The following is a 115343-nucleotide window of genomic DNA, read 5'->3' as shown; positions in this document are numbered from 1 at the left end:
CATATTTCCGACAATCGGCGCGGCGACGGTTCCCCCGAATTGAATCGTGCCTTTCGGATTATCAACCGCGACATACACGACAAGGCTCGGGTCATCAGCCGGCGCAAAACCGATAAAGGAGACGATATGGTTGTTTTCGAGATATTTGCCGTCTTTGACCTTTTGTGCGGTACCTGTTTTTCCGCCGACGCGATATCCTTCCACAAAGGCATTCCGCCCCGTTCCCTGAGCGACGACGCTTTCTAAAGCATATCTGATCTGCTTTGACGTTTCCTGGGAAATAACTTGCCTTTTCGCAATCGGCGATTGTTTCTTAACGGTTTTTTTCGTAACGGGATCAACCCACTCTTTGGCGATAAATGGAGTATAAAGCGTTCCGCCGTTTATTGCTGCGGAAACGGCTGCCACCTGCTGAATCGGCGTGACGGAAACCCCTTGTCCGAAAGCGGTTGTCGCCTGTTCGACCGGGCCGACTCTGTCAAGCGGGAATAAGATCCCCGTTCCTTCCCCTTGCAGATCAATGCCTGTTTTCTTTCCAAAGCCGAAGTCCTTAATATATTGAAACAGCTTTTGTTTTCCGAGCCGTTCCCCCAGCTGTACAAACCCGGGGTTGCAGGAATTTTGAACGACTTCAAGATAAGATTGCGAACCGTGGCCGCCCTTTTTCCAGCATCGGAGGCGGGCGCCGTCGACCTCGGCAAATCCTTTGTCATAAAAGTGGTCTCTTTGCAAGTTTACTTTTTGCTCTTGAAGAGCCGCCGCAAGCGTAATAATCTTAAAGGTCGAACCCGGTTCATATGTGCTCCATACCGGCAGGTTCCGGTTGTAAACAGACGGATCCACCGATTGATAGTCAGCCGGATCAAAATCAGGACGGCTTGACATGCCGAGCACTTCCCCGTTTTTCGGATTCATTGCGACCGCAATCATTCCGTCCGGGTTATATTTCGCCGCTGCATTGTCGAGCTCTCTTTCTATAATCGTCTGAACCTTGGCGTCAATCGTCAGTTTCATATCAAGTCCGTCTTTCGGAGGGGTGTAATCATCCGCTTCATCAGGCATTTTCTTCCCCTTGGCATCCGTATAAAATTTTACGGATCCCTTGACACCTTTTAAGTCATCATCATAATAAGCCTCCAAACCGAGAAGGCCCTGGTTATCAATACCGGCAAAACCGAGAACATGGGACAAAAAGCTTCCGTACGGATAATGGCGGATGCTGTCTTCAGCCACATAAACCCCTTTTAAGTCGAGCGCTTTGATTTCTTTCGCTTTTTTATTGGAAATTTTCCGCCCCTCGGGTGAGATTTTTTCTATGGAGGTTTTCTTAGTAATGTGTTTGTAGACCTTCTCTTCCGACATATTTAAAACTGACGCGAGAAGCTTGCCCGTTTTGATGGGATTTTGGATCTGGCGCGGTACGACAAAGACGGTCGGCGCGCTTTTATTAGTAGCCAGCTTCACGCCGTTTCGGTCAAGAATCTCTCCCCGCTCAGGCTCAAACGGCAAATTCCGGCTCCAGGAATCCTTAGCCAGTGAAGTCAGCTTTTCTCCCATCACAAATTGGACATAGCCTAATCTGCTGTCAATGATCAAAAAAATGATTACGCCAATAAGCAAAACCAGTAATAAACGTTTTCGAACCGTTACATTTGAAACGCGCAAGGGACCGTCCACTCCTTATTTAGGCTTGTTTCAATTTATGCCTCAGCTTGGACACATAGAACGGCGGCGCATAAAAAAGAAGCCCGCGGGCATCCGCGGACTTCTTTGTCCCGTTAATCAGGATTTTTAAATTTCACCTTGATCACGGTATTTTCTTTCAGTTCTTTGCCTTTTTTCACACTTTGGCTTGAAGCGTAACCTTCACCGCTCACATCGATGTGAATGCCTGATACTTTGCTGAATTGAAGCACTTCCCGTCTCGACCATCCGGACATATCCGGCATCGTCATCTTTCCGTCTGTTTTTAAGAAGATTTTCTGATTGGTGATCACATCTTCTCCGGCTGTCGGATACTGCTCTTTTACGGCAACATCGCTGCCGATGACAATCGGTGTGAGATGTTCATTTTTCGCTTCCTTCTCAGCGCTCTTGACCGTCTTATCTGTCAGGTCAGGCATCTTTTGGCTTTTCGTTTCTTCCTGACCGGAATCTGTTTTTTCCGTCGGTTCGATATTCATGTAGTGGAGGCTGTTTTTCATCGTCGGGTTAAAGATTTCCGCGACAGGATCAGAGCTGCTTTGCCCCGCTTTTAATTGCGGCTGCTGCACGGCTACATAGATGACGAGCTTAGGATCATTTTTCGGCGCCATGCCCATGAATGAAAACACATAGTTGCTCGTTCCCTTTAAATATCCGCCCGTCCCGGCGATTTGCGCGGTTCCCGTTTTACCCGCGACGTCAAATCCTTCAATTTTATAAGGTTTTCCCGTTCCGATGTCTGACGTCACGACTTCTCCGAGCAGATTCCGGACTTTTTTCGCCGTATCGGCTGAAATCGGCGTGCCTACTTGCTCTGGTTTTGTCTGCTTGACGACTTTTTTCGTATCGGGGTCGACAATATGATCAATGACGTAAGGTTTCATCATTTTGCCGTTATTGGCAATCGCCGTGACGGCCTGAAGCTGCTGGATCGGCGTTATCGCCGATGCTTGGCCGTAAGCCGTAGACGCTTTGTCAAAATCATATTTGTAGTTAATTTTACTTGATACTTCACCGGGCAGATCAACCCCTGTTTTTTGATAGAGCCCGAATTTGTGCAGGTACTCATTAAACCGGTCAAACCCCAGTTTTTCGTTGGCCAGTTTGGCAAAAGCAACATTGGATGACCTCATAAGGCCGTCATGGAAGCTTGTCATGCCCCAGCCGGCGCCATCGTTCCAATCTTTAACAGGTCCGCCTCCCACTTTATATGTTCCTGATTTATATTTCTCGTTTGCGGAAAACACATTTTCCTGAATCGCCGCAGCAAGCGTAAAGATCTTCATCGTCGATCCCGGTTCATACGCGTACGACACTAAGTCGTTGTAATAATTGGTGACGTTTCTGATATTCGGGTCGAAACTCGGACGCTGCCCCATCGCAAGCACTTTGCCTGTTTTCGGTTCTACGACAGCCGCCATAATTTTTTTCGGTTTATATTTTTCCGCTACTTTCGTCATGCTGTCTTCTAAAAAGGTTTGAATTTTCTGATCAATGGTTAAATATACATTGTCACCGTTTTTAGGTGCGGTGATTTTTTCTTTGCTGTTCGGAAGTTTCCAGCCGGATTTATCACTTTCGTAAGTGACGGATCCGTCGCGTTCCGTCAGATAGTTGTTCAGTATTTTTTCAAGCCCTAAAGAGCCTTGTATCTCGTTTGTTTTTTCATTCACATCGGCATAGCCGAGAACATTTGACAAAAATACACCGTTCGGATAGTAGCGCTTCGTATCTCTTAAGAAAGAAATACCCGGAAGATTCATTTTTTCGATCTTTTGTTTTTTCGCATAAGAGATATCGCGGCCGGCTGAACCGAATTCCACCTGCTTCGCGCCATCCCTGTTTAAGATGTCCAGAATCTCGCTTTTATCAAGATTGATAACGGTCGCCAGTTTTTCCGCCGTTTTCTCTTTGTCTTTGACATGCTGAGGATGCTTCTTGTCGGTCGTCATCTTTTTATCAAGCACGGCAATGAGTTTATATGTCGCCGTGTCCTCTGCAAGCACTTTGCCGTTCCGGTCAAGAATAGAGCCGCGGCTCGCTTCTATCGTCCGCTTTTTTTCGTGCTGCTCGGTCGCTTTTGTTGCAAGTTCTACACCGTTTGCTTTACCGGTTAATTGAATGTACGCCATTCTCCCGAGAATGACAAAGAAAAAGAGAGCGAAACAAATACTGAGTATCGCTGCTCCTCTGTTCATAAACTTATTTTTTTTCGGCATGGGTTATCATTCCTGTATGTTTTTCACTTTTTTATCTTTCAGATTCAAACCGTGCTTTTTAGCGATATCCATCAGGCGCTGCGGCTGGCTTAAGTCAGCAGCCGTCTTTTCGAGATCACCGATCTGCTTATTCTTCTCAGATACTTTCTCCTCCAGTTTTTGCACCTCAATATTGGATTGGTACGCCGCGTATGCCTTTGATACGATAAACATTGATGTGGAGAGAACGGCAATGGCAAACAGGACGAGCAGCACCTTTTCCCCGAGTGTAATGGAAGCCCTCTTTTTGACAATCACCTTTTTTTCGGGACTTATCACTGGCCGTTGTTGTTTTTCCTGCTGGTAAGCTAAGTTGCTCATAGGCTGATGACCTCCTTTAATGTTGTCATTTGCTGCCCGTTATTTTCGTTTCTCCGCAATGCGGAGCTTCGCTGACCGGGCGCGGTTATTTTCTTCAAGCTCCTCTTTTGATGCCGTAATGGGCTTTCTTGTAATCAGCTTTAATTCCGGTTCAAATTCTTCCGGTATCACAGGAAGACCCGGAGGCAGTTCGGGAAGTGATGATTTTTCCTTGAATGTCGTCTTGCACATTCTGTCTTCCAGCGAGTGAAAAGTGATCACAGACACCCTTCCGCCCGGCTTCAGCACCTCTATCGCTTGCAAGAGGGCCTCTTCAAATACTTGAAGCTCGTCGTTTACGGCGATTCGTATGGCTTGGAATACACGTTTGGCCGGATGACCTCCGCTTCTTCTTGCCGGAGCCGGTATCGCGTCCTTTATTAGATCGACCAGTTGGCCGGTTGTTTGAATAGGCGATTTTTCTCTTGCCTCTTCAATTTTTCGGGCGATCTGCTTGCTGAATTTTTCTTCTCCGTATTTAAAGAAAATCCTCACAAGGTCCTCATACCGCCATTCATTTACGACTTCTTTCGCCGTAAGGGCGGCCGACTGGTCCATCCTCATGTCCAGCGGTGCGTCATGATGATAGCTGAATCCCCGTTCCGGTGTATCAAGCTGCGGAGAGGATACTCCTAAATCAAATAAAATTCCGTCGACACTCGTAATGCCGTGTTCATGTAAACACTCTTTTAAATAACGAAAGTTGCTTTTCACCAGAATGAGCTGTCCTTTGTATTCGGACAATGTTTTCTTTGCGTTTTCAAGTGCCGTGTCATCTTGATCAAAGGCGATCAAGCGTCCTTTTTCCGATAATTGCTGCAATAAATATGTACTGTGCCCGGCGCCGCCAAGGGTGCAGTCCACATAGGTTCCGTCCGGTTTGATATTTAAACCGTCGACGGTTTCACGAAGAAGTACTGTCTTATGCTGAAACATTTGTGTCGGTCCCACCTTTATCAGGAATGAATTGAATTGTCAGTTGTTGTTGTGATGCACGAAGATCCATTATATATCAAATCCAATCATGTTTTCAGCAATTTCAGCGAATGAATCTTCTTGCTCTTCTGTGTATTGTTCCCATATTACCTTACTCCACAATTCAATTCGATTGGAAACCCCGATGACAACACATTCTTTTTCCAGTTTTGCGTAATTCAGAAGAGATGACGCAATATTAACCCTTCCCTGCTTGTCCAGTTCGCATTCGGTCGCACCAGAAAAAAAGAATCGGGTAAATGCGCGGGCGTCTTTTTTGGTGAGCGGCAGAGCCTTCAGCTTTTCTTCAATCAGCTTCCATTCATTCATCGGATAGCCGAAAAGGCATTGGTCCAGTCCTCTGGTCAGCACAAACTGCTCACCGAGGCCTTCTCTGAATTTTGCGGGTACGATCATGCGGCCCTTTGCATCAACAGTATGCCGGTATTCACCCATAAACATGATAAGGACCCCCACTTTCTCCCCTAAACTCACCACTATCCGCCACTTCTCTCCACAACCTCATTTTACACTGTTTACACATAAAAAAAAACCCTGAACTATTCAGGGTTCTTTAAAACTTTATTTCAAAGTTTGACAATCTGATGTTGGTTTTGAAAAGAAAATGGCAGATGTTTGAAGGTTGTGAAGAATTTTGGACCGTAGCGGTTCAGATAATACATCACATTCCAAATCCGTTCCTGCGGAGCGCCGAGCGGTCTGATGCTGTTTTGGATTCTTTCATAGTCACGCAGCACAAAACCTTCTTTTTCTTCAATTCTTTTCGTTACCGTCCGTTCTAAAAACAAGAGCTGATCTTGAATGAAGGCGGCATTCTTCTGTAAGAGCGGCTCAAGGCTTGAATCGACCTTCAGCGCTTCGTCCCTTGCGCGTTTATGGACGGCTTCAATCTGCGACTTCGCCTGTTCCATTACAGAAGAAAACTCTTCCGGAATCTGCTCTTCAAAATAAGTGTCTTTCAGGTGTCCGGTGCCGTGTTCGATCGCTTCCTGAAGCGGGATATTCCGTTCTGAAAGCTTCTTTTCAATATGGCGCTCAAGAATCGTAATGTTCAGTCTCGGCACTACCGGAGTCATGCGAAAGCCCATTAATGAGAAAGCCCGCTTCAGCTCACCCCAATAATTGATCTCCCCCGGTCCCGCGATAAACGCCAGAGTCGGGATGAGAAACTCCTGCATAAGCGGCCTTGTCACAACGTTATTGCTGAAACATTCCGGTTTTTCTTCCATATGGGTATGAAGCTCGTCGTTCGTCCACTTCAGGTCAAGCTCCTTAATGACAAAAACGCCGTTTTCTTTTTCAATTAAGAAACGCTCTCCCTCATGTTCGTAAAACAGATTGGCCTGATCTTTGTCCGATTCAATAATCGGGTGATAACCGGCTTCCCGCATAAAACGCTGCTGGTCTGACACGGCTTTGGCAAGCTCATGATTGTGTTTTAAAATCTGCTGAAACATACCCGTTTCCAGCTTTTTAATCCCCGGATCTCCCGAATTCATCAGAATAAGGCCTTCTTCTTGAAACAAGTCGGCGATCAACAGCTCAAAAAAGTCCGTGAATGTCTCTGATGAGCGTAAACATCGCTTCACGTTTTGAAGGAGTGTGTTTGTGTGATCCGTCTCCTCAAAAGCAGCGAACACTTCATCAATCCAAGCCGCGCATTTTTCCTGATCAAGCTCGGTTTTAGCCGCCGATGTTTTTTTCCAGTACGACTGCGGCAGTTTCTGTTTCACCGGACCTTTATTCTCTGTTGACGTATGCACAAAATTGATTTCTTCCAGATCGTGATCTTCACCCGCCACCCAGAAAATCGGAACGACAGGAATCTGCAACGCCTCTTCCTGCTGTCTGGCAAGTACGATAATGGAGATAATTTTATGTATGGTGTAAAGAGGCCCCGTTAAAAGACCGGCCTGCTGGCCGCCTACTACCGCTGCGCTTTTTGGATCTCTCAGTTTTTCGATGGAGGCCTGCATGGCGGCGGAGTAAAATTTTTCGTGATAGGAGGATAAATAATCCGCTAATTCCTCTCTGGCAAACGGCCGCGAAGACAGGTCATGAAGCCGCTTTTGCCATACGTCCTCTGAATGAATATCATAATCAAAAAATGAAGACATGTTTTCTCCATCTATATAGTGCTGCACAAACTTATTTTGACTTTTGATGGAAAGTTCAGTTAGCTGCATCTGTCTGGAACTTCCTTTCTCCAATAAATAGTTAGGTTTCCGAAATGAGTATAGCATGTTACCGGAAAACCTCAAAAGACTTTGTTTCAGTTTCTTTCTAACGCTTTTATGCTGCGGTGTAAAAACGTGAGATGAACGGCCGGCAATCCGCGGCTTTCCGCTTCTTTTACAAGGTAGCCGATAATCGCATCGGCCTCTGTCCGCCTGCCTGCCATGATATCGACGAGCATGGAAGAATGATTTTTTTCCGTCAGTCTGCAAACTTCGCAAACCTTGTTCCACGCTTTTTCTCTATCGGCGAGGCCAAGTATTGTCTCCGCTTCTTCAAACACGTTTCTCATATACTTTTTGTAAGCGTCATTTCTTAACAGCTCTCCGTTTTTCACGCGCAGCAATGCAGTTAACGGGTTGATGCATACATTTATGATCAGTTTTCCCGTTAAAAGCCGATACCAGTCGTTTTCATCATATACGGGAAAATCCCGGTGCATGCCGGAAAAGATGCTTTTGAGCGTTTCCGGCCGGGATGCGCTGAATACACTCCATCTTACGGCTCCCGCTCCCGTATGTTCAACGGCATGATCTGATATCTTTTTTGCTCCGTGCTCAACAGTGCCGACATAAAGCGAATGATCCGTATGCCAATCTTTAATGTCGTGTATGTGTCCCATGCCGTTTTGCAAAAACAGCACATTCGTCCCTTTTATCGTCTCAAGATCCCGCAACACAGCACTTAGCTGGTGCTGTTTAACGGCTGCGATTAAGAGGTCGAATCCGGAAATGATGCCTGTTTGCGCTCTGCATGCCGCCGTACATTCTATTCCGTCTTTCAAAAGCCGTATACCGCCTGAGTTAATCGCATCAGCCTGCTCCGTCCGCCGCGTAATGACCGTTACCTGATGGCGGGACGATAAGTAGTAAGCACATAAAAGGCCTACCGCTCCGCCGCCGATAATTCCGATTTTCACACTGTCACACCCTATATCTGCATTTTTCCATATTATCATAGCAGAAGCCGCCGCAAATTACTTCAATTTCGTTTTGAGCAAAAAGACTGGCAAGCATATTATAGTTGGAATTTTCAATTAAAGCGTTTACAATAATGGTAGAACACAACAAAGGGGGAGTTTGTGTTGAAAATAGAGCGACTGCTCATCAACTTTAAGACACTCGAAGAATTTAAAAGGTTTAAGGAATACGGGATGCAGGAGCTGTCGATGCTTGAAGATCTTCAGGATAATATCATTGAAAATGACAGCACCTCGCCTTTTTACGGGATTTACTTCGGGGATAAACTAGTGGCGAGAATGAGTTTATATCAGGTAAACGGAGGCACGAATCCGTATTTTGATCAGCGTCAGGACTTTTTGGAACTTTGGAAGCTTGAGGTTCTTCCGGGCTATCAAAACAACGGATACGGAAAAGCGCTTGTTGATTTTGCAAAATCCTTCAGAATGCCGATCAGGACGAATTCACGCATGAAATCAGCAGATTTCTGGGATAAGATGAATTTTGAGCCCGTTAAATATGATATGGCGCGTGATAAAGGAGAAAATCCTTATATCTGGCATCCCGATATGGACGGTGAAATGACATCCGGAGAAACGGCATAATAAAAAACCGGCCGGGCCGCCGCCCCCAGGCCGGTTCATTTTACAGGCTCTGCGCCGATTTTCTGTCGTCTTCTTTTGAATTGACCATCCTTCTCGCTCTGTCCATAATGTCAATTAACGCTTTATAATCTTCTTCCGTCATCTCCAGCTTGTTTCTCAAGCTTTCATTTTCCTCACGCAGATCCTCGACTTCTTTTTGCAGCGCGGTCAGCTGTTCTGTGAGTTTTTCTTTTTCATGACGCACATCCGCTGCGGCTGGCGACTCTTTAAATTGCTGCAGAAACAAAATGACATCATCAATGGACAGCTCTTTTTCTCCTTCCGCCCTGCGGATCGGAGACTGTTTGACGGTTCCCGGCAGATTGGCGGAATGCACCCCGATCTGCTTTCTTAATTCCTTCCGCTGTTTTTTCGCCAGTTCTATCCCTGACTGATATTGTTTTCTGACATAAGAATTCCATCTGAACCCGCAGGCGGCAGCCGTTCTCGTCAGCGCTCTGCCGACTTCTTCAAAAGCGGAAAGCTGGGTCCCGCCTTCCCGAATATGCCTGAGCACCACTTCTGCCAGCAGCAAATCTTCATCTTGCGTCCACGCGTCTTGTCTCGTTATCGTCAATCGTATCTCCCTCCATATTTGCTCATTTACCTCATACATATGCCGCTGATAGATTAGATAGACTACTGGGGCTCACAATTTTTTCGGCGGGAGCAGGCTGGAGGGGCAAAAAAAAGAAAAGCGCAGGAACCGAGATTCCCGCGCTTTTCTTCATACATTAATTGCTTTTAACATTTATGTCTTTGCCGTTGTATGATCCGCATGCTTTACATACACGGTGAGACAATTTCATCTCTCCGCATGACGGGCATTCTGTCATACCAGGTACATTTAGTTTGAAATGTGTACGGCGCAATCTTTTTTTCATTTTAGAAGTTCTTCTAAAAGGTACAGCCATTATTCCCACCTCCTTAAAGAGTTAAGATTCATCATCTTGTGTTAAGAGCTTTTTCAGATCCGCAAGTCTGGGGTCGATTTGATTTTTCTTGTCTTCCTCAGAAATCACTTGCCAATCTTTCCCCACTTGGGGAGCGGCTCCTTCTTTTTGTTCAGTTTCACAAAAGACTTGCATAGGAATTTCTAAAAGAATCTCTTCTTTTATGATCGGAGTTAAGTCGACGGTATCGTCTTCAGCAAAATGAACGTCCTCATCTTCTATATCATCCGACTTATGAAATCTAAACAGTTCTTTTGTCGCGATTGTAAATGGATACGGCACATCAACTAAAGTTCTTGAGCACGGCAAAACCATTTCGCCTGAAATCGTAAAGTCAAACGAAACTTGCTTGGATTCAATCTCCGCGCGGCCCTTCACCCGGACGGGAGAAATGCGGCGGATGTCAGAATTCAATTTTGTCAGCTCATTTAACTCAACTGTTTCATCAAATTCAAAGCTCTTTTTCGCCATTTGATGAAGCTGATAAATCGTCCATTTCATTTGTATCACCTCAGGAAAGCAACAAACATGATTATAGCTTTTCAGAATGTTTTTGTCAATATTTTTTCTTTACAGCATAATGCCGCCGTCATGCAATCGTTGACAGCCGGATAGGCTATGCATACACTAAACGAAACGGACTAAAATATGCACTTCATTTGCAAATGTACCACACGAAGCAAAACATAGCAAGAAAGGCGGGACAAATATGAAAGCAGTCGGCCTGGTTGTTGAATATAATCCCTTTCATAACGGACACCGCTATCATGCGGAACAAGCAAAAATCAAAACGGACAGCAGCGTCGCGGCGGCGGTGATGAGCGGCCCTTTTTTGCAGCGCGGGGAACCGGCCGCCGTCTCAAAGTGGGGCCGGACAAAAATGGCGCTGGAAAACGGCGTGGATATCGTCATTGAGCTCCCTTATATATATGCCGTACAAAAAGCGGAATTATTCGCGCGCGGCAGCGTTTCGCTTCTTCATCATTTAGGATGCAGCAGCTTGTTTTTCGGCAGCGAAAACGGGCGGATCGAACCCTTTATTGAAGCGTCTGAAGCGTTCAGCCGAAAGGAAGATGACTGCAGCCTGATTCTGAAAGAGGAGCTGAAAAAGGGTCTCAGCTATCCGGCCGCCGCCTCAAAAGCTTTTTCACACATATTCAAAGGGCGGGACATGCTCGATTTGTCCAAGCCGAACAATATTCTCGGTTTTCACTACGTTAGAGCGATACACACCTCCGGTTCCGCTATGAAGCCTTATACGACAGCCAGAATCGCTTCCCAATATCATGACGCCGAGCTTCCCGGAGATAACAGCCGGATAGCCAGCGCAACAAGCATCCGGAAAGCGCTGATAGAAAAAGGAACGGCGGCCGTAAGGAGCTTTCTCCCGGAAGCGTCTGCGCGTGAGCTGGAGGCATACAGAAATTCATACGGCATATGGCACAGCACGGAAGACTATTTTTCATATGTAAAATACAGCCTCAGCACTCTTTCCGCTGAAGAATTGAGCCGAATCTATGAAGTGGAAGAAGGCCTTGAGCACAGAATTCTGCGCACCATCAGACAAGCCCGATCCTATCGCGAAATGATGGAACGATTGAAAACAAAACGATACACGTGGACGAGGCTGCAGCGGATGAACACGCACATTCTGACACGGACGAAAAAAGAAGACATGCATCGGCTCTTGCAGCCTTCAAGCGCTCCTTATATCCGTCTTCTCGGAATGACGAAAAAAGGACAGGCGTACCTGTCGGCAAAGAAAAAAGAGCTTACCGCACCTCTCGTCAGCAAGCTCTCTTCTTTCTCTCATCCCGCTCTGGATCTGGACATACTGGCGGGACGGGTTTACAGCCTGCCGATAAACGAACCTGAACGCACATTGTTTGAGAAACAGGAATTTTCACAAGCGCCGATCCGCTATGATGAAGACGAAAAGTGTTTTTTGAATGCGTAAAAAAAGCACCTGTCTGTATCAGGTGCTTTTTACTTTCAGCTGATCCAAATAGTCAAGTGCGTCCTGCATGGTGTCGACAGGGACGATTTTCATATCGGACTTGATTGCTTTCGCCGTTTTTACCGCATTTTTGTAATCAGAATTTTCAGCTCCGTTTTGATTCGGCGCAAAGAAAATATCTTTTCCCGCTTTGTCTGCGGCGACGACTTTCTGATCGATTCCGCCGATCGGTCCGACTTTGCCGTCCACGTCGATTGTCCCCGTTCCGGCTATATTATAGCCTTTTGTTTCGTCAAGTTTTGTCAGCTGGTTGTAAATTTCTAAAGACATCATGAGACCCGCAGAAGGCCCGCCGATGTTTTCAATGCTGAAATGAAGATCCGGCTTCACTTTCACGTTCCGGTCCGTATATAATGCGACACCGATTCCCGCTCTTTTCGGGTCGTCCGGGAATGATTTCAGCACAATGTCAACGGTCTTTTCTTTCGTGTCCCGTTCAATGTGAAACGTTACTTTTTCCCCCGCTTTTTTGCTGCTGATATAATCAATCAGCTTTTCAGCGGATTCGTATGTTTTCCCGTCCGCGCTGATGATTTTATCACCGACCTCTATTTTTCCTTTTGCCGGCATGTCAGAGACGACTGAGCTGGCATAAATGCCGTTAAATGAGTATTTCACCTGTTTCCCGGCTTTTTGATAAGCGGCAATGACCGCGTTTTCTTGGGAGCTTTTCATCATTTGCAGCTGGCGCTTCATATAATCCGAGTCCGATTCGCCCTCTTCTTTTATGCTTTCATCAGGGACGATTTCTTCGTAAGGATGCACTTTCGCCCAAAGATATGTATACGGATTGGCGGGGCCTACTTTGACAGTCATCAAGGAAAGGCTTCCTTTTTCAGGATAGCCTCCGTCCACCTTAATCAGCGGTCTCAGCTCTGATGCTTCTCCCGGCTGTGTGATGTAATACGGAAGCTTAATAAATGTAACAGCGATTAATAAGATCAGGATGATAAACACCCAGCGAAAATGTTTTGCTTTCATATGAGTTAGCCCTCCCAGTTCTCTATTTCTTGTTTAATCCGGCCGATCATCCGGTCTGCGGCTTCTTCGCCCGCTGTGATCATATGATCAATGTTGGCAAAAGAACTTGAGCTGAATGATTCAAGAGAAGGGCGGATCATGACGTCTGCGGCAATGGTCTGGTGACGGACCAATTCATTTTGCAGTATATCCATACTTTGCATGATTACATCAAAAATATGTGCCGCCTTTTCCGTTTTTTTCACCCGGGATACGTCAGAGGCGATGACGATATCAGCACCCATATCTTTTACGGCGGAAACCGGGATTCTGTCGACCACCGCGCCGTCGACTAACATACGTCCGTTCATTTTTTGCGGGACGAAAACGCCCGGTATGCTGATGCTCGCGCGGACGGCTTCGGACACTGAACCTTTCGTAAAAACGAGTTTTTCGCCGGTCTGAAGGTCGCAGGCCACGATGCCGAGCGGGATCCGCAGTTCTTCTATCGGCTTGCCGTACGTATAGGCATGAACGAGCTGCCTGATGCGGTCTCCTTTTAAAAATCCGAGCTTCGGCATCGTATAATCCGCGTACAGCCGCCGCTTAAATGCTTTAGCGACTTTTTTCATCGTGGCCACGTCATGCCCGGCCGCATAAAAGCTTCCGACTAATGCTCCCATGCTGCTGCCGGCAATCATATCAATTGGAATCTGATGCTTATGTAAACTGGATAACACTCCGAGATGAGCGATGCCTCTTGCCCCTCCCGAACCTAACGCTAACCCGATTGTAGGTTTGGCCAACGCGACGAACCCCCTAATAGACATCCTATACATGAATTCTATGGTCTAAATTGAACCCCTATGCTCGTATATTAGTACAGGATGACAAATAGGTACTTGCCCGGCCGCCTTTAAGGTCTGTTCTATATTTTATCATGATATAAATGTCAGTGTGCAATTTTAGCATCGGGGAGGTAAGAATGAATTTGTCTAAGTTTCATACATTTTTGATTTCATTGTTTTTCATTTTTTTGACGGCTACGGTTATTTCACACCCTCAGGCCTCATTCGAAGCCTCCAAAACCGGTCTTTCCATGTGGTGGGAGGTAGTTTTTCCTTCATTGCTTCCGTTTTTTATTCTATCTGAGCTTTTAATCGGATTCGGCATTGTCAAGTTTGTCGGCCTTTTACTCGAACCCTTTATGCGTCCCATTTTCAGAGTGCCGGGGGTCGGCGGATTTGTACTGGCTATGGGCATGGCTTCAGGCAATCCGGCCGGCGCGAAGCTGACTGCACGGCTGCGCCAGGATAAACAAATCTCCAGAGTAGAGGCTGAACGCCTCGTCTCTTTTACCAATTCATCCAATCCGTTATTTATATTCGCTGCTGTGGCAGTCGGCTTTTTTCATAACGCGTCTCTCGGCATTCTGCTGGCATCGGCTCACTATCTCGGAAACATCGCCGTCGGCCTGACGATGCGTTCATACGGACGGAAAGAAGAAGCGGCGTATACCGGTAAAAAGACGATCGCTCTCCCTTCTCTGAAGGAAGCATTTCTGGCCCTCCACAAGGCGCGGCTTTCGGAAAAACGGCCGCTCGGAAAAATTTTGGGCGACGCCGTCACCTCTTCTGTACAAACCTTGCTGATGGTGGGCGGTTTTATTATATTGTTTTCGGTTTTCAGCCGGTTATTATCAATCGTACAAGTCATGGATGTGCTTTCTGTATTTACAAACGCGCTGCTTTCGCTTTTTCATCTTCCGGCAAATCTGGACATCCCTCTTATCAGCGGAATGTTTGAAATTACACTTGGGAGCAAGCTGGTCAGTGAAGCTGATGCCGCCTTGCTGCCGAAAGCCATGATTGTGAGTTTTATTCTCGGGTTCAGCGGCCTTTCCGTACAGGCCCAGGTAGCCGGCATTTTATCGGAAACAGATATCCGCTTTAAACCGTTTTTCGCGGCGCGTATCCTTCAGGGCATTTATGCCGCACTCTTTATTCTCTTACTGTGGAAGCCGCTTTACCTTGCGTTGGACGAACCTTACCAGTCCGTATTCCTCCCTTTCCGCGATCAGGACGCAGGATCTGCTGCCGTCAGCGGCTGGAATACACTTGTTGAAACCGGTCCCGCCATCACGCTGACAGCTCTCGCCGTATACGCATTGATTTATTGTTACAGGCTGTCAGCACGGACAAAAAAAGGATGAGACGCCAATCAGCGCTTCTCATCCTTTAAATTTCTGCATCAGCGCCTGTTCAACTTCCGGAGGAACAAACTCTGAAACAGGCCCGTTATATTTTGCGACTTCTTTTACGATGCTTGAACTTAAAAAAGAGTACTGATTGTTCGTCATCATAAAAAAAGTTTCTATTGATTCGTCGAGCACGCGGTTGACGGAAGTCCCCTGCATCTCATATTCGAAGTCAGAAACGGCTCTGAGCCCCCTGATAATCGCCTTCGCCCGCTTTTTTTTCGCATAGTCGATTAACAGTCCCTGTGACGTCTCGACCGTAACATTCGGTATGTCTTTTGTCACTTCTCTTAACAGCTCACATCGTTCCTCAACTGTAAACAGCGGCTGCTTAGAAGAATTATTGAGCACGCATACGTACACCTGCTCAAACACGTTTGCCCCCCGTCTGATAATGTCCAGATGTCCGTAGGTAACGGGATCAAAACTTCCGGGACATACAGCTATACTTGCCACATCATTACCCCCTATTTCGGTATATCGTCACTCCTGTAAGCCCGTAAATTTCCCTTCTTGTTACAGAAAGCGCGCCGACGGCTTCAGGAAGCGCAACGGCTTTATCATGCTCGGCTACGACAAAACCGTCTTCATTCAGCATGTTCTGCTCATCAATCATTTCGATAAGCGCTTTCAGCTTTTGTTCCTTATACGGAGGATCTAAGAAAATTCCGTCAAAACCTTTTTCCCGTTTCGCCGCGGCATAGAGGGCCCGCTCTGCATCATTGCGGTATACTTCCGCTGAAGACAGCAGATCAAGCGCTTTGATATTCGCTTTTACCGTTTGGATGGCTTTGAAATCACGATCCACAAAGATACAGCGGTCAAATCCGCGCGACAGCGCTTCAATCCCGAGACCGCCGCTCCCCGCAAACAAATCCAGCCCCGTTCCTCCGTCAAAATACGGGCCGATCATATTAAAAATAGACTCTTTTACTTTATCCGTCGTCGGCCTTGTTGATGTGCCCGGCACAGCCTTTAAGGCTCGTCCTTTTCTTGAACCGGAAATTACTCTCATTATTCACACCACTTTTTCTGAAAACTTTGATGTTTCTCATCGGCTGAGCCGTTATGTATCAAAACAATCCCTATCTTATCATAAAGCATTCTTTCAAACAATGAACGTGAAAAACGTGTATACATATTCACATTCCTGTCAAGACTACGTGTAACAGCATCAATGAATGATGTTGTTGCCAACCGCGGAGAAGACTTACGTTTCCCCATAAGTTCTTCCTCCGGTTTCTCCTCTCCCTTTTCCTTCTCCTTAACTTGTTAAGGAATAGAAGGACCCCGCAGGTATCTGCGGGGATTTTTTTATATGCCGATTTTATAATCGTACTCTTTCGCTTTATCAAGCTTTGATTCAAATTCCAGCTTTAAAAAAGGTTTATAAGAAGGCTCTACCTTCTTCACATATGAATAAGAAGAAATCTTTTCCATTGTTTTTTCGATTAGGTCCATATCGCAATACAGCACAACGTATTTCAGCCGCTTGGAAACATAATGAACGTTGCCGAATTTTCTCAGCATTTTGCTGTGTTTTAAGGAATGCAGATATACGATTATGCCTTGGCGCTTATTTTCCATCATGATCACCCGCCTGACTTTCTGTTCATTTTATGTAAAAGACGAGACGGTCGTCTCGTCAGGAAACTTTGCATCCGCAGCCGCCGCCGGAACCGCACCCGCCGCCGCAGGATGACAGGCCGTCAAAATAAGGATTCCCCGTCGGAACTTTTACATGCTCCGAGACGGCCGTTCCGAGTTCAATGCTGATCTCGTCAAGCAGCGACTGAAGCTCAGTCTCCGCTTTTTTAAATTCGGCCACCTTATCGTTTAAATCCAGTTCCCGTTTCATTTCTCTCATTTTGCGGGAAATCTCTCTATAATCAGGATGGTATTTGCCAAAGCGCTGCACATCCTCATACTGCTCTTTAACGCTCATAAAAGAACGAATGATCCGCCCTGCCTCTTCATCTTCACGGAGACGCTTGTAACAATCGCGGTAATTTTCAGCCGTCTCAGACTGCAGAATCATGCCGGCAAGCTGCTCCGCTTCACTTTGAAGCTTGACGGACTCAATTGTTGCATACATAAATACGCACCTCCAGTTGCTAGTTTACCATGAAACCACCCAATTGGAAAATGCGGCGTTTAAACGCTTTTTAATCCTGTGAACGCATGGCGTGAACCATCTGCATCATCATCTGCGCCATTTGAATCCCGTTTGAGAATTGGCTTACCCGATGCGGTATCGTCTTTTCATAAAAATTCATCATGTCAAGCTGAAAGGAATTGAGATCGTCCGGTTTTCTCGCAAGTCTGCGGTACCAGACGGGACGCTGCCGTATAAACCGTTTCCGTTCCTCATCTGCGGATATGAATTCCTGAACCTCTTTTCGCATACACGATCCCCTTCTTTAATCCTTTCTGAACGAAAAAGGATGTTGTCCGGAGCCTTGCCGGGGCTGCTTCGTGCTGCTCCCCGAAAATTGGCTTAAAAGGCTTTGCAATGATGAAATGGATTGGCTCATTTTATTGATCTGCTCATTCATTTGGTTGATATCCATCTTTTTGACGGCAGTGACCATTTTTGAAACGAAATCGTTTTTTTCAGCTGGTTCCTGTTTGGTTTCCGCGTCGGAAGAAGGCTGAACGGCCTCGTCTTTAAAAGGGTCCCATATCGGATCATCCTCGCCCAGAAGAACCCAATTTTCATAGACTTCCTGCCAGCTTCTTTGTTCCTTGCGAACATTTTGGATCAGTTTGGGATGCTTTTTTACGAATTGTTTAAAATCATCGATTGATTGCCGTGATTGCTGATTCGCCACAATTCTCACCCCCTCCGAAAAGTTTTGCCTGCTATAATGTATCGGTTCATGCGCCTTAATGTTCGCCTAAATTGAGAAAAAAAGCAGGTATATATAAAAATTGTTTTTTTCGCCAGGAGCACCGCTCGCGAAAAAACATAAAAAAACCGCGGGGGACGCGCCCCTCTGCGGTTTTTTACTGCCAAGGCTTAATGAAGTTTTGCGTATAATACTTCTGATCAACGCCGACACCGAGGTGCGTATAATCCGGGCTTAACAGCGCCTTTCTGTGGCCTTCGCTGTTCAGCCAGCCCTCCACGGCTGCAGGACCGTCCACATAGTTGTAGGCAATATTTTCACCGGCCTCCCGGTATTTCACATCGCCTTTTTCCAAGCGGTCCTTCAGAGTCCCGTATTTCTTTGAGACGTGAGAGAAATACTTGTTATCCTTCATGTCCTTGCTGTGGCCGAATGCCACTTTTGCGGCGCCTTCGTCCCATTTCAGCCTTGCAAGTCCGTGTTTTACGCGGATGACATTTGTAATATCGAGAATCTGCTGTTCACTCGCTCGTTCAATATCGTTCCATTTTTTATCAGAAACAGGCTCGGGTTCTGTCAGCTTTCCTCTGTACATGACTTCATACGGCCTTTGTTTCACAAGTGTTTCCGCATCAAATGCCCTGATGCTTGACAGATTCCCGTCAAATTTGTCCATGTACAGCTGAACATACATTCCGCCTATCTTGACGGTGGGACGGGTATTGATATCTTCTTCAGAAAACTCGAACCGATACGTGTTTCCCTTGTCAGTCACATTGACAAAAGGAGAAACCTGCGTCGTTTTAAAAACTTCGCCAGTCGATTCGCCGATCTTAAACGGTTTTGCGTTAATGCCGCTTCCCGAAGCGTATAAAGTCACGGCTTTATCATTCAAAATACCGACTTGTACGTATTGGTCTTTCCCCTGGTTGTACACCCACCACTCGTAATCGTAGGCAGAAGGATCTTTCCGGGACGGTTCCCCAAGTTTCTTTTTCACATCGGCGGCAGATTTCCCCATGAGAGAAAGCAGTCCGGATGACGGCATTTTCAGCCGTTTTCCGCTCTCTTCTTCATTGGAAACCTGAGGCTCCTCCTGATCCGTCTTTTTCTGAGGAGCCGATCCATATTGTATAAACAGAACATACGCTCCGTAAATAAGCAAAAGGATAACGAGAGCCCTTGCGATATTTTTCAACCTCTCACCCCCATATGTTCAAACCGTTCTGTTTTTGTTTACTCTTATACAGTACAGCCTATTTGCATCGTCCGTGATTTATGTTTAATGGATAAACCCCTCCGGACCGCCGTCTTCAGAAATGTCAGACAGCACTCGGCCTGCTTGCTCATTTGATTGCTCGGCCAACGAAAGATCGCCGAGCGTAACAATGCCGACCAGTTTTTTATCCCTTGTGACGGGAATTCTTCTGAGCTGATGTTCAGCCATCAAATGGAGCACCTCCTCCACAGAGGCGTCTTCCTCTGCACTGATAACCCGCTCTGTCATTGCGTCGGTTATTTTTTGAGAGTTCGGCTTTTTTGAAGCAATTCCCCGTAATACGAGATCTCTGTCTGTCACGATCCCGACAAGTGTGGCGCCGTCTTCATCCACTATCGGAATGGCGCCGACATCTGCGTCTTTCATCTTCACCGCAGCTTCATATACATTATCTAATACTGTACAATATTGCAAGTCTGACGTCATGAGCTTATTGATCTTTGTCATTGCGGAATTCCTCCTTTTTTCTGCTACTATTGTCGTCAAATTTTTCATTTTGCATACTTTCACCGTATGAATCATTGAAAGTGTAACGCTTTCATACTATGATTGTCAGGAAAGGGCATTTTTAAAAGGAGGGGGAAGGTTTGAAGTTTGAAAACAGCGGTCTTGAAGGGGTAACAGCGGAGCTCAGCCGCTTGAATGATCTGATGGAAGGTAAAGGGCTCATTCTGGCTGGACAATGGGATTATGAAAGAGTGACTTACGACAAAAAGTTTTCAGTACCTGAGGGGACATTTTATCTGCGGATTCAAGGAACGGCAAAAGAGGGCGATGTCGGCGGCAGCCGGGCCGTGATTCAGCTGAAGGCCCCTCTTTTAGGAAAGCATTATTATCCGCACGGCGTAGAATACGGCAGCGCTGAAGAATTTCCGGAACATGTCGTCGCTGAAAGCAAAGCTTTACTGCTTGAATTGGAAGAGTCATTAAAAACAGTGCAAATGTAATAAAAAAGTACAGCATATTCTGCTGTACTTTTTTTCATGAGACGGTATGCTCGATATACGGCGGCTCTGACAGCGTATCTTTTTCCCGTTCCGTTCTGACCCACTGAAAAAAGATGACAGCCAAATATGTTCCGTAGACCGCCTCTTGAATGATTTTCATCAGTACTGCCCCAAGCTGCTGATCTTCCAGAGGAGGGAGCGTGTTAAACATCTCCGGTCCGGATAAAGGGATCTCCTCCAGCAAATCTAAAGGAACGCAAAGCTTCATTGCTTCGGCCCAAGCCGCCGGATCTGTATACGTGGCATACATGGGCGCCCCGCTGAACATAATGAGCGCGCAGGCCGGCGTTAACAGAATCCCGTCTGCCATAATATACCCCAGCTTCATTAAACCGCTGAGACGGGGCAGACCGTCCACCTTATGCACAAGCGGCCACCACATAAAAAACGCCGTTACAAAGATGAGTCCGTTCATCAGCGTGTGATACAGCGAATCCGTTTTGACGAAATCAAATATAAACGGGATGTGATACAGTGAAAAAATACCGTTAAACAGCACTAATGCGATAAGCGGCATTGAAAAGAACGAAAACAGCGGCTTTACGACAGGACGGAAGATCAGTTTTTTCCATGCCCAGCCGGGAATTCCGGAAATCAACAGCGGCGGTACGACTAAAAACAGAACCGCCATCTGCGTCATATGGGCGCTGAACATCACATGGCCCAATAAATCAACCGGACTTCCCGCAGCCGCGTAAAAAAATAGCGCGGAAAGCACAAACAGCACCTTCTCCTTAGCGGACACACGTCCTTTATGCCGGCTGCACCAGTAAAAGTAAACACCTGTTATCACGGCAGTTATACAAAACAGATATGGGCTCCACATTGCGCGAAACCCGAACATTTCCAAATTAATCAAATCTCTCACTCCCCGCCGCCCCGATTACCACCAAATAATCGTGACAAATGCAAGCACGGTGATAAACGCGACAAATATTCCCGAATACAGAAATAATGACGGCGCTTCATGCCCCTTCTGGCTCATATGCATAAAGTAAAACAGCTGAAAGATGACCTGGATGACCGCAAGCAGGATCAGAAACGGCATCGTAAACCATCCGGCAATGCCGTCAGCAGCCACCGTCAAAAACGCGACAAGCGTAAGGCCGATCATCAAACCGAAGGATATGACCTGATATTTCATCTCCTCGGCATTTTTCTTTTTTCGATATTCGAGATCCGTACTGACAGTCCCTCTGTTTTTGTTATCGTCCATCGTTATCCCACCATCCCCATCAAATATACAACGGTAAAGATAAAGACCCACACGACATCGATAAAATGCCAATATAAGCTGGCCACATAATATTTCGGCGCATTATAAAGGCTGAGCCCTCTTTTTGCATTCCGGATCATCAGCGCGCTGATCCACAACAGCCCGAACGCCACGTGTGCTCCGTGTGTGCCGACGAGCGTGTAAAACGCTGAGCCGAGCGCAGAGCTTGTAATGGTAAAGCCGAATTCGTGAGTGTAATGCATAAATTCATAGATTTCTACCCCTAAAAATCCTGCTCCCAATAAAACGGTAACCAAAAGCCACACCTGCATTTTTTTAAAGGAGAAATTTTTCATATGATACATCGCATACACACTCGTTAAGCTGCTCGTTAAAAGAAGCATCGTCGCGATAAATACGATCGGCAGCTCAAACATCTCAGCCGTTGACGGCCCTCCGGCTTTAGATTCCCGTAAAGCAAGGAATGTTGCAAATAGCGAGGCGAACAGAACCGTTTCCCCGCCGAGAAACAGCCAAAATCCCAAAAACTTATTTTTCCCCTCCAGCGTTGCTTTTTCAGGAGAAGCCGGAAAGGTTTCAGCCGTCATTTTTTCCTGCAGCTGCATTACGCCTTCACCCCTTTATCATCATTCGGCAGATCTTCTTTGTGAATATGATAGCCGTAATCATCGACCACAGAGCGAAGCAGCATGGTAAAGAATGTGATGCCGAGCCCTATGAAGATAACCGGAAGCCCCCATGAATAATCGGAGTGGTATAAAAACCCGAACGCTGCGACAAACAGCCCGAAAGATATGATAAACGGCATGATGGAGCCGTTCGGCATATGAATGTCCTCTACAGGCTCTGCAGGCGCCATCCCTTCATTTCCGGCCTGCTTTTCAATCCACAGCGGGTCAAGTCCCCGGACAAACGGAAGCTGTTTAAAATTATATTCCGGCGGCGGCGAAGAGACCGCCCATTCAAGCGTACGACCGTCCAGCCACGGGTCGTTCCCGACGTATTTCCCCTTTATTGAGGTATAAATAATATTGACGACGAGTAAAGCAGCCGCGCCCGCCATGAAAAACGCGCCGATTGAACTGATCAGGTTGCCGGTATCAAGCCCCTGGCCGGGCAGATATGTGTAAACGCGCCGCGGCATTCCCATCAAACCGAGGAAATGCTGAATGAAGAAGGTAAGATGAAACCCGATAAAAAATAAGACGAACGAAATTTTCCCCATCGTTTCATGAAGCACCTTCCCGAACATTTTCGGCCACCAGAAATGCACCCCCGCCAGGATGCCGAACACAACGCCGCCGATAATGACATAGTGGAAATGCGCTACGACAAAATACGTATCGTGGAACTGATAATCTGCCGCTGCGGCCGCCAGCATGACACCCGTGACTCCTCCGAGTACGAAAGAAGGAATAAAGGCGACGGCATACAGCATAGGCGTCGTGAATTTGACATTTCCTCCCCAGATGGTCAAAAGCCAGTTGAAAATTTTAATGCCCGTAGGCACCGCGATCGCCATCGTCGCAACCGCAAATATCGCATTAGCGATCGGTCCGAGTCCCGTCGTAAACATATGGTGAACCCAAACCATGAACCCGAGAAAGCCGATCAGCACGATCGCGAAGACCATAGACGAATAACCGAACAGACGTTTCCTCGCAAATACGGGAATGATTTCTGAAAAAATCCCAAAGGCGGGAAGAATTAAAATGTATACTTCCGGATGCCCGAAAATCCAAAACAGATGCTCCCAGATTATCGTATTGCCGCCCAATTCAGGATTAAAGAAATTCGTTCCGAACAAACGATCCAGCATCATCAGCGCCAAACCGACGGTGAGCGGAGGAAATGCGAATAAAATGAGTGCCGACGCCACAAATGTCGTCCACGTAAACAGCGGCAGTCTCATATACGTCAAACCCGGCGCCCTCATATTAATAATCGTGGCGAGAAAGTTGATCCCCGCAATCAGCGTACCTAAGCCTGATATTTGCAGGCCGAGCACGAAAAAGTCTATGCCGTGCCCTTTCGAATTCAGCGCAAGCGACGCGTACGACGTCCAGCCTGCATCAGGAGCGCCTCCTAAAAACCAGCTCAGATTCAAAAAGATGCCTCCGAAGAAAAACAGCCAAAATCCGAGCGCATTCAGAAATGGGAACGATACGTCACGCGCCCCGATCTGAAGCGGCACAACCGCGTTCATCAGCCCGAATAACAGCGGCATCGCCGCCAGGAAGATCATTGTCGTGCCGTGCATCGTCATAATTTCATTAAACTGCTGAGCACCCATAAAATCGTTCCCCGGCCTCAAGAGCTGAATCCTGATAAGCATGGCCTCAAGTCCGCCGACGACGAAGAAAAATCCCCCGGCGATCATATATAAAATCGCGATTTTCTTATGGTCAACCGTCGTCAAATAATCCCAAAGCAAAGAGCTTTTTCTTTGCTGTCCTGTAAGCGTATTCATCATTTACGACCTCCCCCCTGATATCTCCCTGTCCTCACTTGTTCTCCGCTTTCAGCCCTTTTAAATATTCATACAGCGCATCCGTTTCAGCGTCCGAGAGCTTCGGATAAGTGCCTGTCATTTTATTGCCCGGTTTAATGCTGTCCGGATTTTTCAGCCAGGCTTTTATATTCTCTTTATTCGCATCCTTAATGCCGGCCACTTTGACCCGTTCACCGAAGGTAGCGAGGTTCGGAGCCGTTCTTGCCGCTTCAGCCCGTTTATCATTGGGCTCAACCGCATGACAGCTCAGGCAGTTTTTTTCCTTAAACAGCTCTTCTCCTTGCGCGGCTAAACCGGAATCTGTTGTATGCTTATAATTTTTCATCGCTTTCGTCCATTGTTTAAATTCTTTTGACGGCAGCGGTTTCACTTTGAAATCCATCAGCGCATGTGAAGGTCCGCACAGCTCTGCGCATTTCCCGAAGAAATATTCTCCCGCTTCTTTGCTGCGTTTAGAATCGAAGGTCAGAAAGAAAGTATTGTCATTATCCGTATTCGTATCGATTTTTCCCCCGGCTGACGGAATCCAGAAAGAGTGTTTCACATCTGAGGACTTCAGCTTGAAATAGACGCGTTCATCTGTGGGAACGATCAGCTCCTGACTTGTCACAAACCCGTAATCAGGATACTCGAATTCCCACCAGTATAAATTCGCCCTTACATTAATCACGAGCGCATCCTCTGCTTTACGGTTTTTCTTATCCATCGGCGACGTATCCGCCAGCGCCAATGTATCGATGACAACCGGAATGACAAGAATAATCAGAAGCAGGATCGGAATAACGGTCCAGGTGATTTCTAAAAAACGGTTCCCCTCCACCTGTTTCGGTATCGTGTCTTCCCCTATACGCGACCGTCTGAATCTCACAATGACGTAAAAGAAAATAACTGCTACGACCGCAACGACGACAACCATGATAAGTGTGCTGAGCACCGTCAGATCATATTGTTTATCAGCCACTTCGCCGGCAGGCTTGAGTGTGGACAGAAACGGTTTTCCACAGCCGCTCAATAAAAGCGGCACTAAGGCTAATAATGATAAAAGACGCCAACGCTTTAACATTTCACCCAACCCCTTTTTTGAATCAGTACGAGATGCACAAGCAGTAAATCTGCTTCCAGCCGAAATACTTCTTTTCCTCATTTCTTAAAATATGAGATTTTTTACTTAAAATTCCATCTATGTATAAAAGCAAAGCCGCCTGATTAAACAAAAGGTCAAGGCGGCGTTTACTAGTTGTCATTGTTTGTTTTGGCGATCAAACAAGCTCATTATTTAATTAAAACAGCGTAAAGACCACCATCGCTACAAAATAAATGGTCATGTAATTAAGCGAATAGACAAACATAAGAGTTGCCCACTTCATGATGTTTTTCATGCGGAATCCCATCAGTCCGAGAACAAGCCATCCGACATTCAGCAAAGTGCCGAGAATGACGATCGGAAGACCTAGACTGCCGAGGAAAAATGGAAGCGGCAGCAGGCATGCGACCCAGACGATAATCTGTCTTTTCGTCACTTCAAAGCCGTGCACTACCGGAAGCATCGGAATATTCGCTGCTCTGTAATCTTCCGTCTTCTTAATCGCAAGCGCTAAAAAGTGCGGAATCTGCCAGATGAATAAAATCATGAATAAAACCCACGCGACAACACCGATGTGCCCTTCAACCGCTGTCCAGCCGATTAACGGCGGCACGGCGCCTGATACACTTCCGACAACCGTATTAATCGTATAACGGCGTTTCGTCCACATTGTATAAAGAACAACGTACGTAAACACGCCGATAAAACCGATGACTGCTGCCATCACGGTGGTCATCAAAAGCATGATAAGTCCTAAAGCAATGAGTAAAATTCCTGACCACAGCGCTTGATTCGGCTGAATCTTTCCGGTTACCGTCGGTCTTACTTTCGTGCGTTCCATTAAATGATCAATATCACGGTCGTAATAGTTGTTAACCGCACAAGAACCGGCGATGATCAAAGAAGATCCTATTAATGTAAGAAGCACGGTGTTTAAATTGCCTAAAAAACTCAGACCGGATATATGTAACGCAAGCCACATGCCGGTAAAAGTCGTAATTAAATTCGAATTGACGATTCCTATTTTGATAAGCGAAAGGAAATCCTTCCATGCCGTCGTCTCTTCAATCTGTCCGTCTATAGCTGTATCGTTTAAAATTCTGGAATTAGCCATAACGTAAACCTCCCTTACAAACCTAAAGCAGGTTTTTTAAGACCTGCAACTCTATCATACAAGATAATGACCTGTAAAAAAACATCCTCTTAAATATTAAACGAGAAACAGGAATTTATTTGTGAACTTTTTATGAATTTTACCAAATCCGCCGGTTTCATAATAAAGCGGTTACTTTATTTCTATCAGACCCATCTGGAATAATCAACCCCATTATCTAAGAAGTCCTGATTCTATTATATTTTTGTGAACAAACAGAATTGAGAATTGCCACAAAACACATATTCGCTTACACTTGGTACGTATATCATTTTGTCCAGTTTGTTAAGAAGGTGAATGTAAAATGAATAAAGCTTTGAAAGCGCTCGGCGTGCTGACGACATTCGTTATGCTCGTCGTGCTGATCGGCGGCGCTCTTGTCACAAAGACAGGATCGGGTCTCGGATGCGGAAGGCAGTGGCCGCTTTGCCACGGCCGGTTTTTCCCGGAGCTTAACGCCGCTTCTATCATTGAATGGAGCCACAGACTCGCAAGCGGTGTCTCAATCGTTCTCGTGCTGAGTCTCGCTTTTTGGGCATGGAGAAAAGTCACGCCTGTTTTCCGTGAAACAACCTTTCTCGCCATTATGTCCATTATCTTTTTATTTTTACAGGCGCTTCTCGGCGCATTAGCGGTTGTTTTCGGATCAAATGCGCTCGTTATGGCGCTTCATTTCGGCATATCGCTGATTTCTTTCGCTTCTGTTCTGATTTTGACGCTGCTCATATTCGAAGCTGATAAATCAGACAAAAAGCTCGTCAAGCCGCTCAGAATCGGCAGGAAAATGCAGTTTCATATGATCGGCCTTTCGATTTACACGTATATCGTCGTTTATACGGGAGCTTATGTGCGCCATACGAAATCAAGCCTTGCCTGCCCTGACGTTCCGCTTTGCAGCAGGCTGAATCACGGGCTTCCGTCCCATTTTCAGGAATGGGTGCAGATGGGCCACAGAACGGCAGCGCTGCTTCTGTTCGTATGGATTCTTGTCGCTTTTGCACATGCGGTGCGCTCCTACAAAGACCAAAAACAGATTCTTGGGGGCTGGATAGCGGCTCTTGCCTTTGTTGTATTACAGGCGCTCTCCGGAATCATGGTTGTTTATTCAGAAATGGCCACCGGCTTTGCACTTGCCCATTCGCTCTTTATTGCCGGCCTGTTCGGCGTCTTATGCTATTTCTTATTATTAATCGCCCGCTTCCGCTATGAATCAAAACAGCGGTACATCTGAGGCACATGAAAAGGCCGAAGCATTAGAGCTTCGGCCTTTTTACATCTAAAAAACCTGATCGCACACGAGGGCGGATCAGGTTTTTTTATGTTCATTTTTTACGCTTTTTCAATTTCGATCAGTAAATCGCCTGTCTGAATCGGTTCACCGTTTTTCACATGAATCTGCTGTATCGTCCCGGAGAACGGCGCCTGTACCGTCGTCTCCATTTTCATCGCTTCATTAATCATCAGATGATCGCCTTTATTCACCTTTGCCCCGGTTTCCGTTAACAATTTAATGACGGTTCCCGGCATGGATGCCGCAATGTGGCTTGGGTTTGTCCGATCTGCTTTTAATTTTTCCTGTACGGATGATTTAATGCTTTCATCTTTAATGACCACCTCGCGCGGCTGGCCGTTCAATTCGAAATAAACGACACGTGTCGCATCTGGCTGCGGTTCACCGATAGATACAAGCTTCACGATCAGCGTTTTTCCGCGCTCGATTTCCACTTCGATTTCTTCACCGAGTGTCATGCCGTAGAAGAAAGTCGGTGTGTCTAATACGGAAATATCACCGAAGCGTTCCGCCGTTTTAACATATTCAGTAAACACCTTCGGATAAAGAGCATACGCGATTGCGTCCTGATCACTCAATTCCATATGATGTGTTTCTTTCCATTCTTCTTTAATGCCTTCAAAAGATACCGGTTCAAGCAGCTCACCCGGTCTTACCGTGATCGGCGTCTGCCCTTTCAGAACGAGCTTTTGCAGTTTTTCCGGAAATCCGCCGTGCGGCTGGCCGATCTGCCCTTTAAAGAGCTCAACGACTGAATCCGGAAAATCAAGCGTTTCGCCTTTATCATAAACATCTTGTTCTGTTAAATTGTTTTGCACCATGTAAAGCGCCATATCTCCGACGACTTTGGAAGAAGGTGTTACTTTCACGACGTCGCCGAACATGCGGTTGACGACGCTGTACATGTCTTTCACCTCATTCCAGCGATCACCGAGGCCGACTCCTTTTGCCTGCTGCTGCAGATTGCTGTACTGGCCGCCCGGCATTTCATGATTATAAATCTCAGTATGCGGAGACTTCATCCCGCTTTCAAATTCACTGTAATACTGACGGACGGATTCCCAGTATTGCGACAGTCTTTCCACCTGCCGGACATCCATTTCAGGACGGCGGCTGTTTCCTTCAAGGGCATGATAAAATCCGCTTGCGCTCGGCTGTGAAGTCAGACCCGCCATTGAGCTGACGGCGACATCCACGATGTCCACACCCGCTTCAACAGCTTTGGCATAGAGAAAGACGCCATTGCCGCTCGTATCATGCGTGTGAAGATGAACGGGAATATCAATCGTTTCCTTCAGCGCTGAGACAAGTTCGTATGCGGCTTGAGGTTTCAAAAGACCAGCCATGTCTTTAATGCCGAGAATGTGCGCACCAGACGCCTCAAGCTCTTTCGCCATAGAAAGATAATATTGCAAATCATATTTCGTCCGGGTCTTATCAAGAATATCTCCCGTGTAACAAATCGCAGCCTCCGCCACTTTTCCGGTTTCACGGACGGCATCGATGGCCAGCGTCATCCCTTTTACCCAGTTCAGGCTGTCAAAGATCCGGAATACGTCAATACCTGACTCCGCTGACTGCCGGACAAATTTTTGGATGACATTGTCCGGATAGTTTGTATAACCGACGGCATTTGATGAACGAAGCAGCATCTGGAACAATGTGTTCGGCACTTCCTTGCGAAGATCTTCAAGGCGCTTCCAAGGGTCTTCTTTTAAGAAACGGTACGCTACATCAAATGTCGCGCCTCCCCACATTTCAAGGCTGAACAGTTCAGGCCACAGGGCAGCCGTAGGATTCGCGATTTTTTTCAAATCATTGGATCTGATCCGGGTTGCAAGCAGGGACTGATGGGCATCCCTGAACGTTGTATCGGTCAGGAGCACGGATTTTTGCTCTTTCACCCAGTCTGCAAGCCCCTCAGCGCCTCTTTCATCAAGGATCTGTTTCGTACCGCTTGCCGGCTTTTCCCCGATACCTAACGTAACGGTCTGAGGCTTATCAAATGCAGGTTTTTCTTTTTTCCCGATTCCCGGAAAACCGTTCACCGTGACATTGCCGATATAGGAAAGCATTTTTGTTCCGCGGTCCTTCTGTTTTGGGAAAACAAACAGCTCAGGCGTTGTGTCGATAAACGATGTGTCATATTGGCCCGTCAGGAATTTTTCATGCTTTGCCACGTTTTCAAGAAACGGAATATTGGTCTTAATGCCCCTGATCCTGAATTCCTGCAGGTTGCGGACCATTTTCGCTGATGCCTGTTCAAACGTCAGCGCCCATGTCGACAGCTTGACGAGCAGTGAATCATAATAAGGCGTGATGACGGCGCCCTGGAAGCTGTTTCCCGTATCAAGGCGGACGCCGAAGCCGCCGCCTGAGCGGTAAGCCATAATTTTACCCGTGTCAGGCATAAAGTCATTCAGCGGATCTTCAGTGGTCACACGTGATTGTATCGCATACCCGTTTGTAAAAATGTCTTTCTGCTCAGGGATATTGACGGCACGGCTGTGCAGTCCGTGGCCCTGCGCGACGAGGATTTGCGTCTGAACGATATCAACCCCCGTTATCATTTCCGTAATCGTATGCTCCACTTGTACGCGCGGGTTCACTTCAATAAAGTAAAATTCACCGCCCGCTACGAGAAATTCCACGGTCCCCGCGTTGATATAGCCGACATTTTTCGCAAGCGCCACAGCCGCTTCACAGATTTCGTCCCTTAATTCAGGCTGCAAAGATACACTCGGCGCCACCTCAATGACCTTTTGATGGCGTCTCTGAACGGAACAGTCCCGCTCATACAGATGGACGACATTGCCTTCTTTATCTCCGATCACCTGAACTTCAATATGCTTAGGATTTTCGATCAGTTTTTCAACATACACTTCATCGTTTCCGAATGCGGCTTTCGCTTCTGATTTGGCCCGCTCAAACGATTCTTTCAATTCGCTTTCGCTTCGGACGATTCTCATTCCGCGGCCTCCGCCTCCGAGCGATGCTTTAATAATAAACGGAAATCCGTGGACTTTTGCGAATTGTTCGACATCTTTTAATGTTTCAGCCGGTCCGTCACTCCCCGGAATAACGGGGATGCCGGCTTTTTCTGCCTGCTCCCTCGCCTTTACCTTATCTCCGAACATATCCAAATGCGCTGACGTCGGTCCGATAAATACGATGCCCTCTTCTTCACAGCGTCTCGCAAATCGGATATTTTCAGAGAGAAATCCGTAGCCCGGATGAATGGCATCTACGCCGTTTCTTTTTGCGATCTCAATAATCCCTTCAATATCAAGATACGCGTCAATCGGTTTTTTGCCTTCTCCCACTAGATAAGCTTCATCCGCTTTATAGCGATGATAGGAGCCCGAATCTTCTTTTGAATAAACGGCTACCGTTCTGATGTTCAATTCTGTGCACGCCCGGAAAATCCGGATCGCAATTTCTCCCCTGTTTGCTACTAACACTTTTTGGATGGATTGTTGTGACAAACTTTTCTCCCCCTTGGCCTAATAAATATGTAGTTTATAATAAAGGAATATCCGTCCTGTGTATACACTTGTTTTTTAGAGATACACAGTTTTTTCCGTCTGCCGTCTTTTTACCCCCTTAGACGGAACGGGCTCCCTCTTTTTCTTCTTTTCTGAGTACTTGACATGCATGCTGACATTCACCAATATACCGGCGCTCGTTAATAACAAAAACATTGATGACCCTCCGTAGCTGATAAACGGCAGCGGAACACCTGTGATCGGAATTAAACCGCTGACACCGCCGAGATTGATAAAGGTCTGAATCGCAATCATGCTGGATATCCCGATTGCCAAAAGGCTCCCGAACGGATCTTCACATTTTCTCGCAATATAAAAACCTTTTAACACGACAAAAGCCAGCAGTACAATGACAAACAGGACGCCGAAAATGCCGAGCTCCTCTGAAATAACCGCCATAATAAAGTCTGTATGCGATTCAGGCAGATAACCGTATTTTTGAATGCTTTCTCCAAGACCGAGACCGAAAAAACCGCCTGAGCCGATCGCATAATACGAATTTATAATCTGCAGGCCTGATGTGCTGGCGTATTTAAATGGATTTTCAAGGCTTTCAAACCGGCTCATACGCCCGGGTGTCAAAATATCGTCCCATTTCAGATAGATGATCGGGCTGACAAGGAGCAATACGATTCCCGCCATGAGAACCAGCCTGAGCAGGGTCCTTCCGCTGAATCCCGAACACATAATGACGCAAAACGCGATCAGACCGATAATCATCGCCGTTCCGAAGTCGGGCTGAATGGCGATAAGCGCACAAATAACTACGGTGACGATCACCGGCGGCGCAACCCCCGTCAAAAGCTGATCGATGTAGCTTTGTTTCTTTGCGTATACCGCGGCAAGGTACAGTATCAGGGTCAGCTTGACAAATTCCCCCGGCTGAATGGCCATTCCGCCGATTTTAAACCAGCTTTGCGCGTTTCCGGCAACATGTCCGAAAACAAACAGCGCGCAAAGCGCAGCCACTGACGCAAGCAGTATGAATTTCTGAATCTTTTGATGGGCGAACACTTTGTACGGAAAAACGGCCGCGATGATAAACAGCACAAACCCCGCGATGACGGCGAACAGCTGCCGTTTAAAGAAATAGTCGCTGCTCACGCCGTAACGCATAACGGCGGTAATCATGCTTGAGCTGTATACCATTACCAATCCGAAACAGCACAGCAGAATGATAGCGCATATCAATGAATAATCGTAAGATTTTAACATTCTTTTAAACATAACATCCTCTTTCCTGCTTAAAGCTTACGTTTAATACCTATAGCGTATTATATTTTACTATAATTCATAAACAATTTACGCAGTTTCTTTATAGTTTTTCGGATGAAATGCAGATTAAGAGACCGTCTTACGAAAAGAAGATGCAAAAAAAACGGTTTACGGTTATAAAAAAACCCAAACCGTTGAATAGTTTGAGTTTGATCATTTATTTTCCTGTAAACGCGTCATGCAAAGCAGACAGTTCTCTTTCAAGTCTGTCCAGCAGCTCTTTGCCGTCGTTTTCGTCAACTAATCCCAGGCGGACAGCAAAATCGATTTCCCTCGACAGTCCGAACATCTGAGTATCCAAGACCTCTTCATACAGAGGACATTGAGGCATCGTTAAGTTATCCATTTGTACTCGGATCAGCTTCAAAATCTTCTCAGCATCTAACTTCAACAGCTCGAATGCTTTCTGCTGATGGTCAACTATAATCTCTGAAGCCAAAAGTATCCCTCCGTTCCCCAGGCGAGTACCTAATTCTTCTATTTATCATAAAGGGTATCAGATGAAATTGCAAGAGAATTTAAGCAGATGTTATGATAAAAAATGTTTCAAAAAATACTCAGCCTGTATTTCTCAGACATGATTTCCAAAAGCTTCACACCCGCGATGCTGTTGCCTTTTTCATCAAGCGCCGGGCCGAATATACCGATTCCGAAGTTGTACGGCGAAATGCCCATGATTCCTCCCGAAACGCCGCTTTTAGCGGGAATGCCGACCTTGATCGCGAATTCCCCGCTCGCATTGTACATGCCGCATGTCACCATAAACGTCTTGCAGATTCTCGCCACATCTTTTTTAATGACCTGCTCCCCGGTTTCCGGATGCTTGCCGTCAAGGGCGAATACACAGCCGATTTTGGCTAAATCCAGACTGCTCATCTTAATCGCGCACTGTTTTGTATACAAATCCATGACCTCTTCAACATCGCCTTTAAAAATGTCATACTGCTTCATGTAATAACACATGGCCCGATTAATCATGGATGAACTGAATTCCGATTCCGCGACATGTCTGCAATATGTAATGTCCTGATTATTCGCAAGTCTTCTGATGAATCCGAGCAGGTAATCCAGGCGGTCTTTCGGCGAATGCCCTTTAATGAAACCCGTAACGATGAGAGCTCCCGCATTAATCATCGGATTTAAAGGCTTGCCCGGATTCACTGTTTCAAGCTTAATCATGGAATTAAACGGGTCGCCGGTCGGCTCCTGACCCACGCAGCTGAACACCTTTTCCTTTCCGTAATCCATCAGTACGAGCGCCAGAGAAAGCACTTTCGAAATGCTCTGCAGCGTAAATGTCCGGTCGGCGTCTCCTGCCGTCAGACATGTATTTTCCGCATGATAAATCGTGACCGAAAGGCTGTCTTGTTCAGATTCAGCCAGAGCCGGAATATAGTCTGCCACTTTGCCTTCTTCGGTCCTTTTTTTCGCTTCCTGAACTAATGCGTCCAGCTCTTGGTAATGCCGGCATACCATGTCGATCATCCTCACTTCGCTGCCGTTGTATACATCTAATTTGCGACGCAAAGTGACAATTCATGCGAAAACTTTTATACTTTAAGTAAAGGGGGGCTTCACCATGAGCGTTATTCAAGTAAAAGGCAATGTTACATATCCGATTACAATTGATCCGAGTGTCTGGATTTTCGATGACCGCAAGTTTCCGTTTGAAAAAAATCAGCCCGTTCATCCGGACGGCTCTGCAGAAACCCAGGAGCATACGCTTGATCCGGAACGAGTGATCAGAGAAGGGCGCATTTCGCCGCCGACTTTAAAAAGCGAAAAACGTTATGAAAAAGAAAGACTGATGAACGGCAGCTTCGCCATGAAGCTCGGCGCTGTTTTAGCAAATGCCGAGCCGAAAGAAAGCGCTGTCTTGTGCGCATTTATTTCAAAATCAGAAAGAACCGAAGTGCCGCTAGAAAAGGCGCTGGACGCAATCGCGCATTTCAGCGATGCAGGGAAACCCCTTCAAGACGGCGGCCCGGTCCATTTTTACGTGGACGGAGACTTTGAAAAACCGATAACGGGCGTCACAGAAATCGAAGTTTTATAACAAATCGGCGGCGAGCTGTGCAAGGCCGGATCTCTCACCTTTCACAAGCTTCACGCTGCCGGAGACGGTTTGTTCTTTAAACCGTTCTACCACATAAGCAAGTCCGTTGTTTAAACTGTCTAAGTATGGGTGATCTATTTGCTCCGGATCGCCCATCAGGACAATTTTGCTGCCCTCTCCCACCCGAGTCAAAAGCGTTTTGACCTCGTGCCTCGTCAAATTCTGAGCCTCATCAATAATAATAAACTGATCCGGAATGCTTCTCCCCCGAATGTATGTCAGCGCCTCCACCTGAATCGATCCGATTCCTGCCAAAATCGCTTCAAGTTCACCCGGCTTTTTCGCATTGAATAAAAATTCAAGATTATCAAAGATCGGCTGCATCCACGGCTTGAGCTTTTCCTCTTTTTCGCCAGGCAAATATCCGATATCCTTTCCCACCGGGACGATGGGACGCGCGACGATCAGTTTTTTATAAATACCGAGATCCTCCGTCTGCAGAAGCCCTGCCGCGAGAGCAAGCAAGGTTTTTCCCGTTCCCGCTTTTCCGATCAGGGTGACAAGCGGGATATCTTCCCTCAGCAGGAGTTCAAGCGCCATTGTCTGCTGGACGTTCTTCGGCCTGATACCCCATACGTGCTCATCATCGAAAACGAGTCTTTTTACGGTCTCGCCTTTCTTATCTGTCATGCCGACCGCAGACGAAGATCCTCCTAATTCATCTTTCATCAGCACAAATTGATTCGGATAAACCTGATGCTGCTGAAGCTCCTTGACTGAAATTTGTTTGTCTTTATAAAACGAGGCAAACCGCTCTTTATTCATAAATATATCTTTGTACCCGCTATATATTTCATCATGGTCAACGACTCTGTCGTTTAAAAAGTCCTCCGCCAAAAGCCCGATGGCATCCGCCTTTACCCTGACAAGCACATCTTTGCTGACCAGGATGACGAGGCGGCCGTTTTCTTTCGTTTCCTCCTCAAGGCTTAAATTTTTTGCCACCGCCAAAATGCGGTTATCATTCGTTTTTTCGATAAAAATTTCTTGGAGCTGGTGAAATGACCGGTGGTTCAGTTCAATTCTGAGCGTTCCTCCGCTTTCAAGCGGAACTTTCTCGTGCAGCCTTCCTTTCTCCCTGAGCCCGTCTATCAGCTTAGATACGTGCCTCGCATTTCTCCCGACCTCGTCCATATACCGCTTTTTTGAATCGACCTCTTCCAGCACGACGGCGGGGATGACAACTTCGTTTTCTTCAAAGGAAAAAATGGCGTTAGGATCCTGCAAAAGTACATTCGTATCTAACACATAAATTTTACTCAAGTCTCAGCCTCCTGAAATAAGGATCAAAGCCCATCGTGTGCTTCTCTTTCCGCGAATAACGGGGATGCCTGCTAAAATATATGATTTGGTGCATAAAGATAGAAGGTTAATTCAACAATAAAATAAATGAAAGCATTCAAGGAGGAAATCTGACGTGCGAATTCTTTTCATTATCATACAAGCCTTGTTTATCCTTACCGGCTGCACTGCTGTACAGGACGGCCGCGGCCGCAATATTCAGAACGAATCAGCCGATCAGCGCGATGCAAAACCGATCCATGTGAAAAATACGGCTCCTGAGACAGCTGAAAATCCCGGCCGGACAGACATCGCTAAGCATCTCGTCGAGGTAACCGAAAAAATCCCCGGCATTTCAGATGCCACTGCGGTTGTACTCGGAAGATACTCCGTTGTCGGTATCGATGTGGATGACAATTTAGAAAGAAGCAAAGTGGAGAGCATTAAATACACGGTTGCCCAGGCGTTAAAAAACGATCCTTACGGCGCCAATGCCGTTGTCGTGGCTGATCCTGATACGGTTTCCCGTCTGAGAGGCATGGGCAGCGACATTAAGGCCGGCCGCCCCGTTTCAGGCATTTTGGACGAACTTGCCGCCATCGTCGGCCGTGTCATGCCGGAAGTCCCGAATGATGTGACCGACAATGAAAAAGAATCACCGACTCAATCGAATGATGATCAGCTGAACCAAAGAGACCAGAACAAGCTGCAGAACGAACAGAACGATCAATCGGATCATCATATGAAAAACCGCCGGTAAAAAGCAGCGCCCGCTCCAAAGGAAGGGCGCTGCTTTCTTTCCCTTTGGCAGGAGGGGCATCCATGTTATAATGCTTGTCATAGTGAAAGAGGTGAAAATCAATGAGAGTAAAATGTTCCGTTTGCGACAAAATCGAACAAATTGATGATGAAACACTGACAGCCAAACGCCTCCGCAATCGTCCGATTCATACGTATATGTGCCGGGAATGCCATGACCGAATCAAAGTCAAAACGGAGGCGCGGCTGAATACCGGACACTTTTCCTTTCATCCCGGACAAAAAGCGAAAAAAGATAAACCGAAAAAATAAACCGAATAAAAAATGACCCGCCGGAAGGCAAGGTCATTTTTTTATTGCGGTTTAGCTGACTGGCTTTTTTTGGACTGGTGCAGACGGATTTTGTAAACGATCAAAATCAAGGCGGCGACAACAAGCCCTTCTCCGACCGGCAGAAACACACCGAAAAAAGTCAGCACTGTGCAGCCGAGCACGAGAAAGAGATAAACTGCCGCAGCCTTCAACACCGGCAGCCGTTTGGCAAAGCCGAGTTTAAATACAATCACCGAAAGCACGACGATCGTTCCGTATAACAGCCACATTCCCGTCAGCGGATGCTCATCCACTTGGTAAAGAGCCGCAAAGAACGACAGCCGTTCACTTACTTCATTCAAAAGGATCCCCCTCCCCTTTTCCGTTCGGGTTCTACCTTTTCAAATTCTGCAAGTGATTAAGACATTCCTGCTGTTTTTTTCTTTTTCGCCGCTTTTTCACGTTCGTTTTTATTCAGGATTTTCTTTCTTAAACGGATGGATTCCGGCGTTACTTCACAGTATTCATCTTCGTTTAAGTACTCGAGTGATTCTTCAAGCGACATAATGCGCGCTTTCTTAATCGTAGTCGTTTGATCCTTCGTAGCGGAACGGACGTTTGTCTGCTGTTTCATTTTGCTGACATTGACGACAAGGTCATTGTCACGGTTATGTTCGCCGACAATCATGCCTTCATATACTTCTGTTCCGGGCTCAACGAAGATGACGCCGCGGTCTTCAATACCTTGAATTCCGTAAGATGTCGCTTTTCCGTTTTCCATGGAAACGAGCACACCCTGACGCCGGCCTCCGACTTGGCCTTTTTGCATCGGCTGATAGCTGTCAAACGTGTGGTTCAGGATACCGAAACCGCGTGTCAGTGACAGAAACTCAGTAGAATAGCCGATGAGTCCGCGTGAAGGTACGGTAAAGATCAGGCGGACCTGGCCGTTTCCGTTATTAATCATATCAAGCATTTCGCCTTTTCTCGCACCCATTGATTCCATAACAGAACCGGTATGCTCTTCAGGCACGTCAATCTGCACGCGCTCAACAGGCTCGCAGCTTACGCCGTCGATTTCCTTAATGATAACTTCAGGTTTAGACACTTGAAGCTCATAGCCTTCACGGCGCATGTTTTCAATTAAAATGGACAGGTGAAGCTCACCGCGTCCTGAAACAACCCATGCGTCAGGTGATGCAGTCGGTTCGACACGAAGACTGACGTCTGTTTGAAGCTGCGCGTTCAGACGCTCTTCAATTTTGCGGGCTGTGACATATTTGCCTTCACGGCCTGCAAACGGGCTGTTGTTTACGACAAATGTCATTTGAAGCGTAGGCTCATCAATGCGCAGAACCGGCAGCGGCTCATGGTGGTCAGCCGGACAAACCGTTTCACCGACGTTGATGTCTTCCATGCCCGAAACGGCAACGAGGTCTCCCGCTCTCGCTTCTTCAATTTCCACGCGTTTCAATCCTTGGAAACCGAAGATTTTCGTTACGCGGAATGATTTTACCGTTCCGTCAAGTTTCATCAATGAAACCTGCTGACCCACTTTCATCGTGCCGCGGAAAACGCGTCCGATACCGATACGGCCGACATAATCATTGTAATCAAGCAGCGCCACTTGGAATTGAAGAGGCTCTTCGGCGTTATCTACCGGGGCAGGGACATGTTCAAGAATCGTTTCATACAGTGATTCCATATTTTCGTCCTGCTTTTTCGGATCCAGACTTGCCGTTCCGTTAATCGCAGAAGCGTAGACGACAGGGAACTCAAGCTGTTGTTCGTTTGCGTCAAGCTCGATGAACAAATCAAGCACTTCATCAATGACTTCTTCCGGGCGGGCGAAATCACGGTCGATTTTGTTTACGACGACAACCGGATTTAAGTTCTGCTCAAGGGCTTTTTTCAGTACGAAACGGGTTTGCGGCATGCAGCCTTCATATGCGTCAACGACTAACAGAACGCCGTCAACCATTTTCATAATCCGTTCTACCTCTCCGCCGAAGTCGGCGTGTCCCGGAGTGTCCAAAATATTAATGCGTGTATCTTTATAGTTAATCGCAGTATTTTTCGCAAGAATTGTAATACCGCGTTCACGTTCAAGATCGTTTGAATCCATTGCGCGTTCGGCAATATTTTCGTTGGCACGGAATGTTCCGGCTTGGTGAAGCAATTGGTCTACCAAAGTCGTTTTCCCATGGTCAACGTGGGCAATAATCGCGATGTTGCGAAGATCGTTTCGAAGTTTCACATTTTCATCTCCTAAAAAAATTAGATAACTTTCATATTATACCACACATCCTCTTTAAAAGCGTTACGTTTTTCTGTAAACTGAAAGTATGACGTTAAAGGGGATGGAAATATGAAAAAATTGAATTGGCTCTTATTATTATTTGCATTCGCAGCAGTCTTCAGCATGATGCTGATCGGCGTATCAATCGCTGAGAAAAGCGCATGGGGCATCATCGGAAGCATTGTTCTTGTTATCGCCATGATGGGAAGCGGTTTCACCGTAAAGAAAAAAATGCGCGAACAGGGACTGCTTGATTAAAAGCATGACCCTTTGCAAAATTCCGTAAACATGGAAAGACAATATCTTATGAAGCCTGAATCAAAGATTCAGGCTTTTTTATATCCTCAAAACAGGCTCCAGATGTAAGGCTTATCTCCCCCGCCGCCTAGTCAGGAAGCCGGAAATGACAGCTCCCATTCTAGTTACATCAGCAGATTCCCTCAGAATATGCAGTCTGAAATAGTCCGGCATCGTTATGCAGAAAATACCATACCTCCTATTTCAATTCCATCATTGTCTTTTTATACTTGTGGCTGTAAGCAAATACACATGACAAGGAGAGAACGAAATGAAAACATCTTTTTTGAAGAAAACCGCTGTAACTGCCGCCGCAACCGCCTCAGCCGCCTTGCTTGCATTCAGTCCGCTTGATTCTGCCGGCGCAAAAACGATTCAGGCAAATGAACCGCATGCCCTGGAGGCTTCCGCAGAGAAAACACCGGAAGACGCGGCAAAGCTTTTAGACATCATCAGCCAATCGATTTACGAAAAAGACGGTGTCTATTATTTTGACGGTAAAAAAGCGGTTGAATTGGGATTAGATCAAGAACAAGCCCAGATCATTCAAAAGCTGTGGGACAGTTCAACCGAATTTTTAACCGTACTTTCCCAATGTATTGAGAAAACGGACGGCGAATATACATTTAATAAAGAAAAAGCGGTGGAGCTTGGCTTTACGGAAAAAGAGGCCCTTATCGTTGATCAGCTGTTCACCGCTTTTTCCCAAAGTCTTCATATCCTTCAATCTGCGCTGATTGAAGAAGACGGTGTGTATACATTTGATCAGGAACTTGCTGAAAAAGCAGGAGCAGGAAAAAAAGAAGCAAAGCTGTGTGCCGGATTCTTTAATTCACTGCCCCAGGAATTGCTTGAAGGCATTTATACAGCCTTTCATCCGGCTGAGTAAACGGATTAAAACGCCCGGTCATTCAGCCGGGCGTTTTTTTAAATCAGCAGTTTAAGGATCAACATGATAAAGAAAACAGCACCGAACAAACAGGCTGCTTTTATCAGCAGCTTCCCGTAATACCGTTCCTTAAACCGCCTTTCTTCTTCTGCATAACAGGCTGGCGCCTTCATCTCAGGGCTGCCGAGGTCAAGCGGCTCCTTCATCATATGATATAAACTCCCGCACTTACCGCATGATTCAAGATGACGGGAAATAAATCGCTCCGTTTCTGTTTCACAATCGCCTTCAATATATAAAGAGAGTAAATCTCTCACTAAACAGCAAGTCATATCTGTCCGTCCTTCCTTTTTTCCCCCAAGTGCTGTTTCAGCTGCATTCTCGCCCTGTACAGGGTGCTCTTCACCTTCGAAAGACTCCAGTCCAAAACATCAGCAATCTCTTCGTAAGACAGCTCTTGAAATATCTGTCGAAATGCTGAATAAAATGACTGAAAATCTCTGACATCTGAAACAATCCTTTTCGTTTATTAAGGCCTCACCTGTTTAGACAAACGGCTATAAAAAAAGTTTTACAGATTGGAACATTTTTCCCCTATCATTTTTCCCGACTTCATTTGTCATTTTTTTCAGAATAAATCGTATCATTCGACTCATGTCTGATTCAACACGTGCCTCTCGGCTTATCCCCCGATGCTGGCCGCCGGAAGCCTTTCCGGGACGATTCTATCAATTCATCAGCGGAGTCTAGTTTTATATTGCAGAATGAGAGAATGCTGGTTTATTATAACAATATAAGTTTTCATTATTTTCAAAAAGGGGGATTTATTGTGGGTTTAGGTAAGAAATTGTCTGTTGCTGTCGCCGCTTCCTTTATGAGTTTAACTATCAGTCTTCCGGGTGTTCAGGCCGCTGAGAATCCTCAGCTTAAAGAAAACCTGACGAACTTTGTGCCGAAGCATTCTTTGGTGCAGTCTGAGTTGCCTTCAGTCAGTGACAAAGCAATCAAGCAATACTTGAAACAAAACGGCAAAGTCTTCAAAGGCAACCCTTCTGAGAGACTGAAGCTGATTGACCACACGACCGATGATCTCGGCTACAAGCACTTCCGTTATGTGCCTGTCGTTAACGGTGTGCCTGTGAAAGACTCGCAAGTCATTATTCACGTCGATAAATCCAACAATGTCTATGCGATTAACGGTGAATTAAACAACGATGCTTCTGCCAAAACGGCTAACAGCAAAAAATTATCTGCAAATCAGGCGCTGGATCATGCTTTTAAAGCAATCGGCAAATCACCTGAAGCCGTCTCTAACGGCAACGTTGCAAACAAAAACAAAGCCGAGCTGAAAGCAGCGGCCACAAAAGACGGTAAATACCGACTCGCCTATGATGTAACCATCCGCTACATCGAACCAGAACCAGCTAACTGGGAAGTAACCGTTGATGCGGAGACAGGGAAAGTCCTGAAAAAGCAAAACAAAGTGGAGCATGCCGCTGCAACCGGAACAGGTACGACTCTTAAAGGAAAAACGGTCTCATTAAATATTTCTTCTGAAAGCGGCAAATATGTAATGCGCGATCTTTCTAAACCTACCGGAACGCAAATTATTACGTACGATCTGCAAAACCGACAGTATAACCTGCCGGGCACGCTCGTATCAAGCACTACCAACCAGTTCACAACTTCTTCTCAGCGCGCTGCCGTTGATGCGCATTACAATCTCGGCAAAGTGTACGATTATTTCTATCAGACGTTTAAACGCAACAGCTACGACAATAAAGGCGGCAAAATCGTATCTTCTGTTCATTACGGCAGCAAATACAATAACGCGGCCTGGATCGGCGACCAAATGATTTACGGTGACGGTGACGGCTCATTCTTCTCGCCTCTTTCCGGTTCAATGGACGTAACGGCCCATGAAATGACACACGGTGTTACACAGGAAACAGCCAACCTGAACTATGAAAATCAGCCGGGCGCTTTAAATGAATCCTTCTCTGATGTATTCGGATACTTCAACGATACTGAGGACTGGGATATCGGTGAAGATATTACGGTCAGCCAGCCGGCTCTCCGCAGTTTATCCACTCCGACAAAATACGGACAGCCCGACCATTACAAAAATTATCAAAACCTTCCGAACACTGATGCCGGCGACTACGGCGGCGTGCATACAAACAGCGGAATTCCGAACAAAGCCGCTTACAACACGATTACAAAAATCGGCGTGAAAAAAGCGGAGCAGATTTACTATCGCGCACTAACGGTATATCTCACTCCGTCATCAAACTTTAAAGATGCAAAAGCAGCTTTGATTCAATCAGCGCGGGACCTTTACGGCTCTCAAGACGCTGCAAGCGTAGAAGCGGCCTGGAATGCGGTCGGCTTGTAAACAAGAAAAGAGACCGGAGAAATCCGGTCTCTTTTTTATATCTGAAACATTTCACAATGGCTTCACCATGATCATATATGTCTTTTCCCGATCGTCTTTTTCAAGCTTAAGCTGTTCAAAGCCGCATTGGCTTAAAAACAAAACCCATTCCTGCCTGTCCAGGGGAACGGCTGAAAACATCGCTTTATGCTCCCCTCTCAGCCGGCCCGCAATCTCTTCAATGACCGCGCGTCCGATTCCTTTCTCTTTTGCCTCCGGAGCGACGGCCACGGTTCCGAGCCACGGTTTTCCGTTTGAAGGCGCCCATTCCAAATGAAAACTGACGGCGGCAGGAGCGCCGTCAATCTCCCATACGAGCCACGTTCCATTGTACATGGAGTATGCAAGCATAAACTCCGCCGCATTTTTTGTTCCGAACTCTTCGTTTTTCCACACCGGGTGTGCAGCCGCCAGCTGCTCCAGAAACCCGAGATCTTCTTCTTCAAAATCTCTACCTGTCAGCATGTAAATAGTCGTCAAAGATAATTTTATGTATTGCCGGATTGCCCGCAAGCACGCTGTGGTTGTCTAAAAACGTAAACGGTTCGCCGTCTGTGGTCGTGTAAATGCCCCCGACTTCGTTCAGCAGCACGCAGCCGGCAGCGTAATCCCACGGCGCGAGCCTCATCGTAATGTATGCGTCAATGCGGCCGGCCGCAACACTGGCCAGCTCAAGTGCCGCCGAACCGTAGGAACGCGTTCCTCTGACCCGTTTTACGAGCGGCGCCAAAATACTCGGGTCAATCCTTCTGTTTTCCGTCACCCATGTGGCATTGATTGCAATAATGGCTTCTTCAATGGAAGCTTCTTTTAAAGGAGCAAGCGGCGTGTCGTTCAGATAAGCCCCTTTTCCGCTGAATGCGTGATACAGTTCGTCCTGCATCACATCATAAATTAAGCCGATTTTGCCTTTTCCGTCTTCAAAGATGCCGATGGAGATCGCGAAATGCCGCTTTTGATGGACAAAATTCATCGTTCCGTCAATCGGATCAATGATCCAGACGATTCCGTCAAGGGAGCGGAGCTTATCTCCCTGCCCTTCTTCTCCGAGAATCCGGTGTCCGGGAAAAGTTCCCTGTATACGGTCAATGAAAAAGCGTTCCGTCTCTTTATCAATATTTGTGACTAAATCATTCGGATTTGATTTTGTTTCAATCGTCAAGCTTTCCTGCATGGATTGTCTGATTCTCGTTCCGGCTTCTTTTACCCATTGTTTTGCGATATCATCAATTTCCGTCCAATTTGTCATACCGTGTACCTCTTTTCTATGTATAGCTTATTCTATAGCATACTGATAAAGGCGATGAAAAAGCAAGGAAAATGAAAAAAATGCCTTCTCACGTAAAAACGAACCATTTCCTGCGGTTCGTTTTTACTATTCTTTATCCGTTAAGCCGAATCCATTCTTTTCTGAGACGTTCCAGTTTTCTTTTGCTGAGATCGATTTGATCTTCATTCTCTTTTTGCATGGCCTCATACAGGGTTGCCAATTCATAATCAACCTCTAGTCTCCAGACAGCTACACGGTTATTTTTTTCCTCCCTGAATCCTTCCTTCACCACTTGCCTCATTGTCTTTCGCCCCTTCCAGAGATCATTTGTTAAAAAAGCATCCCATTTTTCCAATTTATTAATGATACTTCTTATATCGTATGGAAACTTATATTCGGCTGTAACAACATTCTTAAAATTGTGTGTTTACCTATTCGTTTTTTACCACCAATCCTCTCGGCTCAAACGTTCTCAATGTTTTTGCGGCCGGCGGCGGCTGTGGTAAAATATGAATACTTACGATAAGGAGGAAAAAGATGACTCAGATGCGTTTTACAAAAGAAGACTTCGATACATTTACAATAGAAGGTTTAGATCCGCGCATGGAGGTGTTAAAAGAACAAGTCCGCCCGAAGCTGACCTTGTTAGGAGAGCATTTCGCACCGACATTGTCAGCATTGACAGGCGATGAAATGTTTCCGCATGTCGCCAAGCACGCGAGAAGATCTGTCAACCCGCCGGCTGACAGCTGGGTTGCCTTTGCCAACAGCAAACGCGGGTATAAGAAACTCCCTCACTTTCAGATCGGTTTATGGGACACCCATATGTTTGTATGGTTTGCCATCATTTATGAATCTCCGATAAAAGAGGAATACGGCAGATTGCTGGAAGCGAAGCAGGAGGACATCACAAAACAGATTCCCGGTCATTTTGTATGGTCGCCGGATCATACGAAGCCAGGGGCGTACAAGCAGTCCGACATGGATCAGGAGCAGCTGAAAACATTATTTGAACGCCTGCAGACAGTGAAAAAAGCAGAGCTTTTGTGCGGCATTCAGCTGCAAAAAGAAGACGTGATCAACATGAACAACAATGAATTCCTGCAAACCATTGAAGATGCTTTTAGGAAGCTTTCCTTTTTATACACACTGACTCAGAAAGTCTCATAACATAAAAAGCGGGCCGATTGCCGGCTCGCTTTGTCTACATTTTGATAATCGCTTGATCTGATTGTTTCGCCTGTTTCACAGTCCGATAAGGGGAATAGGTGCTGTCAGCTTCAAATTGGCTGCAGATTTTCTTTTCCTCCGCTTTCCCGGGAACGATTTCTTTAAAGCGGCGGTACGCATTCAGAAGTCTGTCTCGGTCAGCTCCTTTTTCATAGGCGTTTTCCACCTGCTGAAAAAAAGCAATGACATCCACGGCCTCCTCTGTCGTCCAGTCCTCATTCATCGGATATTGATATTCCAAATGTCTTCACTCCTTTATAATCATGCTCAAAATAAGCATCTTCCATAGATCATAAATTGTTCTTTACTTTCTTTCAAGTTCATAATATAATTCATTTGTTTTACGTTTAAAAAACGGGTAATAAAACTGAATGTAATACAAACTAATCCGTAGGTATTATGATAAAGGTGGGAAAACAATTGCCGCAACATGAAACACCCCTGTACAGCGGACTGAAAAAGCACGCGGACAGACAGCCTGTCCAATTCCACATTCCGGGCCATAAAAAAGGCGCGGGAATGGATCCGGAATTCAGACAATTTATCGGAGAAAACGCGTTAAGCATAGATTTAATTAATATCGAGCCCCTGGATGATTTACATGCGCCAAAGGGCATCATTAAAGAAGCCCAGGATCTGGCCGCGGAAGCATTCGGCGCAGACCATACCTTCTTTTCCGTACAAGGGACGAGCGGCGCCATTATGACGATGGTCATGGCCGTATGCGGACCCGGAGATAAAATCATCATCCCTAGAAACGTTCATAAATCCATTATGTCGGCCATTGTATTTTCCGGAGCGGTGCCGATTTTTATTCACCCGGAAATTGACGATGAGCTCGGAATTTCTCACGGCATTACGCTTGAGTCCGCCGAGCGGGCTTTGACGGAGCACCCTGACGCAAAAGGCCTGCTTGTCATAAATCCGACGTACTTCGGTGTGGCAGCTGACTTGAGCAGCATTGTAAAGCTCGCGCATTCTTTCGATGTGCCTGTGCTTGTCGATGAAGCGCACGGCGTGCATATTCATTTTCATGATAAGCTTCCTCTGTCCGCCATGCAGGCGGGCGCTGATATGGCAGCCACAAGCGTGCACAAATTGGGAGGCTCCCTGACGCAGAGCTCCATTTTAAATGTGAGAGAAGGTCTTGTTTCCAAAGAAAGAGTACAGTCGATTTTAAGCATGCTGACGACAACGTCAACATCCTATCTGCTTCTGGCTTCACTGGATGTCGCAAGAAAACGCCTCGCTACAGAAGGCCGCGACCTTCTTGAAGATACGATTCTGCTGGCGGATCAGACACGGAAACGCCTCAATCAAATTGAAGGCATCCGCTGTGTCGGCGAAGAAATCACAGGGTCTAAAGCTGCCTTCAGTTATGATCCGACTAAATTAATCATTTCGGTCAAAAACCTCGGCCTGACGGGTCATGACGTTGAAAAATGGCTCCGCGAATCATATAATATCGAAGTCGAGCTGTCCGATTTGTATAATATTTTATGTATTTTCACCCCCGGCGACAGAGCGGGAGATGCCGACCGTCTTGTAAGCGCGCTTACAGACATTTCAAAACAGGCTTCCGCCAATGACTATGCTCATCAGCAAACCGAAGTTCTGCTTCCTGAAATTCCTCTGTTAGCGATGACGCCAAGAGACGCGTTTTACGCAAATACGGAAGTCATTCCGTTAAAAGAATCCGCGGGACGGATCATCGCAGAGTTTGTCATGGTGTACCCGCCGGGAATTCCGATCTTTATTCCGGGTGAGATCATTACTGAAGAAAATATCAGCTACATTTTTAAAAACTTGGACGCCGGCCTTCCTGTGCAGGGTCCCGAAGATGCAACGCTTGAAATGATCAGAGTCATCAAAGAGCAAAAAGCCATCCAATAAACATAAAGAAGCCCGAAACGAAATCGTTTCGGGCCTTTTTACGCTTTTTACTCTTCTTCAAGATGACACTGGCATTGTCCGCAGCATGTTCCGTATAACGTCGTGACCTTCTCATCCTCAAAGTAATGAATCGCTTCGTTACAGTCTTGGCAAACAATTGTACCCATCTGTCATTCCCCATTTCTCAGAATTTGAAAACGCTTAATTTTCACTTGTTGTTATTATATTATTATGTCACATTTAATATGTCAACCGATAAATTGTATAACACATTTATTTTTTACGGTCTTTTTATAGCTCGAGGGTCAATCACAGTATATCCTTTATGACGCAATCCTTTTACAATGTCCGGCATGGCTTCCGCCGTCCATTTCCGGTCATGCATCAATATGTTGGCCCCGTCCCGCAGATAAGGACTGTTCAGTGTGATATCGGTAAGCGCTTTTTTGGATTGATATTTCTGATCCCAATCATACCCGAAGGTCCAGTTCATTTTCACCATACCTTCTTTTTTTATAAGTCTGTCACTGTAGTCCGTATTGCTTCCGAAAGGCGCCCTGAAAAATGCGGGTTTCTCTCCTATTACCTTTTCAACCGCTTTATTGACGCCAATGATTTCTTCCCGTTGTTTTTGTTCGGAAAGATCTTTTAAGTTTTGATGAGTCATTGTATGATTACCGATCATAAAACCTAACTCATGAATATGCTTAAGCGCTTTCTTATTTTCATCTTTTTTCAAAAAATGTCCGTTTACAAAAAAGATCGCTGACGCATTGAGATCGTGCAGTTTGTCCGCAATCTCAGCGGCATGCTGATCAGGCGCGTCATCGATCGTTACCAATGCGATCGGTTTTTTCTCTTTCTGTTCATCCATTTTTTCCACAGAAAAGCTTTTCGGATTGATATAGTAACGGGGCTCCGCCTTCTGTTTTTTCTGTTTTTCCTCTTTTGTATGGTGGTTTTCCCGTTTGGCATGATTGGCCGCGGCTTGAGAATGGGGTTTGTTTGTTTGCATCTTTTCATTTGATTGGCAGCCGGCGAGTAAGCACATACATATGACGGCTGCAGCGGCTTTATACATGACAATCCCTCCTGATATGGTTTTGCCCCCAGTATAACGGAAAAACAGCGCTCTCACGAAAAACAATGTGCCTTTTTTACACATCGGCTGCGCAAGTTGTCACACGTATTATTTCTTCATTAAAAACGGTTTCAATTATATAACAATTCAGTAACAAGCCTTAGGTTTTTCACCTCTCGTGATACACTTGATATAGTCCTTATAAATGGATGAACCCATATATTATATAAAACAGAGGAGTAAGATAGATGCGCTACCGTACGGTGATTCCCTTTTTTTTGATGCTGTTCGTTCTGTCAAGCTGTTCGGTTTCTACTGTCAGTCCATTCACAAAAAACCGGATCGACAGCATTCATCACACTCAAATCTTGTTTTTTTCCGATGAAAATCATATAGATAAAGAAGTGCCTTATTACGATGCGATTCTTGATTTAGAAAAGAAATATCCCCATCATGTCGATCAAATGAAGGTTTATGACAACAGAAAGGGATGGGAAGAGGAAATCAACACGTTCCCTGCGCTGATGGTGATCAATCATCGGCATGTGGTCATGAAGATTGAGGGATCCGTAAAGAAAAAAGAGGATATCATCAAACCTATGCAGCATGTGCTTGCACAATAAAAACAGCCCCCGCTTTTACAAACGGGGGCTGTTTCTTTGTTACATTATTATTTCACGATATGGATCGGGCTTCCGATTGCTACTTCGGCAGCTTCCATAGTGATTTCGCCCAATGTCGGGTGAGCGTGAATTGTCATTGCGATATCTTCAGCAGTCATTCCGCCTTCGATCGCCAGGCTCAATTCAGAAATCATGTCAGAAGCGCTTGCGCCGGCAATTTGCGCACCGATTACAAGACCGTCTTCTTTACGAGTGATCAGCTTCATGAAGCCGTCAGTTTCGTTAAGAGACAGCGCACGTCCGTTTGCTGCAAACGGGAACTTAGCTGCAACGACTTCAATGCCTTCTTCTTTCGCCTGTGCTTCAGTGTAACCGACAGAAGCCAGTTCAGGCTCAGAGAATACAACCGCCGGAATACCGAGGTAATCGATTTCAGCCGGCTCTCCTGAAATAGCTTCCGCAGCGATTTTACCTTCGTAAGACGCTTTGTGAGCCAACGGAGGTCCGTCAATGATGTCACCGATTGCGTAAATGTTCGGTACGTTTGTGCGGCACTGCTTGTCTGTTTTAATGACACCGCGGTCAGTCATTTCGATACCGACTTGCTCAAGGCCGAGCTCATCAGTGTTCGGACGGCGTCCGACAGTGATTAATACGTAATCAGCATCAACCGTTTTTTCTTCGCCTTTTACTTCGAATGTAACTGTTACGCCGTCAGGTCTTTCCTCAACGCCTTTAGCCATGGCGCTTGTATGGATTTCAACGTTGCCTTTTTTCTTCAGTCTGCGGGTAACGAGAGAACTCATTTGTTTTTCGAAGCCAGGAAGAATTTCATCTCCGCCTTCTAAAATAACCAATTCAGTTCCGAAGTTCGCATACGCTGTTCCAAGCTCAGTACCGATATATCCGCCGCCGATAACAACGAGCTTTTTCGGAATTTCTTTAAGCGCAAGTGCGCCTGTAGAGTTCAGAACGCGTTCGCTATATTTGAAGTTTGGCAATTCGATAGGGCGAGAACCGGTAGCAATGATTGCGTTTTTAAATGTGTATGTTTGCGCAGAGTTCTCATCCATTACACGGACAGAGTTGCTGTCTACGAAATAAGCTTCCCCTTTTATAACATCCACTTTATTTCCTTTTAAAAGACCTGCAACACCGCCGGTAAGCTTATTTACAACAGAAGCTTTCCATTCTTGGACTTTTGTAAAGTCAACCGTTACGTTCTCAGCAGTGATCCCCATGTCATCTGAATGTTTTGCATTCTCGTAACGATGGCCTGCATTGATGAGCGCTTTTGAAGGAATACAGCCGACGTTCAGACAAACGCCTCCAAGAGTTGCTTTTTCAACGACTGTTACTTTTTGTCCAAGCTGAGCAGCGCGGATGGCAGCTACATAGCCGCCGGGTCCCGCACCAATCACAAGAGTATCTGTTTCAATAGGGAAATCTCCTACTACCATAACATTACGCCTCCATTAAAATAAGTTGTGGATCGTTCAGTAAACGCTTGATGTGGTTTAACGCATTTTGTGCAGTTGCTCCGTCAATCATACGGTGGTCAAAGCTGAGAGAAAGAGCTAAGACAGGAGCAGCTACAATTTCACCGTCACGGACGATTGCTTTTTCAGCAATACGGCCGATACCGAGAATCGCAACCTCTGGATGGTTGATAACCGGTGTGAACCATTGGCCTCCGGCAGAACCGATATTTGTGATCGTGCAAGAAGCGCCTTTCATTTCCGCAGGTGCAAGCTTGCCTTCACGCGCTTTTGTAGCAAGGCTGTTGATTTCATCAGAGATTTCGAAAACGGCTTTACGGTCGGCATTTTTCACTACCGGCACAAGCAGGCCTTTTTCGGTATCCGCTGCAATTCCGATGTTGAAGTAATGTTTTTGGATCACTTCATCTGTTTTATCATCAATAGATGTGTTTAAAACAGGGAATTTTTTCAAAGCGGATGTTAATGCTTTGACGACGTAAGGCAGATAAGTCAGCTTGATGCCTTGATCAGCAGCAACTTGTTTGAACTGTTTGCGGTGAGCAACAAGATTTGTTACGTCAACTTCATCCATAAGAGTTACGTGCGGTGCAGTATGCTTAGAGTTCACCATTGCTTTCGCGATCGCTTTACGGATACCGCTCATTTTTTCGCGTGTTTCAGGGAATTCGCCTTCAGGAGCCTGAGCCGCTGCAGGTTTAGCTGTTTCCTGAGGTGCAGCTGTTTCTTGCGGTGCCGCTTCTTGAGCCGCTCCTCCATTTGCAAAGCTGTCGATATCTTCTTTTACAACACGTCCGTTATTGCCTGAACCTGTTACTTTACGGATATCCACGCCTTTTTCACGGGCATATTTGCGTACGGAAGGCATCGCGATCACGCGTTTGTTCGGATCAGCTTCCACTTGGTCCTGCTGTCCTGCGCCGGTTTCTTTTGCAGGCTCTTTAGGAGTCTCTTCTTTAGAGATATCCTGCCCTGCTTCAGCAGACGACTGAACTTGAGCTTCAGTTTTCGCATCTCCTGAATCATGGCTTCCTTTAAATTGAAGATCTTCGTAACCAGGTGCGTCAAACGTAATAATCGTTTGTCCAACAGTTGCAACTGTTCCCTCTTCAACTTTTAATTCTAATACTTTTCCTTTAACAGGTGAAGGAATTTCTACCACTGCTTTATCATTTTGCACTTCAGCCAGAACATCGTCTTCTTCTACCTCGTCGTTCGGCTTAACAAACCATTTTACGATTTCGCCTTCGTGGATACCTTCCCCGATATCCGGAAGTTTAAATTCAAATGCCACAGTTTTCGACCTCCTAGTTGATTAAGCAAATTTTAGTTATGCATTCGCAAGCATTGAACCTAGTAAACAGACTCCTTCATATAAGAGAAAAGGACTCTCTTTACCGTCTTTTATGATGCCTGATTAAAATTCAAGAACTTTTTTCGCAGTTTCAAGAACGTCTTTATGGTTTGGAAGCCATACGCTCTCAGCAAGCGAGAAAGGAAATACTGTATCAGGCGCCGCAACACGCAGAACCGGAGCTTCCAGGCTCAGAATCGCGCGGTCATTGATTTCAGCTACAACGTTGGCAGCGATGCCGGCTTGTTTTTGAGCTTCTTGCACGACAATTGCGCGGCCTGTTTTTTCAACAGAAGCAATAATCGTATCAATATCAAGCGGACTTACAGTGCGAAGGTCGATAACTTCAGCAGAAACGCCTTCTTTTTCAAGCTCTTCAGCAGCCTTAAGCGACTCATGAACCATCGCGCCGTATGTGATGATAGAAAGGTCAGTACCTTCGCGTTTCACATCAGCTTTGCCAAGCTCAATTGTGTATTCCTCCTCAGGAACTTCCTGACGGAAAGAACGGTAAAGTTTCATATGCTCTAAGAAAACAACCGGATCATTGTCTCTGATAGAGGCAATCAACAGTCCTTTTGCATCGTAAGGAGTGGATGGGATAACAACTTTAATACCCGGCTGCTGAGCGATAAGGCCTTCCAAACTGTCAGCGTGAAGTTCAGGTGTATGAACCCCTCCGCCGAATGGAGAGCGGATTGTCACCGGAGAAGTCCAGCGTCCGCCGGAACGGTAGCGGAGACGAGCCATTTGTCCTGAGATTGAATCCATTACTTCATATACGAATCCGAAGAATTGGATTTCCATAACAGGACGGTAATCTTGCAGGCCTAAACCGAGAGCGAGACCGCCGATACCGGATTCAGCAAGCGGCGTGTCAAATACGCGGTCCTCACCGAATTCTTTTTGAAGGCCTTCAGTTGCACGGAATACGCCTCCGGCAACGCCTACATCTTCCCCGAAAAGCAGAACGTTTTCATTGTTTTTCAGTTCTGTGCGTAACGCATCAGTGATCGCTTGAATCATTGTCATTTGCGCCATGGCTTACTTCGACTCCTTCGCTTTGTAAATTTCAAGTTGTTCTTTCAAGTTGAACGTCGGCTCTTCAAACATATTCTCAATCAGCTCTGTTACTTTCGGTTTTGATTCGCCGTCAGCCTTTTTGATAGCTTGTTTGATTTCTTCTTTGGCCTGTTCAATCACTTTGTTCTCTTCTTCTTCAGACCATAGTCCTTTGTTTTCCAAGAACTTGCGGAAACGTACGAGCGGGTCTTTTTGCTCCCATTCATTTTCTATTTCTTTCGTACGATATTTAGTCGGATCGTCACCGGACATTGTATGAGGTCCGTAACGGAATGTAAGAGTTTCAATCAGAGTCGGACCTTCACCGTTAATTGCGCGCTGGCGTGCTTCTGCGGTTGCAGCGTAAACGGCAAGTGCATCCATTCCGTCTACTTGAACACCTGTAATACCGACGGCAACTGCTTTTTGGGCAATTGTCTGTGCGGATGATTGCTTTTCTACAGGAGTTGAAATCGCATAGCGGTTATTCTGAACAACGAAGATCGCTGGCGCTTTAAATGCTCCGGCAAAGTTCATTCCTTCATAGAAGTCACCTTGAGAAGCTCCGCCGTCACCAGTGTAAGTAATAGCTACCGCTTTTTTACCGCGCTTTTTAAGACCTAAAGCTACACCTGCGGTTTGGATAATTTGAGCACCAATAATAATTTGAGGTGATAAAGCATTTACTCCCTCAGGCATCTGATTACCTTTAAAATGGCCTCTTGAGAACAGGAATGCCTGGTGTAAAGGTAGACCGTGCCAAATCAGCTGAGGAACGTCACGATAACCCGGAAGGATAAAGTCGTCCTGTTCAAGCGCGAAGTGTGATGCAATTTGAGAAGCTTCCTGGCCCGCTGTCGGTGCATAGAAACCTAAACGTCCTTGACGGGAAAGAGAAATTGAACGCTGGTCTAAAATGCGGATATACACCATTCTTCTCATTAATTCCTTTAACTGATCATCTGAAAGATCAGGCATTGCGTCTTTATTTACGACTTCTCCTTCAGCATTTAAAATTTGGAACGTTTCAAACTGCTTATTAATAGCATCAAATTGTTTTTTGCTATCAACAATTGAAGTTTTTGTCTTTGCAGCCATTTTTTAAACCACCTCTTCTTTTGATTTAACAGGGTTAGGATACCGTTTAGCCATCCGTATTAAAAACAGTCTTATCATGCTCTGCAATTCTAAAATTAATCATTCAGAAATTCACATAGCGCTTAAGCAAAGATAATGACGTTTAAACTGTACTAATAAAAAAAGATTTTTTATTAGTACAATATGATCAACAACCATAGTTTACAGTAATTAAACAAAGCCGTCAATTATTTATAACTTCATTTTGAAACCGCTTATAAAACATAAGATCATATTGCACCAAACTGTACTATAAAAGACTTTAAACTGTATTATAAAAATGCTCTACTGTACTATAATTAAAAAAAATTACAAAGAGTAAATTAAGTTATTTAACTTCGGGTCAGGCTTTGAAAAGATGCCGCGGGATAAAAACGGGCAGTTAGCAATCGTCCCGCCTGCCGAACAGACGGGACGACGCTTTTGTCAATTATTCAATACCCGCCCACACGATATTCAGCGGCGTCAGCACGGCATGAGGATGAAACTCGGAAATCGGAGTGAAAAATACATACGTAAAATCTTCGGCTGGATCAGAAAACATGCCGCACCACCCCATTCCAAGATGTGAGAAGGTTCCTTCTGTCATGAAATAATGGTCACCGGCCGGCCACAAATTAATGCCTAAACCAAAGCCGCCTTCCTCTCTGGGCGCTCCGAAGAAGTAAAAAGGAAGACCGGGCTTTATTTGATTTCTCAGCATCGCCTCGACTGTTTTTCTTCCAAGCAGCTTCTTATCTTTCAATCTGCCTTTATTTCTAAACATTTCAGCTAACTTCCAAATATCTCGCAATGAAGAGTACAGACCGCTTGTCGCTTTATTCGGAAAATACGGGTGATGACTTTTTTCCAGCTGTACGCACTCGTGCTCATTGATCACACAAACTTCTTCTTTTAAAGCATCAGGCACATAAAAATACGTTCTTTCTAATCCGAGCGCTTCAATAATATGCTTTGTTACATACTGTTCGTAGGATACGCCTGTTACTTTTGAAATAATGATGCCAAGTATAACAAAGCCGGTTCTGGAATAGTTCCATGCTTCATCCACTCCGTACTCCAAAGGCGTACTGACCAGATAGTTTATCCATTCTTCCTCATTCGTTAAGTCAATGCCTTCAGCCTTTTGAATATCCAGCTCAAAACTTAATCCCGCCGTATGAGTCAAAAGGTGCAAAATTTTAATTTCTCCGAAACCCGGTTTATCAAACGCTGGCAAAATGAGCTTGACCGGCATTTTCAGATCGAGCAAACCTTTTTCGACGAGCTGCATGACGGCTACAGCGGTAAACACTTTTGTCAAAGAACCGATTTCTCTGATTGTATCAAGCTGAAATGTTTGCTTTTCTTTTTGTCCGCCGGTAAATTCCCCTAACGACTCAGCTGCAAAAACCTCACCTCCTCTTGACATCATATAACTCGCACATTGCAGATCTCCATTGTCTATCATCGTCTGATAATGGCCGTTAAGAGCGTTAATTTGTTTCATATCAAATGCCGGATTGCTTATTGTTTGTTTCATTGTTTTCTCCCCCTGTACTGTATGTATCTTTTTCATCCCTTACTTACTGATTTCTTGATGAATTCTGACACCGTTTTATTGAATTCTTCAGGATGTGTAATGTTCGGAAGATGCCCCGCTCCCTTAATTTTCTTTAATTCTGCATTGCTCAGCAGTTTCTGCAGCCTTTTTGTTTCTTTCTGATCAACTACGCTTTCCTTCTCACCCGTAAGGATAAGCGTTCTTGTATGAATGTCTTTTAAAAAGCCGATCGTAGAATAGCCTTCTTGTTGATGTATCTTCATAAAACGTTCAATAGAAGCATTTAGGAATTGATTACTGTATAAACTTTCATATTCATGTGATTTTCCTATAGCTATAAAATCATTTTTCAGTTTTTCCTCGACACTGCTTTCAGGGTCTTCTTCGTATTCGGTGTAACTTCCGGAAAGAATGAGCGTTTTTACTTTTTCAGGGTATTCATAGGCAATCCTCTGCCCTATCATGCCTCCCCAAGAAGCTGCCGCAATGTGGATCGGCCAAGCAATCCCTATCTCGTTCAGCACTTCGATAAAAGTCTGAGCCAGCCCGCTCAGTGTAAAATCGGCGCTCCCCTCACTCAGCCCGTAACCCGGTGTGTGTATGACAATTACATTAAATTGATCTGCCCACTCCTTCATTTGTTCTTTCCACATGTAAGCAGTGGTAGCAAAACCGCAAATCAGTAAAATTGTTTCACCCTTACCGCTCATCAATATTTCCATATGCCGGGCATTTTCTGTGTTTGCCAGAAAATGAACGGTTTCCGTTTCTTCTGTCTGGTAAAAAGCGATAAGTTTTTTTGCGGCATCGCTTTGATCGTGCTGAAGGGCTCCTTTCTTCAGTCTGCTCCAATAATGCAAATAATCGTCGAGATGACGATTGGAAGCTGTGCCGAGTATCCGGAAAGGACTTTCAGCTTCTCCCGTAACGACTGACGAAGCATCAAAATCGGCTGCAATCGCTGAATCTCTTACCAGAGGCGGTGCTGAACGGGCGGATAACGGCTTGAAATCGTTTTGTATTTTTTCTTTTTCTCCGTATAACACGATCAGCTGGTGGCCTTGGCCGAGAAGCGAGTGTTCAAAAGCTTTGATTCCGGCAGTATTTTCTAATGGGTGAAGTCCGTACTCCATTTTCATAATATCTTGAATGCCGGGATCAACTGACATGCCTCCGTCTTTCCAGAAAGGCCAATTTACAGCGATGGTTTTTCCTGATCTTCCCCCCGCCTTTCTCATACATTCCCTCCACTCGGCAAAATGCTCCAGAAAACGATTGGCGTAGGCGTAATCGGCTTGACCCAGACTTCCGATTTCTGAGGAGATGGAAGAAAACAAAACAAAAAAATCTAAAGGCATATCTCTGAGCGCTTCATCCAAATGAATCACACCATTGACCTTTGATTGCAGCACCGCTTGAGCTTCCGCGTCTGTTTTATTCATAATGAGAGAGTCTTTTAACACGCCTGCACTGTAAATGACCCCATTGATTTCGGTATAATCAGCATGAATTTTTTCCGCTAACTTGATGACCTGCTGTTTATCTGACATGTCAGCCTGGATATAAGAAATGCTTGCCCCGTCATATCGGATGCTGTCTAATTTTTCTTCCATGTCTGCTGTCATTTTCGATCGTCCGGCAATGATAACGCTGGCACCGTGATTTGCATAAAGAAACGCTGAAATAATCCAGCCGATGCCGCTTAACCCTCCGATGATGAGATACACTCCGTTTTTTACAAACTTTGCGGTCTTTTGCCCTGGTTGCAGCGAAGCATCTTTGTATGCTGTCACCCGCCTTTTTTGATCGCCGTCATATTTCACAGTCTCATGATGTCCGGCACTTAATTCATTGAGAAGCAAAGGTGCTTTTTCAATGGTTTGTCTTGAAGAAATCTCAACCGTTTTACACTTTATATTTGGCTGCTCCGCATTCAGCGTTTTAAAAAAGCCTCCAATCGCGGCGTAAACCGGATTTGTATATTGACCCTTGTCATGTACGTACAAAATGTTGATGTTTTCTTTTACTTTTTGACGGATCAAAGCTTTACTCAAATAAAGAATTGAATAAAAGCCGTGAGTCAAATCTAACGCTGCTTCAGTATAAGCTTTTTTTGACAAGTAATGAATGATTGACGCCGGAAACGCTCCGGACTTTTTCATATCTTCCAACAGTCTGGAGTAATGAGCAGACTGCTCCGGATTAAATTTATAATGCTTTTCATTTACCATTTCATATTCAGCGGCGGCTTCCGCATAAATAACATTTTCACTGCCGATGTACTTTCGGATTTCATCACTCACTGAACTGTCGAAATCGAAAATCAATGTATTTTCCTTAGGTATTTCTCCGGACTTTAATGGCGATTCTATCCATTCTTTTTGTAAATATAAAGATTCAAGCATCGGCTTTTCAGACGGCTCTTTCGTTTGCGTTTTTTCTTTAAAAGCTGCGGCCGGCGTATTACGCACAGCATATTTTTCTTCTAAATAAGCCGCTAAATCATGAATATTGTTATAATCAAAAAGCAATGTCGGATACAATTGTGTATCCAATCTTTCCTCGAGCATTTTCGATATATGCAGCAGCTGTTTTGAGTCAAGACCCAGTTCGTAAAAAGATTGGTGTTTGTCCGCTTTATTTGGCGGTGTGTTTGTAACCTCTCCAATAATGGATGACAGCTCATCTGTTAATGTTTTATGACTGTCTTGGTGCTGAACTGTATCAGAGATAGAGTCTGTAATGTTAGCTCCGTATTTCTCCTGCAGAAATTCCGTCAATTCACCGATTGTGGAGTAATCAAATAATAAAGTCGGGTACAGCTTTGAACCTAACATCAGTTCTAATTTTTTGGATAAGTCTAATAATTGTTTAGAATCCAAGCCCATCTCATAAAAGGAAATATCATTCTTCACTGTTTCAGCAGGTTTTTCAATCATGCCGGCTATCTCTTGGATCAAATTATTTCTGATCATTTCTTTATTGTTCGCTACGCTGCCGACCTCTTTAGCTTTTTGGGAATGCTCCAGCCTTTGTATTGATTTTTCATTTCTGACTCTTTTCACACCGAATCGCTCATAATAAAAAGCAAGCTCTCCATCAGGCCTGTATACTTCTATGTCCGCATATAAAATGTCTTTAGAAGGCGGCTGCGTTATACTGGTTTTATTAATATACACAAAACAAGACCCAGTTGTTTTATGCAGTGCCCGGAATGTCTCAATATATATAGGGATAAACGCATTTGTTCCTTCATCCGGCAAGTCTGATGTAAGGATTCCCAACAAGCTGAGAGACCCATCCAAAAATGCGGGATGCATGTAAAAGTCATCTGTATATTCTTTTGAAAGTCCGCTTAAACTGACCTCTCCCAGAATATAATTTTCACCTTCATATACTGTACCTTCCAATTTCATAAAATCTTTATGAATCAGGCCGCCCCTGCGCAAATTACGATAGGCGGATTCAGCATCCGAAGTCCGGACGGCCCCTTTCTTTAATTCTTCGATTGAAATTGTCTTTTCTTTTATCGCATTTTTTCTTATGATTTCCGCCTGCAAGTTGACTGACGCTTCACCTTCCGCCTTTTCAGCGACCCATTTCCTGCTTGTTGTTTCAACAAGCCAGCCGTTTTCTTGTTTCGTAAACTGGAAGGTGACTTTTTTATCAAAATGGACTGACGTCGCAACAGGTTCACGGAATAAAACATGTTTGATTTCAAAACTTCGGGGTGATATCCCTTTCTCAGCTAAAAATCGTGTTATTAAATCCAGATACGTTACGCCGGGTATCGTACGCACTTGATGAAGGACATGGTCTGAAACAATATAATCGTCATGTTTGACTAATACGCTGAACCTCATGCAACTCGACAACCTTTCTTCTTTTACAAAGTAAAGAAACAGAGCAGGTGCTACTCTGTTTCATCAATAATTTCAAGAAGCCGTTTTTTATTCTGTTTGATTTGTTTTTTCCGATTTGAATCCGGCCAGTACTCTTTTCTGACAAACTCAGCAGGCGGCAGCGGAGTTCTGACGGAATGATATGAATCATCCAGGCCGCTTACCAAAAGGTGGGCGTTTGTTCCGCCAAAACCGAAAGCGCTGATGCCCGCCCTCCGTTTTCCATCCTTCCAGCTTCTCAGCTCTGTATTCGGATAAAAAGGCGACTTTTCAAATTCAAAGCGCGGATTTGGCGTTTCACAATTCAATGTAGGCGGGATTTCCTTATGCCATATTGATAAAATCACTTTAATGAAACTTGCCGCTCCGGCAGCGCTTAATAAGTGTCCGATATTGGTTTTCACACTTCCTACTCCGCAAAATTGCGTTTTGTTTGTGTCTCTTCGGAATACTTTTGTCAGAGCCTGAAGCTCAATCGGATCTCCAATCATCGTGCCTGTGCCGTGAGTTTCGACGTAGCTGACTGATCCGGGAGTGATATCGGCTTTTTCAAATGCATCTTGAATAACCTGCTCTTGAAGCTTAGGATTGGGGGTCGTAATTCCCATTGTCGCACCGTCGTTATTAATAGCTGATGCTTCAATGATACCGTATATCCGATCACCGTCAGCTTTCGCTTTCTCCAGCGGTTTTAACAGAACAGCGCCAAAACCCTCTCCGGGTACAAAACCGTTTGCCCTTTCATCAAAAGTAAAACACTGACCGTCCGGCGAAAGAGCTCCTCCTTCTGTTAACATCAGGTAAGGAATTTCATCCAAAAGCAGATCCGCTCCTCCTGCCAGCGCCATCTCTGAATCACCGTTTTTTATGCTTTGGCAGGCTAAATGAATGCTGACTAATGAAGAAGAACAAGCGGTATCAGAAACCATGCTTGGACCGTGAAAATTAAAGAAATGCGACACATGTGAAGCAATAAAGTTTTGACTAAGCCCGACGATGTGGCTGCTGCTTTCTTTCGGCAGTTTGTGACCGTAACCGCCCATTCTGGAACCGACAAATACGCCGACTTTTTTTCCCGATAATTCCGTTTCTTCATAACCGGCATCCCGTACAGTCTGTACACTCGTTTCTAAGAAATGTCTTATCAGCGGGTCCGTTTGGATGGCTTTCTCCTCTTCCATGCGGAAATACTCCGGATCGAAGCTGCCGATTCCATTGATAAATCCTCCCCATTTGCTGATGCTTTTTCCCTTTTGTTTGACCGGAGAGTAATTTTCTTCTATATTCCACCGGGAATCAGGTACTTCTTTAATATGATTCTTCCCTTTTCTCAGATTGTCCCAAAATTCCTCTTTATCAGCCGCTCCAGGGAACTTACATCCGATTCCGATAACAGCTATCTTTGCAGAGGAAGCCGTCTGCGGTTCTGTATTTCGGCTCGTCACAGACTGCATATCTTGCATATCTTGCTGATTGCTGCTTTGAGAATCAGTCTGTTCGATTTGTTTCTTCAACGGCGGCGCCGTCTTACCGATATATTCCGCAAGACCATGAACCGTGTTGTGTTCAAGAAGCACAGTAGGGTCAATTTTTTTCTGAATCATTGCTTCTATTCGATGTATAATGCTGACAAGAAGTATAGAATCCACACCGTATTCCTGAAAATCCGTATTTGGGTTAAGCTTTTCAAGGGGAATGCTCAATTCCTCGGCAAATACGGCAGAAAGTTCACTGACAAGCCCTTCTGAATGATCAAAAGTGTCGGGAGTCTCCTGTCTTCGGACTGGAACCGAAGCTCCGCCGGTTTTATTGATGTTCAGGAGACTGTCTGCATGAAACACTGTTCCTTTTTTCACGATAGGAATGATATTGGCCGATTTTTTCTCCAGTGCATGATACAAAATCGCCAGTCCTTCCCGTGTGGAAAGAGAGTCCAATCCCAATTCATCATATAAAGGACTCGTCACAGTACCCATTCCGACTTCTTTCCAGCTCGGCCAATTGATGGACGTGAAATACGTTCTCCCCTTTTGAAAATGATAAACCGCGAAATAGTCCATATATGCGTTTGCAGACGCGTAATCAGTCATTCCTTTCGACAGTTTGGGTGACTGTGCTGCAATTGATGAAAATAGAATAAAGAAATCCAGCGGCCTATTATTAAAAATCCGCTCCAAATTCTGAAGTCCAGTGACTTTCGGCCCGTACACCGTCTTAAATTCACTCATTCTTTTATGAATAAAGGCCGGATTTCCGCCGCTGTGCAGTCCGGCACAGTGTATGACACCGCTTATATCTTTAAATTCAAGGCTTACTTGGTGAAAGAATGAACGCAGCTTCTCTTCATTTGTGAGAGAACCGCTGTAATACAGATAGTTGACACCTTTCTCTTCAAAACTTTGAAACAGTTTTATATTGCTGACTGTCTTTTCGTCCTGTCTGCCCTCTTTCAGCAAATGATCCCATTCACTTCGCAAAGGTAATGGACGCGTACCCGTCAGCACGAGTTTTTTCACTCCCCGTTTCACCAAATCTTCAGCTATTGCTCTGCCAATGCCCCCTGTCCCGCCGGTAATCACGATGGCTTTATCCGCAGGAAATGAAACAGGCGCGCCGGTATGGATTCTTTCTTCTTCAAAATACGGAACATATCTGACGCCGCTGCGGTAGCATACTTCATTCTCTCCGGTACATTGCGCCCTTTCATTCTCAAAGATTTGTTTCAGCTCATGCGTTTCTTTCATGCTGTCTATATCTATTGTTTTCACATGAACAAAGCCGTATTCCGCAGAAAGGGCTTTCAGAAAAGCCGCTGATTCTGCACCCGTCAGCTTTGGTTTTTCCGCTTTAAATACCTGCAAGCCATTGGTGATTTGTAAAATGGATAATGGTGTTTCCTTTTTACTCCGCTTAATTATTTCTTGTATAAATAAGAATTTACCATATGGGATGCCGTTCTGATTGTCACTCTGGTTTCCGATATCTGAGAAATCAAATATATTTTGGACCTGCCGCTCACCGCCCGAGAAGATCTCACGGATAACGTCGTATGCGTGGTTTTCATCTAATAAAGAACACTCAAACATTTGATCAGAGTGTTTTATAAATGAAGAGTGATGTTTGATGACAATCAGATTCTCCTGATCTATATCCGAACAAATGGTGCGGGCAATTGATTCTGTGTCTTGATTTACAAATGCTACTGTCAGTCCGTACTCTTTTGTTTCGGATGGATTAACAAACGGATTTTCCCTCCATTTTTTTTGCAAGTGATGTTGAAAAGAATGCTGAGGGATCTCTGTCTTCTCAGTCCTGAACGGAACCCAATAACGTTCTTTTGCAAACGGATAAGTCGGAATTGAGATCCGTTTACCCGGCTGCTTTAAATGTTGATGAACGGATTTCCAGTCGATATCCGCCCCCCAAACCCATAATTGAGCCAGCTTTTCCGCTTCACCGTTCTCAATAATGGTCTTTACAAACAATTCACCTGCTGTGCCTTCCGTTAACGCCTTCATTTTTTCAGCAAATGCATCTGCTGATTGCTGATGAACATATACGCCTGGAACTTGCTTGTCACCGCGGCAAAACTCAAATAATTTATCTTTCATTTCTTTAAGAGAGGTACCGATAATCGCCGCTCTGGCCTCCATCGCTTCTCTGCCCGATTGTGTAGTGTATGCCAGATCCCGTAAAACGACGCTTTCCGATTGGCTGCCTTCCATCACTTCATTCGGGAACAGGTTTCTTATCGCTCCGGCATATTCCTTCAATACGTATTCAGTAACCGCTTGAATGGAGGGGCAATCAGTTAATTCATACATCGTGAGTTCAATATGAAACATTTCGTTAATAAAATCCGCCATCCGGCTTAATTCCAAAGGCCCTACGCCAAATTCACTCAGGTGATCAGCAATATTAATTTCTTCCGGATGGATATGAAGCAATTCCGAAACAAACGGTTTGAGTACTTCATACACCTTTTCTTTCATATCAGGCTGCTTATCCTTTACTTCAGGACTTAGTGAACGCTGGATAAAATCTCTCATGTTTTCGGCATACTCAAGAAGACGTTCATTGTCTTTGGCAGATAACAGGACAATATGCGGTTCGTTCTCAACATGTTCTGTTGAGACGTTTGTTTCTTCATATTCTTCTATAATGATATGAACATTCGTTCCTCCCGCTCCGAATGAGCTGATCCCCGCTCTTCTCGGAACAGTTACTGTTTTTCCGTTTTCCTGCAGTTTTGGTTTCTTCCAATCTTGCAATGACCGCTGTACATAAAAGGGAGATGCTTTAAAATCGATATTTGGATTCAACGTCTCCGCATGTATGGAAGGAAACAGTTTTTTCAGTTTCATTTGCAAAAGAACCTTTGTCAAACCGGCAATTCCCGCTGCGGCCTCAAGATGGCCGATATTTGATTTGACAGAACCGATGGAACAATATTGAGTGTGCTCCGTAAATTCCCGAAACGCTTTTGTTAACCCGGTGATCTCAATCGGGTCTCCAAGAGAAGTTCCCGTTCCGTGAGCTTCAATATAACTAATTGTACGAGGGTCAATACAAGCTTTCTGAAGCGCGTCCTGTATCAGTTCAGACTGACCATTTGGATTAGGAACCGTAAAACCGTTTGTTCTCCCTCCGTGATTGACTGCTGTCGCTTTAATCAGCGCATAAATATGATCTCCGTCCCTTACCGCTTCCGCCGCCGGCTTTAAAAGTACGGATCCCACTCCTTCTCCCGGTACATAACCGTCACCGCCCTCGCCGAATGTCCGGCATCGGCCATCACTTGCAAAGAAGCGGCTTTGATTTAATAATGTATATTTATTCGGATGAAGCGTAAGATTGACCCCGCCGGCAACAGCAAGTGTGCTTTCTCCTCTTCGTATACTTTCACAGGCTAAGTGAATGGCGTTAAGAGAGGATGAACACATTGTATCAACCGCCATACTCGGCCCCTTAAAGTTAAAGAAATACGATATTCTGTTTGCTATTGCAGAAAATGGAGACCCGACGGCCAGTTCATTTCCTTTAAGTGATTCTTCAACGCCGAAAAATTGATAGCTTCCATATGTGACGCCTGCAAATACTCCGACCTTTTTGCGGGTCAGATCTGAAGGTTTATAACCCGCATCCTCTATGGTATTGTACACTGTCTCTAAAAAGAGACGTTCCTGAGGATCAAGAAAAGCCGCTTCTTTCGGTGATATCCGGAAAAATAAAGGATCAAACCGGTCTGGATTTTTCAGAAAACCTCCCCACTTATAGCAGCTTCCCTCCAGCATTTCTTTCCGGTCATCGGGAATTTCGCTTACGCAATCCTGTCCATTCATCAGCACATTCTGGAACTCCCTGATGTTTTCCGCACCCGGATACCTGCCGCTGACACCGATAATGGCTATATCAGCAGAAAGGGAATCGGCCGCCATGTGCTCTTTTGAATCTTCTCCTTCAGAGCGTACCGGCGCTTTTGTTTCCACTGGTTTTCTTTTTGGCTTTTTTTGATATGAGACAAGTTCAGATGTGCCGGCCGGTTTCAGCAGTTTCATCATTCGTTCGCTGTGATGACTCAGGAAATATTCAGCTAACTGCGATATTGAATGATATTCAAAAAATAATGTTTTCGACAATCTGCCGATACTTTGCTCCAGCTTTTTGGTCAGACGCATGATCATCACTGAATCAATGCCGTATTTCTCCAGATATTGTTTTTCATCTATGAGTGAGGCCGGTAATTTCAATTCCTCTGACATTATATTTTTCAGATAACTGATGATATTTTGTCTTAATTCATCGTTTTGCAAATCGGCATCTTCCTGCTGGTCTGAATGTAAGCTGATTGTGCCGGCACGCTTCAGCACATCCTCAATCTTTTCTTTACGGCCTTTCAGGGCAATCAGCTGTTCAGATGATTGACACAAGCTGTTCTCCAGAGCCTGTATTCCGTCACCGTCATCTAACGGGTCAAGACCGAGTTCCTGTTTCATGTAGGATATTCCTTCATCGTCAATATTCATCCCGCCGGAAGTCCATAGCGGCCAATTGACTGACACTACCCTTCCGGCAGACTCTTTTGCGGTCATAACTGCTGCATACTGATCCAAACAGGCATTGGCGAAAGCATAGTCACATTGGCCGGCTGAGCCGAAGACTGCCGATGTGGATGAAAACAAGACAAGTAATTCAACTTTCATTTTTTTGATTTCTTCCGCCAGCCACAGCGTGCCATAAACTTTCGAACCTGTGACTTGATCAATTTCTTCTTTTGTCTTTCTTAAGATAAAAGAGTCACGGAGTACGCCGGCACTGTGAAATACTCCATGTAAGGTGCCGAACTGCTCTTTTGCAAAAGCAAACATCCGTTCAGCATCACTTTGTTTTGAAACATCAGATCGGATATATTCAACTGTTGAACCTGAACTTCTTAAATATTCGATCTTTTTCTCCTGCTCTTCAGTTAAATCAGAGCGCCCTGTCAATATGAGATTCGCTTTCCATTGTTCCGACAGATGTTTTGCCAGAATATAACCGAGACCGCCCAGGCCTCCTGTAATCAGATAGTTCCCATGATGTTTCAGCGGCTGGGTTAAATCGAATGAGCCGGCTTTATTATAGCTTTTCGTAAAACGTCTCCCGTTTTCATAGCGCACTTCAAAATGGATATCCCGTTTTTCGTCACACTCTCTCTGATATATATCCGCTATCGCTGGAAGAGCGGCTCCCTCACCCTCTGATTGCGTGATATTGATAATCTGATAGTGAAAATTGGGGTGTTCCTGGTGAACGGTTTTCACCAATCCGCCGAGAGCATGATGCAGCGGCAGTTGTTCTTTATTCTCTGTTTGAAAAATATGCGTCAGCTTTATTATCTTTTTCCATTTTAGTTCAATCAGCGCCTGTGTAATATACAGAAGAGAAAACAATCCGTTTTCCAATTGTTTCTGTATACCTCCCTTACTCATGTCAGCCTGAGAATCAGACCACAAGTGAAGAATCTTTTCGGGCAGCTGATAATGATCATGAATGTATCGGAACAGCTTTAGATAATCGTCTTTTTTCACGTGGTTCATACAAATCGCATCATCATGTAAAACAGCAAATTCTTTTCCGCGGATGACAAACAAGAGAGTACAGTCCTTAAACAAACCGCTCAATTCTTGTATTTGCCGTTCATTTTCTGCAAAAATCAGGAGCAATCCCGTCAAGGGTACGCTCTTCTTACTCGGAATGAACGATTCTGTCCATTCCGGCTTGTAATATAAAAGCGGATGGTTCGATGCCCGTGATTTTTGATTCTGAATGGATGTCACACGGGCATAGCCTTCGTCAGCCGACATTTGTCCTGTTTGAATCAGATCAAGAATATCGCTGAGTTGTTCACGTTTTCCGTTCATCATTCTTCCCCCATTAATTGTTTCAATACAGCCTTCTGATCAATATCATTGGTTTCCAATTGACGCAGGAGACGAATGAGTTCGTCGTCCGTCTGAACAGTGTCTTTTTCATGACCATATCTGAATCTCACATCTCTGCACTCTGCCAGAATGCTTCCGTTTTTATCTGTAAACGTCATATGACACGTTACATCACGGCTGTTCTGCCGGTTCTCTTTTTGAGTATAGACATAAAAATTTTGAGCGAGAGGGTGATAGACATCCGCCGCTCCCATTCCGATCAATTCCGGGAAGGTTTCTCCGCTGACAAAAAACGCACTGGCTTGAATCGCGGACTCAAGCGCTTCAGGAGAGATCGTAAAATTCTCTCTTTTTGCATAAAGCTCATCCGGCAATGAATGAAGCGACAGCATTCCGTCACTGTTTTTCGCTGATTCAATGACAAAAGGCGCTTCAGCAGGATGTTCAGTCATTTTTGATTTGACTTCAGCAATATAAAGCGCTTCAGGAAACATACCGCTTTCAGGCTTAGCAATATGCGCATTTCCCCTGGCAAGACGTACTTTATTCTCATTTTTTGTGTTTGCATATATGTCAAACCGCGCAAAGTCGCGCTCAGGCGTCAGCGTAATCATCAGTTCCCGTATATCAGTTATTCCGTTCATGCTTTCGGTCCACAATAAATCAGTCAATGTATGAACTGGTTGTCCAAATGCCGCCGCTGCATTGACGATAGCCATTTCAGCCAAAGATGCATAAGGGAAAAAGGACACGTTTCCTTCAGACAGACTTAGTGCGAACGGATGATTACGGCTGATTTTTTTCGTGAAACTGAACTGATTAAAATCGGACGTGTTACTCCCCAAGAAAGGGTGAGTCGGCTTACTCACATCCGCTGAAACAAGTGCTTCCCCTTTTTCCGCTATCCAATACCGCTGTTTGATCAGCGGTTGTCCCGGAATAGAAATCCTGCGAGCATTCCGATTCACCTCAAAAGTCTCCCAATCTATCTTTCTTCCATTTACCCATTTGGATGCTGCTTCGGCGTAATCTGAACAAACGTGAGGCATTTCATTGTGAACTTCTGATTCGAATGTATTACCGGTATGACTGAAGTTGCTTTTTTCACCCCTGATATAAGCTGAAAGCTCTTCAGCAATGACCCGCCCGGAATCTGCCACTATCGCCAGCCGTTCTTCCATATGATCGCGTCCCGTCTGAAGTGTATAGGCAATATCCTGAAGACGCAGTTTATGATTGTTATCCTTCGATTCATTTTCTGATAGAAAATCAGCCATAACCTTTGCATATTTTATCAGCCGTTGTTTGTCTTGAGCCGATAAAACAAAGATCACTCGGCCGCTTTGATGATCAAAAGCTTTTGGCGGCTCATACGCTTCCAATATAAGATGCGCGTTTGTTCCTCCTGCCCCAAAAGCGCTTACCCCGGCTCTCAAAGGATGAACAGCATTGCTGTTTTGCGGAATATTCCATTCAGCCGCTTTCCGCTGCACTTGAAAAGGAACCTGATCAAAATCTATAAACGGATTAACAATATCGGAATGCAGAGAAGGAACAAGCTGCTTATTCTTCATTTGGAGAAGCACTTTCGTTACCGCAGCGATTCCTGCCGCAGATTCTAAATGTCCGATATTTGATTTCACCGAACCGATGGCGCAAGGATGGTTCAATTGATAGGAATCTTTCAGTCCTTGAATTTCAATCGGATCGCCTAATGACGTCCCTGTTCCATGTGCTTCAATATAATTGACGGTATTCGGATCAATGTCAGCTTTACGAAGCGCTTCTGAAATGACCTCCGCCTGCGCATCCGGATTCGGTATGGAATATCCGCTCGTCTTTCCTCCATGGTTAACGGCGCTTCCCTTAATCACACCGTATATTTGATCTTGATCTTCTATTGCTTTTTTCAATGGTTTTAACAATACGGCTCCGACTCCCTCACCGGGAACATAACCGCTTCCGTCTTTTCCAAAACTCCGGCATCTGCCGTCACTTGATAGAAACTGTCCCATACTGAGGAACTTATATTTATTCGGATGTATTGACAAATTCACTCCGCCGGCTAATGCCATATCGCTCTCTCCGCAATGTATGCTTTGGCATGCGTAATGAATAGAGGTCAGTGATGAAGAGCACATTGTATCCAGAGCCAAACTCGGACCTTTTAAATGAAAATAATAAGACACCCGATTGGCAATTGAAGAATAGACGGACGCCGGCGAGAAAGCCACTCCATTTTCTTCTCCTTCAAATAGTTGATATTGGCCCCACATTGCACCGACAAATACACCGACTTTCATCTTTTCCAGCATGTTTCTCGGGTACCCTGAGTCTTCAAAACAATGTTTGGCCGTTTCTAAAAAGAGCCTTTCCTGGGGATCCATAAGTTCTGCTTCCCTTGGGGAAATATGAAAGAAAAGCGGATCAAATTGATCGGCTCCGCTGATAAAACCTCCCCACTTGCTGTAAGACTTCCCTTTCATATCTCTGTCTTCGCTGAAGAAATCATCCATATTCCAGCGGTCAGGCGGGATTTCTGTAATACAATCTTTTCCGCTCTTTAAATTCTCCCAAAATTCAGGTAAGTCTTCAGCCATCGGATACTTTCCGCTTAATCCGATAATGGCAATGTCCTCATGCCTTGTATCAGCTTTCTCATTTATTTGGATCTCGCAGTTTTCATCCTCTATGAAGGTATCTTGAAGTGCAGATTCCAATTTTTCTTTGTCACCTTCAAACACGATCAGCTGTGATGCGTTCAGAGAGAGTGAATCTTGAAAAGCTTTGATCCCATTGGTTTTACTAAGAGGAACCATACCGATTTTTTGTTTCATCCATTTTTCAGTTTGTTTATCCACTTTCATGCCGCCGTCTTCCCATAGCGGCCAGCCGATGGCTACTGAGACGCCGGAGCGTTCTTTTTTCCGCCTCATTCCTTCACGCCACTCAGCGAAAAGATCGATGAACCGGTTGGCCAATGCGTAATCCGTCTGTCCGATATTCCCGTACATCGAGGTGCTTGATGAAAACATCACAAAGAAGTCCAAAGGTTCGGTTTGCAGCAAGCTGTCCAATAAGACCGTCCCATTTATTTTCGGAGCGATTACTTCCTGAATTTCATCTTTTGATTTTTGAATCAATAAAGCGTCGTGCGTCACACCGGCACTGTGTATCACACCGTTGATTTCTCCGAATTGCCTTTTAATGGTTTTTATGATTCGCTCTGCATCACGGCTATCTGAAAAATCACCTCTTATATATTGAACCGAAGAACCGCCTGCTTTCATTCGGCTGATTTTGTTCTTTTTGTCTTCCGTAAGTTCAGAACGGCCCGCTAAAATAATATTGGCTTTCGTTTGGGCTGCGATATGTTCAGCAAATATAAGGCCTAAGCCGCCGGCCCCTCCTGTAATCATGTATACTCCGTTTTCTTTAAAGGAGAAATCTGAGTTTGGAGCCGGTTCCGCTTCCCGTAAGGCACGGACCCAGCGCACATTTCCTTCATAATAAAGATCGGTTTCTCCCGGATGAGCTTCCGTAGATTCGACTCTGATGATTTCAGCTGTAAGTTCCGTCAACGATGACTTGTCTGAAACTGATATCCCGATTGTCTTAAGGGCCAGTTTCGGGTTCTCAAGCACAATAGACTGCCCTGCGCCATGGACTGAAGCGTAAAGCGGCTGATCATTTTTATGGTCCGCCGGATAAAGGAAAAGCGATACAACCTTTTTTTCCGTCTTGCTGCGCATCAATGCCCGGCTGAAAAAGAATAGCGGGTAAGCCCCCTTAGAAAGCTGTTCACTTATTTTTTCCGGGCCGGCAAATGACCCTTCCGGCCACCCGTAAACCACGGTGTCGGGCATTTGCCCCCTTTTTTTCAGATCAGCTGCAAGCCTGTCAAAGTGGGCTTCCTCCCTGTGATCTATCTCATAAACACCGTCTCCGTGATAGGAGAAACGATTCCCTGATAAAACGAGAATGATCTGTGTATTTTCGAATCCATTTTCAGCATTTTCCCGCATAAAATGAAAAAGCTCTCTGTCATATTGAAACAGCAGGCATGTTCTTTTCTTTTTATTTCCGCAATTCGGGTCCCAAGAAGCAGCCTTTTGTCTCCAATGCGGCGTTAAATAGGTCAGAGCCGTATGATTCTCTCCATAATGAAGAGGGAGGTCTTTTTCAACGGAAGTTTTTTCGCCGCTCTCTGCAAAATAGTTTGCAAGTTTTTGAATCGTCGGATACTCAAACAATAAAGTAGGGTACAGTTCCCTGCCTGTTTTCTCTTCCAATGCCTTTACGGCTTGCATAAGTGTTACGGAATCGAGGCCTTGTTCATAAAAACCTTTTACAACAGAGAGTGTTTCAGGGGCAGTCCCTTTGATATCTGCGATCAGCTGCTGAATGTCTCCTTCTGTTATAAGAGCGGAAAGATTTTCGTTCATACTTTCTTTCATGTCAGGCTTTTCAGCCGGTTGATTTTGCGTTAAGAAATAACTGGACATTCTTTGATTTTCTTTAATATACGCGGCGAGTTCCCGGATCGTTTTCTGCTCAAACAGGAGTGTAGGATACAGCTGTTCCCCTGTTTTGTTTTCAAGTTCTTTGACAATGGCAAGCAAAGAAGCTGAATCCAGGCCCTGTTCATAAAAACCAATGTCTGTCCTTATGTCACGCAGATCTATATTTGAAACCCCGGATATTAATTCTTTAAGGTGTGTCTCAATGCTTTCGCTTCGATTTATGATTGAATCTTTTCTGATCAGGCTGTCTTTTGGCTGAGAAGCCGCTTCAGTTTCCAAACGAGTCTGCTTCAGGTTTTCAATTAAATCTTTTGAGCGAATATGTTTCACAGACAGCCGCGTAAAATAAGCGATCATCTCCCCGTATGCATCGTACAAACCGTAACTTACTTGGATGACATCCCCTGAATCATGATTTTGGTCTTGCTTCTCTATGTACACATAACACCTGTCTTCCAGGCGCTTCGTCATACGGAAAGATTCAATATGAATGGGAATATACGTTTTCATCCGGCTTGCCGGAGATCCTTGTGTAAAATATTCGGGACATGCCTGATAAAGGATCGATATGATGGTAGACGCATCAAGAAAAGTGGGATGCAATTGAAAATAGCCGGTATATTGATTGGCAATTTGGCTGAGCGTCAACTCTGCAAGTACAGAATGGTCAGACGCATAAACCTTCCCCAGACTCTTCATAAATTCAAAATGCTCTATATCAACCTTTTTTAAATAGTCATAACATATCTCCATATCATCTTCACGGGCGGAGGCATGTTTAATTTCATCAATATTGATTGAACTCATGCTTTCCGGGAATTTCTGCATGAGCCTGCAGGTCATATTCTCATCCCAGCTTTCATCCAGAATGCGGTCATCTTTTACCTTTCTGCTCTTCGCCTGAATTTCCCATCCCTGTTCCAATCCCTGAAAACGGATGCGGATTTCTCTGTCAAAGGTATCCGATGTTGCTACAGGTTCCAAATACAAAATATTCTGACACTCGAGTTCTTCAATAGGCAAACCTTTGCTCAGCGCCATACGGTATATCATATCTAAAAATGTGACACCGGGTATAATCCGGGTGCCATGCACCCGGTGATCCCTGACAATATAGTCCGTATGTTTAATTGTTAATGTGAACTGATAGTTTTGATTACTGGCCACCTGTCTCATTCCTTTTCTTTTCTTTATAATTCTTTGAAATCAAGTAAAGGAATCAGCAATTCTGACTCTTCCTTTTCTGGAGTTTCTCCATTGTCGATCCAGCATTGTTCCTTATTGAATATAACCGGAGAAAGCGGGTGTCTTTTTGTCTCTCCATATCCTAATGTGAGATGGCTGTCGCTCAATATCATATGTGCGTTCGTGCCCCCGAATCCAAAAGAACTGATTCCGGCTCTCAAAACCCCTTTTCTGGGACGCCATTCTTTTAAAGACGTGTTCGGAAAGAATGGCGACTGATCAAATTTAAAACGCGGATTTGGCGTTTTACAATGTAATGTCGGCGGGAGCATCTGATTTTTTATGGATAAGGCAACCTTTATAATACTCGCTATCCCCGCTGCGCTCATTAAATGTCCGAAATTCGTTTTTACGCTGCCTACTCCGCAAAATTGCCTTTCTTCCGTAACCTCCCGGAACACTTCTGTCAGCGCTTTTAATTCAATCGGATCTCCTATCATCGTACCGGTGCCATGCGTCTCGACATAACTGAGAGTATCTGCATCAATTCCGCCTTTTTTCAGGGCTTTTTTTATCACTGCGCTTTGCGCTTTCGGATTAGGTGTTGTCATTCCCATTGTCTGTCCGTCATTATTAACCGCGGATGAGTCAATTACCGCGTAAATTCTGTCACCTTCGGCAAGGGCGTCATCAAGTCTTTTCAAAAGGACTGCGCCGCATCCCTCTCCCGGTACAAATCCATCTGCCTTCTCATCAAATGTATGACATTTTCCTTCAGGTGAAAGCGCCCGAGCCTCACTCAGCATGACGTAAGGCTTTTGATCCAGCAAAATGTCAACTCCGCCCGCAATCGCCATATCTGACTCTTTTGACATCAGGCTTTGACAAGCGAGATGGACGCTGACCAATGAAGAAGAACAAGCCGTGTCTACAACCAGATTCGGTCCTTTCAGATTAAAAAAGTGTGAGATATGCGCGCCTATGAAATTTTGTCCTATACCCACGATCGTATTTTTTGAAGGGGAACCTATTTTGGACATAAACGTCCCGGTCCGCGAACCGATGAAGACGCCGACTTCTTTGTTTGATACTTCTTCTTTTGTATAGCCGCCGTCTCTCAAAGTCTGGACGCTGACCTCAAGGCATTTTTTGATTAACGGATCAAGCTCTGATGCCTCACTTTTGTTCATATTAAAAAACGCGGGATCGAAAGACTCAATATCTTGAAGAAATCCGCCCCACTTACTGATACTTTTTCCCTTTTCATAGGTGTCAGAGTAGTATGAAGAAATATCCCATCGCGACGCCGGGACTTCGCGGACACTATTTTGTCCTTTCTTCAAGTTTGTCCAGAACGTTTCTGTGTCCGGAGCATCCGGAAACTCACAGCCCATTCCGATAATAGCGATTTGGTTCAGACTGGTTTGTTGTATTTGAGATCCGCTGTCCCGTACTTCGGAAGCATTTTGATTTATATGTTGCTCTTTTTTCCGAACCTCAATGTTTTCTGAATCAATTTGAGGACTGATTCCCTCACTTGCAAATAATTCGTTTAAATAGACGCCCAGTTGTGAAAAACTCGGATACTCCAGAAAAGCTGATGGTTCAATTTTTATTTGAAATGCATCTTCCGCTTTTTTGACAAGCTGAACCAGTAAGATTGAATCAACTCCGTAATCCGCAAAAGACGTATCCTGATCTAAATTCTCATAAGGTATTTTCAGCTCCGCGGAAAAAATCTCCATTAACTTCCTGATCATAGCTTCATTGTCTCCCTGACCAGAGATCTCTTTTTCTTCAGCATCCGGGTTATTTTTAGCAGCTTGAATTCTTGTCTGAAGCAGCTGCTCCAGCTTGAATTTCTCCGGATGTGTCTTTGCCGGTATAAGGCAGGGGTATCCGTTTATCGTCATCATTTCATCCAGCATGGCAATACCTGTTTCTGTTGAGTGTGAAAGTAAACCAAGTGCCTGATATGATGGACTGGTCACCTCGCCCATCCCAATGTCCTTCCAGCTCGGCCAGTTAATTGATTGATAATACGTTCTGCCGGCTGCATGCTGATACGCCGCAAAGTAATCCATAAAAGCGTTCGCTGCGGCATAGTCACTTGTTCCGGCGCCTAATAAAGGAAAGGCGCTCGCAACAGATGAAAACAAAATGAAGAAATCAAGTTTGTCATCAATAAAAATGTCATGAAGTACCTGCATCCCCTGCACCTTTGGCTCAAATACTTCTCTTATTTCTTGATCAGATTTATGAATAAAAGCCGGATTCGAATGATTGGCTGCACCAGCGCAATGAATCACCCCGCCGATTTTGCCGAACTTCAGTCTCACCTCTGAAAAGAAGCGTTGTAATTTTTCTTTTTCCGTGAGCGGTCCGGAATACACTTCCACTTGAACTCCCTTTTGATCCAACTCATGCAGCAGTTGTAATTTCGAATAAAGAGGTGACTTTTCATCGGTGTCTTTTAACATGCCGGCTATTTTATCAGATTCCGGAAGGTCGGTAACTCCCATCAACACAAGTTTTTTGACTCCCTTGCCGGCATAATGTCTGGCAAGTTCTGCTCCGATCCCTCTTGTTCCCCCTGTAATAACCAGGGTTTGATCCGTACGGCATACTGGCAGACCGGATAGTTTCCGGTTTATTTCCGCTGCATGTAATTTCTCGACGTATGGAATATAACGTTCACCGTTCCGGTAGCAGATTTCACTATACAGCCCGTCAGCGCAAGCTTCATCTGTGATTACCTGTCTCAATTCCGCCGCAGTCCCGACATGACCGTCTACATCTATTGTTTTTGATTTTATCTTTTGATACTCCGCACTCAGCATTTTATATAGTCCGGCTGTTTCGGCTCCGGCTAACGACGGCTTGTCATTCAGAAATGTCTGCAGCCCTCTGGTCACATGTAAAACGAAAAGCTGTTTACGTGTCTTTATGATTTCCTGCAGCAGTGTCAGCTTCCCGATTGTGCCGGTGCGTGCCCCGTTTTGATCACTCCGCAAATCTGACAGGTCAATCATGCCGATGATTTCCGGATTTTCTTCTATGACTGCTAGGGCCGTTTTTTTGGCTTCTCCATCCGAATGATCCCAGTTATCTGCGCAAATGACAGCGGATTCAATCAGAGGATCTGAATCAAACAATTCGAATGCAAGCCGCTCACTTTCACTATTAGCCAGGATCATCACCTGTCCTTTCGTAAAAGCGGAAGGCGCAGCCTTTTGTTTTTTCCACGCTTTTTTTAATACATCAAATGATAAGTCAGTCGGTGCATGGGGCAAACTTTGCGGTACACCTGTTTTTTTCTGTTTCTGTGCTGCTTTTGCGGCAGGCACCCAATATCTGTTCCGTTCAAAAGGATATGCGGGAAGAGAGATAAGCTTCGGTAATTCCGCAGTGTACATCTCTTCCCATTGAACGTCTCCTCCGTTCACCCAGTGAATGGCCATTTCTCTTGCACTTTTAAAGCGGGCGGCTGACAGGGCATCCTTTTGACCAGCGTCTCGGCGGGCCTTTCCCCTATATAAACCGTTTAACTTATGATCTGACCGCAAATACATCGTCAGCTTATTGCGAAGGTCGTCAATGCTGCTAGCCTCAACAGCGAGCCGCTCTTCCATAGCGTTTCTCCCGGTCTGCGAGGTGTACGCGGCATCGGCTAGTGACGTTTTTGGCTCCAGTCCTTTTATATATGCATCAATCAAGAGTCTGAGCCGTTCTTCATTTTTGGCAGAAAGCAGAATAATTTGCGTCTTGTTGCTCTGTACCGTTTCCATCTTTTCTTCATTCTTATACTCTTCGATGATAATGTGGGCATTAGATCCTCCAGCGCCGAACGAACTGATGCCTGACGTTCTGGCTTGATTTTGCGGCGTCTCCCAATCGGTCAATTCAGACTGCACGTAAAACGGTGTTTCCTCAAAATCAATATTAGGATTTAAGTTATCGGAATGAAGGGAAGGAGCAAGCTGTTTATACTTCATTTGCATCAGCACTTTTGTAATAGAAGCAATTCCCGCCGCAGCTTCTAGGTGTCCGATATTTGACTTAACCGAACCAATTGCACAACGATAATCGCTTTTCGAGCTGTGCAAAGCTTTGGTTAAACCTGAAATTTCAATCGGGTCTCCCAAAGATGTCCCGGTGCCATGCGCTTCAATATAACTTATGCTGTCTGCATCAATCCCCGCCTTATCAAGAGTTTCACTGATGACGTTTGCCTGCTCGCCCGGATTTGGCACAGTGTATCCGTTTGTTTTTCCTCCGTGATTTACAGATGTTCCCTTAATCACACCGTAAATCCTGTCCCCGTCAGCCTTCGCGGCAGAAAGCGATTTCAAAAGAACGGCCCCGACTCCTTCTCCCGGCACATATCCGTCTCCTCCCGCTCCAAAGCTTCTGCAGCGCCCATCGCTTGAAACAAAATGATTTTGGGAAAGTAAAGTATATTTATCCGGGTGTAAAGATAAATTCACGCCTCCGGCTATGGCGAGGGTGGATTCTCCCCTTTTTATACTTTCACATGCAAAATGAACAGCAGAAAGTGAAGAAGAACACATTGTATCAATTGCAAGGCTGGGCCCGTGCAGGTCAAAGAAATATGATACCCGGTTTGCGATAGACGAATAAGAAGACAGGAGCGCCTGACGTTCCTCATCATCTGAAGCACCGGCTGCAAATAACTGATAGTGGCTGTAGGTGACACCGACAAATACACCTGTCTTATGCCGTTTCAACTTTTTCTTTGTGTAACCCGCATCTTCAAACGTGTGCCATGCTGTCTCTAAAAATAACCGTTCCTGAGGATCAATTAACTCGGCATCACGGGGCGAAATTGAGAAGAACAGCGGATCGAATTTATCAGCGTCTTTTATAAAACCTCCCCATTTGCTGTCATGACGGGCATTGTCACCTGTGTGATAATATTTCCGAAAATCCCAGCGCTCTTTCGGTATTTCCGTTATACAATCTTTTCCGGAAGAAATATTTTCCCAAAACTCTTCCACATCCTTCGCCATCGGGTAGCGGCCGGCTATACCGATAATCGCAATATCTTCCTCGGAAGGTGCGGATGGTGTGCGGGAAACGGAAAGCTTCTCCCGTTTCGCCGGCGCCGAATGATCAATTCGCTGTTCGGCTGCCGGTAAAAATGCCTTCTGCAACTCATGCTGATAGTGTTCAAGAAAATACTCTGACAGCTCTTCAACACTGCTGTATTCAAAGAAAAGAGTCTTAGACACTCTTCCAAAATATTTTTCCAGACGGGAGTTAAGACCTAAAATCGTTAGAGAATCAATTCCGTAACGGTCAAACGTATCCTCGGGTAAAATACTGTCCGCCGGTCTTCCCGTTTCCGCTCCGACGATCTCTGTCAAAAGACGGACCGTTTGCTTTTTCAGATCTTTTTCATGTAATTGCGGCAGATTACTGTTGTTTTCAGGCACAGTCTCTATCTTTTTATGGTCAGTTGAGAGTAATTCACTTATTCTATCTTTGTCTCCGCTGATAACAGCCAGCTGAGAAGCAGAGCGGCTCATACTGTCCTGAAAAGCGGCAAGCCCTGCTTGGGCGGATAAAAGTTCCAGCCCTGCATGTCTTAAAGCCTGCAGCTCTCCCGGCCCGACTGTCATATTGCCCGCATCCCATAACGGCCAATTAATAGAAAGTGTTTTCCCGGGACGTCCCTTAATGCTTCGATACTGGGTGAATCCGTCCATACATCCGTTAGCGAAGGCGTAGTCGCTTTGACCCGCATTAGGCAGAACGGCCGAAAGGGATGAAAACATAACGAAGAAATCTAGAGGCTCTTCTTCAGCTGCTTTATCCAGCCAAACGGTTCCGAATACTTTAGGCGCTATAACTTCTTCTATGCTTTCTTTCGTTTTTTTTATGATAAATGCATCCTTAACAAGTCCGGCACTGTGCAAAATTCCGTTTAATTCTCCGAATGTCTGCTTAATGTGCTTAATCAAAGCGTCCGTCTCTTTTTCCTTTGAAATATCTGCCGGGACATATAAGGCTTCAGCGCCGAGATTTTCAAGAGCGCTTAATTTTTGCGCCGTTTCACGGGAGGCCGGGGAACGCCCGGTTAATATCAGCTTGACTTCTGCCTGTTTCGCCAGATATTCAGCAAACAGATACCCGAGACCGCCGGCTCCTCCCGTAATTAAATACACACCGTTCTTTTTTACACTGAAACTATGTTTCTCCCCATCTTCTTTTTTTACTTTTTGAAGCTGCCTTTTATAATAATGCCTCGGCTCATAGCAGGTAAAGTGGTCCGTCTTACATTGATTGTTCCATTCAAAAGAGATGACATCTGCAATATGCTGCTTTGTAAACGGCTCGTCAAACATTGATTTCAGCTCTGCAGCCTTACATGTGAAATTCGGATTTTCGGCCTGTACGGTCTTAAGAAAACTTTCAACCGCGTTATAAATCGGCTGAACCTCACCCTCGGCATTTTCATACAGATACAAAATTTCTGCTTTCGGACAAAGTTTGTTCGCCATGAAGGCCTGAAACATTTGAAACAAGGAATACAGACTTTTATTGAGCTGCTTTCTCATTGCATCTTCCGTATTTTTGAAGAGCCCGGCAGCTAAAAAATGAATAATATGGCGGGGTCTTATATTTTGAGAACGCAGAACCCCGCATAACGCATCATAATCCTCATCTTTTGCAAAGTTCATTGTAAAACGACCGTTCCGGCAATCTTCGAAACGCTCGCCGGAAGTCACGTAAATGAAAGGCGCCTCATAACCTTCAAGCTGTCTCTTCATTACGGTATACATGCTGTCGTCTTCGCAAAAAAATAAAATTGGCTCTTTCGTATGCGGGAATTTTTTACTGCCTTTAAATTCATATCTATCCCATACCATTTCATATAGATGGGTTTTCCCCAAGCTCTTAATTAATTCCAGCCCTTCTTCAGGCGTCAGGCTGCATTCTTTCACCTTTTTCACGATTTGCTCAATTTGCATCGTTTTTTCATTCATGGAAAAGCAACTCCTCTATCAGCTCTGACGTCTCTTTCGTATTCATCTCACCTGTTTGTGCTTTTTCAAGAAGCGACATGATTTCTCCATCTGCTGTATCTTTATTTGAGTTGTGAAGCTCAGTGTTCGATAAAGCCTCAGCCTTCTGCGCTTCATCTTTATTTAAATGAATCCAATGTCTGTTCTTGCTGAAAGGATAAAGAGGAAGAGACAGTTTAACCGGTTTGAGTTCCTCCTCATACAAGTCTTCCCAGCTGATTTCACAACCGATCGTCCACAACTGAGCCAGTTTGGCCGGCTTGTTTTGCTGAATCAGTGATTGAACATATGCATGACCTTCGGGGCCGCCGAATAAAGGAGCGTACAGACTATCAAAATCCGTTACATTTCCTTCATAAACACCTTGCAGCCTGCTCCCCTGGATGTAACCGTTTAATTTTTCAAGAAGATCTCCGGTATTCGAGCAAGTGATCGCAAGGCGGCATTCAAATGGTTCCCTTCCGGTTTGCAGCGTATATGCTATTTCTTCAAGACCGATTCCGGACTTTTCTCTAAAATTGCCGTTATGCGGTTTATCAGCTGATCGATTCCGGATGCTGCTGATATAGCGGCACAGCTCGCTCAGTGTCTCTAATTCCTGAAATATGTCAAGTGATATTTCTGTCCCGTACATTTGGTTTATAAAAGAGATTAATTCGGAATAAGCCAACGGATCAAATCCGAATTCCGAAAGAGGTGTCTTTGCATCTATATCTGCGGTATCTAAACGCAGGATACCCGCTGCCGCTTCCCGAACCGCCTCTTGCAAATCACGTTCCTGCACCTCTTGCTGACTGAATTGAACTGATAGTTCTTCATGTAAAAACGTTGTTAACTCTTTGGCTTTAACCATCAGTCTTTCCTTTGTTTTGGCCGATAGAACAATGATTTGTTCCCGCTCGCCAGTTACTGCTTTATCTTGGCCGTATTCAAATTCTTCCACGATGACATGAGCATTTGCCCCGCCGAATCCAAAGGAACTGACTCCGGCACGGCGCGGAATTTCATTTCCTTTTCGATCTATTAATCTGGCCCACTTCATAGTTTTATTGACAATATGAAACGGTGTTCCGCTTAATTGAATGTAAGGGTTCAGTTCCTTGACATGAAGTGTGGCAGGCAGTGTTTTATACTTCATGGATAGTAATACTTTAATCAGCCCCGGCATTCCAGAGGCGGGCTCTAAATGACCGATATTCGTTTTTACTGAACCGATGCCGCAATATTGATCATGATTCTTTCCTGAATGCGGCTCAAAAGATCCAAACGCTTTTTTCAAGCCTTCAATCTCAATCGGATCTCCCAGTTCTGTCCCGGTTCCGTGTGCTTCAATGTAAGATATCGTTTCAACAGGAATATCGGCATTTTTGTAAACAGACGTTAACAGTTCTGCCTGAGCTTCCGGGTTCGGAGCGGTCAATGAAGCAGATCTTCCTCCGTGATTTTCTCCGGTTCCTCTCAGAACTCCGTAAATATTGTCTCTGTCATTCATTGCCGCTTGCAATGGTTTCAATAACAGAACAGCTGCACCTTCACCGCGGACATAACCGTCGGCAAGTTTATCAAACGTCTTACACCGGCCGTCTCTAGACAAAATACCGAGTTTATCAGTATACATATGCGTGACTGGATCTAAAAGCAGCGAAACCCCGCCTGCTACCGCCAGCTCACTTTCACCATTTTGAATCGAACGCACAGCTCTGTGGATTGCTACAAGACTGCTTGAGCAGGCTGTATCAATGGACTCACTCGGACCTCTGAAATTAAAATAGTGGGATACACGATTGCTGATGAGCGCCTGGCTGTTTCCAGTTCCCGCAAACGCATGCGCCCCGTCCGAATGCCTCATCAGCAGCTGGCGGTAATCATTAAATTGAATGCCCGTAAACACCCCGATATTTTTGCCAGACAGCTTTGAAGCTTTGTAACCCGCATCTTCTATCGCTTTCCAGGTCTCCTGCAAATAAATTCTGTGCTGAGGATCCATGAGTTCTGCTTCCCGCGGATTAATATTGAAAAACGCCTCATCGAATTTATCGGCATCTGTGATAAAGCCGCCCCATTTCGAATGTACTTCGCTGCTTCCTTTGCCTTCGGCGTATTTTTTCCAATCCCAGCGATCCGGGGGAATTTCCTGAATCAAATCTTTTTCATTGATTAAATTGATCCAAAACTCATCTGCATTTTTTGCTCCCGGAAAAACACAACTCATCCCGATAATGGCAACTGGCTGCTTCTCCGGATGATGGTCAGCCTGTCTTGCTGTCTTTTTTTCAAACGGAAAACTTCGCGGCGGCTTCACGGTTTTCCCGGTGGTTTTCCCAGCGTGCACTACTTTCCTTTTTTCAGAAATGTTTTTTTCTGCATCTGTATTCCCTTTTGCAACAGTACGCAGTTCACTGTTTAGAAATTCTGAAAGAGACTTAATATGGCTGTAAGTAAAGAAAACGGCAGGTGTCAGCTTAAGTTTGTATTTTTTATTCAGTCGGACAGCTAATGTTTTCAAACTGATAGAATCAAAGCCGAGATTGCCGAAATTCTCTGCCGTATCCAGCTGTTCAATGTTAATTTTCAATAATTCCGATACCATTTGCTTCAGTTCTTCCAGGACATTGTCTGTATAAGCCGGTGCTGTATAAGAAATTTCCTCTTGACGAACCGGAAGCGTATTTACTTTTTGATGCGGCAGATCTTTTCTTGCTGGTGTCGTTTCGGCATCCCCGGTAACAACCGAAATTTGCGGACAGTCACTTGCCAAAATCGTCTCAAAAGCCGCTATCCCTTCTTCCGTTTCCAAATAATCAAACCCGGATGCGGAAAGATATGCTTCTTCCGCTTCTTTGTTTAAATGCATTCCGCCTTTACGCCACAACGGCCAGTTAATCGAAATGCTCTTGCCTTGTCTCTCTTGCCGGCGGCTCTGTTCGGATCTCCAATTTATATATTGATCTTGAAAATAATTGCCCAACGCATAGTTAACCTGTCCAAAATCTCCGAAGACCGAAGAAATAGAAGAAAATACGATAAAGAAATCAAGCGGCTCATCTTTCGTTAATTCATCTAAACATACCGTGCCTTCAATTTTAGCAGTCATGCCATCTGAAAAATCAGCCAGATTCATCTCTGTAAATAACCGATCATCGGCATGACCAGCTGAATGAATAACGCCTTGAATGGAGCCCCAAGTCCGTTTCGTTTCTTCTATGACCCGTCCCATCGTCTTTTGATCTGCGGCATCAGCTTGATAATATACCGCATCTCCTCCAAGCGCCTGCAGCCGGTCAATGTTATGGCGTTTATCAGCAGTTAACGGTGACCTTCCCGTCAATACTAATTTTGCTTGATATTGAGAGGCCAAATATTTTGCGAAAATCAGGCCCAGACCGCCCAAACCGCCCGTTATGAGGTAAATCCCTTCCTGTTTCAGCTGATGAGAGTGCTCTGTATGATTGAATACATACTCCTTTAATGTCTTAACAAACCTCTTGTCATTTATATATTTAACTTCTTCCGCCTGCCGTTCCATGCCTGAAACCATTTCGTTAAGACAAAATTCAGCCATTTTTTCAATTGATATACGTTCTGAAAAACCGATTGACTTCACATTCTCTGCGGATGGCACCAACATATTCGCCGTTTTTAAACAGCCTGCAAGAGCGCCCGTATACGGATCATTCACGCCTTCTTTAAAAGAGTGAACAAGAAGCAGAGAATGAAGATAAAGAGAGGCGTCACTGCGGGCGCTCAGGGCTTTTAATAAATAAAAAATTGATTCCAGGCCGCTGAGAAGGCGGTCACCCGCGTAAAATGTTTCTCCCGTGTGCAAGATGACATCAGGAGAAAACCCCTTTTTCTCTAATTCTTCGAATAAACGAATGTAATCTGACGTCACTTCCGGGTTTACACAGAATGTCAGCAGATTTTGATCGGTCTGCCGCTGATCCGGCGTGACGAGAATGACACGGCTGTCTGATTGATTTTTCAGAGCTCCAGCCAATGCTTCATCTTTTGCAAAGACCAGAATTGTTTTTGGCTCCCTATCTTTGATTTCAATCAGAGGGTTTTTTTGATCCCACTTATGCTCATAAAAACGCACATTTTTATTAGGCTTTTCGCCAAAAACCAGCCCGCTCAGTTCCATCAAAATCCCGCCGGCATTGTCTAATACATACACATCATAAGCCGAATCGCTTTCTCCAGTTTGTTTTGCATATACATAAACGGGTTCAGTCTCATGATCAAAAATCGTACATTCTTTAATGTTTTCCGGAAGCTCTCCGGCATTTTCCCCCGCAAGGTATATGACGGCTTGATATACGCTCTCAATAACTTCCGGTTTGATTATGCACCCTTTCGGCCCGGCCTTTGCTTTTATCTTTAAAAGTACCTGTCCGTTCCTGCTGACGCATTGCTCTGCCGCTTTCAGACTGTCACTGCAGCTGTATCCGAATTCGGCAAGCCGCTGATAAAACGCTTCGTGCGGTATGCGGTCTGCGCGCTGAGACAGAAACGGCTCAAGATGAATATTTCCGTTCTCGTACGCCCCGCCTTCTAATTCGAGCCGCCCTGAGGAATAAATGGATGAGTCGCTCTGTTTTTCTATAGAATACGATGCACCCTGATTATCCGGGGTTAATACAATCCGGATCTGCTCATTGCTTCCGCTTTGTAACATCGGTTCTCTAAAGGAGAGCTCTGTTAATTTAATAATCGGATTCCCTGAAGCCATCGCTCCGGCAGCTCTCGCCATTTCAATCTGGCTGAGAAACGGAAACATTTCCTTGTCTTGATACTTTGTTTTTATATACAAACCGGTATCGCTTACATTGATAAGAAACTTCTGTGCTTTAAAATCAGATATATTGCATGAAATGTAAGGATGCAGATCGTTATTTACGTTCATCCGGCGGCTTCCCATATTTTGCGTATCTATTCTGCACAGCTCTTTGGCAAATGGATATCCGGGTGCTGATACCCGTCTCAGAGTGGCATCTTTATAAAGTGACGGCCACTCTATCCCGTTACCGCCAACCCAGTATTCAGCAATCTTCACAAGATCCCTGTTTGCGGCTGCTTCTTCAATTTCAACTTTATTCATCCTTTGAGCTTCTGTTGTGTCTTTGCCGCTTGTAAAAATATGATCCGTCGCGTTTCCGAGAATATAGTCTGTCAGTCTTTTAAGCAATTCATCTCTTGTGGAGGCGATAACAGCCAATCTGTGCGGCATTTCTTCTCTGCCGGTTTGTAAAGTAAATGCTGTATTTCTAAGTGTTTCTAATGGATAATCTCTGGCTGCTATATGTTCTTTTGCGCGTTTTGCATATTCTGCCAGCCTGTCGGCATTTTTTGCAGAAAAAACAAATAAAAGCTGTTCAGGTTCTTCAGCCGCGAGAGGAGAGATAGCTTCATCCGCAAATTCTTCTAAAATAACATGGGCATTAGCTCCTCCTGCCCCGAAAGAACTGATTCCGGCACGCCTGGGAACGGATGACTCCCATTTTTCGGCACTGTCCGGTACATAAAAAGGTGTTTTTTGAAACGGTATATTTTCATTCAATTCAGCAGAATGAGTCAGTGACGGAACAATCGTTTTATGTTTCATTTGAAGAATAACTTTCGTAATGCCCGCTATGCCTGCAGCAGCCTCAAGATGTCCGATATTTGATTTAATCGATCCGATCGCGCATGTTTTCTTATCGCGTTCGGCATCTGAAAATGCTCTGGTCAGCCCGGTGATTTCAATCGGATCTCCTAAGGCGGTGCCTGTTCCGTGAGCTTCTATATAGCTGATGCTTTTTGGATCAATAAATCCTTTTTTTAAGGCTCTCGTAATGACCTCACTTTGAGCTTTGGGATTCGGCACGGTATATCCATTCGTCTTAGCACCGTGGTTGATGGCTGTTGCCTTAATAACTGAATAAATCTGATCACCGTCCGCAATAGCCTTTTTTACAGGTTTCAGCAGCACGGCACCTGTCCCTTCTCCCGGCACATAGCCGTCTCCTCCGGAACCGAAGCTTCTGCACCGGCCATCACTGGATAAAAATCCGCCTTGAGTCAGGAGTTCATATTTATGAGGATGAATGGATAAATTGACGCCTCCTGCAATTGCAATTTCACATTCATTCCTGATTAAACTTTCACAGGCAAAATGAACAGCCGTTAATGATGAGGAACACATCGTGTCCAAAGCAATACTTGGTCCGCTGAAATTAAAGAAGTACGATACCCGGTTGGCGATTGATGCATATGAGGAAGAAACGGCCGCTTCGTGACCAACGCTGTACAGCTGATAGTGGCCGTACATAACCCCTGCAAAAACACCGACGTTTTTTCGTTCAAGCGTTTTCTTTGCGTACCCCGCATCTTCTATGGTGTGCCAAACCGTCTCTAAAAACAGTCTCTCCTGCGGATCAATTAATTCAGCTTCGGCAGGAGAAATATTAAAGAACAACGGATCAAAATGATACACATCGTCAATAAATCCCCCCCATTTGCTTTGGTTTTTTACTTCATCGCCCGCTGCGGGCTGATAGTGCAGCCCCGAATCCCACCGATCCTCAGGTATCTCAGTTATACAGTCTTTACCGTTCAATAAGTTTTCCCACAGAGTATCAAGATCATTTGCCATCGGGTAACGTCCGCTGATACCGATAATCGCGATATCATTGTCATGATACTTCTCCTGCTGCACCTGATTTTTCATCTGGATTTTCTGTTTCCCGTTAACTTCGGCTGTCTGTTCATGATCTTTTTTCTTCTGAGATGGGGTGCTGCTCCCGTTTTCTCCTAACCGGAGTTTATGAAGAAGAGTATCCCTGTGCTCCTCAACGAAATACTGTGACAATTCTTCTGCAGTCTGATATTCGAATAACAGCGTTTTTGAGAGCGCGCCGAAATGTTTTTCAAGCTCATTCGTCATATTGATAATCATAACGGAATCAAGTCCGTATTTTTCCAATGCCTCTTCTGCATCTATTTTGTCCGCAGGCATCCTGAATTCTGCAGCAATCACTTTGATGATGAAATCAGATGTTTCAGCTTTCAGTTTCTCTGAATCAAATGATTCGATATTTCTCCCTGTTCCTTCATCTGCCTGAATATTGTCTTTTCGTTCATATAATTGCTGAACATGATTGTCAATTTGCTCATCTCCGTAAAATACAGTAAATTGCGAAAAACCGGAGGACAATGCGACTGCAAACGCTTCTTTACCTTCCTCTTTTTCTAAAGGATAAAAACCCGCCTTTTTCATTGTCTCTACCGTGCGCTCATCCACTTGCATGCCGACTTCTTTCCACAGCGGCCAGTTCAGAGAGAGAGAAATCGTATCAGAATTCCGGGCAGAACGCATATTCATGAAATGATCCATATAACTGTTTCCGAACGCGTAATCAGATTGCCCGACATTTCCCAACACTGCGGAAGTAGAGGAGAAGCAAATGAAAAAGTCAGGATTTTCTTTCTCAACAGCATCATTCAGCCACATCGTACCCAATACTTTCGGTCTGATTACCTGATCGAATTCCTCTCGTGACTTGTTAAGAAGGAAAGAGTCACGGATGATTCCCGCGCCCTGAATGACCCCGTTTACTTTTCCATAAGAAGTTTTGGCTGTTTTGACTACATATTCGGCTTCTTCCTTATTGGTAATATCAGCCTGAACATAAACAGCTGACGAACCGGCATCCTCTAATCGTCTCAGCTGTTTTCTTATATGATCTGAAAGCGGAGATCTCCCCGTTAAAACAAGGCAGCATTTTGTTTGAAAAGCCAAATATTCTGCAAAGGTAAATCCTAATCCGCCCGCGCCTCCTGCGATAATATATACTCCATTTTCTCTCAGCGGCACATCTCCGCTTCGGGAATTTTTTTCGGGTTCATACGTTTTGAGCTGTTTGACATAACGCTGCATGTCTTTATAACGAATCTCTACATCTGAAGGCTGGAAATCACTCAGCTCATTGCGTATGATATCAGCTGCGTGAACGGCTGCTATTGACTGCTCCATCTCAATGCTTTTTGCTGAGATTAACGGATTTTCCAGCTGCAATGTCCGCAAAAATCCGCTTGCCGCCGCGTAAAGAGGCTGTTCTCCAGAAAGATGTGAAAAATATCCATATAACAGTTTGATCGGTTTGCGGCAGTTATTTTTGAAGAGCGCCTGTTGTAATAAAAACAAAGAATAGACTCCGCTGTCGCATTGTTCACGAATCGCTCTCTCTGTTTTTTCAAACGGCATGTCTGACCACAAATGCACCGCTTCCCGTATATCTGACTTCTCTTCTTCTATAAGCCATCCTAACAGGTTTATGTAATCTCTTTCAGAGCGGGGGTCGATTTCAAATACACCGTCCCCGATTTTTCGAAACTCTTTCCCCGGCTTAACCAAGATAACCCTTGTATCATGCAATGCAGCAAGTTCTTTACTCACATCTTCATTTTTATCAAATAATAAAAGGCTGCCCTCACGTCGGCCGCCTTTTACATGAATGCTGAGATCTGTCCGCTGCCAGACCGTCTGATAATATATCGCCTGTCCGTTACCCCCTGCGGAATGAGAACCAAGCTGCTGTATCCGCTTTACTCCTTCTTCCAAAGAAATGATGCCGCTTTCTATGTCAGAAAGTACTTTTTTTCTAATATGACGGGCTTCTTTCATAAAAATCTTCATCCCCTTTACAAATGGCACTGCCGCAAAATGATAAACTAATCCTGCATACGCTCCAGCGCATAATCTGCTTCCTCCGCAGTCAGTTCGCCCGCTTTTAATTGTCTGAGGAGCTCTTTTACTCTCTCGTTCTTTCCATTGGAATCCGCTGTTGCACGAGTCTGTGCCTCCGCGGAAAACGTTTCTTTTTTACGAATGGTTACATCCTTCAAACCTGCAAGTCTTTCTCCTTGTTCATTAAGCAGCTGAATATCGTAAATAAGCTCGGATTGACCTTTTTGGCCTGTTTTACGCGCATAAACCCAGCATTCTGCTGAAACCTTTTTCCGAACCGTAACCTCTCCTATTGAAAAAGGAACATAAACAGATGCCTCTTCTCTTCCGTCCGTAATGCCGAACAAAGATTGCAGAGCCCCATCAATTAAAGACGGATGCAATGTATAATGTTCAAGAGCATATGCGGCTTCTTTTGGCAGCAATAAGTGTGCAACCGCTTCCGTTTTTCCGCCCCATAAACGCTGAATCGGCTGAAAAGCGCGCCCATACAGGAACCCGTTTTCCCGAAAATACTCGTAACATTCATCTTGTTCACGGACAAAAGCACTTCTGTTTATCATCTCTTGTCTGTCGATGTTCTCTATATCATCATCACTGTAATGATGATCATAATCTAATTCCCCCGTCACAAATCCAGTCCTTACAGCAGCATCCTCGTCAGGTGACATGTTAAATAATATGCTGCCGTCTTTTACGGAAATGTGAGTGTAAATGGTCAGGCTCTCTTTCAAAAGCATGGCCGGTCTGGCAAATATCACGTTTTTTAAACGAGTGACCTTTTTCTTTCGATATGACCGCGTTCCCGCTGCGCATGCCATTTCAAGAAAAGCAGCTGCCGGGAGAATGCTCTTGTTTTTTACGATGTGGTCTTTTAACCAAATCTCTTTTTCTCTTAATGTCGTTTTAAAAAACTGCTGTTCCAGAGTAGATTCATTCGAATCCAGAAGCGGGTGCAGTGAAGACTGCCGCGGCAATATTTCCGGAAATTCTGCACTTTGGTTTCGAGGCACCCAGTAAGACTCCTCAGCAAATGGATATAAAGGAAGCTTGACCTTTTGCGGGGTATATTCTTCATATAACTCTCTCCAATGAATATCAGCCCCGAAAGACCATAATTTTGCAAGAAGATTCAAGTCCTTTGTCTCCATCATCACCTCGAGGAATTTATCTTTCCTCTTTTGATCATGAAAGATAAAGACTTTATCAAAATCTTTCGTAACATTCCCTTTGTATACGCCCTCTCCAATTGTTCCTTCAGTACAGAAAGTTCTCAGCTTCTCCTTAAGTTCCGGCAAATCGGAAGCTACAACAGCAAGTCTGTCTTCCATCGGTTCCCTGCATGTCTGCAATGTAAAAGCGATATCAGCTGCCGAGACCTTTGTCTCCCGCTCTGTGAATTGCAGAAGGCGCCGGGCGTATTCTTTCAGCCTGTCTTCATTTTTGGCAGAGAGAACTGCGGCAAACGGACCGCTTATTGTTTGTGTGTCCGCATGGTTTTGATATTCTTCCACAATGACATGGGCATTTGCTCCGCCCGCTCCGAACGAACTGATTGCTGCTCTCCTGCGGGAGGCGCCTGATTCTTTCCGCCACTCTTCTTCTTTCTGCTGAACGTAAAAAGGCGTCTTTTCAAATCGGATATTTTGGTTCAGCTGTTCCGAGTGAATGGATGGCGCCAATTTCTGATGCTTAAATTGTAAAAGAACTTTTGTAAGGGCTGCTATACCTGCGGCAGACTCCAGATGTCCAATATTAGACTTCACTGAACCTATGGCACAAAATTGTTTATCGTCCGTAAATTTCTCAAACGCTTTTGTCAATCCTGCGATCTCAATCGGATCTCCGAGCGAGGTACCCGTTCCGTGTGCTTCCAAGTAGCTGACGGATCGCGGACTGATGCCCGATTTCTTGAAATTTTCAGCAATCAGCTCAGCTTGTGCATTCGGATTCGGAACCGTAAATCCATTGGTTTTTCCGCCATGATTTACAGATGTTCCTTTAATCACTCCGTATATATGATCCTGATCAGCAATTGCTTTTTCCAGAGGTTTCAAAAGGACGGCTCCTGAACCTTCTCCCGGGACATAGCCGTCTCCGCCCTCTCCGAAACTTCTGCACAATCCTTCGGTGGAAACAAAATTACCTTGACTCAGCCAAAGGTATTTGCTGGGGTGTATGGACACATTAACGCCGCCCGCAAGCGCAATTTCACTTTCCCCTCTTTTAATGCTCTCACATGCCAAGTGAATGGCCGTCAGCGATGATGAACACATCGTATCCAGTGCAATGCTCGGGCCGGAGAGATTAAAAAAGTATGAAACCCTGTTCGCAATAGATGAAAAGAAGGAACTGAGCGCAATCGGATTGCCCCGCGCAGTTTCTTCTGCGCCGAATAATTGATATTGTCCGTACATGGCTCCGACAAACACACCGGCTTTCATACCGTCAAGCTTCTCTTTTGTATATCCTGAATCTTCAAACGTATGCCAGGAGGTTTCGAGAAAAATTCGCTCCTGAGGGTCCATCAGCTCAGCTTCTTTATGAGAAATGTGGAAAAACAGCGGATCGAATTGATCAACACCGCTGATAAAACCGCCCCACTTACTGTTGATTTTTCCCTTCTCCATTCTGTCAGGACTGTAATTCGATCTGAAATCCCAACGTTCCTCGGGGATTTCAATAATACAGTTTTTCCCTCCGGCAATGTTTTCCCAGAACTCCTCAAGAGTATCGGAATTCGGATATCTTCCGCTCACACCGATAATGGCAATATCCTCACCCGGCTGAACCATGCTCGGTGCAGCTGCAACCCTCTGCTGCCGGTGCTGTTTTTTACTCAGATTTTCTCTTTTCTTTTGCACTCTTGTTACCGGAGCTGCCCCTGCGGCCTTAAGCACTTTTTCTTTAAAAGATGTTAGGAAGAAGTTTGAGAGCTCTTCAATGTTCTGATATTCAAAAAAGATTGTTTTTGGAAGATCCCCGAAAGTATCTTCAAGCTTTGAAATAAGTGACATGATCATAAGTGAGTTGATTCCGAATTTCTCAAAAGAGTCCTTCGCATTTATTTTATGAGCTTGGATTTTCAAGACACCGCTGATGATCTTGATTAAATAGTCAATGACTTTTTCTTTCGCAGCATATTCCTCTTCTTCATCGTGTTCCGCCGTGAATGTATCTTGATCTGCTGCAGCTGTATTTCTTTGAATCGAAAGCGCTTTTATCATTTTATCCCGCTTTCCTTCTGCAGGCATTAAGCTGGTAAATGAAGACCGCAGCATTTTCAGAAACGCTTCCAAAACAGAGGAAGTTCGCATCGGAGTCATTCCGTATTTTTCTTTTATTTGGTTGATTCCATTGCTGTCGAGACTCATCCCGCCATCTTTCAATAACGGCCAATTGATTGAAAGGGTTTTTCCGTTTCGGGAGAGCTGAGATCGAAGCACTGCAAAACTGTCCATAAAATGATTTGCGTACGCATAGTCACTTTGGCCGGCATTTCCGTTAGCGGAAAAAGAAGAAAAGAGAACAAAAAAATCAAGATCTTCGTCTTTTGTCAGCTCATCCAGCCAGATTGTCCCGTAAACTTTCGGTTTCAGTACGTCCGTAAAATCACTGAGACTTTTGTTTACAAGAAATGAGTCACGAAGGATGCCGGCAGCATGGATGATCCCGTTTATGCAGCCGTACCGCTGTTTAACGCCGAAAATGAATCGCTCTGCCTCTGTTCGATCTGTTATGTCCGTCCGCTGATATTCAACAATAGAGCCGCTCTCATTAAGCTTACTGATCCGTTCTTTTTGATCAGCGGTTAAAAAAGAACGGCCTGTAAGTATAATCACGGCTTGGTTTTCTTTAGCGATGTGTTCCGCAAACAGCAGCCCGAGTTTTCCGGCTCCTCCGGTAATGATATATATGCCGCCTTTTTGATACGTTACAGATCCGTTATCGTGTTCCGGATTATCAATATGCTGCAGCCCTTTCACATAACGGGTATGTGAGTCTATTAAAATCTCACATTCATACGTTTGAAAGCGCTGTATTTCACTGATTGCAGCATCCCACGTCTCGGAAACCGGAGGATTTTTGTCAGAATCCTCATGGCGTATCTGTATGGTTTTCGCTTTAAGCTTGGAGCTTTCCATGTTTACCGTTTTCATGAACCCTCCGACAGCTTCATGAAACGGCTGATTCAGACCGCTTGTCCAATAAATATGCAATAACGTAACAGGTTCGTTTCTCCGCATTAAAGCTTTTGATAATAAAAAGAGCGAGTTGATCCCTCTGCGAAGAGTTTCATTAACGGATTCTTCAGTGAATTCTCTGATTTCTCCGTTCCATAAATAAAGCACGACATCAGGTGTAAATCCGTTTTCAGCCAAATCAGACAGCAGCATTTCGACATGATTTTCATCAGAAGGATTGATTGTGCATCTATTCCGTTCAATTCTATAATCAGAATCGGGTGTTACGAGAATGACACGGTTATGATCTCCATTCATCATCTCGGCATGCTGAAAAAGACGGTTATCCTGATCAAAAATCAGCATATTCCCCGGTGCCTGCTGATTCGGCATATCAATGTTATTTGTTCTTACCCAATCGTTCTTAAAAAAAATGGTTGGGGACGGAGCTTGTGATTCCGGCTCCGCCTTTTTTTCCATTTGTTCTTTTCTGTAAGTGCGAATTAGCTCCAGTCCTGCATCAGGAGACATTTGCTGTTCTTCAATTAAGGAAAGTATTTGTTTGATCTGCACTATTTTCCCTCCAGCAGCTGATAAACTTGACCAGCAGAAAGTTCACCGTTTTTCAATTGTTCTAATAAGAAGAGAATTTCCTGATCTTCATTTTTACGTCCTGCGGTTAATTCTCCCCCGGTCACTTTTCTGACAGAAAAGTCTTTCATGCTCACGGCTATTTCGCCGCTCTCGTTAATAAAATCAATGTTATACGTATAAAAACCGGTTTCTCTCACCGAGACATGGCATCGGGCAGTAAGCGTCCTCTTAATGTGAAGCTCTCTAAGTGAATATGGAACAAATAAGCCGTCTTTCTCATTATCTCTTAACAAAAATGCCGCCGCTTGAAAACCGCCGTCAATTAATGAAGGATGAAGTGTAAAATGTGAAAACCCGTTCGCTAAATGAGCCGGAAGCTCCAATTCTGCCATTAACTCCATATCACCGCGATATACGGCTTTCAACGTTTGAAAACCGCTATGATATGTCAGGCCCATACGACTGAAGCGGTGATAACACTCTTCCCGGTTTATGACCGCCTTACTGCTGCGTTTGAACTTATCAATATCGACATACTCAGCATTGCTGTTTATGTCTCCGAATACTGTTTCACTTTGTGTGCAGATTTGCTGCACGCCATCCGGCCCCTCTTTACATATCGTTACGTTCAACTTATCTTGTTTCATTTCCAAGTCGGTATAAATGTGCAGCGTTTTTCCTTTATATAATATAGGTCTGTTCCACATCACGTCTTTTATTTTAGATACTTTACTTTCTCCGCTTATTTCCGCACAAGCAAGAGCCATTTCAAGCGAAGCGGCTCCTGGCAGCACATAGTCTCCTGAAACAAGATGATCAGTGACGAAAAATTCAGTTCCGGAAATAACAGTTTTAAATGCTTGTTTCTTTAATGTTGAGACATTCTCGCTGATTAATGGGTGAAGACTTTTGCTATTAACCTCGCTTTTGTTCTTTTTCGGGGTGAACCAATAACTCTCTTTTGCAAACGGATAAGTTGGCAGCGGCACTCTATTCAATTTCTTATTGCCGATTGTCTTCCATTCAAACTCGGCTCCATTGGCCCACCATTGTGCGAGCAGCTCCTCTTTTCCGCTTTGAAGAGCCTCCTCAATCATATATTCAGAAACAGCTGTGGGCTCTTCAGTGTTTTCGCTTAAAAATACGCCTTTTTGCACCTTGCTGTCATCAAGAAAGCTGACGTATTTATCTCTCAGCTCAGTCAGACTCGCTGCACATACGGCAATTCTTTCGTTCATTGCTTCCCGGCCGTTTTGCAATGTAAATTCCATGTCACTGGCATTAACGGTCATGTCACCGGCAATCACGCGATCCAAGTACTGAAGCATAAGCCGGATATACTCAAGTAATTGATCTTTGGTTTTCGCAGATAAAACAAAAATATGTGTGTTACCGTTGTTTTCCGGCATTTCTTTTTGAGGTTCCCTATATTCCTCTAAAACAATATGCGCGTTCACACCGCCGAATCCGAATGAGCTGACACCCGCTCTCCTCGGCAGATCGTTGTTCTCTTTATCTTTTATCGGATTCCACTTTTGAGCGGTTTCTGTGATATAAAATGGCGTATTTTCCAGTTTGATGTATGGATTGAGTTCTGAAAAATGGGCGAGTCCCGGAAGTTTGCGATATTTAAAAGCCAGTAACACTTTCATCACTCCGGCTATTCCGGCAGCGGTTTCGAGATGGCCGATGTTTGTTTTCACAGACCCGATTCCGCAGCATTTCTGTTTCGCAAAAGGAATGTCCCATTCTTGATATAACGTTTTAAATGCCTTTATGATGCTGTTTACTTCAATCGGATCGCCAAGACTTGTCCCTGTGCCATGCGCTTCTATATATCCCGCAGTGGCAGGGCTGACTCCCGCCTTCCGCCAAGCTTCGGTTAATAAGTCCGCCTGTGCGTTCGGATTCGGAGCTGTCAAAGAATTGGCGCGGCCGCCGTGATTTACAGCTGACCCTTTAATCAAACCATATATATGATCACCGTCTGCCTGTGCTTTGCTGAGCGGCTTAAGCAATACTGCAGCCGCCCCTTCACTCCTTACATAGCCGTCAGCGCTTTTATCGAACGTTTTGCACTTTCCGTCTTTGGAAAGCATACCTGCTTTATCAAAAGCTATAAACAGAGTAGGGCTTGTCATAATATGCACTCCGCCTGCAATCGCCATTTCAAAATCGCCTCTTTGAATCCCCTCAGCCGCACGATGGAGTGCAACTAACGAACTTGAACAGGCAGTGTCAATCGGTTCGCTCGGACCCGTCAGGTTCAGCTGGTAAGAAATACGATTTGCCAATATACAATGATTTAAACCGGTTGCGGTCTGCGCCTGAACAGAGACACCATTTTCATTCAGACGTTCAGCATAATCCGTTGTGGCGACCCCTGCAAACACCGCGGTTTTCGTCCCTGCCAAATCAGACGGCTTATAGCCCGCATCTTCTATTGTTTTCCATACAGTCTCCATAAAAATTCTTTGCTGGGGATCCATTAATTCTGCTTCGGCGGGAGAAATCCCGAAAAACAACGGATCAAAACTGTCCGCGCCTTTGATAAATCCGCCTTTTTTTATTTTTGTTCTATTGACGTCCCTGATCGGATCGCCGTCAAACTCTTTCCAGTTCCAACGGTCTTCAGGAATGTCTGTAATCATATCCCGCCCTTTTTCAATTCCTTTCCAAAAGTCTTCCAGCGTATCTGTTTGGGGGAAACGGCCGCTTATTCCCACTATTGCAACCGGCTCATTCATATGTCTTTCCTCTTGCCTGGTTTTGTTTTCAGGCTCAGGGGAATGTTCATAGGATTCCGGCGGAGGCGTGCTGTACAATGTTTTTTCGTCAGCTGCAGAAAAAGATTCTGTCTCAGCAAAAAGGATTTCTCCGTATTGCTCGATTACATAATCAGTCATTTCAGCCAGTGAATTGCATTCAAAGAAAATGGACGGCAATAATTCCGTACCATATTGTTGATTGATTTCATTTCCGAGTCTGGTAAACGTAATAGAATCAAATCCGTACTCGCCGAATGAAGTCTCTTCTTCTATTTCCTTTCTGTCAATCTTCAAAATACTTGACATCATCTTTGCGATGCCCTCAATCAGATTTTCTCTCCGGTCTTTCGCCGCAGATTCATCTGAAGAAAAAGAACCGCAGAGATGAAGCTCCTCGGAATACTCACTCTTTAAAAACTCAAGAAGTTCATTAAAATCAGTAAGACCGAAAAAATCTGACGGCATCATTGATATTCCTAATGTTTCGTTTAATTCGTTGCCCAGCATTGTAAACATAATTGAATCAAATCCGTATTCACTTATCGGCAGTTCAAAATCAAATTCCCGTTCTTCAATTTTTAATACGCCGGTGATGATGCGCGTCAAAGTGCTTTTTAAAGATTCAGTTATTGACAGCTCTTTCGGTTCGTAATTTTCGTCGGCGATTGCCGGGTCACTTTTGCCGCTGTCAATCGTTATCATTCGTTCCAGCTTTAATTCATTACCGCTAAATACCATTATTTGATGTTCACACCCTGTCATTGCTTGATCAAATGCTGCAAGGCCTTCCCGTTTTCCCAGAGGCAGCATTCCGAAACGGTCATAAAGGAACTTCTCTGAATGAATATCAATTTGCATACCGCCTTCTTTCCATAAAGGCCAATTAATCGAGACTGTTTTTCCAGGTTTATTTTCCGCCGCTCTCATTTCCGCAAAATAATCCATAAACCGGTTTGCATAAGCATAATCAGTTTGTCCGGCATTCCCGATTATTGCGCTGATAGATGAAAACATAACAAAAAAGTCCAGAGGTTCTCTGTCTGTATACCAGTCAAGCCATATCGTTCCGTAAACCTTGCTGGCCAAGACTGAATCGAGATCCTCTTCACGCTTATTGATGAGTAATGAATCTTTTATCACACCGGCGCTGTGAATAATTCCTTTAACAGGACCTAATTTGTTTTTGACGAGTTTTATCAGGTTATTGACATTTTCCTTATCAGAAATATCGGTTCTTACATAAAAAACCTCTGATCCGTTTTTTTCGAGCTCTTTTACATTGCTTACGGCTTCCTCAGAAAGCTCTGACCTGCCGATAAGGACAAGTTTTATTCTCCCTTTTCGCACAAGATGTCTGGCGAAAATCAGTCCCAGACCGCCTGTTCCTCCTGTAATGAGGTAAACTCCCCCTTCTTTTACTTCCATCTTTTCGGGGGGCTCGGCACTTTCAATTTCTGCAGAGTGTTTCACCTGCCTGATTCCATCTCTGTATCTGATTTCTGAAGTATCATCGCTGATGATTGTTTCTTTCACAAGGTTTTTTAATTCAGGCAGACCGGTGTTCAGCTGTAACTGAATTTCGTCGCTGTGTATTTCAATATTTTTACCGGACAACATAGGATGTTCTAAATGAAGCGACCTAAAAAAGCCGCTGATTGCCATTTGATAAGGTAAGATTTGATTTTCCCTTGTGAAAAATACATGTGATATCAGGATTTTATGTCTTGGGATTGTTGCTAACAGAGCTTTCGTTACATTGAAAACCGGCAAAACAGCCTCTTCCAGCTTTTCACGAATGTTCTGCTCAATTCCCGTTTCAGGGCTCATCCCGATTAAAATGACGCGGTCAATTGTCACTTGTCTTTCTTTAAGAATCGCCAGCAATTTCTTATAGCCGTCAAGTTTGACGCTGTTCAATTCAAAGGAATCAGCTTCTTTTTCTTGAAAACTGCCGCCATGGCGGACAAAGATCATGTTCAGGCCGATATCTTTATATGCCTGGCGGATCAGCGGTTCTGATATATCCCGACGGAGTGAAATCACAAGGCAGCTGTTTAAACCGCTGGCTTCAGGCTGATGAAGCAGAGGGGCCCGCTTCCACATATCAGTGTAATACTTAACTGAATGCCGCTCATCCTGAGTCTGCGGTGCAGCCCTTAATGCCTTCAACGCTAAGTTTTTTATTTTAAGACTTACAGATCCGTTTTCATCCATAAATAGTATATGAAACCTTTTGACATCATCATGTTGTCTTTCATCGGCAGCTGTAATGTAAGCAAAGCCGTTTGCCGAAGGTGCGTGAAGAATCTCCAGCTCACCTAATTCAAAAGGCAAATATGCGGTGTGATCGTCTTGCTGACTGGACGTAAACCCTGTTGTGGATTGAAAAATGCCATCCAATAAACACGGTTCCAGCAGCGTGCCGGATTTTTTATGAATGCTCTCAGGAAGTGATATTCGTGCAAGAACAGCATTTTCATGGATAAACAGCTGTTTTATTACCTGAAAACTGGTTCCATAGTCCAAACCGCTCTGCCGGAAATCCCTGTAACATTCAGCGCCGCTGATTAATCTTTTCTGTCCGGTTAACCAGCTGTCCAATTGAAAACGCTCTGTATGAGAGGCATCTTGATCTCCGCATGTGGTAATGTTTCCTTGGCAGTGAACTGCCGCTTCAGGTTGCATATCGGTTTTCACCACAAATCTGCCGTCTTTTTGATTCGGCAGCAGATCTATCATTATCGTCTTTTCTTTTTCAACGGTTATCGGAACCGCCCATACAACCTGACTCAGTTTTATGACTGATTTTCCGTACAGCCTCTCTCCCGCTTCTCTGGCCGCTTCGATGATTGCCGCTCCGGGCAGAACCGTTTTCCCATGCACAACATGGTCTTTTACATAATATTCAGAATCAGAAAGCGTTTTATAAAATCGGCACTCACCTGCTGAAAAATCAAATAAAGGAGCTGTACCGGCTGCTGATGTTGTTTGCGCCTTATTTGACACCCACAGTCTGTTTTTTAAGAAAGGGTAAGTCGGCAGGGCAATTTTTCTCGGTTTTCTGCCGGTGCGGAAATCTTCCCAGCTTAAATTGCCTCCTGATACCCAAAATTCAGCCATTTCGGTTAATGTGGTGCCGCCGGATTTGAGCGGAAGATCCGATTGCTGCTGTCTGCGTTTATGATTCGGTTTTTTCCCTCTAAATATTTCGTGATCGTCAATTCCATTATAAAAGTGATTTAATTTCAACATCAGATCATCGATATTATTTGAAATGACAGCAAGCCTTTCCGGCATGGCTTCACGCCCTTCAAGAAGGGTATACGCAATATCAGAAAGGTGAAGCGGCTTGTTTGTTCCCGCTTGCTGTAAAAACTCGCCCTGCTTATGACGGGCCTTTTGAAGATATTCCTCCAGCTGTTTTGCTGATTCCCGTAAACTCAGTGAATGCTTGGCTGAGAGTACGATAAGTTCCTCACTTTCCTCACGCCTCGTATGACAGTCAGCAGCAGACTCATACTCTTCCACAAGGATATGAGCATTTGCCCCGCCCGCTCCGAAAGAACTTAATCCCGCACGCCGCGGATATTTGCTGTCAGAATGTTTTTCATTCGCGGGTTTTATCCAGTCGGCGGTTTCCTGCTGGAGGCAAAAAGGTGTCTCTTCCAGATAAAGATCCGGATGCACCCGTTCAGCATGCAGTGTTGCGGCTATTTTTTTATACTTCATTTGTAAGATAATCTTTGTCAGGCCGGCAATACCCGCGGCCGCTTCCAGGTGGCCGATGTTAGATTTAATCGATCCGAGAGAGCAATATGAAACATCTTTGGTATAAGCTCTAAACGCCTTGGTCAGGCCTCGGACTTCAATCGGGTCACCCAGCGGCGTTCCCGTGCCGTGGGCTTCAATAAAGCTGACACTTCTGGCGCTCCAACCGGCCGCTTTAAGAGCTCCTTGAATTAAATCCGCCTGTGCGGCAGGATTAGGCACCGTATAGCCATTTGTCTTTCCGCCATGATTAATTGCCGTTCCTTTAATGACGGCGTACACAGTATCATTATCACGTATGGCATCTTTAAGCGGTTTAAGAATAACGGCCCCGACACCTTCCCCGGGCACGAAACCGTCGCCGCCTTCTCCAAAACTTCTGCATTTTCCCGATTTTGAAAGCATCCCCATCTGACATCGGTATAAATAGTCAGAAGGATGAAGATACAAATTTACTCCTCCCGCAACCGCAACCGAGCACTCACCCTTTGTTAAACTTTGGCAAGCCATGTGAATTGCCGTTAAGGATGAAGAACAAGCCGTATCTACAGGGACACTGGGACCTGTAAAGTCAAATGTGTAAGACACTCTGTTCGCGAGAGACCATGGGAACGAATTTGGAAGTACATCGTTTTTGTCCGTCGGTATTCTTTCGCCGAGCAGCTTGTAAGAATTGGTCGTCACTCCCGCAAATACACCGACATGTTTTTCGGTCTGCTTTCTCAACCCTTCAATGGTATATCCCGAATCTTCAAATGCTTTCCATACGGTTTCGAGAAATATTCGTTCCTGAGGATCCATCGCTTCTGCTTCTCTCGGCGATATTTGGAAAAACAAAGAATCAAATGATTCAGCATTCTTTAAAAATCCGCCCCATTTGCAATAAATTTTCCCCTCATGCGCTTTAGCGGGGTCTGGATCATAGTAGGTCTCATAATTCCATCGTTCTTTCGGAATTTCTGTGATTGCGGTTCTCTCTTTTGATAGAAGCTCCCACAATTCTTCGATATTTTCAGCCCCGGGATAACGGCCGCTGATACCGATTACCGCTATCCCGTCAAGATGTTCTTTTTCCTCCGCCGCAGGTGCAGTGATGTTTTGTTCCGGCCTGGCGGGGGTAATGCTCTGAATCTGTTTTCCTTTTTCCTCCCGTGAAAATAAACGCCCCAGCCGATCCGGATATTCCTTTACAAGATGATCTGCTAAATCTCTGATTGTATGAAATTCAAATAAAAGCGTTTTCGAAATTGCTCCCAGTGACTGCTCCAGCTTTGTGTTGCATTGATGAATCATAACCGAATCCATTCCATATTCAGCCAGATGCACATCTTGATCGATCTCTTCCCGTTCTGCACCGATCTCAGAGGAGATGATATTGGTTAAAAACAAAACTGTCTGATCCAAAATATCGCCTTGAGCCAAAGGAATGGCACTGCCTGTCTCTGTTTCATCCGTCAAAAATCTCTGCCGCATAAATTGTTCAAAGCGCTCATGATCACCGCATACTGCAATATTATGCAGCTGACCCGAAGTTACAATCCGCGAAAACCATTGCGTTCCGTCTTCAGCAGGAAGCTCTTCGAGCCCGGAACCATGAAAAAGAGACGTCCGCCCTTGACCTGACAGGTTCGCCCCCATTCCGATGTCTTGCCATAAAGGCCAATTGATTGTCAGCGTGCGGCCGCTGCGCAGAGAATTTTGCCGTTTCTGTTCCCGATATTCGGCAAAATGATCTAAAAAGCCGTTTGCATATGCATAATCACATTGGCCTTCGTTCCCTGCAATAGAGACGACTGAAGAAAAAACGGTGAAAAAATCCAATTCGAGCGACTTCGTTGCATGATCAAGATTCAATGCACCATGAACTTTCGGAGCAATCACCTCTGAAAGTTCCTGCTTTGTTTTTCGAAAAAGCAGCGAGTCTCTGATAACTCCTGCACAATGAATGACGCCATGAAGACCTGCATGCTGATCGGTAATACCGTCAATCATTTTTTTTACCGCTTCTTTATCGGATATATTCGCCTGTATATAATAAACCTTGGCTTTAAAGCTGTTCAGGTATTCTAAATGTTTCTGCTTATCTCCGTTTAAAACAGATCGCCCCGATAGGATAATGGTGGATCTTTCAGTTTTCGCGCAATATTCAGCGACTTTACTGCCAATCCCCCCAAATCCCCCTGTAATTAAATACACTTTATCTTTTTCAGGGTATTGAACGGTCTTTCTGTTTGTTTCTCTCTGCTTCTCTAACATCCGTGCATATCTTACGCAGCCCCTGTACTTGATATAAAGATGCCGATCAGGCGCTGTATTTATTTCTTTATAAAGAATGTCAGCCTTCTCTGAAAATGAAACGGATGCAGAATCATGTTCAAAGCAAACCGTCTTACAATGAAGCTGCGGGTATTCTTGTTTTACCGATTTTAAAAAACCGTTCACACCTTCAAAATACGGCAATTTTTCTTTTTGATTCGCGCTGAATGTATAAATGAACGTTACTTTATTTATAAGGTTCTCGCTGATTAAAGCCTTAGTCAGATAAAACACGGAATAAATTCCTGATTCGAGTGTTTCTTCCAGTTCAGGCTGTTTTTCAGACCACGTATGCAAAATTGCATCGGGCGCTGCGCCTTTTTCCTTTAACAGACGAATGACACCTTGATAATCTTCGGGACGCTGCCTGTTGATCGTGAAAACACTGTCGCTTATCTGCTCTAAACGCTCACCGGGCATAATAAGATATGCGGACGTATTCTCTCTTTTTTTCAGCTCTTCAAAATAGTCTTTATTCCCGGAGAACAACAAAATAGTACAAGCTTGTCGGCTGCCCGCTTCATTCTCAATTGCGGTTTCTTTCCATACCGGCGTATAAAGTGCCTGATTCTTCTTTTCTGAAAAAGCCGCGTCTGATTTTACCGGCTGAGGGTTTAAAGAAAATTGAGAGCGCTCAAACGGATAAGGCGGAAGCGGGGCTTTTCTTTTATGATCATCACCTAGTTTCGCCCATTCAATCTCTTCTCCTGAAAGCCACATTTGCATAAATGAATGATATAGAGCCTCATCGGCTGGTTTGTCCGCTTCAAAAGCAGCCGCTTTGTTTAGTTTTGCTGATGGAGGTAGCGATCCGAATTGAAAAACTGAAAAATCAGAAATATTCACATCCGGCTCCGTTCCCTTTTCTTCCGTGTGAAGCGGCATATGGTCCGCTATCTCCTGAGACACGGCATCCATTTGATTGTATTCTGTCATCAACGGAAAACGAGTTTTATCATAAAAACCTGCCGGCTGCTCATTAATACAAGCAACAGCCTGTTTAATTCCGTCTTGCTTTTTCAATAACATGCTCAGAAAAAGTTCTTTAGACAAGATTCCTTCATCCAGTAAATTTAATATTTCCAGAACATAATCATCATTAAAGAATCCATCATAATCTGTTAAATCCCATCTCTTATACAGTCTTCTCATAGAGGCAAGGATAGCCATGATCGCCGCTTCCTCATCAGCCGGCAATGCATTTCTTTTATCCGCCGTGCGATTCACAATATAAGATAAAATCTCGATTTCCTGAGTCTTTCCCGCTTTATCCCACTCTTCTAAAAACCCTTTAAACGTATATTGGTGCTCAAGAAGCAGCCGTGTTTTCCCGTACAGGCGGTCTGCAAAATCAGCCGGGAAGCTCAGACCGTTCAGCAGCACCCTTACATATTCTTCATTTAATCGAACCGGCGGGTACGTTTTTGAAGTGTACGGATTGACAAATGGAATGGACGGCGGCTCACAGGATATGTGCGAAAGTTTTTCAGCGCCTGTGATGACAGAAATGGCCTTTTCAATTTTGATGATATCCGCTGCTGCAAGAGCGACGTAATATCCGTCTCCGGCGCCTGTAATGAGGCTTGGCTTAAAACCGGATGCCAGGATACTTTTTATGATTTCCGTATTGATAACTAAAGAATACAAGCGGATTTTCTCAGGCGTCCATTTTCTTTTAAATGAACTGTGCAATGTTGGTATACCCTTCAGCACCGGCCTTACTTTCTTTTCTAAATCAGGGAACACCCGTTTCAAAACGGCAAATTGTTTATAACTTTCCCATTTGAAGTCACCGATGGCAAGCGCCCATTCAGAATCTTGTTTTCTCCGAAAACTCAATCCCTCTTTAAGCTGATTTTTAAATTCCTCCTTGCTGCCTGCCAATAAACCAGCCCTGTAATCAAACGATGTCCTTGTTAAAAGGGTGCTGCTGATCACTTCATTTGATATTTTGCAAAATTCCTCTGAATCGTCAGCAAAGGTTCTCCAATGATGTATCATTTGTTTCATGCTTTCTTCACTTTTAGCGGAAAAAAGGAAGGGTATCCTTCCTTTTCTGTCAGATTCGTCTTTTGTATGTATAAATTCTTCGATGATGACGTGAGAGTTGACACCCCCAAAACCGAAGGAGCTGATTCCCGCCCTGAGCGGAGCCCCGTCTGCCGCCTTCCAATCACTTGAATCAAGCGCCGGCCTAAACGGTGTTTTTTCAAACTGTATAATTGGGTTTACCGTATGTACATTCAGGCTTTTCGGCACCCTCCGGTGTTTCATCATCATTAGAACTTTTATCAATCCGGCCATTCCCGCTGCTGCTTCTGTATGACCGATATTTGTTTTCACACTTCCGATCCTGCAATATTGAGTATCCTCAGTATATTGCCGATACGCTTTTGTCAATGCTTCTATTTCTATCGGATCGCCCAGAGATGTTCCTGTGCCATGTGCTTCTACGTAAGAAACCGTCGCAGCATCGACAGCAGCGTTGTGTAAAGCTTCTGAGATGACCCGGCACTGCGCTTCTGCTCTGGGAGCGGTTATGGAACGGGTTTTACCGCCATGATTAACAGCTGTCCCTTTTATGATCCCGTATATATGGTGACCGGCTTTTACTGCATCACCAAGGCGCTGCAGCAATACAACGCCTGCCCCTTCTCCGGGAACGTACCCGTTCGCTGCTGCGTCAAAGGTTTTACATTTGCCGTCAGGACTCAGCATTCTGGCTTTGGAAAAAGAAATATATTTTCCGGGTTGGAAATTCAAGTTTACTCCCGATGCGATTGCATAATCGCTTTCTTTTGTCCGCAATGACTTAACCGCTTCATGTAAAGCAACAAGCGATGATGCACAAGCGGCATTTACAGACATGCTTTTTCCGGTCAAACCGAATGTGTATGAAAGCCGGTTGGAAAGCATAGCTTCGAAACTTCCTAAACAGGCATAACTGTCGATTTCCGATTCAGCATGACCTGTCTGCCGGTAGTCAGAATTCATAATACCCGCAAAAACAGAAGTGGTTTTACGCTGGAGATCCTGCAAAGAAACCCCGGAATCTTCGATGCACCGCCAAGTTTCTTCTAAAAGGATTCTTTGCTCAGGATCCATGTTTTTCGCTTCCCGGGGAGAGATATTAAAAAACTTATGGTCGAAATGGTCAGCTTTATGAATAAAACCTCCCCACTTGCTGATTGTTTTGTTCGGTATACTGATATCAGCTGAATAATAAAGTTCGGGATCCCACCGTTCAATCGGCACTTCCCGGATGGAATCTTTGCCGCTATTTATGTTTTCCCAGAATTCATGATAATGATCTGCATCGGGGAATCTGCAAGCAACCCCGATTATCGCGATATCCGCACTCTGTTTATTCAAATGAACCATTGGCCTCCACCCGCTCCTTCTTTAGTGTAGAAATAACGTATTCAATCTGCGCCTTAGCAGACTTTCGGTCTCATTCATCAATTTTTCACCAATGTCATCGACATGTCTGTTTCTCCATGATTCCAAATCCGTGCCCTTTACCCAATGATTAAAAGCGCCTAAAGACGGGCCGCAATGAACTTGGAAATTCACCTTTTGTTCTTCCTGCCCTTCCAAAGCAAGCAGACATCCTCTCTGCAAATACCACTTAAATAGTAACAGCATCTTATATTTTTGATTGCGCTCAGCTTTTTGGGCCAGGTTCGGCTGTTTTTCTATTAAGCTTTCGTAGATTTCATCAACAGTCTTGTTAAAATAATCGTTTTCGAGCTGAATCTTTGTCTTTTCATCTATCTCACTCAAAGACTCATATTGTAGGTAGATTTGAAATAATTTATTTGCCCTGACCGGAAACAGCGTGCCCTTTTTCAGCACCTGCACCTTTGTTCCGAACTCAAACAGAGTCTCCGAAGGCGCATAAGCAGTATCGCATATTCCTGTCTCACTCAGCATTTCTTTAACAAAACCGCTTGTTTCGGCTTCAACTGTACATTGATTAATGGATCCCGTCATAATAAAATCAGCGCCCATTAAAAAAGCAGACGCGGCAGACTCGGGAGTCCCGATTCCTCCCGCAGCCCCGATCCTTATCTTCCTTGCGTATTTGTGTGTTTCCATCATTTCATCCCGCAGGTTAACAAAAAACGGCAGCATCGCTGTCAATGAGCCCTGTTCAGTATTACTTCCGCAATCTGCTTCAATAATGATATCGTCTGCTGCCGGAATACGGCTGAGCCACTCCGCCTGCTCTTCCGTCAGCATACCGTGCTGACACATTCTCTTTACGATACTTGGAGGAGGCGGACTCAGAAATGCGGCCGCAACTTCCGGCCGTGAAACTTTGGCAATGATCCGATTATGAGGTATGACCCTGCCGCTTTTGTCTATCTTCAACTGATGCGCTTTGTAATAAATTAATGGTGCGCTGACGGAAAAATACGAAGACGCTTCTATTACTCGTACGTCATGCTTGATATATAAATCTATCAATTCCTTTTCTCTATCTTGATGATCCGGCTCAAATCGCAGATTCATTCCGTAGGGCTGGCCATTTTTGAGTGTCTTCTTAATAGAAATAAGGGCCTGTTCAATTTCCCTTATAGGTAAACCCGCTGTCCCAAAGAACCCCAGCATTCCTTTCTTCCCGAGGCGGATCAGCATTTCAGCGGAAGAAATCCCCCTATGCATCGCACCTGCCAAATACGCGTATGTCAAACCGTAATCTTCTTTGAAAGATTGATCACCCAATCGGGACACCGGTGAAGCTGCACCGCTCTCTATATTTTCGGCCAAGAGGCTATGCTCTTTCCCGCTTTCCGAATTGTCCTTGTTCCCTTCAGAAAAAAAGAGACTGTCTTCCGGCGCACTGATAGTAAGCGGTTCCTCATCTCTTTGTATGGTTTGAATTAATTTAGTCAGAATGTTTCCAGGACCGATCTCTTCAAACAGAGTGACGCCTTGTCCCATTAGATACCTAATGCTTTCAGTCCATTTTACCGAGTTTGTTATTTGTTCAATTAAATTCCGTTTGATATCTTCTTGTTTATAAGGTCTTGCCGTATAGTTAGAAATGACCGGGAAATTCAATTCAGAAAAATGAAACTCCTCGATAAATTCCGCAAATTCACGCTGTGCACTTTCCATGAAACGAGAATGAAAAGCTCCGCCGACTTGCAATACGATATAAGCTTTCGCCCCTTCTTTTTCAAAAAAAGAGGCTGCCCGCTTTATCTCTTCTGCAGCCCCTGCTATCACAATTTGTGAAGATGTATTGTAATTGGCGATATCTATCTGGCCGAGTTCATACTTTTGAAGTATTTTTTTTATGTGATGCTCATCCAGTCCGATCACGGCAGCCATTCCGCCCTCGGAAGCCTCACTCATTAACTCGCCTCTTTTAGCAACCAGCCGGAGACCTGTTTCAAAATTAAAAACGCCGGCCGCAAAAAGCGCAGTATATTCACCCAGACTATGTCCTGCAACAGCATCAGGGCGTGTATGACCTTCTTTTAAACCCTTTAAATATTGCAGTGCGCTCACTGTATAAATTGCAGGCTGTGTATACTTCGTATCAGTCAGCCTTTCTTTTTCATCTGAAAGGCATAAATCCTTTATGGAGTATCCTAAAATATGATCTGCCTTTTTAATGAGCTCACTGAATTCATCGAATAAGTCTCTGCCCATTCCTTTAAACTGCGCTCCCTGTCCGGGAAAGACGTAAGCAAGCATTTGTTTTCCTCCTGTTCCGTATTTCTGCCGTTTCTTTTCGTTCCGATTTTGATTAACGTTTTTCACTTCAATTTTAAAATTGTCGTTTACTCTCAGCACCCTTACTTAATAAGCATTACTAAGAAAAATAAAAAAACCTTTATGCCGGATAAAGGTTTAAAAGCAAAAAGCATGTACAAATATCATATCGCCGTAAATATAAATAGATAGAATTTTCTGATAATTAAAATCGCATTTTCATTCTGTTTTATATATATCAATATAATAAAAACATTCCAACGTGCCGAAACAACGATTGGTTTTATGTGAATATTTCCCTAAATAAATACTATACCATGATTTACTTGTTGTCAATGGGAAACACACGTATATACCAATTCTTCAGCCGCCTTTTTACAGGCGGCTGAACTCGGTTGTTATCAGTTCATCAGCCCATGCCGATATGCCTTCACTATACTATTTGCGGAATAATAGTTCTTTCTCTTTGTTGTAGTCTTTAGTAAATTGATTGAACTCATCTGCTTGTTTATGCACCTTTTCGTAAACTGAGTTTACTTTGCTGATTTGCTCTTCCAGCTGCGCTAATGTGAGCTTTTTATCTTTAATCAGTTTATAAAGGTCCTTATCAAGTGAAATGGCTTTTTCGTACTTTTTGTACAAAAGATCATAAGATGCATACCTTTTCTCCATTAAAGCGACAGCATGCCCGGCTTTTTCTTTTACTTTCTTATCCTTTATTTCTTGAGAAGTTTTTTTTGCGGATTCAAACGCTTTTTTTGAATCATCAATACTGTCTTTTTCTGCTTTCAGATGTTTTTTTCGCTGATTTGCATTGCTCAGAGCCTGATCAGACAGTGTGACAATTTTCTGGTAATCATCCATATTCAGTTTAACCGCGCTGTCGTATAGCTTATGCTCTTTTTTCTCCAATTTTTCTAATGTTTTCTGCTCTTTTTGAAACGGTTTTTCCGCTTGAACGGCTTTTTCCATCGAGTCATGAAGCGATTCAACCGGATCTTTTCCCCCGCAGCCGGCAAGAAGCATACTTGCGGCGCCGAGCGCTCCGATTCCTGCTAATACCTTTTTTTGAATCATATTCACTTAAAATCCCCCAATCTTGACAATTTCCACTATAGAAGCCCGAACGCTTTTTGACAATAGCTGAGCTGTAATTGGCATGACCGTGTAAAGACGCTTACGGTGCTTTCAAAGAATACTTGCGTAAAAAATTGAGAAAACAGGGCGGATGACCATACATCTTTTTGGCTTTTACATAGTTTATAGTAGACGCCGGCCCTGCTGACAGAGGGTCAGCGTAATTAAAAGAGGAGGTTTTTTTATGTACGGATATGGATTTGGCGGCGGATTTGGCGGCGGTTGTTGCGGCGGCGGATATGGTTATGGCGGCGGTTACGGTTACGGCTGCGGCGGCGGATACGGCCGCACATTCGCATTAATCGTCGTATTGTTTATCTTATTAATCATCGTCGGTGCCGCTTATTTAGGCTGCGGCTGCTGACATTATACACCATGACATCGGCCGGCCTGCTATGGCCGGCCAATTGTTTCATTGCGCCGCGATAAAGAAATTCGCTATAATTTACATATTAAGCTTTAGGAGTGAAGTTTCTTGATTACTATGGAAAATATTGTACGAGACGGACATCCCGTGCTCAGAGAGATCGCTGAAGAGGTACAGCTTCCCGCTTCTGACGAAGAAAAACAGCATCTTGCTGATATGATTGAGTTTGTGAAAAACAGCCAAAATCCTGAATTAGCCGAGAAATACAAGCTTCGTCCGGGCGTCGGTCTTGCCGCTCCCCAAACAGACGTAAAAAAACGGATGATCGCCGTCCATGCAGAAGATGCGAAAGGCACTTTATACAGCTATGCTCTTTTTAACCCTAAGATCGTCAGCCACTCAGTGGAAAAAAGCTACTTGACGAGCGGAGAAGGCTGCCTGTCGGTAGACGAACCCATTCCCGGCTATGTGCCGCGCTACGCCCGCATCCGCGTAAAGGCGGTGACGCTTGAAGGAGAACAGATTGACATCCGCCTCAAAGGTTTTCCGGCCATCGTGTTTCAGCACGAAATCGATCATCTGAACGGCGTGATGTTTTACGACCATATTGATAAAGAAAATCCGTTCAAAGAACCTGAAAACGCCATTGCCATTGACCGTTAAAAATAACCGGCACTTCCCAAAGTGCCGGTTTTCTTTATTTCAAAAGGCCCAGTTCTTTGACGGCCCAGCTGATTCCTTCCTCATCCACCGGCTTTGTGACGAAATCGGCGGCAGCTTTTAATTCCGGAACCGCATTTCCCATCGCCACCCCGGTGCCGACAAAACGGATCATCTCAAGATCATTTAGTCCGTCGCCGAATGCATAAGTGTCACTTACGCCGTACGGAAGCCGCTCAAGCACTCTTTTAATGCCTTCCGCTTTTGAACCGCCTTTCGGAAGCACATCCGTTGACAATTCATGCCAGCGGACGTAATCAAACTCCGGAAAAGCGGCATATGCTTTTTCTTCATGTCCGCGGCAGAATAAAAGCAGCTGATAAATTTCTTTTCCTTTATAAAATGTTTCATCAACTTCGGGATAAGGCGCTTTCAGACTGCCGATTCCTTCCGAGACGTGCGGATGTCCGGGGACGGTCGTTTTCATCGTGTCTTCCGCCATAAATACGACGGGGTGCTCCCCTTCTGCCGCCTGCTTTAATAAACGCGCAACCGCATCTTCAGGAAGCGGATTTTTATAAATGACCTCACCTTCAAATACGACATACTGGCCGTTGTATGAAATAAATGATTCAATCTCAAGCTCTTCCAGAATCGGTTTTACCATAAACGGGGACCTTCCGCTGGCGATAAAAACGTGATGGCCAGCCTCTTTAAGCGCCTTCACGGCGTTTCTTGCGCTATCGGGAATATGTTTATCATGGTCATAGATCGTGCCGTCAATATCAAAAAAGATCAGTTTTGGATTCATGTCAATTTCTCCTTTTTCCCGTTTATCAGTCGTGTCTTTTTCAATATCATCATACAGAAAGTTTTTCTTCCGGAAAACCGCCTTGATGAAATTCCAGTTTTACCCACGAAAACAAATTCATTTTTTCCGCATACTACTGCTATAAAGGGCTTTAAAGGAGGTATACGATGCTGCGCCGATTACGGAAGAAACTCAGAAGACAGTGGGGCGGAATGCTCCGGAAAAAAGTCATCGCGTAGAAGGGATCTTTCGTTTTTTGAAAGTCCCTTTTTTGCTCGAGACTTTCCTTATAATCCGTTTTCGAATATAATAGAATAAGCGAGTCTAACATACGGCATTTAAGGAGAGATTTGGATGATTTATAAGGTATTTTATCAAGAGAAGGCTGACGAAGTACCTGTTCGGGAAAAAACAGATTCACTTTACATTGAGGGCGTTTCAGAACGGGACGTCAGAACGAAACTGAAAGATCAGAAATACAACATTGAATTTGTTCAGCCTGTGGACGGTGCTTTTTTAGAATATGAGAAGCAGAGCGAAAATTTTAAAGTATTGGAGTTATGAGCGGAATGAAATTTGTAAAAAATGACCAGACTGCCGTTTTCGCCCTCGGCGGATTGGGCGAGATCGGGAAAAATACGTACGGGGTGCAGTTTCAGGATGAAATTGTACTGATTGATGCGGGAATCAAGTTCCCGGAAGATGAACTTCTCGGCATTGATTACGTAATCCCCGATTACACGTATTTAGTAAAAAATGAAGATAAAATTAAAGGTCTGTTTATCACCCACGGTCACGAAGACCATATCGGCGGTATTCCGTACCTGCTCAGACAAGTAAATATTCCCGTTTACGGCGGTAAACTCGCGATCGGCTTACTTCGGAATAAACTTGAAGAGCACGGGCTGTTAAGACAGACCAAATTAAACATCATCGGTGAAGACGACATCGTGAAGTTCCGCAAGACGTCAGTATCCTTCTTCAGAACGACACACAGCATTCCGGATTCATACGGAATCGTCGTCAAAACACCGCCGGGCAATATCGTACATACCGGGGACTTTAAGTTCGATTTCACACCGGTAGGCGAACCGGCAAACTTGACAAAGATGGCTGAAATCGGGAAAGAAGGCGTTCTGTGCCTGCTTTCTGACAGTACAAACAGTGAGGTTCCTGATTTCACCATGTCAGAACGCCGCGTAGGCGAAAGCATTCACGATATTTTCCGAAAAGTGGACGGCAGAATTATATTTGCGACATTCGCTTCGAATATACACCGTCTTCAGCAGGTGATTGAAGCAGCCGTTTTAAACGGCAGAAAAGTTGCTGTATTCGGACGCAGTATGGAATCGGCTATTGAAATCGGACAAAATCTCGGTTACATTACCTGTCCTAAAAATACGTTTATTGAGCATAACGAAATCAATCGTATGCCTGCCAATAAGGTAACGATTTTATGTACGGGAAGCCAAGGTGAACCGATGGCGGCGTTATCACGCATCGCTAACGGGACGCACCGGCAGATTTCCATTAATCCCGGAGATACGGTCGTCTTTTCTTCCTCTCCGATTCCCGGAAACACAATCAGCGTAAGCCGCACCATCAACCAGCTGTACCGTGCGGGCGCAGAAGTCATTCACGGTTCATTGAATGACATTCATACATCCGGACACGGCGGACAGGAAGAGCAGAAATTAATGCTCCGCCTGATCAAACCGAAGTTCTTTATGCCGATTCACGGTGAGTACAGAATGCAGAAAATGCACGTCAAACTCGCGACTGATTGCGGCATACCTGAAGAAAACTGCTTTATCATGGATAATGGCGAAGTGCTGGCCCTCAAAGGCGAAGAAGCCGCTGTGGCAGGCAAAATTCCGTCCGGCTCCGTTTACATTGACGGAAGCGGAATCGGTGATATCGGCAATATCGTGCTCCGCGACCGCCGCATTCTTTCAGAAGAAGGCCTTGTTATCGTTGTTGTCAGCATCAATATGGATGACTTTAAGGTTTCGGCGGGGCCTGATTTAATCTCAAGAGGTTTTGTATACATGAGAGAATCCGGTGATTTGATCAATGACGCGCAGCAGCTGATTTCGAACCATTTGGAGAAAGTTATGGATCGGAAAACAACGCAGTGGTCCGAAATTAAAAACGAAATTACCGATACACTTGCTCCGTTCCTATACGAAAAAACAAAACGCCGCCCGATGATCCTTCCGATCATTATGGAGGTCTAAAAAAAACTGCACTCGTAATGAGTGCAGTTTTTTTATTGCAGCGGAATATGCTGAAAGGCTTTGACATCAAACAGACCGGCTGCTGTCATTTTAATATCCGGAATCACCGGAAGCGCTAAAAACGATAATGTGAGAAACGGATTGAAATCACCGGTGAATCCGAGCAGAGGAAGCTTTTCATGAAGCACGCCCAAGCTGTCATTGACCCATTCCGCCGACTTATCAGACAAAAGCCCGGCGATCGGAAGCGGAACGGAGTGAAGCAATTCTCCGTTTTTCACGGCTGTTAATCCTCCTCCGGTGTCACGGAGCTTGTTGATTGCTTTTGCCAAATCGGCATCGTTTGTACCGACGGCGATGATATTATGGGAATCGTGAGAAATGGTTGTGGCGATGGCGCCTTCTTTTAACCCGAACCCTTGTACAATCCCGAGTCCTATCATTTTTTCGCCGCTGTGCCGCTCTGTGACGGCGATTTTTAATAAATCATTTTCTGTATCAGGACAAAACGCGTCAGCAGACGGTGCAGGCACTTCTTTTTTTCTCGTCTCCAAATGATTCGGTATCATTTCGATTACATTCATTTTCTTGCCCTCTTGAATCGGTATATGAAAATCCGATTCAGTCAGCGGCGCTTTCAGCCGCACTGTATCCAACAGCGCCTGGTCCGGCGAATAGGAACCGGCAGACTGTTCATAAACCGTGCGTCCGTTCTCGGCAACGGTCCGGCCGGCGACCATGGTCTTCGTGACGGCAGCCTCCCGTACATCTGAAATGAACAGCAGATCTGCGTCAAAACCCGGCGCTACCGCCCCTTTTGTTTCAAGACCGTAGCACTCAGCCGCATTTAAACTGGCGAGTTGATACGCAAGGAATGGATCAAGTCCCGCCTTTATCGCCATTTTGACTTGGTGGTTCACACTTCCTTCTGAAAGCAGATCATCTACATGCTTATCATCCGTGCAAAAGAAAAAGCGCCGCGCGTTTTTTTCATTCACCGCCGGCAGCACATTGAGCGTATTTTTTGCCACCGATCCTTCGCGCAGCATGACGTACATTCCCCGTCTGATTCTGTCCAGCGCTTCTTCTTTTGTCGTCACTTCATGATCATTTGACACCATTGCGGTTCTGTATATATTGATGATATCTGAAGACAGTCCGGCTAAATGCCCGTCGATCCGTTTTCCGTGACGCTTGGCATCAAGCAGTTTCTGAAGCATATCCTCTTCACCTTCCGCAACAGATACATAATCCATTACTTCCGCAAGCCCGAGCACCTCTTTCTCCTGATAAAAAGGCTTTAAATCCTCGGCTTTTAATACGGCTCCTGAGCGTTCAAAGCTAGCGGCGGGAACACAGGAAGGAAGCATGAAACGGATGTTCAGCGGCGCCTTTTTCGCCTGCTCTATCATAAAAGAAATGCCTTTTGCTCCGGAAACGTTCGCAATTTCGTGAGGATCAGTAATGACAGTAGTCACTCCGTGTGGGAGGACGGCTTTAGCAAATTCAATCGGAGTAACCATAGAGGACTCGATATGAACATGTCCGTCAATAAACCCCGGAACGATCATTTGACCTTCTGCATCAATGACTTCTTCCCCTTCATATTCGCCCAGCCCGACGATCACTCCGCCCGTAATGGCGATATCTGCAGAAATCCATTCCTGGTTAAATACATCCATGATTTTTCCGTTTTTAATGACGGTATCGGCTTTTTGTCTGCCGGCTGATACATTCAGCCGTTCAGCCAGTGTTTCTTTGTTCAAAATGAGGCCTCCTCTTTTTCTTTATATGGTACAATATGCTATCGGATCGCCTGATCATAGTCAATAAAAATTGCAGAATATACCGCTTACATGATAAATGTCTTTCTATTCTGACATAATAAAAGACCGTCCTTTTACGGACGGCTTTTCACTTTGTGTGAAGCACTCTTTTTTCAAATCGGGAAATGTCCGTAAGAGAGCCGATAACGATGAGAATATCTTCTTTTTGGATCATTTCAGTCGCCAGCGGAGATACGATCACTTCTTTTTCTCTCTTGATGGCCACGATATTAATGCCGTACTTCGCCCGGATGTCCAGATCAAGCAGTGTGTTGCCCGCAAGCCTGCTGTTGGCCACGATCTCCACAATGCTGTGTTCGTCGGACAGCTCCAAATAATCAAGCACATTATTTGATACGATGTTGTGGGCGATGCGTTTTGCCATGTCACGTTCAGGGTGGACGATGTGGTCGGCCCCGATTTTCGCAAGCACTTTCTCATGATAATCGTTCTGCGCTTTAACCGTGATCGTGTTCACGCCGAGTT

The 115343-nt window shown here is 44.8% G+C and carries 76 protein-coding genes and 1 pseudogene (2 of these 77 running past the window's edge); 18 read left to right on the top strand and 59 right to left on the bottom strand.

Annotation, left to right across the window (positions count from 1 at the left end; translation table 11 throughout):
* The 7 genes from AC1RRX_RS06590 to AC1RRX_RS06560 all read right to left on the bottom strand — a co-directional run.
* Positions 1 to 1665: the 5' portion of a stage V sporulation protein D gene (locus tag AC1RRX_RS06590; RefSeq protein ID WP_007409706.1), read on the bottom strand. The gene continues 255 nt to the left of window position 1, outside the view; 1665 of the gene's 1920 nt are visible here — the first part of the coding sequence; it begins with the start codon at positions 1663 to 1665; its stop codon lies off the left edge, out of view.
* Between the two features lie 113 nt (positions 1666 to 1778).
* A complete protein-coding gene (gene pbpB, locus AC1RRX_RS06585; protein WP_007409705.1) occupies positions 1779 to 3923 on the bottom strand; it encodes a penicillin-binding protein 2B in 2145 nt (714 codons plus the stop codon).
* 6 nt (positions 3924 to 3929) lie between these two features.
* Positions 3930 to 4283 (bottom strand): cell division protein FtsL, encoded by a 354-nt coding sequence (ftsL, locus tag AC1RRX_RS06580; protein WP_003154442.1) that lies wholly within the window; start codon positions 4281 to 4283, stop codon positions 3930 to 3932.
* A 39-nt stretch (positions 4284 to 4322) separates the two neighbouring features.
* Complete coding sequence (rsmH, locus tag AC1RRX_RS06575) at positions 4323 to 5258, bottom strand: 16S rRNA (cytosine(1402)-N(4))-methyltransferase RsmH (protein WP_007409704.1); 936 nt, start codon at positions 5256 to 5258, stop codon at positions 4323 to 4325.
* 69 nt (positions 5259 to 5327) lie between these two features.
* A complete protein-coding gene (mraZ, locus tag AC1RRX_RS06570; protein ID WP_007409703.1) occupies positions 5328 to 5759 on the bottom strand; it encodes a division/cell wall cluster transcriptional repressor MraZ in 432 nt (143 codons plus the stop codon).
* 125 nt (positions 5760 to 5884) lie between these two features.
* On the bottom strand, positions 5885 to 7504 hold the full coding sequence (gene bshC, locus AC1RRX_RS06565; protein ID WP_007409702.1) for a bacillithiol biosynthesis cysteine-adding enzyme BshC: 1620 nt from the start codon (positions 7502 to 7504) through the stop codon (positions 5885 to 5887).
* Positions 7505 to 7590: 86 nt separating this feature from the next.
* Positions 7591 to 8472 (bottom strand): 2-dehydropantoate 2-reductase, encoded by an 882-nt coding sequence (locus AC1RRX_RS06560; RefSeq protein WP_032866078.1) that lies wholly within the window; start codon positions 8470 to 8472, stop codon positions 7591 to 7593.
* A gap of 162 nt (positions 8473 to 8634) precedes the next feature.
* Between AC1RRX_RS06560 and AC1RRX_RS06555 the strand changes: the two genes are divergently transcribed.
* A complete protein-coding gene (locus tag AC1RRX_RS06555; RefSeq protein WP_012117497.1) occupies positions 8635 to 9117 on the top strand; it encodes an N-acetyltransferase in 483 nt (160 codons plus the stop codon).
* Between the two features lie 40 nt (positions 9118 to 9157).
* Here the strand turns inward: AC1RRX_RS06555 and gerR are convergent, their stop codons facing one another.
* The 3 genes from gerR to AC1RRX_RS06540 all read right to left on the bottom strand — a co-directional run bounded on the left by gerR (position 9158) and on the right by AC1RRX_RS06540 (position 10610).
* A complete protein-coding gene (gerR, locus tag AC1RRX_RS06550; RefSeq protein ID WP_020955780.1) occupies positions 9158 to 9733 on the bottom strand; it encodes a sporulation-specific transcriptional regulator GerR in 576 nt (191 codons plus the stop codon).
* Positions 9734 to 9890: 157 nt separating this feature from the next.
* The gene (gene rpmF / locus AC1RRX_RS06545; protein WP_003154457.1) at positions 9891 to 10070 is read right to left on the bottom strand and encodes a 50S ribosomal protein L32; all 180 of its coding nucleotides are present in this window, start codon (positions 10068 to 10070) and stop codon (positions 9891 to 9893) included.
* 21 nt (positions 10071 to 10091) lie between these two features.
* Positions 10092 to 10610 carry a YceD family protein gene (locus AC1RRX_RS06540; RefSeq protein ID WP_007409699.1) on the bottom strand — a complete coding sequence of 173 codons (519 nt, stop codon included), beginning with the start codon at positions 10608 to 10610 and terminating at the stop codon, positions 10092 to 10094.
* Between the two features lie 208 nt (positions 10611 to 10818).
* Here AC1RRX_RS06540 and AC1RRX_RS06535 point away from each other — a divergent pair, with 208 nt between their 5' ends.
* A complete protein-coding gene (locus tag AC1RRX_RS06535; RefSeq protein ID WP_020955779.1) occupies positions 10819 to 12066 on the top strand; it encodes a nucleotidyltransferase in 1248 nt (415 codons plus the stop codon).
* A gap of 18 nt (positions 12067 to 12084) precedes the next feature.
* Here the strand turns inward: AC1RRX_RS06535 and AC1RRX_RS06530 are convergent, their stop codons facing one another.
* Complete coding sequence (locus AC1RRX_RS06530) at positions 12085 to 13107, bottom strand: SepM family pheromone-processing serine protease (RefSeq protein ID WP_144463966.1); 1023 nt, start codon at positions 13105 to 13107, stop codon at positions 12085 to 12087.
* Positions 13108 to 13112: 5 nt separating this feature from the next.
* Positions 13113 to 13892 carry a patatin family protein gene (locus AC1RRX_RS06525; protein ID WP_007409696.1) on the bottom strand — a complete coding sequence of 260 codons (780 nt, stop codon included), beginning with the start codon at positions 13890 to 13892 and terminating at the stop codon, positions 13113 to 13115.
* Between the two features lie 179 nt (positions 13893 to 14071).
* On the opposite strand from AC1RRX_RS06525, the gene ylbJ reads away from it, so the two are divergent.
* The gene (gene ylbJ, locus AC1RRX_RS06520) at positions 14072 to 15298 is read left to right on the top strand and encodes a sporulation integral membrane protein YlbJ (RefSeq protein ID WP_003154466.1); all 1227 of its coding nucleotides are present in this window, start codon (positions 14072 to 14074) and stop codon (positions 15296 to 15298) included.
* An 18-nt stretch (positions 15299 to 15316) separates the two neighbouring features.
* Here ylbJ and coaD read toward each other — a convergent pair whose 3' ends face one another.
* The 9 genes from coaD to AC1RRX_RS06475 form a co-directional block, all read right to left on the bottom strand.
* Entirely contained in the window at positions 15317 to 15799 is a 483-nt protein-coding gene (coaD, locus tag AC1RRX_RS06515; RefSeq protein ID WP_007409694.1) for a pantetheine-phosphate adenylyltransferase, read from the bottom strand.
* Positions 15800 to 15803: 4 nt separating this feature from the next.
* Complete coding sequence (rsmD, locus tag AC1RRX_RS06510; protein ID WP_007409693.1) at positions 15804 to 16358, bottom strand: 16S rRNA (guanine(966)-N(2))-methyltransferase RsmD; 555 nt, start codon at positions 16356 to 16358, stop codon at positions 15804 to 15806.
* Complete coding sequence (locus tag AC1RRX_RS06505) at positions 16358 to 16567, bottom strand: hypothetical protein (protein WP_007409692.1); 210 nt, start codon at positions 16565 to 16567, stop codon at positions 16358 to 16360. Before AC1RRX_RS06505 ends, rsmD begins: the two co-directional genes overlap by 1 nt.
* 90 nt (positions 16568 to 16657) lie before the next feature.
* A complete protein-coding gene (locus AC1RRX_RS06500) occupies positions 16658 to 16930 on the bottom strand; it encodes a YlbG family protein (protein WP_014417705.1) in 273 nt (90 codons plus the stop codon).
* A 58-nt stretch (positions 16931 to 16988) separates the two neighbouring features.
* Positions 16989 to 17438 (bottom strand): regulatory iron-sulfur-containing complex subunit RicF, encoded by a 450-nt coding sequence (gene ricF, locus AC1RRX_RS06495; protein ID WP_003154472.1) that lies wholly within the window; start codon positions 17436 to 17438, stop codon positions 16989 to 16991.
* A 70-nt stretch (positions 17439 to 17508) separates the two neighbouring features.
* Positions 17509 to 17748: a YlbE-like family protein gene (locus tag AC1RRX_RS06490; RefSeq protein WP_003154475.1), complete on the bottom strand. Its 240-nt coding sequence runs from the start codon at positions 17746 to 17748 to the stop codon at positions 17509 to 17511.
* 15 nt (positions 17749 to 17763) lie between these two features.
* Entirely contained in the window at positions 17764 to 18174 is a 411-nt protein-coding gene (locus AC1RRX_RS06485) for a YlbD family protein (RefSeq protein ID WP_007409691.1), read from the bottom strand.
* 175 nt (positions 18175 to 18349) lie between these two features.
* Positions 18350 to 19390 carry a CAP domain-containing protein gene (locus AC1RRX_RS06480; protein ID WP_007409690.1) on the bottom strand — a complete coding sequence of 347 codons (1041 nt, stop codon included), beginning with the start codon at positions 19388 to 19390 and terminating at the stop codon, positions 18350 to 18352.
* Between the two features lie 84 nt (positions 19391 to 19474).
* Complete coding sequence (locus AC1RRX_RS06475; protein ID WP_032871405.1) at positions 19475 to 19918, bottom strand: CBS domain-containing protein; 444 nt, start codon at positions 19916 to 19918, stop codon at positions 19475 to 19477.
* Positions 19919 to 20058: 140 nt separating this feature from the next.
* Between AC1RRX_RS06475 and AC1RRX_RS06470 the strand changes: the two genes are divergently transcribed.
* Complete coding sequence (locus tag AC1RRX_RS06470; protein ID WP_007409688.1) at positions 20059 to 20418, top strand: YugN family protein; 360 nt, start codon at positions 20059 to 20061, stop codon at positions 20416 to 20418.
* 34 nt (positions 20419 to 20452) lie between these two features.
* On the opposite strand, the gene ctaG is transcribed toward AC1RRX_RS06470, so the two are convergent.
* From ctaG to cyoE, 6 genes are all read right to left on the bottom strand, one after another.
* Positions 20453 to 21337: a cytochrome c oxidase assembly factor CtaG gene (gene ctaG / locus AC1RRX_RS06465; RefSeq protein WP_020953993.1), complete on the bottom strand. Its 885-nt coding sequence runs from the start codon at positions 21335 to 21337 to the stop codon at positions 20453 to 20455.
* 24 nt (positions 21338 to 21361) lie between these two features.
* A complete protein-coding gene (ctaF, locus tag AC1RRX_RS06460) occupies positions 21362 to 21694 on the bottom strand; it encodes a cytochrome c oxidase subunit IVB (protein ID WP_007409686.1) in 333 nt (110 codons plus the stop codon).
* A gap of 2 nt (positions 21695 to 21696) precedes the next feature.
* A complete protein-coding gene (gene ctaE / locus AC1RRX_RS06455; protein WP_003154482.1) occupies positions 21697 to 22320 on the bottom strand; it encodes a cytochrome c oxidase subunit III in 624 nt (207 codons plus the stop codon).
* Positions 22320 to 24188, bottom strand: a complete 1869-nt coding sequence (gene ctaD / locus AC1RRX_RS06450) for a cytochrome c oxidase subunit I (RefSeq protein ID WP_007611227.1) — start codon at positions 24186 to 24188, stop codon at positions 22320 to 22322. The genes ctaE and ctaD overlap by 1 nt, the downstream gene beginning before the upstream one ends.
* 31 nt (positions 24189 to 24219) lie before the next feature.
* Positions 24220 to 25290: a cytochrome c oxidase subunit II gene (gene coxB / locus AC1RRX_RS06445; protein WP_003154484.1), complete on the bottom strand. Its 1071-nt coding sequence runs from the start codon at positions 25288 to 25290 to the stop codon at positions 24220 to 24222.
* Between the two features lie 217 nt (positions 25291 to 25507).
* Positions 25508 to 26425: a heme o synthase gene (cyoE, locus tag AC1RRX_RS06440; protein ID WP_003154486.1), complete on the bottom strand. Its 918-nt coding sequence runs from the start codon at positions 26423 to 26425 to the stop codon at positions 25508 to 25510.
* 343 nt (positions 26426 to 26768) lie between these two features.
* Here cyoE and ctaA point away from each other — a divergent pair, with 343 nt between their 5' ends.
* Positions 26769 to 27695, top strand: coding sequence for a heme A synthase CtaA (gene ctaA, locus AC1RRX_RS06435; protein ID WP_007409684.1), 927 nt, complete (start codon positions 26769 to 26771; stop codon positions 27693 to 27695).
* A 98-nt stretch (positions 27696 to 27793) separates the two neighbouring features.
* Here the strand turns inward: ctaA and pyc are convergent, their stop codons facing one another.
* The 4 genes from pyc to glsA all read right to left on the bottom strand — a co-directional run bounded on the left by pyc (position 27794) and on the right by glsA (position 34051).
* On the bottom strand, positions 27794 to 31240 hold the full coding sequence (pyc, locus tag AC1RRX_RS06430) for a pyruvate carboxylase (RefSeq protein WP_020955775.1): 3447 nt from the start codon (positions 31238 to 31240) through the stop codon (positions 27794 to 27796).
* Between the two features lie 75 nt (positions 31241 to 31315).
* Positions 31316 to 32527 carry an FtsW/RodA/SpoVE family cell cycle protein gene (locus tag AC1RRX_RS06425; RefSeq protein ID WP_020955774.1) on the bottom strand — a complete coding sequence of 404 codons (1212 nt, stop codon included), beginning with the start codon at positions 32525 to 32527 and terminating at the stop codon, positions 31316 to 31318.
* Positions 32528 to 32732: 205 nt separating this feature from the next.
* On the bottom strand, positions 32733 to 33014 hold the full coding sequence (locus AC1RRX_RS06420; RefSeq protein WP_003154494.1) for an Fpa/YlaN family protein: 282 nt from the start codon (positions 33012 to 33014) through the stop codon (positions 32733 to 32735).
* Between the two features lie 107 nt (positions 33015 to 33121).
* Complete coding sequence (glsA, locus tag AC1RRX_RS06415; protein WP_015239797.1) at positions 33122 to 34051, bottom strand: glutaminase A; 930 nt, start codon at positions 34049 to 34051, stop codon at positions 33122 to 33124.
* Between the two features lie 103 nt (positions 34052 to 34154).
* Here glsA and AC1RRX_RS06410 point away from each other — a divergent pair, with 103 nt between their 5' ends.
* On the top strand, positions 34155 to 34631 hold the full coding sequence (locus AC1RRX_RS06410) for a hypothetical protein (protein ID WP_047935684.1): 477 nt from the start codon (positions 34155 to 34157) through the stop codon (positions 34629 to 34631).
* Here AC1RRX_RS06410 and AC1RRX_RS06405 read toward each other — a convergent pair.
* Complete coding sequence (locus AC1RRX_RS06405) at positions 34626 to 35954, bottom strand: PhoH family protein (RefSeq protein WP_015417407.1); 1329 nt, start codon at positions 35952 to 35954, stop codon at positions 34626 to 34628. The two genes, AC1RRX_RS06410 and AC1RRX_RS06405, sit on opposite strands and share 6 nt — an antisense overlap.
* A 154-nt stretch (positions 35955 to 36108) precedes the next feature.
* Here AC1RRX_RS06405 and AC1RRX_RS06400 point away from each other — a divergent pair, with 154 nt between their 5' ends.
* Together AC1RRX_RS06400 and AC1RRX_RS06395 are read left to right on the top strand one after the other, a co-directional pair.
* Complete coding sequence (locus AC1RRX_RS06400) at positions 36109 to 36732, top strand: YhcN/YlaJ family sporulation lipoprotein (protein ID WP_012117484.1); 624 nt, start codon at positions 36109 to 36111, stop codon at positions 36730 to 36732.
* Between the two features lie 101 nt (positions 36733 to 36833).
* On the top strand, positions 36834 to 37043 hold the full coding sequence (locus AC1RRX_RS06395; protein ID WP_047935683.1) for a YlaI family protein: 210 nt from the start codon (positions 36834 to 36836) through the stop codon (positions 37041 to 37043).
* 41 nt (positions 37044 to 37084) lie between these two features.
* On the opposite strand, the gene AC1RRX_RS06390 is transcribed toward AC1RRX_RS06395, so the two are convergent.
* A complete protein-coding gene (locus tag AC1RRX_RS06390; protein WP_007611192.1) occupies positions 37085 to 37405 on the bottom strand; it encodes a YlaH-like family protein in 321 nt (106 codons plus the stop codon).
* Positions 37406 to 37461: 56 nt separating this feature from the next.
* Positions 37462 to 39300 carry a translational GTPase TypA gene (gene typA, locus AC1RRX_RS06385; RefSeq protein WP_007409675.1) on the bottom strand — a complete coding sequence of 613 codons (1839 nt, stop codon included), beginning with the start codon at positions 39298 to 39300 and terminating at the stop codon, positions 37462 to 37464.
* Between the two features lie 111 nt (positions 39301 to 39411).
* Here typA and AC1RRX_RS06380 point away from each other — a divergent pair, with 111 nt between their 5' ends.
* Both AC1RRX_RS06380 and AC1RRX_RS06375 read left to right on the top strand, forming a co-directional pair.
* A complete protein-coding gene (locus tag AC1RRX_RS06380; protein ID WP_003154504.1) occupies positions 39412 to 39600 on the top strand; it encodes a YlaF family protein in 189 nt (62 codons plus the stop codon).
* A gap of 310 nt (positions 39601 to 39910) precedes the next feature.
* Positions 39911 to 40528 (top strand): hypothetical protein, encoded by a 618-nt coding sequence (locus tag AC1RRX_RS06375; protein WP_007409674.1) that lies wholly within the window; start codon positions 39911 to 39913, stop codon positions 40526 to 40528.
* 38 nt (positions 40529 to 40566) lie between these two features.
* On the opposite strand, the gene AC1RRX_RS06370 is transcribed toward AC1RRX_RS06375, so the two are convergent.
* Positions 40567 to 40860 (bottom strand): anti-sigma factor family protein, encoded by a 294-nt coding sequence (locus tag AC1RRX_RS06370; protein WP_144463967.1) that lies wholly within the window; start codon positions 40858 to 40860, stop codon positions 40567 to 40569.
* Positions 40857 to 40991: pseudogene (locus AC1RRX_RS06365) on the bottom strand (RNA polymerase sigma factor); the annotation flags it as partial. The pseudogene AC1RRX_RS06365 and the gene AC1RRX_RS06370, both read right to left, overlap by 4 nt.
* Positions 40992 to 41357: 366 nt before the next feature.
* On the opposite strand from AC1RRX_RS06365, the gene AC1RRX_RS06360 reads away from it, so the two are divergent.
* Positions 41358 to 42923, top strand: a complete 1566-nt coding sequence (locus AC1RRX_RS06360; RefSeq protein ID WP_007409672.1) for a M4 family metallopeptidase — start codon at positions 41358 to 41360, stop codon at positions 42921 to 42923.
* A 51-nt stretch (positions 42924 to 42974) separates the two neighbouring features.
* Here AC1RRX_RS06360 and AC1RRX_RS06355 read toward each other — a convergent pair whose 3' ends face one another.
* The 3 genes from AC1RRX_RS06355 to AC1RRX_RS06345 all read right to left on the bottom strand — a co-directional run bounded on the left by AC1RRX_RS06355 (position 42975) and on the right by AC1RRX_RS06345 (position 44533).
* Positions 42975 to 43427, bottom strand: coding sequence for a GNAT family N-acetyltransferase (locus tag AC1RRX_RS06355; protein ID WP_012117478.1), 453 nt, complete (start codon positions 43425 to 43427; stop codon positions 42975 to 42977).
* Positions 43414 to 44211, bottom strand: a complete 798-nt coding sequence (gene suhB, locus AC1RRX_RS06350; RefSeq protein WP_007409670.1) for an inositol-1-monophosphatase — start codon at positions 44209 to 44211, stop codon at positions 43414 to 43416. The genes AC1RRX_RS06355 and suhB overlap by 14 nt, the downstream gene beginning before the upstream one ends.
* A gap of 133 nt (positions 44212 to 44344) precedes the next feature.
* Positions 44345 to 44533 carry a YkzI domain-containing protein gene (locus AC1RRX_RS06345; protein WP_003154513.1) on the bottom strand — a complete coding sequence of 63 codons (189 nt, stop codon included), beginning with the start codon at positions 44531 to 44533 and terminating at the stop codon, positions 44345 to 44347.
* Positions 44534 to 44769: 236 nt separating this feature from the next.
* Between AC1RRX_RS06345 and AC1RRX_RS06340 the strand changes: the two genes are divergently transcribed.
* On the top strand, positions 44770 to 45402 hold the full coding sequence (locus AC1RRX_RS06340; protein ID WP_007409668.1) for a DUF1054 domain-containing protein: 633 nt from the start codon (positions 44770 to 44772) through the stop codon (positions 45400 to 45402).
* A 34-nt stretch (positions 45403 to 45436) separates the two neighbouring features.
* Here the strand turns inward: AC1RRX_RS06340 and AC1RRX_RS06335 are convergent, their stop codons facing one another.
* Positions 45437 to 45703, bottom strand: coding sequence for a UPF0223 family protein (locus AC1RRX_RS06335; RefSeq protein WP_007409667.1), 267 nt, complete (start codon positions 45701 to 45703; stop codon positions 45437 to 45439).
* 179 nt (positions 45704 to 45882) lie between these two features.
* On the opposite strand from AC1RRX_RS06335, the gene AC1RRX_RS06330 reads away from it, so the two are divergent.
* Complete coding sequence (locus tag AC1RRX_RS06330) at positions 45883 to 47355, top strand: aminotransferase class I/II-fold pyridoxal phosphate-dependent enzyme (protein WP_144463968.1); 1473 nt, start codon at positions 45883 to 45885, stop codon at positions 47353 to 47355.
* Positions 47356 to 47402: 47 nt separating this feature from the next.
* On the opposite strand, the gene AC1RRX_RS06325 is transcribed toward AC1RRX_RS06330, so the two are convergent.
* Both AC1RRX_RS06325 and AC1RRX_RS06320 read right to left on the bottom strand, forming a co-directional pair.
* On the bottom strand, positions 47403 to 47522 hold the full coding sequence (locus AC1RRX_RS06325; protein WP_003154518.1) for a GapA-binding peptide SR1P: 120 nt from the start codon (positions 47520 to 47522) through the stop codon (positions 47403 to 47405).
* A gap of 113 nt (positions 47523 to 47635) precedes the next feature.
* Complete coding sequence (locus AC1RRX_RS06320) at positions 47636 to 48436, bottom strand: polysaccharide deacetylase family protein (protein WP_007409665.1); 801 nt, start codon at positions 48434 to 48436, stop codon at positions 47636 to 47638.
* A 248-nt stretch (positions 48437 to 48684) separates the two neighbouring features.
* Here AC1RRX_RS06320 and AC1RRX_RS06315 point away from each other — a divergent pair, with 248 nt between their 5' ends.
* On the top strand, positions 48685 to 49059 hold the full coding sequence (locus AC1RRX_RS06315) for a hypothetical protein (RefSeq protein ID WP_007409664.1): 375 nt from the start codon (positions 48685 to 48687) through the stop codon (positions 49057 to 49059).
* A 47-nt stretch (positions 49060 to 49106) separates the two neighbouring features.
* On the opposite strand, the gene lpdA is transcribed toward AC1RRX_RS06315, so the two are convergent.
* The 14 genes from lpdA to AC1RRX_RS06245 form a co-directional block, all read right to left on the bottom strand.
* Entirely contained in the window at positions 49107 to 50519 is a 1413-nt protein-coding gene (lpdA, locus tag AC1RRX_RS06310; protein ID WP_007409663.1) for a dihydrolipoyl dehydrogenase, read from the bottom strand.
* 4 nt (positions 50520 to 50523) lie between these two features.
* Positions 50524 to 51852 (bottom strand): pyruvate dehydrogenase complex dihydrolipoyllysine-residue acetyltransferase, encoded by a 1329-nt coding sequence (gene pdhC, locus AC1RRX_RS06305; protein WP_012117474.1) that lies wholly within the window; start codon positions 51850 to 51852, stop codon positions 50524 to 50526.
* A gap of 123 nt (positions 51853 to 51975) precedes the next feature.
* Positions 51976 to 52953: a pyruvate dehydrogenase complex E1 component subunit beta gene (gene pdhB / locus AC1RRX_RS06300; RefSeq protein ID WP_003154528.1), complete on the bottom strand. Its 978-nt coding sequence runs from the start codon at positions 52951 to 52953 to the stop codon at positions 51976 to 51978.
* Between the two features lie 3 nt (positions 52954 to 52956).
* Positions 52957 to 54072, bottom strand: a complete 1116-nt coding sequence (gene pdhA / locus AC1RRX_RS06295; protein WP_003154530.1) for a pyruvate dehydrogenase (acetyl-transferring) E1 component subunit alpha — start codon at positions 54070 to 54072, stop codon at positions 52957 to 52959.
* Positions 54073 to 54541: 469 nt separating this feature from the next.
* Positions 54542 to 55633 carry a serine hydrolase domain-containing protein gene (locus AC1RRX_RS06290; protein WP_020955769.1) on the bottom strand — a complete coding sequence of 364 codons (1092 nt, stop codon included), beginning with the start codon at positions 55631 to 55633 and terminating at the stop codon, positions 54542 to 54544.
* Between the two features lie 32 nt (positions 55634 to 55665).
* Positions 55666 to 59517 carry an alpha/beta fold hydrolase gene (locus tag AC1RRX_RS06285; RefSeq protein WP_144463969.1) on the bottom strand — a complete coding sequence of 1284 codons (3852 nt, stop codon included), beginning with the start codon at positions 59515 to 59517 and terminating at the stop codon, positions 55666 to 55668.
* A 50-nt stretch (positions 59518 to 59567) separates the two neighbouring features.
* A complete protein-coding gene (locus AC1RRX_RS06280; protein WP_144463970.1) occupies positions 59568 to 66959 on the bottom strand; it encodes an SDR family NAD(P)-dependent oxidoreductase in 7392 nt (2463 codons plus the stop codon).
* Complete coding sequence (locus AC1RRX_RS06275) at positions 66959 to 72670, bottom strand: type I polyketide synthase (protein WP_144463971.1); 5712 nt, start codon at positions 72668 to 72670, stop codon at positions 66959 to 66961. Before AC1RRX_RS06275 ends, AC1RRX_RS06280 begins: the two co-directional genes overlap by 1 nt.
* A 23-nt stretch (positions 72671 to 72693) precedes the next feature.
* On the bottom strand, positions 72694 to 79698 hold the full coding sequence (locus AC1RRX_RS06270) for an SDR family NAD(P)-dependent oxidoreductase (protein WP_144463972.1): 7005 nt from the start codon (positions 79696 to 79698) through the stop codon (positions 72694 to 72696).
* The gene (locus AC1RRX_RS06265) at positions 79691 to 88399 is read right to left on the bottom strand and encodes a type I polyketide synthase (protein WP_144463973.1); all 8709 of its coding nucleotides are present in this window, start codon (positions 88397 to 88399) and stop codon (positions 79691 to 79693) included. The genes AC1RRX_RS06270 and AC1RRX_RS06265 overlap by 8 nt, the downstream gene beginning before the upstream one ends.
* A 47-nt stretch (positions 88400 to 88446) precedes the next feature.
* Positions 88447 to 93219, bottom strand: a complete 4773-nt coding sequence (locus AC1RRX_RS06260; RefSeq protein WP_144463974.1) for a type I polyketide synthase — start codon at positions 93217 to 93219, stop codon at positions 88447 to 88449.
* Positions 93219 to 105473: an SDR family NAD(P)-dependent oxidoreductase gene (locus tag AC1RRX_RS06255; protein ID WP_144463975.1), complete on the bottom strand. Its 12255-nt coding sequence runs from the start codon at positions 105471 to 105473 to the stop codon at positions 93219 to 93221. Before AC1RRX_RS06255 ends, AC1RRX_RS06260 begins: the two co-directional genes overlap by 1 nt.
* 21 nt (positions 105474 to 105494) lie before the next feature.
* Positions 105495 to 107801 carry an ACP S-malonyltransferase gene (gene fabD, locus AC1RRX_RS06250; RefSeq protein ID WP_144463976.1) on the bottom strand — a complete coding sequence of 769 codons (2307 nt, stop codon included), beginning with the start codon at positions 107799 to 107801 and terminating at the stop codon, positions 105495 to 105497.
* A 456-nt stretch (positions 107802 to 108257) separates the two neighbouring features.
* Positions 108258 to 108896, bottom strand: a complete 639-nt coding sequence (locus AC1RRX_RS06245; RefSeq protein ID WP_032865273.1) for a YkyA family protein — start codon at positions 108894 to 108896, stop codon at positions 108258 to 108260.
* A gap of 244 nt (positions 108897 to 109140) precedes the next feature.
* On the opposite strand from AC1RRX_RS06245, the gene AC1RRX_RS06240 reads away from it, so the two are divergent.
* Positions 109141 to 109320, top strand: a complete 180-nt coding sequence (locus tag AC1RRX_RS06240; protein ID WP_007409651.1) for a YjcZ family sporulation protein — start codon at positions 109141 to 109143, stop codon at positions 109318 to 109320.
* Positions 109321 to 109431: 111 nt separating this feature from the next.
* Positions 109432 to 109986 carry a peptide deformylase gene (gene def, locus AC1RRX_RS06235; RefSeq protein ID WP_053573396.1) on the top strand — a complete coding sequence of 185 codons (555 nt, stop codon included), beginning with the start codon at positions 109432 to 109434 and terminating at the stop codon, positions 109984 to 109986.
* A 34-nt stretch (positions 109987 to 110020) separates the two neighbouring features.
* Here def and AC1RRX_RS06230 read toward each other — a convergent pair whose 3' ends face one another.
* Entirely contained in the window at positions 110021 to 110794 is a 774-nt protein-coding gene (locus tag AC1RRX_RS06230; protein ID WP_061581544.1) for a Cof-type HAD-IIB family hydrolase, read from the bottom strand.
* A 354-nt stretch (positions 110795 to 111148) separates the two neighbouring features.
* Between AC1RRX_RS06230 and AC1RRX_RS06225 the strand changes: the two genes are divergently transcribed.
* Positions 111149 to 111358 (top strand): DNA-dependent RNA polymerase subunit epsilon, encoded by a 210-nt coding sequence (locus AC1RRX_RS06225; RefSeq protein ID WP_003154548.1) that lies wholly within the window; start codon positions 111149 to 111151, stop codon positions 111356 to 111358.
* 5 nt (positions 111359 to 111363) lie between these two features.
* Positions 111364 to 113031 (top strand): ribonuclease J1, encoded by a 1668-nt coding sequence (gene rnjA / locus AC1RRX_RS06220; protein ID WP_003154550.1) that lies wholly within the window; start codon positions 111364 to 111366, stop codon positions 113029 to 113031.
* 32 nt (positions 113032 to 113063) lie between these two features.
* On the opposite strand, the gene ade is transcribed toward rnjA, so the two are convergent.
* A complete protein-coding gene (gene ade, locus AC1RRX_RS06215; protein WP_094032406.1) occupies positions 113064 to 114797 on the bottom strand; it encodes an adenine deaminase in 1734 nt (577 codons plus the stop codon).
* Between the two features lie 148 nt (positions 114798 to 114945).
* A protein-coding gene (gene ktrC / locus AC1RRX_RS06210; RefSeq protein ID WP_003154554.1) for a Ktr system potassium transporter KtrC crosses the window boundary here: on the bottom strand, positions 114946 to 115343 show its 3' portion. The gene runs 268 nt beyond the window's last position; the window shows 398 of its 666 coding nt (coding positions 269-666); the start codon falls outside the window, past its right edge — the gene reads right to left on this strand; the stop codon is at positions 114946 to 114948.

The sequence above is a fragment of the Bacillus sp. GW821-FHT11D08 genome (assembly GCF_058808515.1).
Note: the sequence above shows the minus strand (reverse complement) of the source record. Positions and strands in the feature narration are given on the sequence as shown.

Bases quoted from the DNA above. Each gene is read 5' to 3' on its own strand.
- pbpB (WP_007409705.1), bottom strand. From the start codon at position 3,923: ATGCCGAAAAAAAATAAGTTTATGAACAGAGGAGCAGCGATACTCAGT.
- ftsL (WP_003154442.1), bottom strand. From the start codon at position 4,283: ATGAGCAACTTAGCTTACCAGCAGGAAAAACAACAACGGCCAGTGATA.
- rsmH (WP_007409704.1), bottom strand. From the start codon at position 5,258: ATGTTTCAGCATAAGACAGTACTTCTTCGTGAAACCGTCGACGGTTTA.
- mraZ (WP_007409703.1), bottom strand. From the start codon at position 5,759: ATGTTTATGGGTGAATACCGGCATACTGTTGATGCAAAGGGCCGCATG.
- bshC (WP_007409702.1), bottom strand. From the start codon at position 7,504: ATGCAGCTAACTGAACTTTCCATCAAAAGTCAAAATAAGTTTGTGCAG.
- rpmF (WP_003154457.1), bottom strand. From the start codon at position 10,070: ATGGCTGTACCTTTTAGAAGAACTTCTAAAATGAAAAAAAGATTGCGC.
- AC1RRX_RS06540 (WP_007409699.1), bottom strand. From the start codon at position 10,610: ATGAAATGGACGATTTATCAGCTTCATCAAATGGCGAAAAAGAGCTTT.
- AC1RRX_RS06535 (WP_020955779.1), top strand. From the start codon at position 10,819: ATGAAAGCAGTCGGCCTGGTTGTTGAATATAATCCCTTTCATAACGGA.
- AC1RRX_RS06530 (WP_144463966.1), bottom strand. From the start codon at position 13,107: ATGAAAGCAAAACATTTTCGCTGGGTGTTTATCATCCTGATCTTATTA.
- ylbJ (WP_003154466.1), top strand. From the start codon at position 14,072: ATGAATTTGTCTAAGTTTCATACATTTTTGATTTCATTGTTTTTCATT.
- rsmD (WP_007409693.1), bottom strand. From the start codon at position 16,358: ATGAGAGTAATTTCCGGTTCAAGAAAAGGACGAGCCTTAAAGGCTGTG.
- AC1RRX_RS06505 (WP_007409692.1), bottom strand. From the start codon at position 16,567: ATGGGGAAACGTAAGTCTTCTCCGCGGTTGGCAACAACATCATTCATT.
- AC1RRX_RS06500 (WP_014417705.1), bottom strand. From the start codon at position 16,930: ATGGAAAATAAGCGCCAAGGCATAATCGTATATCTGCATTCCTTAAAA.
- ricF (WP_003154472.1), bottom strand. From the start codon at position 17,438: ATGTATGCAACAATTGAGTCCGTCAAGCTTCAAAGTGAAGCGGAGCAG.
- AC1RRX_RS06490 (WP_003154475.1), bottom strand. From the start codon at position 17,748: ATGCGAAAAGAGGTTCAGGAATTCATATCCGCAGATGAGGAACGGAAA.
- AC1RRX_RS06475 (WP_032871405.1), bottom strand. From the start codon at position 19,918: ATGACAAAGATCAATAAGCTCATGACGTCAGACTTGCAATATTGTACA.
- ctaF (WP_007409686.1), bottom strand. From the start codon at position 21,694: ATGGACGATAACAAAAACAGAGGGACTGTCAGTACGGATCTCGAATAT.
- ctaE (WP_003154482.1), bottom strand. From the start codon at position 22,320: ATGCAGCTGCAGGAAAAAATGACGGCTGAAACCTTTCCGGCTTCTCCT.
- ctaD (WP_007611227.1), bottom strand. From the start codon at position 24,188: ATGATGAATACGCTTACAGGACAGCAAAGAAAAAGCTCTTTGCTTTGG.
- coxB (WP_003154484.1), bottom strand. From the start codon at position 25,290: ATGTTAAAGCGTTGGCGTCTTTTATCATTATTAGCCTTAGTGCCGCTT.
- cyoE (WP_003154486.1), bottom strand. From the start codon at position 26,425: ATGGCTAATTCCAGAATTTTAAACGATACAGCTATAGACGGACAGATT.
- ctaA (WP_007409684.1), top strand. From the start codon at position 26,769: ATGAATAAAGCTTTGAAAGCGCTCGGCGTGCTGACGACATTCGTTATG.
- AC1RRX_RS06425 (WP_020955774.1), bottom strand. From the start codon at position 32,527: ATGTTTAAAAGAATGTTAAAATCTTACGATTATTCATTGATATGCGCT.
- glsA (WP_015239797.1), bottom strand. From the start codon at position 34,051: ATGGTATGCCGGCATTACCAAGAGCTGGACGCATTAGTTCAGGAAGCG.
- AC1RRX_RS06410 (WP_047935684.1), top strand. From the start codon at position 34,155: ATGAGCGTTATTCAAGTAAAAGGCAATGTTACATATCCGATTACAATT.
- AC1RRX_RS06395 (WP_047935683.1), top strand. From the start codon at position 36,834: ATGAGAGTAAAATGTTCCGTTTGCGACAAAATCGAACAAATTGATGAT.
- AC1RRX_RS06380 (WP_003154504.1), top strand. From the start codon at position 39,412: ATGAAAAAATTGAATTGGCTCTTATTATTATTTGCATTCGCAGCAGTC.
- AC1RRX_RS06375 (WP_007409674.1), top strand. From the start codon at position 39,911: ATGAAAACATCTTTTTTGAAGAAAACCGCTGTAACTGCCGCCGCAACC.
- AC1RRX_RS06370 (WP_144463967.1), bottom strand. From the start codon at position 40,860: ATGACTTGCTGTTTAGTGAGAGATTTACTCTCTTTATATATTGAAGGC.
- AC1RRX_RS06355 (WP_012117478.1), bottom strand. From the start codon at position 43,427: ATGCTGACAGGTAGAGATTTTGAAGAAGAAGATCTCGGGTTTCTGGAG.
- suhB (WP_007409670.1), bottom strand. From the start codon at position 44,211: ATGACAAATTGGACGGAAATTGATGATATCGCAAAACAATGGGTAAAA.
- AC1RRX_RS06345 (WP_003154513.1), bottom strand. From the start codon at position 44,533: ATGAGGCAAGTGGTGAAGGAAGGATTCAGGGAGGAAAAAAATAACCGT.
- AC1RRX_RS06340 (WP_007409668.1), top strand. From the start codon at position 44,770: ATGACTCAGATGCGTTTTACAAAAGAAGACTTCGATACATTTACAATA.
- AC1RRX_RS06325 (WP_003154518.1), bottom strand. From the start codon at position 47,522: ATGGGTACAATTGTTTGCCAAGACTGTAACGAAGCGATTCATTACTTT.
- AC1RRX_RS06320 (WP_007409665.1), bottom strand. From the start codon at position 48,436: ATGTATAAAGCCGCTGCAGCCGTCATATGTATGTGCTTACTCGCCGGC.
- AC1RRX_RS06315 (WP_007409664.1), top strand. From the start codon at position 48,685: ATGCGCTACCGTACGGTGATTCCCTTTTTTTTGATGCTGTTCGTTCTG.
- lpdA (WP_007409663.1), bottom strand. From the start codon at position 50,519: ATGGTAGTAGGAGATTTCCCTATTGAAACAGATACTCTTGTGATTGGT.
- pdhB (WP_003154528.1), bottom strand. From the start codon at position 52,953: ATGGCGCAAATGACAATGATTCAAGCGATCACTGATGCGTTACGCACA.
- pdhA (WP_003154530.1), bottom strand. From the start codon at position 54,072: ATGGCTGCAAAGACAAAAACTTCAATTGTTGATAGCAAAAAACAATTT.
- AC1RRX_RS06290 (WP_020955769.1), bottom strand. From the start codon at position 55,633: ATGAAACAAACAATAAGCAATCCGGCATTTGATATGAAACAAATTAAC.
- AC1RRX_RS06285 (WP_144463969.1), bottom strand. From the start codon at position 59,517: ATGAGGTTCAGCGTATTAGTCAAACATGACGATTATATTGTTTCAGAC.
- AC1RRX_RS06280 (WP_144463970.1), bottom strand. From the start codon at position 66,959: ATGAACGGAAAACGTGAACAACTCAGCGATATTCTTGATCTGATTCAA.
- AC1RRX_RS06270 (WP_144463972.1), bottom strand. From the start codon at position 79,698: ATGAATGAAAAAACGATGCAAATTGAGCAAATCGTGAAAAAGGTGAAA.
- AC1RRX_RS06265 (WP_144463973.1), bottom strand. From the start codon at position 88,399: ATGAAAGAAGCCCGTCATATTAGAAAAAAAGTACTTTCTGACATAGAA.
- AC1RRX_RS06255 (WP_144463975.1), bottom strand. From the start codon at position 105,473: ATGGTTCATTTGAATAAACAGAGTGCGGATATCGCGATAATCGGGGTT.
- fabD (WP_144463976.1), bottom strand. From the start codon at position 107,801: ATGCTTGCTTACGTCTTTCCCGGACAGGGAGCGCAGTTTAAAGGAATG.
- AC1RRX_RS06245 (WP_032865273.1), bottom strand. From the start codon at position 108,896: ATGATTCAAAAAAAGGTATTAGCAGGAATCGGAGCGCTCGGCGCCGCA.
- AC1RRX_RS06240 (WP_007409651.1), top strand. From the start codon at position 109,141: ATGTACGGATATGGATTTGGCGGCGGATTTGGCGGCGGTTGTTGCGGC.
- AC1RRX_RS06230 (WP_061581544.1), bottom strand. From the start codon at position 110,794: ATGAATCCAAAACTGATCTTTTTTGATATTGACGGCACGATCTATGAC.
- AC1RRX_RS06225 (WP_003154548.1), top strand. From the start codon at position 111,149: ATGATTTATAAGGTATTTTATCAAGAGAAGGCTGACGAAGTACCTGTT.
- rnjA (WP_003154550.1), top strand. From the start codon at position 111,364: ATGAAATTTGTAAAAAATGACCAGACTGCCGTTTTCGCCCTCGGCGGA.